119 protein-coding genes, 3 tRNA genes, 2 pseudogenes and 1 other annotated feature (1 of these 125 running past the window's edge) are annotated in these 115,343 nt (G+C 40.2%); of the genes and pseudogenes, 33 read left to right on the top strand and 91 right to left on the bottom strand.

Features of this window, described 5'->3' with window-relative positions; all coding sequences use genetic code 11:
• The 6 genes from BMX26_RS03725 to BMX26_RS03700 all read right to left on the bottom strand — a co-directional run.
• Positions 1-242: the beginning of an HAD family hydrolase gene (locus tag BMX26_RS03725; protein ID WP_075530115.1), read on the bottom strand. 424 nt of this gene lie to the left of the window's left edge; the window shows 242 of its 666 coding nt (coding positions 1-242); it begins with the start codon at positions 240-242; its stop codon lies beyond the left edge, outside the window.
• Positions 232-1,539, bottom strand: coding sequence for a bifunctional folylpolyglutamate synthase/dihydrofolate synthase (locus BMX26_RS03720; protein WP_075530114.1), 1,308 nt, complete (start codon positions 1,537-1,539; stop codon positions 232-234). The genes BMX26_RS03725 and BMX26_RS03720 overlap by 11 nt, the downstream gene beginning before the upstream one ends.
• Positions 1,540-1,613: 74 nt before the next feature.
• Positions 1,614-4,280: a valine--tRNA ligase gene (locus BMX26_RS03715; RefSeq protein WP_075530113.1), complete on the bottom strand. Its 2,667-nt coding sequence runs from the start codon at positions 4,278-4,280 to the stop codon at positions 1,614-1,616.
• A gap of 62 nt (positions 4,281-4,342) precedes the next feature.
• Positions 4,343-4,550 (bottom strand) — a binding site (T-box leader).
• Positions 4,551-4,596: 46 nt separating this feature from the next.
• The gene (thiI, locus tag BMX26_RS03710) at positions 4,597-5,814 is read right to left on the bottom strand and encodes a tRNA uracil 4-sulfurtransferase ThiI (RefSeq protein WP_075530112.1); all 1,218 of its coding nucleotides are present in this window, start codon (positions 5,812-5,814) and stop codon (positions 4,597-4,599) included.
• A gap of 17 nt (positions 5,815-5,831) precedes the next feature.
• A complete protein-coding gene (locus BMX26_RS03705; protein WP_075530111.1) occupies positions 5,832-6,980 on the bottom strand; it encodes a cysteine desulfurase family protein in 1,149 nt (382 codons plus the stop codon).
• Positions 6,981-7,080: 100 nt separating this feature from the next.
• A complete protein-coding gene (locus BMX26_RS03700) occupies positions 7,081-8,772 on the bottom strand; it encodes a septation ring formation regulator EzrA (protein WP_075530110.1) in 1,692 nt (563 codons plus the stop codon).
• A 127-nt stretch (positions 8,773-8,899) separates the two neighbouring features.
• Between BMX26_RS03700 and BMX26_RS03695 the strand changes: the two genes are divergently transcribed.
• The 3 genes from BMX26_RS03695 (at position 8,900) to BMX26_RS03685 (ending at position 10,667) form a co-directional block, all read left to right on the top strand.
• On the top strand, positions 8,900-9,352 hold the full coding sequence (locus BMX26_RS03695; protein ID WP_075530109.1) for a GAF domain-containing protein: 453 nt from the start codon (positions 8,900-8,902) through the stop codon (positions 9,350-9,352).
• A 207-nt stretch (positions 9,353-9,559) separates the two neighbouring features.
• Positions 9,560-10,168, top strand: a complete 609-nt coding sequence (gene rpsD / locus BMX26_RS03690; RefSeq protein ID WP_075530108.1) for a 30S ribosomal protein S4 — start codon at positions 9,560-9,562, stop codon at positions 10,166-10,168.
• A 58-nt stretch (positions 10,169-10,226) separates the two neighbouring features.
• Entirely contained in the window at positions 10,227-10,667 is a 441-nt protein-coding gene (locus BMX26_RS03685) for a YueI family protein (protein WP_075530107.1), read from the top strand.
• Between the two features lie 34 nt (positions 10,668-10,701).
• Here BMX26_RS03685 and BMX26_RS03680 read toward each other — a convergent pair whose 3' ends face one another.
• On the bottom strand, positions 10,702-11,700 hold the full coding sequence (locus BMX26_RS03680) for a Gfo/Idh/MocA family protein (RefSeq protein ID WP_075530106.1): 999 nt from the start codon (positions 11,698-11,700) through the stop codon (positions 10,702-10,704).
• Positions 11,701-11,802: 102 nt separating this feature from the next.
• A complete protein-coding gene (locus tag BMX26_RS03675; RefSeq protein WP_225355197.1) occupies positions 11,803-13,824 on the bottom strand; it encodes a bifunctional glutamate--cysteine ligase/glutathione synthetase in 2,022 nt (673 codons plus the stop codon).
• A 124-nt stretch (positions 13,825-13,948) separates the two neighbouring features.
• Here BMX26_RS03675 and BMX26_RS03670 point away from each other — a divergent pair, with 124 nt between their 5' ends.
• The 3 genes from BMX26_RS03670 (at position 13,949) to BMX26_RS03660 (ending at position 16,381) form a co-directional block, all read left to right on the top strand.
• A complete protein-coding gene (locus tag BMX26_RS03670; protein WP_075530105.1) occupies positions 13,949-15,244 on the top strand; it encodes a replication-associated recombination protein A in 1,296 nt (431 codons plus the stop codon).
• Positions 15,245-15,525: 281 nt separating this feature from the next.
• Complete coding sequence (locus BMX26_RS03665) at positions 15,526-15,819, top strand: hypothetical protein (RefSeq protein WP_075530104.1); 294 nt, start codon at positions 15,526-15,528, stop codon at positions 15,817-15,819.
• Between the two features lie 88 nt (positions 15,820-15,907).
• Positions 15,908-16,381, top strand: coding sequence for a universal stress protein (locus BMX26_RS03660; RefSeq protein ID WP_075530103.1), 474 nt, complete (start codon positions 15,908-15,910; stop codon positions 16,379-16,381).
• A 35-nt stretch (positions 16,382-16,416) separates the two neighbouring features.
• Here the strand turns inward: BMX26_RS03660 and BMX26_RS03655 are convergent, their stop codons facing one another.
• Both BMX26_RS03655 and BMX26_RS03650 read right to left on the bottom strand, forming a co-directional pair.
• On the bottom strand, positions 16,417-17,823 hold the full coding sequence (locus BMX26_RS03655) for a glycerophosphodiester phosphodiesterase family protein (protein ID WP_075530102.1): 1,407 nt from the start codon (positions 17,821-17,823) through the stop codon (positions 16,417-16,419).
• Positions 17,824-17,887: 64 nt separating this feature from the next.
• A complete protein-coding gene (locus tag BMX26_RS03650; RefSeq protein WP_075530101.1) occupies positions 17,888-19,033 on the bottom strand; it encodes a D-alanine--D-alanine ligase family protein in 1,146 nt (381 codons plus the stop codon).
• 249 nt (positions 19,034-19,282) lie between these two features.
• On the opposite strand from BMX26_RS03650, the gene BMX26_RS09735 reads away from it, so the two are divergent.
• From BMX26_RS09735 to BMX26_RS09480, 6 genes and pseudogenes are all read left to right on the top strand, one after another.
• Positions 19,283-19,753 carry a hypothetical protein gene (locus BMX26_RS09735; RefSeq protein WP_225355196.1) on the top strand — a complete coding sequence of 157 codons (471 nt, stop codon included), beginning with the start codon at positions 19,283-19,285 and terminating at the stop codon, positions 19,751-19,753.
• Between the two features lie 54 nt (positions 19,754-19,807).
• Positions 19,808-20,800, top strand: coding sequence for a hypothetical protein (locus tag BMX26_RS03645; RefSeq protein ID WP_225355195.1), 993 nt, complete (start codon positions 19,808-19,810; stop codon positions 20,798-20,800).
• Positions 20,800-22,939: pseudogene (locus tag BMX26_RS03640) on the top strand (RNA degradosome polyphosphate kinase). Before BMX26_RS03645 ends, BMX26_RS03640 begins: the two are co-directional and overlap by 1 nt.
• 2 nt (positions 22,940-22,941) lie before the next feature.
• Entirely contained in the window at positions 22,942-23,871 is a 930-nt protein-coding gene (locus BMX26_RS03635; RefSeq protein WP_075530100.1) for a Ppx/GppA family phosphatase, read from the top strand.
• 101 nt (positions 23,872-23,972) lie between these two features.
• Positions 23,973-24,578 (top strand): HAD hydrolase family protein, encoded by a 606-nt coding sequence (locus BMX26_RS09415; protein ID WP_082272467.1) that lies wholly within the window; start codon positions 23,973-23,975, stop codon positions 24,576-24,578.
• A gap of 33 nt (positions 24,579-24,611) precedes the next feature.
• A complete protein-coding gene (locus BMX26_RS09480; protein ID WP_143454851.1) occupies positions 24,612-24,836 on the top strand; it encodes a hypothetical protein in 225 nt (74 codons plus the stop codon).
• Between the two features lie 42 nt (positions 24,837-24,878).
• Here the strand turns inward: BMX26_RS09480 and BMX26_RS03620 are convergent, their stop codons facing one another.
• Both BMX26_RS03620 and BMX26_RS03615 read right to left on the bottom strand, forming a co-directional pair.
• A complete protein-coding gene (locus BMX26_RS03620; protein ID WP_075530098.1) occupies positions 24,879-25,724 on the bottom strand; it encodes a phosphotransferase in 846 nt (281 codons plus the stop codon).
• Positions 25,725-25,804: 80 nt separating this feature from the next.
• Entirely contained in the window at positions 25,805-26,671 is an 867-nt protein-coding gene (locus BMX26_RS03615) for an EamA family transporter (RefSeq protein WP_075530097.1), read from the bottom strand.
• Positions 26,672-26,858: 187 nt separating this feature from the next.
• Here BMX26_RS03615 and BMX26_RS03610 point away from each other — a divergent pair, with 187 nt between their 5' ends.
• Entirely contained in the window at positions 26,859-28,244 is a 1,386-nt protein-coding gene (locus BMX26_RS03610; RefSeq protein ID WP_075530096.1) for an amino acid permease, read from the top strand.
• A 32-nt stretch (positions 28,245-28,276) separates the two neighbouring features.
• Here the strand turns inward: BMX26_RS03610 and BMX26_RS03605 are convergent, their stop codons facing one another.
• A complete protein-coding gene (locus BMX26_RS03605) occupies positions 28,277-29,002 on the bottom strand; it encodes a response regulator transcription factor (protein WP_180366051.1) in 726 nt (241 codons plus the stop codon).
• 161 nt (positions 29,003-29,163) lie between these two features.
• Here BMX26_RS03605 and BMX26_RS03600 point away from each other — a divergent pair, with 161 nt between their 5' ends.
• The 8 genes from BMX26_RS03600 to pcp all read left to right on the top strand — a co-directional run bounded on the left by BMX26_RS03600 (position 29,164) and on the right by pcp (position 37,794).
• Positions 29,164-30,039 (top strand): phosphate ABC transporter substrate-binding protein, encoded by an 876-nt coding sequence (locus tag BMX26_RS03600; RefSeq protein WP_075530095.1) that lies wholly within the window; start codon positions 29,164-29,166, stop codon positions 30,037-30,039.
• A 12-nt stretch (positions 30,040-30,051) separates the two neighbouring features.
• Positions 30,052-30,918 (top strand): phosphate ABC transporter permease subunit PstC, encoded by an 867-nt coding sequence (gene pstC, locus BMX26_RS03595; RefSeq protein WP_075530094.1) that lies wholly within the window; start codon positions 30,052-30,054, stop codon positions 30,916-30,918.
• Positions 30,918-31,805, top strand: coding sequence for a phosphate ABC transporter permease PstA (gene pstA, locus BMX26_RS03590; RefSeq protein WP_075530093.1), 888 nt, complete (start codon positions 30,918-30,920; stop codon positions 31,803-31,805). Before pstC ends, pstA begins: the two co-directional genes overlap by 1 nt.
• Positions 31,806-31,808: 3 nt before the next feature.
• Positions 31,809-32,603, top strand: coding sequence for a phosphate ABC transporter ATP-binding protein PstB (gene pstB / locus BMX26_RS03585; RefSeq protein WP_075530092.1), 795 nt, complete (start codon positions 31,809-31,811; stop codon positions 32,601-32,603).
• Positions 32,604-32,612: 9 nt separating this feature from the next.
• Positions 32,613-33,359: a phosphate ABC transporter ATP-binding protein PstB gene (pstB, locus tag BMX26_RS03580; protein ID WP_075530091.1), complete on the top strand. Its 747-nt coding sequence runs from the start codon at positions 32,613-32,615 to the stop codon at positions 33,357-33,359.
• Between the two features lie 21 nt (positions 33,360-33,380).
• The gene (gene phoU, locus BMX26_RS03575; RefSeq protein WP_075530090.1) at positions 33,381-34,136 is read left to right on the top strand and encodes a phosphate signaling complex protein PhoU; all 756 of its coding nucleotides are present in this window, start codon (positions 33,381-33,383) and stop codon (positions 34,134-34,136) included.
• Positions 34,137-34,448: 312 nt separating this feature from the next.
• Complete coding sequence (locus BMX26_RS03570) at positions 34,449-37,103, top strand: cation-translocating P-type ATPase (protein ID WP_075530089.1); 2,655 nt, start codon at positions 34,449-34,451, stop codon at positions 37,101-37,103.
• Positions 37,104-37,158: 55 nt separating this feature from the next.
• Positions 37,159-37,794, top strand: coding sequence for a pyroglutamyl-peptidase I (gene pcp / locus BMX26_RS03565; RefSeq protein ID WP_075530088.1), 636 nt, complete (start codon positions 37,159-37,161; stop codon positions 37,792-37,794).
• Between the two features lie 178 nt (positions 37,795-37,972).
• Here pcp and BMX26_RS03560 read toward each other — a convergent pair whose 3' ends face one another.
• Positions 37,973-38,677, bottom strand: a complete 705-nt coding sequence (locus BMX26_RS03560; protein ID WP_075530087.1) for a YdcF family protein — start codon at positions 38,675-38,677, stop codon at positions 37,973-37,975.
• A 167-nt stretch (positions 38,678-38,844) separates the two neighbouring features.
• On the opposite strand from BMX26_RS03560, the gene BMX26_RS03555 reads away from it, so the two are divergent.
• The gene (locus BMX26_RS03555; protein WP_075530086.1) at positions 38,845-39,276 is read left to right on the top strand and encodes a hypothetical protein; all 432 of its coding nucleotides are present in this window, start codon (positions 38,845-38,847) and stop codon (positions 39,274-39,276) included.
• A 610-nt stretch (positions 39,277-39,886) separates the two neighbouring features.
• Here BMX26_RS03555 and sufB read toward each other — a convergent pair.
• From sufB to BMX26_RS03435, 24 genes are all read right to left on the bottom strand, one after another.
• Entirely contained in the window at positions 39,887-41,287 is a 1,401-nt protein-coding gene (gene sufB / locus BMX26_RS03550) for a Fe-S cluster assembly protein SufB (RefSeq protein WP_075530085.1), read from the bottom strand.
• Positions 41,280-41,735, bottom strand: coding sequence for a Fe-S cluster assembly sulfur transfer protein SufU (gene sufU / locus BMX26_RS03545; RefSeq protein ID WP_075530084.1), 456 nt, complete (start codon positions 41,733-41,735; stop codon positions 41,280-41,282). The genes sufB and sufU overlap by 8 nt, the downstream gene beginning before the upstream one ends.
• The gene (locus tag BMX26_RS03540) at positions 41,722-42,960 is read right to left on the bottom strand and encodes a cysteine desulfurase (protein WP_075530083.1); all 1,239 of its coding nucleotides are present in this window, start codon (positions 42,958-42,960) and stop codon (positions 41,722-41,724) included. Before BMX26_RS03540 ends, sufU begins: the two co-directional genes overlap by 14 nt.
• Complete coding sequence (sufD, locus tag BMX26_RS03535) at positions 42,941-44,218, bottom strand: Fe-S cluster assembly protein SufD (protein WP_075530082.1); 1,278 nt, start codon at positions 44,216-44,218, stop codon at positions 42,941-42,943. The genes BMX26_RS03540 and sufD overlap by 20 nt, the downstream gene beginning before the upstream one ends.
• Before the next feature lie 11 nt (positions 44,219-44,229).
• Positions 44,230-45,009, bottom strand: coding sequence for a Fe-S cluster assembly ATPase SufC (gene sufC, locus BMX26_RS03530; RefSeq protein WP_075530081.1), 780 nt, complete (start codon positions 45,007-45,009; stop codon positions 44,230-44,232).
• Between the two features lie 112 nt (positions 45,010-45,121).
• Positions 45,122-46,333: an FtsW/RodA/SpoVE family cell cycle protein gene (locus BMX26_RS03525; protein WP_075530080.1), complete on the bottom strand. Its 1,212-nt coding sequence runs from the start codon at positions 46,331-46,333 to the stop codon at positions 45,122-45,124.
• 58 nt (positions 46,334-46,391) lie between these two features.
• A complete protein-coding gene (locus tag BMX26_RS03520) occupies positions 46,392-46,613 on the bottom strand; it encodes a DUF2969 domain-containing protein (protein WP_075530079.1) in 222 nt (73 codons plus the stop codon).
• Positions 46,614-46,618: 5 nt separating this feature from the next.
• Entirely contained in the window at positions 46,619-46,891 is a 273-nt protein-coding gene (gene yidD, locus BMX26_RS03515; RefSeq protein WP_075530078.1) for a membrane protein insertion efficiency factor YidD, read from the bottom strand.
• A complete protein-coding gene (locus BMX26_RS03510; protein ID WP_075530077.1) occupies positions 46,891-47,883 on the bottom strand; it encodes a rod shape-determining protein in 993 nt (330 codons plus the stop codon). The genes yidD and BMX26_RS03510 overlap by 1 nt, the downstream gene beginning before the upstream one ends.
• A 131-nt stretch (positions 47,884-48,014) precedes the next feature.
• Positions 48,015-49,319 (bottom strand): UDP-N-acetylglucosamine 1-carboxyvinyltransferase, encoded by a 1,305-nt coding sequence (murA, locus tag BMX26_RS03505; protein ID WP_075530076.1) that lies wholly within the window; start codon positions 49,317-49,319, stop codon positions 48,015-48,017.
• A 17-nt stretch (positions 49,320-49,336) separates the two neighbouring features.
• Positions 49,337-49,570, bottom strand: a complete 234-nt coding sequence (locus BMX26_RS03500; RefSeq protein WP_075530075.1) for a DUF1146 family protein — start codon at positions 49,568-49,570, stop codon at positions 49,337-49,339.
• Positions 49,571-49,696: 126 nt separating this feature from the next.
• Complete coding sequence (locus BMX26_RS03495) at positions 49,697-50,116, bottom strand: F0F1 ATP synthase subunit epsilon (protein WP_075530074.1); 420 nt, start codon at positions 50,114-50,116, stop codon at positions 49,697-49,699.
• 14 nt (positions 50,117-50,130) lie between these two features.
• Entirely contained in the window at positions 50,131-51,537 is a 1,407-nt protein-coding gene (gene atpD, locus BMX26_RS03490; protein WP_075530073.1) for a F0F1 ATP synthase subunit beta, read from the bottom strand.
• A 22-nt stretch (positions 51,538-51,559) separates the two neighbouring features.
• On the bottom strand, positions 51,560-52,501 hold the full coding sequence (locus BMX26_RS03485) for a F0F1 ATP synthase subunit gamma (protein ID WP_075530072.1): 942 nt from the start codon (positions 52,499-52,501) through the stop codon (positions 51,560-51,562).
• Positions 52,502-52,520: 19 nt separating this feature from the next.
• Positions 52,521-54,032 (bottom strand): F0F1 ATP synthase subunit alpha, encoded by a 1,512-nt coding sequence (atpA, locus tag BMX26_RS03480; protein WP_075530071.1) that lies wholly within the window; start codon positions 54,030-54,032, stop codon positions 52,521-52,523.
• Positions 54,033-54,053: 21 nt separating this feature from the next.
• Positions 54,054-54,596, bottom strand: coding sequence for an ATP synthase F1 subunit delta (gene atpH, locus BMX26_RS03475; protein ID WP_075530070.1), 543 nt, complete (start codon positions 54,594-54,596; stop codon positions 54,054-54,056).
• The gene (gene atpF, locus BMX26_RS03470; protein ID WP_075530069.1) at positions 54,583-55,107 is read right to left on the bottom strand and encodes a F0F1 ATP synthase subunit B; all 525 of its coding nucleotides are present in this window, start codon (positions 55,105-55,107) and stop codon (positions 54,583-54,585) included. Before atpF ends, atpH begins: the two co-directional genes overlap by 14 nt.
• Positions 55,108-55,160: 53 nt before the next feature.
• Entirely contained in the window at positions 55,161-55,385 is a 225-nt protein-coding gene (atpE, locus tag BMX26_RS03465; protein WP_075530068.1) for a F0F1 ATP synthase subunit C, read from the bottom strand.
• A gap of 30 nt (positions 55,386-55,415) precedes the next feature.
• The gene (atpB, locus tag BMX26_RS03460; protein WP_075530067.1) at positions 55,416-56,132 is read right to left on the bottom strand and encodes a F0F1 ATP synthase subunit A; all 717 of its coding nucleotides are present in this window, start codon (positions 56,130-56,132) and stop codon (positions 55,416-55,418) included.
• A gap of 285 nt (positions 56,133-56,417) precedes the next feature.
• Positions 56,418-57,047, bottom strand: a complete 630-nt coding sequence (gene upp / locus BMX26_RS03455; RefSeq protein ID WP_075530066.1) for a uracil phosphoribosyltransferase — start codon at positions 57,045-57,047, stop codon at positions 56,418-56,420.
• 144 nt (positions 57,048-57,191) lie between these two features.
• A complete protein-coding gene (locus tag BMX26_RS03450) occupies positions 57,192-58,217 on the bottom strand; it encodes an L-threonylcarbamoyladenylate synthase (RefSeq protein WP_075530065.1) in 1,026 nt (341 codons plus the stop codon).
• A 12-nt stretch (positions 58,218-58,229) separates the two neighbouring features.
• Positions 58,230-59,066, bottom strand: coding sequence for a peptide chain release factor N(5)-glutamine methyltransferase (prmC, locus tag BMX26_RS03445; protein WP_075530064.1), 837 nt, complete (start codon positions 59,064-59,066; stop codon positions 58,230-58,232).
• Complete coding sequence (gene prfA, locus BMX26_RS03440) at positions 59,059-60,141, bottom strand: peptide chain release factor 1 (RefSeq protein ID WP_075530063.1); 1,083 nt, start codon at positions 60,139-60,141, stop codon at positions 59,059-59,061. Before prfA ends, prmC begins: the two co-directional genes overlap by 8 nt.
• Entirely contained in the window at positions 60,141-60,743 is a 603-nt protein-coding gene (locus tag BMX26_RS03435) for a thymidine kinase (protein ID WP_075530062.1), read from the bottom strand. The genes prfA and BMX26_RS03435 overlap by 1 nt, the downstream gene beginning before the upstream one ends.
• 157 nt (positions 60,744-60,900) lie before the next feature.
• Between BMX26_RS03435 and BMX26_RS03430 the strand changes: the two genes are divergently transcribed.
• Positions 60,901-62,253 carry a Mur ligase family protein gene (locus BMX26_RS03430; protein WP_075530061.1) on the top strand — a complete coding sequence of 451 codons (1,353 nt, stop codon included), beginning with the start codon at positions 60,901-60,903 and terminating at the stop codon, positions 62,251-62,253.
• Positions 62,253-62,957 (top strand): type 1 glutamine amidotransferase, encoded by a 705-nt coding sequence (locus BMX26_RS03425; protein WP_075530060.1) that lies wholly within the window; start codon positions 62,253-62,255, stop codon positions 62,955-62,957. Before BMX26_RS03430 ends, BMX26_RS03425 begins: the two co-directional genes overlap by 1 nt.
• A gap of 31 nt (positions 62,958-62,988) precedes the next feature.
• Here the strand turns inward: BMX26_RS03425 and manA are convergent, their stop codons facing one another.
• The 3 genes from manA to BMX26_RS03410 form a co-directional block, all read right to left on the bottom strand.
• Complete coding sequence (gene manA, locus BMX26_RS03420) at positions 62,989-63,951, bottom strand: mannose-6-phosphate isomerase, class I (protein WP_075530059.1); 963 nt, start codon at positions 63,949-63,951, stop codon at positions 62,989-62,991.
• Between the two features lie 70 nt (positions 63,952-64,021).
• Positions 64,022-65,023 carry a serine hydrolase domain-containing protein gene (locus tag BMX26_RS03415; protein WP_075530058.1) on the bottom strand — a complete coding sequence of 334 codons (1,002 nt, stop codon included), beginning with the start codon at positions 65,021-65,023 and terminating at the stop codon, positions 64,022-64,024.
• Position 65,024: 1 nt separating this feature from the next.
• Positions 65,025-65,690: a histidine phosphatase family protein gene (locus BMX26_RS03410; protein WP_082272464.1), complete on the bottom strand. Its 666-nt coding sequence runs from the start codon at positions 65,688-65,690 to the stop codon at positions 65,025-65,027.
• A gap of 144 nt (positions 65,691-65,834) precedes the next feature.
• Here BMX26_RS03410 and BMX26_RS03405 point away from each other — a divergent pair, with 144 nt between their 5' ends.
• Complete coding sequence (locus BMX26_RS03405) at positions 65,835-66,164, top strand: hypothetical protein (RefSeq protein WP_075530056.1); 330 nt, start codon at positions 65,835-65,837, stop codon at positions 66,162-66,164.
• A 36-nt stretch (positions 66,165-66,200) separates the two neighbouring features.
• Here the strand turns inward: BMX26_RS03405 and BMX26_RS03400 are convergent, their stop codons facing one another.
• The 5 genes from BMX26_RS03400 to BMX26_RS03380 all read right to left on the bottom strand — a co-directional run bounded on the left by BMX26_RS03400 (position 66,201) and on the right by BMX26_RS03380 (position 70,581).
• Positions 66,201-67,397 (bottom strand): MFS transporter, encoded by a 1,197-nt coding sequence (locus tag BMX26_RS03400; protein WP_082272463.1) that lies wholly within the window; start codon positions 67,395-67,397, stop codon positions 66,201-66,203.
• A 75-nt stretch (positions 67,398-67,472) separates the two neighbouring features.
• Positions 67,473-67,736, bottom strand: a complete 264-nt coding sequence (locus BMX26_RS03395) for a LysR family transcriptional regulator (protein ID WP_075530055.1) — start codon at positions 67,734-67,736, stop codon at positions 67,473-67,475.
• 50 nt (positions 67,737-67,786) lie between these two features.
• Positions 67,787-68,527, bottom strand: a complete 741-nt coding sequence (locus BMX26_RS03390) for an amino acid ABC transporter ATP-binding protein (protein WP_075530054.1) — start codon at positions 68,525-68,527, stop codon at positions 67,787-67,789.
• Positions 68,527-69,918, bottom strand: a complete 1,392-nt coding sequence (locus BMX26_RS03385; RefSeq protein ID WP_412771398.1) for an amino acid ABC transporter substrate-binding protein/permease — start codon at positions 69,916-69,918, stop codon at positions 68,527-68,529. Before BMX26_RS03385 ends, BMX26_RS03390 begins: the two co-directional genes overlap by 1 nt.
• Positions 69,919-70,215: 297 nt before the next feature.
• Complete coding sequence (locus BMX26_RS03380) at positions 70,216-70,581, bottom strand: acylphosphatase (protein WP_225355194.1); 366 nt, start codon at positions 70,579-70,581, stop codon at positions 70,216-70,218.
• An 85-nt stretch (positions 70,582-70,666) separates the two neighbouring features.
• On the opposite strand from BMX26_RS03380, the gene BMX26_RS03375 reads away from it, so the two are divergent.
• Positions 70,667-70,739 (top strand) — tRNA-Gln (locus tag BMX26_RS03375).
• Positions 70,740-70,830: 91 nt separating this feature from the next.
• Here the strand turns inward: BMX26_RS03375 and BMX26_RS03370 are convergent.
• From BMX26_RS03370 to BMX26_RS03350, 4 genes are all read right to left on the bottom strand, one after another.
• A complete protein-coding gene (locus BMX26_RS03370) occupies positions 70,831-71,127 on the bottom strand; it encodes a hypothetical protein (RefSeq protein WP_075530052.1) in 297 nt (98 codons plus the stop codon).
• A 148-nt stretch (positions 71,128-71,275) separates the two neighbouring features.
• Positions 71,276-71,348, bottom strand: a tRNA-Glu gene (locus tag BMX26_RS03365).
• Positions 71,349-71,581: 233 nt separating this feature from the next.
• Positions 71,582-72,103, bottom strand: a complete 522-nt coding sequence (locus tag BMX26_RS03355) for a metallophosphoesterase (RefSeq protein ID WP_075530050.1) — start codon at positions 72,101-72,103, stop codon at positions 71,582-71,584.
• An 8-nt stretch (positions 72,104-72,111) separates the two neighbouring features.
• A complete protein-coding gene (locus BMX26_RS03350; RefSeq protein WP_075530049.1) occupies positions 72,112-72,708 on the bottom strand; it encodes an XTP/dITP diphosphatase in 597 nt (198 codons plus the stop codon).
• A 159-nt stretch (positions 72,709-72,867) separates the two neighbouring features.
• Here BMX26_RS03350 and BMX26_RS03345 point away from each other — a divergent pair, with 159 nt between their 5' ends.
• Positions 72,868-73,359 carry a YslB family protein gene (locus BMX26_RS03345; RefSeq protein WP_075530048.1) on the top strand — a complete coding sequence of 164 codons (492 nt, stop codon included), beginning with the start codon at positions 72,868-72,870 and terminating at the stop codon, positions 73,357-73,359.
• A 36-nt stretch (positions 73,360-73,395) separates the two neighbouring features.
• On the opposite strand, the gene trxA is transcribed toward BMX26_RS03345, so the two are convergent.
• From trxA to BMX26_RS03175, 34 genes and pseudogenes are all read right to left on the bottom strand, one after another.
• The gene (gene trxA, locus BMX26_RS03340) at positions 73,396-73,704 is read right to left on the bottom strand and encodes a thioredoxin (protein ID WP_075530047.1); all 309 of its coding nucleotides are present in this window, start codon (positions 73,702-73,704) and stop codon (positions 73,396-73,398) included.
• 70 nt (positions 73,705-73,774) lie between these two features.
• Positions 73,775-76,129: an endonuclease MutS2 gene (locus tag BMX26_RS03335; protein ID WP_075530046.1), complete on the bottom strand. Its 2,355-nt coding sequence runs from the start codon at positions 76,127-76,129 to the stop codon at positions 73,775-73,777.
• 15 nt (positions 76,130-76,144) lie between these two features.
• Positions 76,145-76,681: a CvpA family protein gene (locus tag BMX26_RS03330; RefSeq protein ID WP_075530045.1), complete on the bottom strand. Its 537-nt coding sequence runs from the start codon at positions 76,679-76,681 to the stop codon at positions 76,145-76,147.
• The gene (locus tag BMX26_RS03325; RefSeq protein WP_075530044.1) at positions 76,681-76,926 is read right to left on the bottom strand and encodes a cell division protein ZapA; all 246 of its coding nucleotides are present in this window, start codon (positions 76,924-76,926) and stop codon (positions 76,681-76,683) included. The genes BMX26_RS03330 and BMX26_RS03325 overlap by 1 nt, the downstream gene beginning before the upstream one ends.
• 98 nt (positions 76,927-77,024) lie before the next feature.
• On the bottom strand, positions 77,025-77,315 hold the full coding sequence (locus BMX26_RS03320) for a DUF1292 domain-containing protein (protein ID WP_412771397.1): 291 nt from the start codon (positions 77,313-77,315) through the stop codon (positions 77,025-77,027).
• Positions 77,316-77,319: 4 nt separating this feature from the next.
• Positions 77,320-77,766 (bottom strand): Holliday junction resolvase RuvX, encoded by a 447-nt coding sequence (gene ruvX, locus BMX26_RS03315; RefSeq protein ID WP_180366050.1) that lies wholly within the window; start codon positions 77,764-77,766, stop codon positions 77,320-77,322.
• On the bottom strand, positions 77,766-78,029 hold the full coding sequence (locus tag BMX26_RS03310; protein WP_075530042.1) for an IreB family regulatory phosphoprotein: 264 nt from the start codon (positions 78,027-78,029) through the stop codon (positions 77,766-77,768). The genes ruvX and BMX26_RS03310 overlap by 1 nt, the downstream gene beginning before the upstream one ends.
• 145 nt (positions 78,030-78,174) lie before the next feature.
• Positions 78,175-80,817 (bottom strand): alanine--tRNA ligase, encoded by a 2,643-nt coding sequence (alaS, locus tag BMX26_RS03305; protein ID WP_075530041.1) that lies wholly within the window; start codon positions 80,815-80,817, stop codon positions 78,175-78,177.
• Positions 80,818-81,093: 276 nt separating this feature from the next.
• Positions 81,094-82,422 (bottom strand): DEAD/DEAH box helicase, encoded by a 1,329-nt coding sequence (locus tag BMX26_RS03300; RefSeq protein ID WP_075530040.1) that lies wholly within the window; start codon positions 82,420-82,422, stop codon positions 81,094-81,096.
• Positions 82,422-83,366: a DHH family phosphoesterase gene (locus BMX26_RS03295; protein WP_075530039.1), complete on the bottom strand. Its 945-nt coding sequence runs from the start codon at positions 83,364-83,366 to the stop codon at positions 82,422-82,424. Before BMX26_RS03295 ends, BMX26_RS03300 begins: the two co-directional genes overlap by 1 nt.
• Positions 83,367-83,430: 64 nt before the next feature.
• Positions 83,431-84,513, bottom strand: a complete 1,083-nt coding sequence (dinB, locus tag BMX26_RS03290; RefSeq protein WP_075530165.1) for a DNA polymerase IV — start codon at positions 84,511-84,513, stop codon at positions 83,431-83,433.
• A gap of 46 nt (positions 84,514-84,559) precedes the next feature.
• Positions 84,560-86,023: a glucose-6-phosphate dehydrogenase gene (gene zwf / locus BMX26_RS03285; protein WP_075530038.1), complete on the bottom strand. Its 1,464-nt coding sequence runs from the start codon at positions 86,021-86,023 to the stop codon at positions 84,560-84,562.
• A gap of 168 nt (positions 86,024-86,191) precedes the next feature.
• Complete coding sequence (fabI, locus tag BMX26_RS03280; RefSeq protein WP_075530037.1) at positions 86,192-86,956, bottom strand: enoyl-ACP reductase FabI; 765 nt, start codon at positions 86,954-86,956, stop codon at positions 86,192-86,194.
• A 17-nt stretch (positions 86,957-86,973) separates the two neighbouring features.
• Entirely contained in the window at positions 86,974-87,756 is a 783-nt protein-coding gene (gene accA / locus BMX26_RS03275) for an acetyl-CoA carboxylase carboxyltransferase subunit alpha (RefSeq protein WP_225355193.1), read from the bottom strand.
• 1 nt (position 87,757) lies between these two features.
• A complete protein-coding gene (gene accD, locus BMX26_RS03270; RefSeq protein ID WP_075530035.1) occupies positions 87,758-88,606 on the bottom strand; it encodes an acetyl-CoA carboxylase, carboxyltransferase subunit beta in 849 nt (282 codons plus the stop codon).
• The gene (accC, locus tag BMX26_RS03265) at positions 88,593-89,972 is read right to left on the bottom strand and encodes an acetyl-CoA carboxylase biotin carboxylase subunit (RefSeq protein ID WP_075530034.1); all 1,380 of its coding nucleotides are present in this window, start codon (positions 89,970-89,972) and stop codon (positions 88,593-88,595) included. The genes accD and accC overlap by 14 nt, the downstream gene beginning before the upstream one ends.
• A 13-nt stretch (positions 89,973-89,985) precedes the next feature.
• Positions 89,986-90,417 carry a 3-hydroxyacyl-ACP dehydratase FabZ gene (fabZ, locus tag BMX26_RS03260; protein WP_075530033.1) on the bottom strand — a complete coding sequence of 144 codons (432 nt, stop codon included), beginning with the start codon at positions 90,415-90,417 and terminating at the stop codon, positions 89,986-89,988.
• Between the two features lies 1 nt (position 90,418).
• A complete protein-coding gene (gene accB / locus BMX26_RS03255) occupies positions 90,419-90,874 on the bottom strand; it encodes an acetyl-CoA carboxylase biotin carboxyl carrier protein (RefSeq protein WP_075530032.1) in 456 nt (151 codons plus the stop codon).
• Between the two features lie 2 nt (positions 90,875-90,876).
• Positions 90,877-92,109, bottom strand: coding sequence for a beta-ketoacyl-ACP synthase II (fabF, locus tag BMX26_RS03250; RefSeq protein ID WP_075530031.1), 1,233 nt, complete (start codon positions 92,107-92,109; stop codon positions 90,877-90,879).
• 9 nt (positions 92,110-92,118) lie between these two features.
• Positions 92,119-92,850 (bottom strand): 3-oxoacyl-[acyl-carrier-protein] reductase, encoded by a 732-nt coding sequence (fabG, locus tag BMX26_RS03245; RefSeq protein WP_075530030.1) that lies wholly within the window; start codon positions 92,848-92,850, stop codon positions 92,119-92,121.
• Positions 92,851-92,865: 15 nt separating this feature from the next.
• On the bottom strand, positions 92,866-93,783 hold the full coding sequence (locus BMX26_RS03240) for an ACP S-malonyltransferase (RefSeq protein WP_225355200.1): 918 nt from the start codon (positions 93,781-93,783) through the stop codon (positions 92,866-92,868).
• Positions 93,784-93,809: 26 nt separating this feature from the next.
• Positions 93,810-94,055 carry an acyl carrier protein gene (locus BMX26_RS03235; protein ID WP_075530028.1) on the bottom strand — a complete coding sequence of 82 codons (246 nt, stop codon included), beginning with the start codon at positions 94,053-94,055 and terminating at the stop codon, positions 93,810-93,812.
• 37 nt (positions 94,056-94,092) lie between these two features.
• Positions 94,093-95,073, bottom strand: a complete 981-nt coding sequence (locus BMX26_RS03230) for a beta-ketoacyl-ACP synthase III (RefSeq protein WP_075530027.1) — start codon at positions 95,071-95,073, stop codon at positions 94,093-94,095.
• A gap of 17 nt (positions 95,074-95,090) precedes the next feature.
• Positions 95,091-95,531, bottom strand: coding sequence for a MarR family transcriptional regulator (locus BMX26_RS03225; RefSeq protein WP_075530026.1), 441 nt, complete (start codon positions 95,529-95,531; stop codon positions 95,091-95,093).
• Between the two features lie 76 nt (positions 95,532-95,607).
• Entirely contained in the window at positions 95,608-96,057 is a 450-nt protein-coding gene (gene fabZ, locus BMX26_RS03220; RefSeq protein ID WP_075530025.1) for a 3-hydroxyacyl-ACP dehydratase FabZ, read from the bottom strand.
• A 407-nt stretch (positions 96,058-96,464) separates the two neighbouring features.
• Positions 96,465-96,851 (bottom strand): preprotein translocase subunit YajC, encoded by a 387-nt coding sequence (gene yajC, locus BMX26_RS03215; protein ID WP_225355192.1) that lies wholly within the window; start codon positions 96,849-96,851, stop codon positions 96,465-96,467.
• Between the two features lie 56 nt (positions 96,852-96,907).
• The gene (gene tgt / locus BMX26_RS03210; RefSeq protein WP_075530023.1) at positions 96,908-98,053 is read right to left on the bottom strand and encodes a tRNA guanosine(34) transglycosylase Tgt; all 1,146 of its coding nucleotides are present in this window, start codon (positions 98,051-98,053) and stop codon (positions 96,908-96,910) included.
• Positions 98,054-98,070: 17 nt separating this feature from the next.
• Positions 98,071-99,114: a tRNA preQ1(34) S-adenosylmethionine ribosyltransferase-isomerase QueA gene (queA, locus tag BMX26_RS03205; RefSeq protein WP_075530022.1), complete on the bottom strand. Its 1,044-nt coding sequence runs from the start codon at positions 99,112-99,114 to the stop codon at positions 98,071-98,073.
• Positions 99,115-99,128: 14 nt separating this feature from the next.
• Entirely contained in the window at positions 99,129-100,133 is a 1,005-nt protein-coding gene (gene ruvB / locus BMX26_RS03200; RefSeq protein WP_075530021.1) for a Holliday junction branch migration DNA helicase RuvB, read from the bottom strand.
• Positions 100,134-100,143: 10 nt separating this feature from the next.
• Entirely contained in the window at positions 100,144-100,749 is a 606-nt protein-coding gene (gene ruvA / locus BMX26_RS03195) for a Holliday junction branch migration protein RuvA (RefSeq protein ID WP_075530020.1), read from the bottom strand.
• 55 nt (positions 100,750-100,804) lie between these two features.
• Positions 100,805-102,712, bottom strand: coding sequence for a DNA mismatch repair endonuclease MutL (gene mutL, locus BMX26_RS03190; protein WP_075530019.1), 1,908 nt, complete (start codon positions 102,710-102,712; stop codon positions 100,805-100,807).
• Between the two features lies 1 nt (position 102,713).
• On the bottom strand, positions 102,714-105,320 hold the full coding sequence (gene mutS, locus BMX26_RS03185) for a DNA mismatch repair protein MutS (protein ID WP_075530018.1): 2,607 nt from the start codon (positions 105,318-105,320) through the stop codon (positions 102,714-102,716).
• A 17-nt stretch (positions 105,321-105,337) separates the two neighbouring features.
• Positions 105,338-106,101 (bottom strand): annotated as a pseudogene (locus BMX26_RS03180) (TIGR00282 family metallophosphoesterase).
• A 145-nt stretch (positions 106,102-106,246) separates the two neighbouring features.
• Entirely contained in the window at positions 106,247-106,450 is a 204-nt protein-coding gene (locus BMX26_RS03175) for a hypothetical protein (protein WP_075530017.1), read from the bottom strand.
• A gap of 277 nt (positions 106,451-106,727) precedes the next feature.
• On the opposite strand from BMX26_RS03175, the gene BMX26_RS03170 reads away from it, so the two are divergent.
• Positions 106,728-107,444 (top strand): GntR family transcriptional regulator, encoded by a 717-nt coding sequence (locus BMX26_RS03170; RefSeq protein ID WP_075530016.1) that lies wholly within the window; start codon positions 106,728-106,730, stop codon positions 107,442-107,444.
• Positions 107,445-107,457: 13 nt separating this feature from the next.
• Here BMX26_RS03170 and BMX26_RS03165 read toward each other — a convergent pair whose 3' ends face one another.
• Positions 107,458-108,666, bottom strand: coding sequence for an acetate/propionate family kinase (locus tag BMX26_RS03165; RefSeq protein WP_075530015.1), 1,209 nt, complete (start codon positions 108,664-108,666; stop codon positions 107,458-107,460).
• A gap of 178 nt (positions 108,667-108,844) precedes the next feature.
• Here BMX26_RS03165 and BMX26_RS03160 point away from each other — a divergent pair, with 178 nt between their 5' ends.
• Positions 108,845-109,387 (top strand): nucleotidyltransferase family protein, encoded by a 543-nt coding sequence (locus tag BMX26_RS03160; RefSeq protein ID WP_075530014.1) that lies wholly within the window; start codon positions 108,845-108,847, stop codon positions 109,385-109,387.
• Positions 109,388-109,419: 32 nt separating this feature from the next.
• Here the strand turns inward: BMX26_RS03160 and BMX26_RS03155 are convergent, their stop codons facing one another.
• From BMX26_RS03155 to BMX26_RS03135, 5 genes are all read right to left on the bottom strand, one after another.
• Positions 109,420-110,004: a TIGR00730 family Rossman fold protein gene (locus tag BMX26_RS03155; protein ID WP_075530013.1), complete on the bottom strand. Its 585-nt coding sequence runs from the start codon at positions 110,002-110,004 to the stop codon at positions 109,420-109,422.
• A gap of 41 nt (positions 110,005-110,045) precedes the next feature.
• Positions 110,046-110,411 carry a hypothetical protein gene (locus BMX26_RS03150; RefSeq protein ID WP_075530012.1) on the bottom strand — a complete coding sequence of 122 codons (366 nt, stop codon included), beginning with the start codon at positions 110,409-110,411 and terminating at the stop codon, positions 110,046-110,048.
• 151 nt (positions 110,412-110,562) lie between these two features.
• Positions 110,563-110,901 (bottom strand): hypothetical protein, encoded by a 339-nt coding sequence (locus tag BMX26_RS03145; RefSeq protein ID WP_225355191.1) that lies wholly within the window; start codon positions 110,899-110,901, stop codon positions 110,563-110,565.
• Positions 110,902-110,931: 30 nt separating this feature from the next.
• Positions 110,932-111,381, bottom strand: a complete 450-nt coding sequence (locus tag BMX26_RS03140) for a universal stress protein (protein WP_075530010.1) — start codon at positions 111,379-111,381, stop codon at positions 110,932-110,934.
• Between the two features lie 59 nt (positions 111,382-111,440).
• Positions 111,441-111,755, bottom strand: coding sequence for a hypothetical protein (locus tag BMX26_RS03135; RefSeq protein WP_075530009.1), 315 nt, complete (start codon positions 111,753-111,755; stop codon positions 111,441-111,443).
• Positions 111,756-111,959: 204 nt separating this feature from the next.
• Here BMX26_RS03135 and BMX26_RS03130 point away from each other — a divergent pair, with 204 nt between their 5' ends.
• The 3 genes from BMX26_RS03130 (at position 111,960) to BMX26_RS03120 (ending at position 112,656) form a co-directional block, all read left to right on the top strand.
• Positions 111,960-112,208, top strand: coding sequence for a hypothetical protein (locus BMX26_RS03130; RefSeq protein WP_075530008.1), 249 nt, complete (start codon positions 111,960-111,962; stop codon positions 112,206-112,208).
• 15 nt (positions 112,209-112,223) lie between these two features.
• Entirely contained in the window at positions 112,224-112,505 is a 282-nt protein-coding gene (locus tag BMX26_RS03125; protein ID WP_075530007.1) for a hypothetical protein, read from the top strand.
• 67 nt (positions 112,506-112,572) lie between these two features.
• Positions 112,573-112,656 (top strand) — tRNA-Leu (locus BMX26_RS03120).
• A gap of 88 nt (positions 112,657-112,744) precedes the next feature.
• Here the strand turns inward: BMX26_RS03120 and pepV are convergent.
• Complete coding sequence (gene pepV / locus BMX26_RS03115) at positions 112,745-114,142, bottom strand: dipeptidase PepV (protein ID WP_075530006.1); 1,398 nt, start codon at positions 114,140-114,142, stop codon at positions 112,745-112,747.
• 100 nt (positions 114,143-114,242) lie between these two features.
• On the opposite strand from pepV, the gene BMX26_RS03110 reads away from it, so the two are divergent.
• The gene (locus BMX26_RS03110) at positions 114,243-115,085 is read left to right on the top strand and encodes an NAD(P)H-hydrate dehydratase (RefSeq protein WP_075530005.1); all 843 of its coding nucleotides are present in this window, start codon (positions 114,243-114,245) and stop codon (positions 115,083-115,085) included.
• Positions 115,086-115,343 lie beyond the last annotated feature (258 nt).

The following is a 115,343-nucleotide window of genomic DNA, read 5'->3' as shown; positions in this document are numbered from 1 at the left end:
ATCGGTTTGATTTTTTTAACACTCAAATCATTGAAACGTTCGATTAGGGCTGCATCACCATAATGATGTGTCATAATTTTAAGCATATTTTCCGTACCGGCGCCGATGAATTGCCGATAGTACTCTTGCGTAAATCCCTGCATTCCCAATTCTTCTGCTGCCAAACGGCTTGATTCAAAATACATTTTTTCAGAATCAATAATAACGCCATCCATATCAAAAATAACTAATTCAGTTTTCATCTTCTGCTCCTAAAATTTCAGATCTAACTTCAGAAATAAAATATAGCGAACCTGCCATTAAAATCAGCTCCGGCTGCTTTTTTTGCGCCACTTTTAAAGCATCATGCCAATCGTCATAAAACAAGGTTTGGCTATAGCGGGCATGTAATTTACCCGGAGATATAACTTGACGTGGACCGTTAAAAGTCGTCAAAATAAGGGTTACATTAGGGATTGTTAGTAAAATTTCCACCATTTTAGCAGCATCCTTGTCAGCTAAAATTCCTAAAATAACAACAATTTTTTGCTTTGCATAATCTATGTTCAGCGTTTCTTTTAAAACAGCTACTGCCGCAGGATTATGCGCGCCATCGACCACTAATAGCGGCTTTTCAGCTAATTTTTCAAATCGAGCTGGCCAAAAAGTCTTAGCTAACCCTTGACGGCATAACTCAAGGTCAATTTCAAAATGCTCTAGGCGCCCTAAAACCAAGAGGGCTGTTAAAGCACAAGCTGCATTATCAACTTGAAAAATACCTTTTAACCCCGTCTTGAACTCACCCAAATGCTTATTTTCAAAGCGGTAGCTGAAAATTTCACCATCTGCTTGACTTTGGCTAAAACGAGCTTGATAATCCTGTCCAAATGTATAAACCCGGCTTTGTGTCTTTTGGGCTTTAGCCAAAATAACTGTTAAAGCTTCTTTAGGAAGTCTTCCCAAAACGACAGGCCGCCAATCTTTGATAATACCGGCCTTATTTTGGGCCACATCAGTCAGCGTCGGTCCTAAAATTTTCGCATGGTCCATAGCCACTGTGGTAATCACCGATAATAGCGGATCAATAATATTGGTGGAATCAAAGGTCCCGCCAATGCCAACTTCAACCAAAACATAGTCAACCTTCTTTTTAGCAAAATATACCAGCATCATCGCGGTTAAAACTTCAAATTCCTTGGGTCCTTCTTTTGGCCCTAATTTTTGATCAAGTTCCAATACAACCGGTTTTATTTGCTGAACTAATTGGACTAGTTCCTGGTCGCTAATCATTTGCCCATTAATGGCAATTCGTTCATTGAAACGCTCGATAAAAGGCGATGTAAAGGTTCCAACGGTAAAATGGCAGGCCCTAAGCAAGTCCCTTAAATCAGCGGTAACCGACCCTTTGCCATTAGTACCTGTAATGTGAACCATTTTCAGCTTTTTTTCAGGATTGCCTAACAAATCCATCATGGTCCGCATTTTATTTAGACTAGGATCTTTAGTAAATTTGCGTCTGCTGTGAATAAAAGCGACAGCCTCTTCATACTGCTTATTCATATAATCCTTCTTTACCTTGTTTTGAAAATTATAACATAAAAAAGCACTGGCATTTTACCTCCAGTGCTTAAAGCTTAGTTTAATTCATTTTTGAGTTCAGCTAAACGTTCATTAGTTGATGCCAATTTAGCTTGGTAATCAACCAATTTAGCCTTTTCTCCATCAACAACATCTTGGGGAGCATTAGCTACAAAACGTTCGTTAGAAAGCTTCTTTTCAGCGCGCGTAACTTCGCTGACTAACTTCTTGGCTTCCTTTTCCAAACGGGCAACTTCATCATTTAAATCTACCAAATCACCTAAAGGAATATAAACTTCCGCCCCTGTAATCACAGCCGTCATCGCTAAGGATGGTGCTTTGACCTCAGGTGATACCATTAACTTCTTAGGGTGGCAGAAGCGGTTGATATAATCGATGTTATTTTCAAACACAGCCTTAGTATCGTCATCTTTGGTCTTAATCAATAAATCAATGGCGCTTGACATTGGCGCATTAACTTCGGACCGCTTATTTCTAACCGCTTTGATTAAATCAATCAATTTTTCCATTTGCTTTTCAGCATCCGCATTATCAAAAGCAGGATTTTTTACTGGATACTTAGCTGTTACTAATGATTGGCCTTCATGCGGCATCGTCAGCCAAATCTTTTCGGTCACAAATGGCATAATCGGGTGCATTAAGCGTAAAGTCTGATCTAGAACATAGCACAAAATATTTTGAGTGTTATGCTTCAATTGTTGATCATCGCCGCTCAAATTTTCCTTAGCCATTTCGATGTACCAATCACAAAAATCGTTCCAAATAAAGTTGTAAAGAGCACGCCCTGCTTCACCGAATTCAAAGCCATCAAATAAGCGGGTTACTTCTTTAACTGTATTATTCAACCGGCTCAAAATCCACTTGTCGGCTAATTGCCATTCACTTTGATCTGGCAACTGAGCCTTAGTATCATCATCAAGGTTCATAATGACAAAACGGCTGGCATTCCAAATCTTGTTGATAAAGTTCCAAGCAGCATCCATCTTCGTATATGAGAAACGCACATCTTGACCAGGTGTTGAGCCTGTAGATAAGAACCAACGCAAAGCATCAGCCCCGTATTTATCGATGACATCCATTGGATCAATCCCGTTACCCAAGGATTTACTCATCTTACGTCCTTGTTCATCACGAATTAAACCGTGCAATAAAACATGCTTGAAAGGACGTTTGCCGGTAAATTCAAGACTTTGGAAGATCATGCGGGAAACCCAGAAGAAGATAATATCGTATCCTGTAACCAAGGTGTTGGTTGGAAAGTAGCGCTGATAATCTTTTGAATCTGTATCTGGCCAGCCCATTGTTGAAAATGGCCACAAAGCACTTGAAAACCAAGTATCCAAGACATCAGTTTCTTGTTCCCAATTTTCAATGTCAGCTGGAGCTGTTTCGCCCACATATATTTCACCAGTTTGCTTATGATACCAGGCAGGAATTTGGTGGCCCCACCATAATTGCCGTGAAATAACCCAGTCATGAATATTTTCCATCCATTGGGTAAAGGTCTTTTCAAAACGTTCTGGCACAAAGGAAACAGCATCATCAGTTTGTTGATTCTTCAAAGCTGCTTGAGCTAATGGCTTCATCTTGACAAACCATTGCGTTGATAACCGTGCTTCTACTTGAACTCCTGTCCGTTCAGAGTGGCCGACAGAGTGTACAATAGGTTCAATATTTAACATGTAACCTTGATCTTGCAGGTCTTTAACAATTGCTTCACGAGCTTCAAAACGGTCCATACCGCAATATTTACCCGCTTTTTCATTCATCGTAGCATCTTCATTCATCGTGTTGATGCGTTCAAGGTTATGACGGTTGCCGACTTCAAAGTCATTAGGGTCATGGGCTGGCGTAATCTTAACCATCCCTGTCCCAAATTCGGGATCAACGTATTGATCGGCAATAATTGGAATATGCCGGCCTTGCAAAGGCAAAACAACTTCCTTACCGACCAAAGCTTTATACCGTTCATCTTTAGGGTTAACAGCAACAGCCACATCCCCCATCATCGTTTCAGGACGGGTGGTAGCAATTTCAATATAATGTTTGCCGTTAAAGGTTTGGCTTTCATCGACAAAAGGATATTTAACATGGTAAAAGGCACCCTTATCATCTTTATGAATAACTTCAATATCGGATAAGGCTGTACGAGCTTTAGGATCCCAGTTAATAATATATTCGCCACGATAAATTAAGCCTTTTTTATAAAGGGTCACAAAAACTTTGCGCACGGCTTTAGATAAGCCTTCATCCAAAGTAAAACGTTCACGACTATAGTCCAGTGATAAACCTAGCTTAGCCCATTGCTGCTTAATAATTGAAGCATATTCATCTTTCCATTCCCAAACCTTAGCCACAAATTTTTCACGGCCTAAATCATAGCGGGAAATGCCTTCTTCGGCTAAACGAGCTTCAACCTTGGCTTGGGTAGCAATCCCAGCATGGTCCATCCCTGGAAGCCATAAAGTATCAAAGCCTTGCATCCGTTTTTGGCGGATTAACATATCTTGCAGCGTTGTATCCCAAGCATGTCCCAAGTGCAACTTGCCGGTAACATTTGGCGGTGGAATAACAATTGAATATGGTTTAGCTTTTGGATCACCACTTGGCTTGAAGAAGCCTGCTTCAACCCATTGTTCGTAACGTCCAGGTTCAACTTGACTTGGATCGTACTTGGTCGACATTTCAATTTCTTTTGTCATGTCAAAAATCCTTTCATTTTTATGATTAGATATCTTCGCTAAAAAAAAGCACTATCATCCTCATATAGGACGACAGTGCCGTGGTACCACCTAAATTGGGCTTTTATGCCCCGCTTAAATCAGTGTTAACGAATTGATATCCGGTCAAACTTACTTAATTTCAGTCTAACAGCTCACAAGCTACAATCTAACGGCTATTGGTGAAACTTCACAGCTAACGTTTCTCTCTTGGACCTAAGACCGTTAAACCCTCTTGTTCAAAGCTTATACGAGTATTTTAGCTTGCATTTAAAGACGCGTCAAGCCTTTCTTTAAATTACAGCAATTCAGCAAATTCATCATGATCTTCATTCATGAAGTGGTCGCCAATTTTGATATTAGTAACTTTAATACCGGCTAAAGCCCGTTGAATTAAGCCGTCAACATCAAGCCTTTCTTCGTAGTAACGGGCTCGGTCAATCTTGGGCTTGGTTTTTGGTGCAGGTGGTGCAAAAACAGTGCAGCAGTCTTCAAATGGCATGATTGAAAGGTCAAAAGTATCAATTTGCTGAGCAATCTTGATAATTTCATTTTTATCCATAGAAACCACTGGACGTAAAACAGGCATGGTAGTGACATCATTGATGGCTGCCATACTTTCCAAAGTCTGTGAAGCTACTTGTCCTAAAGCTTCCCCGTTAAAAATGGCTAAGCCGCCACGCTTATGTGCCAAAGCTTCCGTTAACCGCAACATAAAGCGCCGTTGGACGGTCATTAAATAACCTGATGGCACATCATGTTTAACCGTTTCTTGAATCTCCGTAAAGGGAACTTCGATAAATTGAATCCGGCCAACATATGGTGTTAATTTAGCAGTTAATTCCTTAGCCTTATTTAAGGCTTGTTCGCTGGTATATGGCGGGCTGAAGAAGTGCACCATTTCAATATCAACACCACGTTTCATTGCTAAATAGCCTGCTACTGGCGAATCAATCCCACCTGAAAGCATCAGCATCGCCTTACCGGCCGTTCCAACTGGAAGTCCGCCGGCACCTTGAATTTTTTCATGTGACAAATAAATACCGTCAGATCTAACTTCTACCCGTAAAGTCAAGTCAGGATCTTTCATCTTAACTTTAATGCCGGGAACATGCGTCAAAATATAATCGCCTAACATTTCATTTAATTCGTTGGTATCATAAATGAAGTGGTGGTCTGATCTTCTGGTATTAACCTTAAAAGTCATGCCGTCAAAGAATTTTTCTTGAACTAATTGAGCCGCAACCTGCTTAACAGCTTCAACATCACGTTCAACCCGCAAAGAAGGTGAAAAATTTTGAATTCCAAAAACTTGTTTTAAGCGGGCAATCACTTTGTCGGAGTCTTCACCGTTTAAATAGATGTGCATCCGATCGCGACGCGCTTTAATTTGCAGCGCTGGAAAATCATGCATGGCTGACCGGACGTTAAAAGCCAAACGGTCAATAAAATTGCGCCGGTTTTTACCCTTAGTTGATAATTCGCCATAGCGAACCATTATTTCTGTATATTGCATTAATTGTTCCTTTCGTACTATGAATTAATCATTTTAAATTTATCGTATAAAATATCAAAGATCCGGTTAAATTCATCTGCTTGGTCTAAGGTGTTGTTTTCATCTAAGCTAACCCGCACAGCACATTGAGCCAACTTATCAGCAACACCCATGGCATGCAACGTTGATGAAACAGTGCCTTTTTTGGATGAGCAAGCACTCGTTGTGGAAATATAGATATCATAGCTTTCAAAGGCATGAACCACCGTCTCACCACGTACCCCTTGGATAGCAAAGCACAAGATATGCGGGGCAAAATGCTCTTTTCGGTTAGAAAAGATGGTTACTTTTTCAAATTGTGCCAAGTGATCATAAATTTTTTCCTTGATAGCCTGCTGTTTTTTGACATGCTCAGCTTCATTTTCGATAACTAAGCGCAATGCCTTAGACATTCCCGCAATGGCAGGCAAATTTTCTGTGCCGGAACGAAGATTTTTTTCTTGCCCGCCACCCGTCAGTAAAGGCGCCACCATGCGGCCTTTTTTTTTGTACATAATCCCAATTCCACGCGGAGCATGAAATTTATGCCCTGATAAAGAAAGCATATCAATCCGGTCGTTAAGCAGCATCTCTCTTAAGCCTTTGCCAACAGCCTGCACCGCATCCACATGGAAATGAATCCGCGGATATTGCTTTAAGATTTCACTGACTTCATTAAGCGGTTGTACGGCCCCAACTTCATTATTAACGGCCATAATCGATACTAAAATTGTATCTTTGCGGATAGCTTTTTTTAAATCATCACAATTAATCCGACCTGTTTCATCAACCGGCAGATAGGTTACTTCAAAGCCTAATTTTTCCAGTTGTTTCATTGTATTGATAACCGCTGGATGTTCCACATTAGTTGTGATTAAATGTTTACCATAAATATGTTTTTCAATTGCAGTCCCTTTGATAGCCCAATTATCACTTTCAGTCCCGCCACTGGTGAAATAAATTTCAGATGGCTTTTTTTCAAGCAAGGCAGCTACCTGACTACGCGCTTGTTCAAGCAAATGAAAGGCAGTTTCTCCCAAGTTGTGCAAAGAAGACGGGTTACCCCAAATCTTTTCTGAAACAGTTTGATATGTCTTTAAAACTTCTTGTGTGACTTTAGTAGTCGCACTATTATCAAAATATATCATGACGAACCCTTTCTTTTATTGACATTCTTTATCATTCTAACTAATTAAAAGTAAAAATACAAGCAAATAACCTAAATAAAAAAGCAGGCTTTACCCTGCTTTAGTGTTGTTGCTTATAATTTTGTTCCAGACGCTTATAAGAACCTTCTTCAACCTGTTCTAAAGCTTGAGCAATCACATCCAGTGATTCGATATATTGGCAGTGTTCAAACAAGTCCATTCCTTCTTGTTGGGCCTTAGCCACTGCCGGATACTTATGGCGGTAGCGGTTGGCATATTGGAAGCATTCTTGTGCTAAAGTTGAAGCGTCAATAATCTCTTGGGTTTTCTTTGTCAAAGCATCAAGATCAGATTGGGTATTAAGCAATTCTTTTTCAATTTGATCCATATCAATTTGTTCTTGATTCAATAACTTAGCCAAGGCTACGACTTCATGTGAAACCCTTAAAAAGTATTCATTATATTCACCAGGCAGTCCCGGCAGATTTAAATTATCCAAAGACCGCTTTAAGCGATGCATTTCAGCATCAAAATTTTGAATCGCATTTTTAGCTTCTTTTTCATCTTGGAACAAAGAAGCCACGCTGTCAGCAATCGCCTTTTGCTTTTGCTCAATTTCTGTTAAACTAGCCGTATCCTGCTTCAAAAGAGCTAATTGATCAGAATAGCAGATTTTTTCTTCCAAATCGCGGCGATTGTAATCCTCCAAACGCTTTTGAATCCGGGCTAATTGTTTATTTAAGTCATGGGCATCTTCTTGTTCATGATGATTCAAGAGATAATTATTGCTTAAATGATCCAATTCAACCAATAATTTGTTTTCTTGCTGCACGGCGTGTTCTAAAAATTGTCTAAAAGTCGGCAGTCTCTTTTCAAAGTGCAAGCGCGCACTATATTCTTTTTCAATTTCTGTATATAAACTTTCAATATCATCATGTAGTTTAAGGTCAAGCTCTTCACAAGCTTCGAGTTCGACGTCATCTAAAGCCTTGGTTAACCCCGCTAATTGCTGATCAATTTTGGCTATTAATTGCTTGGTATCAATTTCAAAGCCGTATCCATCTGTGTCCATCTTTTCTAAGGCAGATTTTAATTCAGCAATTTGATCAGGATAAACGTTCTTAAAATTACGGTAAATATTTGGCAGTTTATCTAACGCCATCCCTAGCGTATAGGTATCAGCTCTTAATTCTTTGAGCAGTTTATCTGTTTGCTTTAAATCACCGCTTTCAAGAACCTTAAGATATTCCTCAAATTTTCCCTCCAACGCCTTAAGCTGTGCTTCTAAGTTTTTAGCACTTGGACCATACGAAAAATTCTTGGTTAAAAGCGTCTTGCGCATCGCTTGATATTTTTCTTTCAGCTCAGTGACCGCCTTTTGATAATCCAAAGCCTGCTTTTTAAGCCGTGAAATTTTATTAGCCAGTTCTTGGTATTGACTCTTAGCATCAGCCAGTTTTTTTTCGGTCATCTGCAACTGGCCTTTGATTTGGAATAATTTAAATGAAGCCAGCTGTTCTTTAATATCAGCTAATTCTTCCGTAATTTCAGGTAAACGCCGATTCATCAAATAGCGGTAAGAATTGTCCATATTTTCAACTTCCTTGAGACTGTCCCCTGAAAGGGCAATTTTACTAATCTCTGCCATTTGACTATCAAGTGATTTTTGCGCTAAGTCATCAATCTGAAACTCTATTGTTTCTGCTTGATTTGTATATTGATGTCTAATAATAGCTGCTGCAATATAGCCAATGACCGCCAATGTGACGATAATCGTCAATCCTACTACCATACTTCTCGCCCCTCAAACTTCCAAATTCATTGCAAAATGCTTGCTTTCACGTTTTTTTCTGTTTACAATACTTACATCATTATATCATATCAACAAATATGAAACAGTAAAAAATAGGGAGGATAATATGAAAAATCAACTTTTACTTGACCAACTGGATGCTTTATTGACTGGTGAAACGAACCTCATTTCAAATTTAGCCAATGCTTCAGCCCTTTTGTATGACAGCTTGCCTGATCTAAATTGGGCCGGATTTTACCTCTACGATCAAAAACAAGATGAACTTTACTTAGGACCTTTTCAAGGCAAAGTCGCCTGCATGCATATTAAAAATAAGGCCGGCGTTTGCGGAACGGCCTTAGCTGAGCAAAAAATCCTGCGTGTCGCTGACGTGCATACCTTTAAAGGACACATTGCCTGTGACTCAGCTTCAAACGCTGAAATCGTCGTACCTTTAACCAAGGATGGTCAAAAAATTGGCGTCATGGATCTTGATTCACCTGTCAAAAACCGCTTCAGCGCTGATGATGAGGCAACATTAAGTGCTTTTGCCCAAATTTTATTAAAACATCTATCTTAATCATTGACATTGTCTCTGCTTTCTGCTATGCTACACTTTGTGTAAAATAATGCAGCAGTGAGCGGTAAGAACGTCAACATTTTGTTGCCGTTTTGGTTCGAACTAGTACCCCTTCGGCTGCAAGGGTGAACATCGCAAAACAAAATGCACGAATACTAAACTCACACGGATTATTTTACTCCAAACAAATTATTGGAGGAATTTTTAATGTCACGTTATACAGGTCCATCTTGGAAGGTTTCTCGTCGTTTAGGCATTTCCCTTTCAGGTACAGGTAAAGAATTAGCTCGTCGTCCATACGCACCAGGCCAACATGGTCAAAACAACCGTCGTAAGCTTTCCGAATACGGAATGCAATTACGCGAAAAGCAAAAGCTTCGTATGACATATGGCTTATCAGAACGTCAATTTGCTAACCTCTTCGTTAAGGCTGGCAAGATTCGCGAAGGTAAGCACGGTGACAACTTCATGATTCTTTTGGAACGCCGTTTAGACAATATCGTTTATCGTTTAGGTTTGGCTACTACTCGTCGTCAAGCCCGTCAATTGGTAAACCATGGCCACATCACTGTTGATGGCAAGCGCGTTGATATTCCATCATACGAAGTTACACCAGGCCAAGTTATTTCCTTGCGCGAACGTTCTATGAACCTTCAAGTTGTTAAGGATGCTTTGGAAAGCGTTGTTGGCCGTCCAGCTTTCGTTTCATTTGACGAAAACAAGATGGAAGGTTCTTTGGTTCGTTTGCCAGAACGTGAAGAACTCGATGCTAACATCGACGAAGCCTTAGTTGTTGAATATTACAACAAGCTTTAATTCTAGATATCAAAAGGTTGGAATTTCTCCAGCCTTTTTTTTACAGAAGGGATTATGCATGAGTTTAAATTTAGAAAATCATTTAAATCAAGGCCTCTATGGTACACCGCAAGTTAATCCTGATGAAAGACGCAAATACTTGGGAACTTTTCGTGAACGGGTTGATTTAACTGTTACTTTTGACCAAAGCCAAGCTGATAATTTACTCGATGCTTTGGCAGCTGAAATGGACTTGCACCCTGATTATTTATTGCTAATTAACGGTAAATTAGCCGATTCAATCAGTTCTAAGTTAATTCATTTGGCCACCAGCAAGCGAGTCGCTTTTAAATTAAACTCCGATTCCACACTTAAAAACGGTCCCCAGGATTTTGCCGTGGTTTTTTGTGCTAAAAAAGAAGCTTTGAACAAAACTGAAGTTGATTTTTTAACCTGCTACCCTGAAAAAAGCCCGCAAAAAAGCGTCAAAAAAGATTTTTGGCAACATTTTTTCAACTAATAAAAGCCTAGAAGCATAACTTCTGGGCTTTTATTTATTTTTCGTCATCAAACACAATTCCACTATCTTGGCGTAAAGCATAAAGGGTTTCATTAACCAGTCGACTGGTTTCCAACCATTTTTCTGCTACTTGCCTAGCTTTTTGATCTCTTGTTTCCAAAACTTTGCCAAAGGCTTGTGCTTCTTGCAACAACGGATTTTCCGCTGCTGATCTTTTAGCAATCACCATTTCAGCTTTAGGCCCCACTAATTTGACTTCATGCAAATCAGCCGCGTTATCCATTACAATGGTTTCCTGGCCGCCATAAATTTCACTAGGCAGATAAGAATTGGATGTTTTACCAATATGGATAGTGACATCAAAATCTGGATAGGTCAATAAAATGGTTCCCATCTTATCAACCCCGCTAGGGAGCATGCGGGCGTGGTAGCAAGCTTCTTTTGGCTTGCCAAACCAAGCAATTGCATCGTAAATCATATAAACGCCTAAATCCTGCAACGCTCCACCGGCAAATTTACTGGTAAAGATATTCGGTTTTTTCCCATCCAAATAGCTGTCATATTTGGATGAATATTTCATATAAGTCAAATTGGCACCTTGAATCTTCCCTAAAGAAGGTAAAGTTTCACTGACGGCCTTAAAAGCTTCCTCATGAAAATGGCGGGCTGCTTCAAAAATTAAATAATCTGGATGTTTTTGGTGCAGATCGTATAACAGCTGCCACTGGGTAGGATTAATCACAAAAGGTTTTTCAACGATGACATCCTTATCAGCCAAAATAGCTGCTTTAGCTTGAGCAAAATGTAAACTATTAGGCGAAGCAATATAAACAGCTGAAAAATCGCCTTCAGCAAAAAAACGCTCCAAGTCTGTGTAGATGTCTCCTGATACATTATTTTCTTTTAAAAACGCCTGACCTGTTTCTTCATGGCGTGAATAAACCGTCGTCAATTTAAAATAATCTGATTTTTGAGCTGCATCCACAAATAATTGCGCAATCCCGCCTGTACCGATAATACCTAATTTAATCATAAAAGTCCCTCCTTGGATACCTTATTTTAGCATTTTTAAAGCGTTTTCTAAAGCTTTTCCCAGCACAAAAAGACGGTTTACTTTGATGTAAACCGTCTTTTCTTATAAGCGTTCTAAAATTTTGACAGCAATATTTTGTGGACCAAAAACAACATTTTCATGCATTTCCAGCGGTGTGGTTGGATGAGCACTCAAAAAAATCAGCATTTTAGCTTCTTTAGGATTAAACGGCTGATAAATATTTGGGATAACTACATCTAAAGCGCCATCATGCAACTTCAAGGCCTGAGCTAACGCTTTTAACGGCTTGACGTAGCTGCTATCAAGTTCATCCAAGACTTCAAGACTACGGCAGCCAGTGCCAACTGTAGCATCATATCGCAATAAAACTTCTGTACCACGCGGAATAATCGTATCCATCCCCCAGCCTTGCACCGCAAGTGTAGCTTTTTCGCTGGCTCCTAAGGTTAAGTTTTTTAAAGTAATCAGCTGACTTAAAGTCTTGTGTCCATCTCCAACAACACTCTTAGGCAAGCGCTCAACCACACTTAAGAGCTCATCTTGGAAGAATAAAGCTCGATAAGTTGACCCTGGAATCACAGCTTCAATTAATGGCACTTGGCCTGCTTTAAGATAAGCCTGCACACAATTCCACAATGTTTCCTTAGCTGGCGGCAATCTAAATAGCATGGTCTTTTCATCGGAAAGGTTGCGCGCATTTTTAACAACCACGGCCAATCCTTCAAATTGAGGAAAATATTTTTCAAATTCAGCTTTGCTATGAATTTCAACATCCTCTAGTGTGGTAAAACCAGCGTTTTGGACCAAGGCTTTGGCCACTTGCTTATTTTGCCACAATTCAGTCATCAAAGCACTGTTTGAACTCGTTTGCAAGCCGTGTTTGACTAACTTGTTTTTGACCTGAATAATGCCTTCTTCATTTAAAATCAGCTGATAATCCTCACCTGCTAACAGCGCCTCTGCCAGCAAGCGGTAACTGTTAGTGTCTAAAGCCACTGTCTGTGGGTGTTGGCGGTCATTTTTACTTTGATTTAAAATGAACGTTTGAGCCGTATAATTACCTAAATTAAGTAAAAACTTCGCTGCGGGTGTATTTTCAGGCGACTTTAAGCGGTAAGCCAAACTATCCAACGTCTTTTGCGCATTGGCATAAGGAACTTGTGCTGCAAAATGAGCTAATTCGGCCAAAAAAAGCTGGGCTTGTTTTAAATTATCCTTGGCATAAGGACTTTCAAGCGCTGTTTGCTGAGCTAAAATCCGACCCTGGTCAATATCTTCTTGACTGACACTTTCCATCATCAAAAAATAACCGGCCATCAATTCCAGCGTCGTTAGCATCAAAAGATTAATGCCGCCTCTTTTGGTCAAATCATAATCAAGTGCTTCGATTTTTAAAGCCTGGATTCCTTTGGTTTTTAACTCATCTAACTGCAAGTAAGCCCCATAAGGCATTATTTTATCGGTGTTTTCACCGTCAGTTGTTTGCAGGTATTTATCTATCGACAGATAATTCAAGCTGGACGCCTGCTTTTCTTCAGCCAGGTCTAACGCATTGGACGCCGTACGTTTAGGCGCTGCTTTACCTTCAACTTCACCTTTAGCAAAATCATAAGGGCTTAATCCGAATATCTTTTCTAAAAACCAGCGATTAGCTACGAACCCCCGCAATACTTTGAGGTAAACCTGATTTCTGAATGTTAAATAACCCACCTGGGTTTGTTTAAATTCAGCCTCATACAGGGCTTGAAACAAACCTTCGGGCACTCTTAACAAGAAAGCCGGAACGCTTTTGGGACCTTTTTTAGCCAAGCGGTTGGACACTGTCCACAAAAAGGTATTTTGCGGAAGTTCTTTTTGAATAATATCTTCTTGTAAATTAATATCTTCAAGCGTTTTAGCAGCATTGAGCCACGATCTGGTAGTCAAAGTAAGGGTTGACTTATCAGTTACAAGACATGGTGTCTTTTTTTCAACCGGCAAAACAGCTAATTTTAAATTGGCTGTAACCACCTGCCTTGGACGTGAAACTTTCCAAGTAATATTATTAAGAGCTTCGATTAAATTTTCTCTTTGCATGACATTTCCGATTTCATCAAATTTCACGTTTATCACCCTTTGTACAAATTATCACCATTATTATACCAAAAGTCAGCCCATTAAACATTAATCTAATCACTTTAGTTTCAACCAAAAAAGCTGTAAAATAACAGCAAAGGAGGCAAAAAAATTGAAACCACTCGCATTCAGAATGCGTCCCCAAAATTTGGATGAAGTTGTCGGCCAGCAGCACTTGGTCGCCAAAGGTAAAATTATTCATCGCATGGTTGACGCCAAACTTTTATCATCAATGATTTTATATGGACCTCCGGGAACCGGCAAGACCAGTATCGCCAGTGCAATTGCCGGCTCAACTAAGTACGCTTTTCGTATTATCAATGCCGCTACTGATTCTAAAAAAGCTTTAGAAGATGTGGCCACAGAAGCCAAAATGAGTGGAACTGTTATTTTAATGCTAGATGAAATCCACCGCCTAACCAAACCTAAACAAGATTTTTTGTTACCCCTACTCGAATCGGGCAAAATTATTTTAATCGGCGCTACCACCGAAAATCCTTATATTTCAATCAATCCTGCCATCCGCAGCCGAACTCAAATTTTCGAAGTAAAACCCCTGACACCGGCTGATTTAAAGATTGCCCTGAACCGTGCTATTAAAGATTCCGACCGCGGGTTAGGTAAAAAAAATTTAAAGCTTGACCCTGACGCTTTAGAGCATCTTTGCCATGCTACCAACGGTGATTTAAGAAGTGCTTTAAACGGCTTGGAATTGGCTGCTTTATCGACTCCGCCAGATGACTTTGGAACCATTCATCTAACCCTGCCCATAATCGAAGAATGTCTGCAAAAAAAGACTTTAACTCAAGATAAAGACGGTGACGCCCATTATGATGTCATTTCCGCTTTTCAAAAATCTATTCGCGGCTCGGATGTCAATGCTGCCTTGCATTACATGGCGCGCCTCTTAGAAAGCGGCGATTTAATCAGTGTAATGCGGAGACTTTTAGTTATTGCTTACGAAGATATCGGCTTAGCTAACCCTCCCGCCTGCCAGCGAACCGTGGCTGCCGTCACCGCAGCTGAAAAATTAGGCTTACCCGAAGCTAGGATTCCCTTAGCAGATGCCGTGATTGAATTATGCTTATCGCCTAAATCTAATTCCGGTGTCTTGGCAATTGACAATGCTTTAGCTGATATTAAAAAGGGACTGGCGGGTGCTGTTCCGGACCATTTAAAAGACGCCCACTTTAAAGGGGCTAGCGCTTTAGGCCACGGTGTTAACTACCAATACCCACATGATTTTCCACATGATTGGGTAAAACAGCAATACTTGCCTGATGGGCTGCTTAATAAAAATTACTACCATCCAAAAGAAAACGGTTCCTTTGAACAAGCCTTAAAACAGCAATATTCAGCCTTGCAAAAAGCACGCTTTACTTCGCAGGATTTAAAAAAGCCAAACTAAAAATTTGAAATTATCGATTAGCTATGCTAAGATAATGGTGGAATTTCTGAGGTGTGCGCAAAGCTCCATAATGTAAGGTTGACCGAACAACTAACATGTTTGTCATCCGGATCTCAAGATAGCTGGCAGACCATTTCACGTGGTAACCACAAGTCTTGGTAGGGGTGCATTTTCCTGCATACACGCGGGTTCAACTACAGGAGTTGTTACGGCACTGCGGATTTTCAAGCGACCGAGTTTTTCTTGGCCGCTTTTTTATTTTTAGACAAAGGATTGATTCTATGCAGCAAGCTGCGACTGTTTTATTAGTTGTCCTAGGCTTAATTGTGGCCTTTTTAGGTTTTTATGTCTTTAGCCACCGCAACCGGCAAGTTATTATTTTCCACCCTGAAAAAGATCCCTCGCTGGCTAAAATTATGCAGGTTTTAGGCCTTATTTTGCTTTTTTGCGGCTGTTTGAGCATTATTTCAGCTTTTACAAATTTACTGCTATTTAAAATCGTCATGCTCATTTTAGATGCCGTCTTTGCCTCGAGCTTATCTTTAGTTATGCTGGCCTATTCCATGGGAAATTAACTTTTTTCAAATAAAGTGAGCGTTTTCACTTTATTTTTTGGCTTAAATAAAGTAAAATTAATATGAAAGTAAAGAAAGGGTGATTCAGATGTTACAAAATTATAAAAACATTCTCGTTCCTGTTGATGGTTCTCGTGAAGCTGAATTAGCTTTCAAAAAAGCTGTGGCCATAGCTAAACGTAATGACGCTGCCAAAATTCACTTGGTTCATGTTGTTGATACACGTGCTTTCCAAAATATTTCCAGTTTTGATACGGCCATGGTCGATCAAGTTACTGAAACAGCACAACAAACCATGGATGGATATATTGCCGATGCTAAAGCAGCCGGCGTAGAAAATATTACTGCTACGGTTGAATATGGTGCTCCTAAGGCTGTAATTGCCCGTGATATTCCTAAAGATGAAGACACTGATTTAATTGTTATCGGTGCTACCGGTTTGAATGCCGTTGAAAGATTGTTAATCGGTTCAGTAACCGAATATGTCACCCGGGTTGCTCCGTGTGATGTCTTAGTGGTTAGAACTAACCTTGAAAACAAAATTGACACTAAGAAAAAATAAATTAAAAAGGCTGGGATTAAAATTCCCGGCCTTTTTTAGTGCAGCAGCCATAAATTTAGATAAAACTTCCCTAACAGCTGCTCTTTTGGCGTGAGTTTAAGCCATTTTTTCACCTGACTGCCATGATCAGTAATCAGCCCGTCACAGCCTAAAAGGTAGGCATAAACAGTCTGAAAGCGGCTATTGACGGTCCAAGCATAAACTTCTTTGTGCTCTTGATGGGCTTTTTTAATAAAGGTTCGATTTAATAAAGTTATGTTAGCTGAATAAAAATCGGCCCTACATTTAGGCGGATAAAATACCGTAAATGGCATAACCCAACCAACTTTAAGGTGTGGAGCGCTTTTTTTAGTCTGCCGTACCGCTGTATAATCAATGGAATGCACCATCCCGCGGTTTTTTTGAACCTGGCTACCAAATTGCTTAAAAAAGCTGTCAACCATCGCTTGACTATTGCCATTGGTCTTAAATTCAGTCAGCAAAGGCTGTTTAATTTGCAAGGCCTTAGCTAAATAAATGCGATAAGTTTCTAAACTAAGTTTTCTGCGCGGATGAATCACCTGGCTTAAGGCAGCTTTTTCTAAAGACACATCCTGCCCTTTTAACTTGAAAAAATCATCATGGCTCACCACAAAATGCTGATCTTTAGTTTGACGAATATCTAATTCGCTATAACTTGGATGCAATTTTGCCGCCGTGGTGGTTAAACTAGTCGTATGATTTGGAAAATCATGGGCACTGTTTACCCCGCGGTGGGCAATCACCAGCATCTTATGCGGTTGTCCGTCCTGCAATTGCTGATAAAAAAAGCCTGTCCGCACCCCCAATGCCAGACTTAAGCACAGCAAAAGCCAGGGTTTGGGAATGGACTTTACCACCGCCGCATTTTTGGGCGGTGAAACTAGGCTAAAAATTAGCCAGCCATTAGCCCCTAAAAGATAAAGCCAAACAAGCGCTAAAAATAAAGCAGCTAAAATCTTACTAGCCACTAGCATTAAAACGGAACTTTCGGCTAAAATAAGCAGGAAGCCGCCTATTAAACTAATGAACAGCGCTCTTAAAAAAGGTCTTAACTTTTTTTGACGCTTTAAAAAAATTGCAGCTGCTAAGCTCCACAAAAGCCAGCTGCTAAAGATACCCAAGGCTATTTGATGCCGGTAAAGGAATAAAACATTTTGCTTTTGACTGCTTAAAGAAAGTTGAAACATGGCATGCAAAAATAACGGTCCTAAAAAAATGATCCTTAAAGGGCTCAAAAAAAACAAGCGCAGCCAGCCTTTGGCATTAAGCTGATGATTTAGCTGCAAAATAATGCCGTCAAAGGTAATTACCACTGCTAACAAAGCAAACAACGCGCCTTGGCTAGTCATCGTTATGATATCCGCACCTAAAAATAAAACGGCTAAAATTTTTAAATCCACCATTTTCGTTAATTGCGCCAATATTTTCACCCCATCTTAATTTATAAACAAAAAAAGGAACTGATAACCAGTTCCTTTTTATTATTTATTTTTTATCGTCGGCTGTCAACAAGCCTTCACCTAAATGTTCTGAACCTAATTCGACAAAATCATAGTGGAGTTTGCCATTTGCTTCAAATTCATCAAAGGCAAGTTGAATTAAGCGGTTAAGCAAGTCTTTATATTTAATACCCGATACAGCCCATAATTGTGGGTAAAGTGAGATATTAGTGAAGCCTGGCAAAGTATTAACTTCACCAAAGTATGGCACATCATTTTCGTCAACTAAGAAGTCCATGCGAGCCAAGCCGCGGTTATCTAAGACACGGAAAGCATCAAGGGACATTTGTTGAATTTCCTTGGTTAATTTTTCAGGCAATTCAACTGGGATTTCAAAGACCACACCAGAAGCATCAACAAATTTATTGTTGTAATCGTAGAAAGCATCTTCCTTAGGAACTTGAATAGCACCAAGCTTAGAAGCTTTGATATCACGGTTGCCTAAAACAGAACATTCAACTTCACGTGGGTTGGCAATCGTTTCTTCAACCAACACCTTGTAATCGTAATGGAAACCGTCTTGAATAGCTTTATCGAATTCTTCTTTATTTGAAACCTTGTGAATCCCAACAGAAGAACCTTGGCGTGCTGGCTTGATAAATAACGTTTCACCCAATTGAGCCGCACACTTTTCATAAGTGAATTCTGCTTGATTTTCCGGTGTAACCACAACATACTTGGTATTACGGATACCATGGTAAGTCAATAATTGTTTAGTCAAATCTTTATCAAAGGAAATCGCAGATGATGTAATACCGCTACCAATGTAAGGCTTATTGAGCAAGCGGAACAAACTTTGGACAGTACCATCTTCACCCATATTGCCGTGAATAACAGGGATGAACAAATCAATATCTTTAACTTCTGATAAACTTTGAATGTTAGCCAATGGATTGGAGAAATCAACATCTTTAGTTGCTTGAGCAACTACGCTATCTTCTGGTTCACCATTGAAAATCTTCATTGAAGCTTCATTACCAAGTAAAAAGCCTTGCTTAGTAAACATGAAAACAGAAACTTCATATTTATCTTTATCTAATGCATCGTAAACCGTGTGGGCAGAACGCTTGGAAACGTCGTGTTCTGATGAATTGCCCCCAAATAATAATGCAATGTGTAATTTTTCTGACATAATCTAATATCATCCTCTATAGATAAAATTTTCTTATACGGTTGTATTTATTATACAATAAGTTATAAATTAAATCACTAAAAATTTGCACATTTTTTTATTTAGCTGATAGTGCCTTAAATAAAGGCTTATAGCGCTTTATTTATTCACAATTTTATCAATAAATTCATCAAAGTTTATAACCTGTGCATCTTTTTTTGTTATCCTAGTAGTGTAGATTTATATTAATAATTTATAGGGGGGATTAATATGACTGCTAACAAACTCTGCGGCATTATCTATATGTCGCCTTTACAAATTAATTTAAAAATTATTGATTTAGACGATAATACAGTACTAGAAGAAGCCAGCTCTGCTTTGCTGGTACATAATAACCAGCAAAATCTCGTTTATGAACACGAACTTGCCAAAATAACAACTTCCTTGAAGGGATTTTTAGCCTTACTCAAAGCATATGGGGTTGACGACTACCATTTTTATGCCAATCAACAGCTGATACCAGCCCATATAGCGCATTATTTAAGCGACCAAATATATGTCAGAACCAAGCTTAAGACGACTTGGCTCAATACCAGCCAGCTTAATTACTATAAAACCATTGCCGTCATGTCAAATCCGGGTTTCAAAAAATTACCTAACAAAACGACTTACCTGATGAATATCGGCGCGGCTACCGTCACCTTATCCAAATTCAAAAAAAATGATTTTCAAACAGCTTAGAATATCAGCTTAGGATACCAAGAATTAGACGAAATCACCAGTGATTTGCGTAACATGGCCGCTAATCCTAATGAAGTGGTTAAAGATTATATCAATAGTAAGTTTGAATACTTGCGCCCTGAATTTAATCAAAATAAAGATGAAGTCAATATTTTACTACAAGATCCTTTTTTATTCAATAACTTGTTGCAAAATAAAGGCTCTGATACTTTTGAAAATTTGGATACAGCCGGTTTTAATGCTTTTAGTGCCGATTATTTGAATGCTCCTGATCAATTTATCAGCCAACACTTAAACATTGATACTCGTTTAGTTAAACGCGTGGTACCAGATATTTTGATGATCCAAAAACTGCTTAAATTTTCTAAAGCCAAACATTTAACGGTTACCACAGCCGATGTTATCGAAGGCTTAAGTACTTTTCATAGCTATCTAGCTAAAAATGAGACCCAAAAATTAAATAGTGTGATTTTAACGTCAGCTGAAAATATGGCCAACCGCTATGTCACGGACGCCAATCATCGCCATACGACCGTCACTTTTGCCCTGCACCTCTTTGATCAGCTCAAAAAGCTGCACCGCTTAGACGACCGTTGTCGCCTGCTTTTGCAAATTGCTGCAACTGTCGATGATATCGGCGCTTTTATTAACGCCCATGGCCACTACCGCCATTCCGCTTATATTTTAAAAGCTAACCCGCTTATCGGCTTATCAGATGAAGAAAATTCCATCATCGCTGCCATTTCCCGCTATCATTCAAGTGAAACACCGGAAGACTTTATCCAAGAATCGCAGCTTCCTTACACTTACCAGCTGATAGTCGCTAAATTATCAGCTATGCTGAGGCTGGCCGATGCCTTAGATGATTCCCGCAAACAAAAAATTAAAAAAATCTCGGTTTCTTTAAAATCAAATTACTTATTGATTACAGCTTTATCCTCACATAACCTGGCTTTAGAAAAATGGGCTTTTCAGCAAAAAGCTGCCCTTTTTGAAGAAGTCTTCGGAATTAAAGTTATTTTGAAACAAAGAAAGGCTGATAAATAATGGTTAAAAAATATGATAAAGACACTTATTTTAAAAATCGCGAATTAAGCTGGATTGACTTTAACGGTCGGGTCTTGGAAGAAGCCCGTGATGCCAATAATCCCTTGCTAGAACGCGTTAATTTTTTAGGCATCACTCAAAGTAATGTGGACGAATTTTTCATGGTCAGAGTAGCTTCACTAAGTAAAATGGTAGCCGTTAAAATCACCAGTACTGATGCTTCTGGGATGACACCTAAAGCTCAATTGGAAGATATCAATAAACAAGAGCACGATATGGTCGCCAAACGTTATTCGACTTATAACCGCTCGCTTTTGCCCTTATTAAATAAAGAAGAAATCCGCCTGCTTGATTTTGCAGCTTTATCGGAAGAACAAATTGATTTTTGCCAAAATTACTTTGAAAATGAATTATCCCCGTTTTTAACCCCGATGGCAGTCGATTCTTCCCGGCCTTTTCCTTTTATCAGCAATAACTCCCTTAATTTAGCTGTTAGACTGCAAGATTCCCTGGCTAAAAAAAATACCAACCTCTATGCGATTGTCCGTCTGCCGGAAAACTTCTCCCGTTTAGTGAAGCTGCCTGGGGGGGACAATGATTTTATCTTGTTAGAGGAAATCATTAAAGCCTACCTGAGCCAGCTTTTTGACGGTTACCAAGTCAACGAAGCTGCCTGCTTTAGAGTTATCCGCGATATGGATCTTGATGTGGCTGAAAAAGACAGTTCTGATTTACTAAAAGCCGTTCAAAATCAGCTCAAAGCAAGAGAACATGGCGGGGTAGTGCGCTTAGAAGTCGAAAATAGTATGTCGGCTGATTTGCAAAAACGTCTCCTCAAAAAATTGGCAGTAAACCAACATGCCCTTTATCAAATTAATGGTCCGATTGATTTAGCCTTCCTCAAGAAATGGCCGCACTTGATTACAGGTCATGATGATTTGCGCTATCCGCCTTTTTTGGGCTTTTTGGATCCAGCTTTATCAATGGATAACAATATTTTCCAAAGTATCCAGCAAAAAGACTTTTTATTACAGCATCCCTATGATTCTTTTGATGCTGTCACTAATTTTATCCACCAAGCAGCCATCGATCCACAAGTGTTAGCTATTAAAATGACCCTTTACCGCGTATCAGGCAATTCGCCTATCATTAATATCTCGGACAAGCTGCCCAAAGCGGCAAGCAAGTAACCGTCTTAGTTGAAGTCAAAGCCCGTTTTGATGAAGAAAATAATGTTCATTGGGCCCAAACGCTCGAACAAATGGGTTGCCACGTAATTTATGGCCTTGTCGGCTTAAAAACGCACTCTAAAATCGCCCTGGTCATTAGACGCGATGAAGACGGTATCAGACGGTACCTTCACCTAGGAACCGGCAATTACAATGATGTTACCGCCCATTTTTATACCGATATGGGTCTTTTGACATGTGACCGCGATATGGGCATTGATGCATCTAATCTTTTTAATATGCTGTCTGGTTTTTCTAGACCGCCGTACTTCCACAAACTGCATAATTCGCCCAACAATATTCGTCAATTTATTTATGCCAAAATTGATAATGAAATTGAAGCAGCCAAAAAAAATCTGCCTGCCGTCATCAAAATGAAGATGAACTCCTTGTCTGATCCTAAAATTATTGAAAAACTCTACGAAGCTTCGGCTAAGGGTGTTAAAATTCAACTAATTATCCGCGGTATCTGCTGTTTGAAAACCGAAATTCCAGGTGTCTCTGAAAACATTGAAGTTCATTCCATCGTTGGCCGTTTTCTCGAGCACAGCCGGATCTATTACTTCTACAACAACGGCAGCCAAGACATTTATTTATCCTCGGCTGATATGATGACGCGCAACTTAAACCGGCGTGTAGAATTATTATTCCCAATTTTGCAAACAGACCTTAAGAAGCGAGCTTTGGCTATTTTTGATGAAATGTGGGCTGACAATGTCAAAACCAGAGTATTGCATCAAGATACCTTTAAACGAATTAACCGCCGTAACCTGGCCGCTAATAATGCTCAGGCATTTTTTGTCAAAGAATCTGAACAAAAAAACGCCAGCAAGACCAAAAAAAGCCCCAGCAAAAGCCTTTTAAGCCTTTGACGAAGCATGACAATACCTTTTTAGAAAGTGAGGATTAAGCATGAGATATTATGCCGTAATTGATTTAGGCTCAAATTCGGCCCGCCTACGCATCACCGAAATTTTGCCAAATAATAACTTCAAATTAATTTGTCAGCTCAAAGAATATATCCGGCTTTCTGAAAATATGGGGCCCGAAAAAATTCTCAAAGAAGAACCCATCAAAAGAGCCTTGACCGCGCTGAAAAGTTTTCAGAAAACCTGCGCCAAGTATGATGATATCGTCATCAATCCTTTAGCGACTGCTGCTGTTAGACAAGCCAAAAATCAACAGGCTTTTTTAGATTTGGTTTTAGCTCAAACAGGTCTTAACTTTGTAGTTATTTCGGGGCAACAAGAAGCTTATTTAGATTTTTTAGGCGTCACCAGTACTTTAGATATTTCTGACTGCCTGATTATGGATACTGGTGGCGCCAGCACCGAACTTATTTTAGTGCAAGATATGCAAGCCAAAGAATTAATCAGCCTTCCCTTCGGTTCAGTCACCTTATCGACGGATTTTTCCCTGCAAGATAAAATTTCAGCTGCCAATCTGTTTTCTGCCATGACCTATGTTGAGCAAACTTTAACAAACCTTGATTGGCTAACTTCAGCCCACAAAATGCCGTTGGTCTGCCTTGGCGGAAGCAACCGGACCTTAGCTAAAGTTGCTCGCCGCAAAGCCTATGCCCCTGGTATTTTACCTGATCTGCATGGCTACCGTCTCAGCAGTCAAGAAGCCTTTGACCTTTTTAAAAATCTTTTGACCTTAAATAAAGTCAAACGTAGTCAAATTCCCGGCTTAGCCAAGGCCAGAGCCGATGTAGTCGTAGGCGGTTTAATTCCGATGATGCTGCTGCTTAGAAGCTGTCATATCAATGAAGTTATCTTTTCAAACCATGGCTTGCGTGAGGGAAGCTTGCTTAGCTATTTAAAGCAATCAAAAAATTAACCAAAAAAGGGCCTTTTTAGCGCCCTTTTTTTATTTTAAGGCTTGACATGGAACGCATTCCACATTTTACACTGAAATAAATTAATAAATCAGGTGTTATTATGAAAATTAAACATGTTTTTACTGATATGGATGGTACCTTACTCGCTTCAAATGGCCGCGTGACGACCACTAATGCTAGTCTAATCTCAAAAAGCAACCTTCCTTTGACACTCGTTTCGGCACGCGCCCCTTTAGAAATGCGTGAAGCTGTCACCGTTTTAAATTTAACCGGTCCCCAAATAGCCAGCGTCTACGTTGACCGTACCCAAAGCTATCAGGCTTTATTTTCTTATTTAAAAAAACAAAATATACACCATCTAGCCCTGCTTTTTTCATGCAATACACCTGCCAGTCCTACTTTTAGTCAAACGATGAAATTTTTTTTAGACAGTATGAGTGAAGTTAAATACCAAACATTCGGTAATATCTCTAGCCCTGAAGATGGCTTAAAATTAATTCCTCAACTTAAATCTAAAAAATTCGATGCTGTCTTAGCTAATCGTGATGATTTGGCCCTTGTCTTAAAGCAAAACCTTCCGGCTGATTTTATTGTTGTTAGTCAAGAAAGACAAATATCAGGCCAACTCAACCAAATCATTGGTGTTGATGGTATTGTTACTTTAATCCCAAAAGTTATTTTAGGCTCTTTTCCCTTTCATTTTTGATATATCATTTTAGCCGCTTGCAGTTGTCTTGTTTTGGGAACTTTTTTAACCCTCTTCAATCATAAGCAAAGCATCATCATCCAAAGTACAGTAGGTATCATTATCATTGCCGTACTACTTTTAGATAATTTTACCTGGGTTAAACCGATGCTAAGTCTGATAACGACTGTGTTAGGCCTTAAAATTTTTGTTCCTTTAGCTTTAATTATTTTATGTGCGCTTGAAATTTTATTAGCCCCAAAAGCCCGTAAATATTGATAAAAAAGAGCTTTCCAAAATGATGGGAAGCTCTTTTTCTTATTAGTCCAAATTAACAATCGCATCGCCTTTAGCAATTGTCTTCAACATCTGGTGCGGAATTTCACCAAATTTTTCCCTTTGATGGGTAACATGGAACCGGCAAATTTCAAGTGCACATAGCAGCATTAAGACCCGTTGCAATTCATATTGTGGAATCTCAAATTCACTAATGCTGCGATAGCCTTCAATGAAAGCTGTTCTTAGTTTGGGATCTTTGACTTCTGCAAAAAAGCACCGCAAAAAATCTTCATAGGCCACACCTACATGCGACCACTCAAAATCAATCAAAACATTGTGTCCTTGATACTCTTTGATGTTGCGTAAACTAAAATCACCATGCAAAACGACATGCGGTAATTGACGATACTCTTCGTCAGCCCGTTTCAAGTCTGCTTCTAAAAGCTTTAAACTGTCGTTAACTTCTTGTTCATATTCTGAGCCTTTAAGACTGGCAACCGTATTTAAAATTCGATCTGAAAGTTTTGTTTTGGTATCATCAGCCACTAAGACATTGCCTGTGACTTTTTGATGAAATTCACCCAACATCCGCCCATATTCCCTAGCATCTTCTTCATTAAAGTCTTGATTATCAGTATCGGCTAAAGTTCGATCACGCAAAACCACGATGTATTTATTTTCAAAAATGACACTATCAAGATAAATTTGTGGACAATATACCTGATTGACATTTTGTTCAGCATAGAACATTTCGCGGTCGGTGAAAATTTTAACAAATAAATCACAATCATAACGTACACTATGGCCCACCAAATGCTGATTTCCGGCAACATCGTGAATAACTTCAAAGTCTGCCGAATAATAGTCATTTAAAAAATCAATCAGCATAACATCCACTCCTTTAATCTTTCTTAAGAATATTTTAAAAAAAATCGCTTGCCTATGCAAGTATTAAGTCTTCTTGACTGCTAAAGCCTGCAAAAAACCGTCATTAAAATCAAAATAGCACCTAACGTTTGAAAACCACCCAACATTTCTTTAAGCCAAAGCACTGAAACAATATTGGCCGTTAGCGGTTCAAAGGCGCTCAACATTCCCGTGGTGGCTGCTGGAATAAATTTCACACTTTGCAAGTAGCAAAGGTAAGCCGCCATCGTCCCAAAAATGATAATATAGCCAAAAGACAGCAGCATGCTGCTATTCACCGTCGCTGGATGCTTAATGATAAGTAGTGGCCAAAACAGTAGACTGCCCATAAACATCCCTAAGCCTGTCACCAATTTAGCATCAAAGACTTGTAATAATTTTCGCGGCAAAAGGGTATAAGAAGCTTGGCTAAAGCCAGCCATAATCCCCCAAAACATCCCTAAGCCTGATAAAGCTAAGGACGAAAAACTTCCATTAGTTACGACTAAAATAGTACCTAATAAAGAAATTACTAAACAAATTAAATCAATTCGTGCCGGCATTTTTTGCGTTTTAAGTGCCAAATAAATCACAATGAAGCTGGGCCCTAAAAATTGCAAGATAGTTGCCGTGGAAGCATTGGCATAGCTAATTGCTAAAAAATAAGTCAATTGTGAAGGAACCATCCCAAACAAAGAAAATAGTAAAAGTCTTTTGAGATTATGCCATTCTAGCAGTTGCCTAAACTGCTCAGGATACTGAAGTGCGCCCCAGAAAGTCAAAATACTGCCGGCAATGGTTAGCCTCAAACCTACCAGCCACAACGGATTAATGTTTTGGGTAAAAAGATTTTGGGCAAAAGGTCCGGAAATCCCCCAAAAACTCGTGCCGATAATAGCCAACCAAATACCTTTAACTTCTTGTTTCATTTATTTTCTCCCTTAATTTTGTATAAATATTATTATCCTACAAAAGTAACTACTCTGCTTTTTTCGCTTTACTTTTTTTAACCTAAGCATGAAAAAGTTTCATCAATCTTTTTTTTGAGTGAATATTGATATTTTAAGCTTTGCATTCTATGATAGAGTCATTAAAAATATTTAAGGGGGCTTTTTCATGCAGCAATTTACTAAAAATGAGGATGGAACCATTCGATCCCTATCAAACCGCCACGTGCAGATGATTGCCATTGGTGGGACCATTGGGACTGGGCTTTTTTTAGGTGCCGGTACCACAATTGCCAAAACTGGACCGTCTATTTTATTGGTATATGCCATTATGGGTATTTTTTTCTTCTTTTTAATGCGGGCTTTGGGCGAAATGTTTTACGCTGATTCCAGCCACCATACCTTTGTTTCCTTTATCTCAAAATATCTCGGCCCAAGTGTCGGTCAATTTACCGGCTGGACTTATTGGTTAGGCCTCGTTTTTTTATGCATGTCTGAATTAACAGCTGTAGCTACCTACGTTCAATACTGGTTGCCTACCCTGCCAACCTGGGCGATTCAAATCGCTTTTTTAGGCCTGCTTGTCGGGATTAATTTGACCGCGGCCCGTTTTTTTGGTGAAACTGAATTTTGGTTTGCCATGATTAAAATCAGCGCCATTGTCGCCTTGATTTTGACCGGCTTATTTATGGTAATTACTGCCACTAAAACACCGTTAGGCAAAGCTTCATTTGCAAATTTAACCCATAATTACACCCTATTACCCAAGGGGCCTTACTCATTTATCACCGCTTTTCCCATGGTCTTTTTTGCTTTTGAGGGCATTGAATTTGTAACCATCACCATTGGTGAAGCTAAAAACCCTAAGCAAGTGATTAAAAAAGCCGTTAACGAAACTCTTCTGCGTATTTTACTCTTTTATATCGGCGCCTTACTGGTAATTATGACCATCATCCCTTGGACCTCTTTATCCAGCCATAGCAGCCCTTTTGTTCAAGTCTTTCAATTAGCCGGATTTGCCACTGCTGCCGGCATCATCAACTTTGTGGTTCTAATCTCAGCTGCTTCTGCTTTAAATTCCTCACTTTTTTCAGCTGGACGGCATTTTTATCAATTAGCCAAAGAAAGTACCCCAGACTCTTGGTTAAACCGCCATTTTGCTAAAATTTCTGACCAAGGGGTGCCAGCTTGGGGCATTTTAGCCACTGCCGCCCTTGTTTTGTTAACTCCTTTACTCAGCTTAACAAATGGTTTAAGTGCCTTATTTACAATTGTTACCGGTGCTTCCAGCGATATGTATATCATTGTTTATGTTTTAGCTTTGCTAGCGCACCGCCGCTACCGCCAATCAGCTGATTTTGATCCAAATGGGTTTAAAATGCCTTTTTATCAACTCATGTCGCCTTTAACCATCAGCTTTTTTATCGCGGTCTTTTGCTCCCTCTTTTTTGTTCCCGTCGATTTTACCGGTGCTTTAGGAGCCGTGATTTGGACCATACTTTTTGGACTTTTCACTTGGATTCGTCAAAGAAAGCTTTTCACAGCCATCAATTAAAAAAGCCAGCCTAATTAGGCTGGTTTTTTTAATTAGTTTTCTGTCACAAATATATATCCAAATCCACGTACTGTTTTTAAGTACTGGGGCTTTTTGGGATTAGGCTCGATTTTATCGCGCAAATGGCTGACATGAATATCGACCATTCTGGAGGTTCCGGCAATATCATAATGCCACACACCATTTAAAATTTGTTCCCGCGATAAAACTTGATTTTTATTCTCATAAAAATAGGCTAATAATTTAAATTCCTTAGGTGTCAAATCAATTTTTTGCCCCGCAATTTTTAAACTATATTGGTCATAATTGATAACCATATTGTCAATCTTAACAATTTTACCAGTATTCTTTTGTTTATGGATGGTGTAAGCTTTCATATCAAAAATTTGCTGGTACGCCCATACCCGCTGCTTTAATATTTCCAAAAAGATTTGCGGCTTCGTATCTAAATCTAAAACATCATCAACATGCACCTTGAATAATCGAATTTTATTTTTATCCGTAATTTCATCCACCAAGCAAATAATCGGTCCCTGCATAATTTGGCGAATAACTTCCATCGTTCCCATACAAGTTTCAAGCGTCGTCGCCCTAATATCCCAAATGATGGCTGTAAAATTATGCCGGTGTAATTTTGTCACTGTTTTAGCAGCTGTGGTTGTCCGATGTAAAAAGAAATTTTCTTCAACAAACGCCTGATTGGCATCCATATAAAGCTGGTCATCTTTAGTAAGAAGCAAAAAATTGTTATTTTCCATCTTCGTAGCCCCTTTATTTTCTTTTTGTCTTAATTGTAGCATACCATTGCTATTCAACATTTACATGCTACTTAATATTTACACGATTTTTACAAGCAGGCTACTTAACATTTACAAAACTTTTTTACACTAAAAATGAAATTAATTAAGAGGTGAAGGTTATGTCTAAAAAAAAGTTGCTAATAGTCATTTTGGTACTGCTAGCGGGTGGGTTAAGCTATTTAAAAGTACAAGCCAATAATGAACCGGCACGTCAAAAAATTACCATAGTTGGCTCAACTGCGCTGCAGCCTTTGGCTCAGCAGGTTGCCTTAGAATTTCAAAAGGAGTACAAGGGCGCCCAGGTTAATGTTCAAGGGGGCGGGTCTGGTACCGGCTTAAGCCAAATTCAAGAAAAAACCGTTGATATTGGGAACTCCGATATTTTCGCGGAAAACAAGGAAGGTATCGACGCTAAAAAATTAACTGACCACAAGGTGGCTGTCGTAGGGCTGGCACCTGTTCTTAACAAGGATATCGGGCTTAAAAACTTAACCAGCAAGCAGTTGGCAGACATCTTCACAGGAAAAATTACCAACTGGAAAGAAATCGGCGGCCCTGACTTAAAGATTACGGTTATCAACCGTGCTCAAGGCAGCGGGAGCCGGCAGACTTTTGAAGAAGCAGTCTTAAATGGTAAAAAAGCTGTCAATGCCCAAGAACAAGACTCAAACGGGACCGTAAGAAAAATCGTGGCCAACACCCCGGGGGCTATTTCATACTTGGCATTCGGCTACATCAACGATGAATTACAGGCCGCAAATATCGACAGTGTTGCCCCAACAGCAAAAAACGTTGCAACTAATAAATGGAAAATTTGGTCATATGAACATATGTACACTAACGGCAAGTTAAACAAGGTTACCAAAGCCTACCTTGATTACATCTTATCTGATGAAGTTCAAAACGGAACTTTAAGGGATGCCGGCTACGTCAGCACAAAACAAATGAAGGTCTACAAGGATAAGGACGGAAACGTTCACGCTAAGAAGAGCTAGGAGAGAGATATAATGAAGCAAAAATATGAAGAATTATTAGGCAGATCTATTACCGGAATCTCCATCACCATTATCTGCATCTTGGTATTTTCAATCTTATACTTTGTTGGAGCCAAGGGAATTTCAATGTTTGTCTCAGGCGATGGTTCTATTGTTGACTTCTTGACAGGAACCCAGTGGGATCCTGGTGATGGGCTGGTTGGCGCCTTGCCAATGCTTGTTACCTCGTTAATGGTAACTTTAACTTCAGCTTTGATTGCCAGTCCCTTAGCCTTGATTTTGGCAATCTATGTCAGTGAAGTTTCTGAAAGTAAACTGGCTCAGTTCATCCAGCCTTTAATCGAAGTTTTAGTCGGGATTCCTTCCGTTGTTTATGGGCTTTTAGGTTTGGAAGTCTTCGTGCCAATGGTCCGCAATGCCTTTGGCGGGACCGGTTTTTCCATCTTAACCGGGGTTATGGTCTTAACATTGATGATTTTGCCAACCGTAACGTCCTTAATGATTGACGGCTTGAAAGCTGTGCCTAAGCACTACCGGACTGCTTCTTTAGCTTTGGGTGCAACCCAGTTGCAAACTATCAACCGGATCGTTTTAAAGGCAGCCCGTCCCGCTTTATTAACTGCAATTATTTTTGGGATGACCCGTGCCTTTGGTGAAGCTTTGGCCGTACAAATGGTTATCGGTAACGTTTTGGTTATGCCGGGATCATTGCTCAGCCAGGGTTCAACTTTAACATCAACACTTACAATGGGGATTGGGAACACTATCTTAGGCACCCTGCCTAACAATGCGCTTTGGTCATTAGCTTTAGTTTTATTAATTATGGCCTTGTTCTTCAATATCTTAATCAGACTTGTCGGCCGGGGAGGTGACAACTAATGGATGCCAAAAAAATTAATCAAATAGTTTTAACAGCAATTAAAGTTGTTACAGTCTTAGTTGTTGCTTTACTTATCGTAATCATCGCCTACATCATCGGCAGAGGCCTGCCACACATGTCTTTGCACTTTCTCTTTACCGAATCAGAGGCCTTCTTGGCAGGCGGGGGGATTTCTACCCAGCTTTTTGATTCCTTTTATATCTTGGTTTTAACCCTGATTATTGCAGCACCGCTATCACTTTTTGCGGCCATCTACCTGGCCTTTTACGCACCGCAAAACAAGCTGACAGCTTTCTTGCGGATGGTGATTGAAGTCTTGTCTTCCCTGCCGTCAATCGTGGTTGGTTTGTTCACTTACCTGATTTTTGTTGTCAACTTTAACTTCGGCTTTTCTCTTTTAGCCGGGGCGATTTCTTTGACAATCTTCAACCTGCCGATCTTAACCAGAAACTTCGAAGAATCACTTGATGACATCGACGAAGCTCAAATGCAGGGGGGCTTGGCCTTAGGCTTGTCCAAGTGGAAGACGATCACTTCTATCATCTTGCCTGCAGCCTTGCCGGGACTTATCACCGGGATTATCCTGGGGGCCGGCCGTATTTTCGGGGAAGCCGCAGCCTTAATCTTTACCGCTGGGCAAAGTACTTCCCAAGTCGACTTTACAAACTGGAACCCATTTTCTTCAGACAGCTTCTTAAACATCATGCGTCCGGCAGAAACTTTGGCCGTTCACATCTGGAAGTTAAACTCTGAAGGTTTGGTTCAAGACGCAACCGAAGTTTCCGCAGCCAGTGCGACCGTTTTAGTATTAATAGTTATCATCTTTAACCTGGGGGCCCGGGCTTTAGGGGCCAACCTGAGAAATAAAATGATGGGTGACAGATAAAAAATGAAAGACTACGATTTAACCAAAAAAGCGATTTTTACACCTGATCCAGAAAATGTCATCATTGACCTTAAGGATGTTCAGGTTTCATATGGGCCAAAGCACATTTCAAAAGACGTGACTATGGGCTTTGAAAAAAACAAGGTTACCGCCTTAATCGGGGCTTCCGGTTCCGGAAAATCAACTCTTCTGCGGTCCTTAAACCGGCTTAACGACGGGATTGCGACGGTAGAAGGCCAAATCCTTTTCCACGGCCAAGACATCAATGCCAAGTCGGCTAACGTCTATGCTGTCCGCCAGCACATCGGAATGGTTTTTCAAAAGCCTAATCCCTTCTACAAGTCAGTAAGAAAAAACATCTTATTTGGTTTGCAGGACCAAAACTTAAGCAGGGACCAGGAAGACCAAATTTTGGAAGAATCCCTCAGACAGGCAGCCTTGTGGGATGAAGTCAAGGACTCTTTGACCCGGTCGGCCTTGGCCTTATCCGGTGGTCAGCAGCAAAGGCTCTGCATCGCCCGGGCCTTGGCGCTTAAACCTGAGGTAATCTTAATGGACGAACCAACCAGTGCCTTAGACCCCTTGGCCACAGCCAAGATTGAAGAAACAATTAACACTTTGAAAAAAGAACACACGATCATCATTGTGACCCACAGTATGCAGCAAGCCGGAAGAATTGCTGACAACACGGCTTTCTTCCACAAGGGTCTAGTGTTAGAATACAACCACACAAGTCGGCTATTCACCAACCCAAGCCTTGAAATCACCCAAGACTACTTGACTGGTGACTTTGGTTAGGAGGATAAAATGTTAGAAGTAAAGAATTTAAAGCTTTTTTACGGGGATAATGAAGCTTTACACGGAATTAACTTAGAATTTAAAGACAAGCAAATCACAGCCTTAATCGGGCCATCTGGCTGCGGGAAGTCAACTTTGCTTAGAACTTTAAACCGAATGCACGATGACAACCAAAACGTCCGCATCGAAGGTTTGGTCAGTTTGGATGGCAAGGATATCTACCAAAAAGATACCGACCTGCTTGATTTGCGGAAAAACGTCGGCATGGTTTTTCAACAGCCGATTGCTTTTCCAATGTCAGTCTACAACAATGTTGCCTATGGTCTCCAGGTAGCTGGAATTAAAGATAAGGCTGCCTTGGATGCTGCCGTTGAAAAGTCTCTTAAACAAGCAGCCTTATGGGATGAAGTCAAAGACATGCTTGATAAGTCTGGCTTATCTCTTTCCGGCGGTCAGCAGCAAAGGCTTTGCATCGCCCGGGCCTTGGCGGTTGAACCGGAAATTCTTCTCTTAGACGAACCAACCAGTGCCTTGGACCCAATTTCTGCTAACAAAGTTGAAGAAACTTTGGTATCATTAAAAGGTAAATATACCATGGTTGCTGTTACCCACAACATGCAGCAAGCGGCTCGAATCTCAGACTGGACAGCCTTTATGATGAATGGCGACCTGGTAGAATACGGCAAGACTAAGGAAATGTTTATCAGTCCTAAGGAACAAAGGACAGATGACTACCTCAATGGTAGATTCGGATAAAAAAATAGGAAGGATAGGAAAATGAGAGAAATTTTTAATGACGAACAAAAAAAGCTCCGCGGCCGTTTCATGGAAATGGGTATCGATGCCAGTGAACAAATCTACCTGGCAACCAAGTCATTCTTAGACAAAGACGTTAAATTAGCCCAAGAAGTTGTCGACCGCGACTCTTTGGTCAACGAAGAAGAACTCGTCTTAGAAAAGCAGGCCTTAAAGATTATAGCGCTCCACCAGCCGTTAGCCGCAGAATTTCGTTCAGTTATCACTGTTTTAAAAGCCTCAAGCGACGTTGAAAGAATCGCCGACCACGCGGTGCACATTGCACGGGAAACCTTGATTTTAGACGACTTGCGTCATGAATTAAAGACCTTGGATGAAGTCGATGAAATCTTAGCCAATGTGACTGCCGCGGTCCGCAAAATGTTGGAAGACGTTTTGGACGCTTATGTTAAAGGCGATGAACAAAAAGCTTACGAAGTTGCCAACGCCGACCTTGATATCGACCGGGCCTACGCTACAGCCCAAAAGATTGTGATTTCTGAAATGAAAGATAATCCTAAGGGTATCGAATACGGCAGCCACTATCTGACAACCGTCCGTCTTTTGGAAAGAATCGGCGACCACATCGTCAACCTGGCTGAATGGATTGTCTACTCGGCAACCGGACACTTGGTTGAATTAAACCCCGGCAAGGCTGACCGCCGTCAAATCGACAAGGCAGCTAAAGAAAATACTAAGAAAACTAAGCAGCAGGCGCCTAAAACAGAAGATAAGTAAATTAAAAGCCATCTGACAAAAGCCCTTCTCGGTTTCATACTTGAAAAAAAGTCAAAAAGTCTATATAATGAGCATATAAAAATAATAACTGAAAAGATTTACGATAGGCTGTTGTATGACAGTCTTCATAAAAGTTAATAGAACCAGCTGCAGGTCCTAGCAGAAAACTCCTGGTGTTGTCGTCAAGGCGCATCGGGAGTTTTTTGTCTATAAGGGGGGATTGAAGTTCTGTTAAAGACCGAGCCTAACGGGCAGTGCCGTTAAGAAAGATTTTTGAATTACAAGATTAAGTGCGAAAAGAGGTTATAAGATATGGAAAAGAAAAACTACCAGCTGACCAGAAAAGAGGTTTTGGAAAAATTTGACACCAGCCTTGATGGTTTGACTAATGCCGAAGTAAAGAAAAGACAGGAAAAAGACGGGAAAAATGTCCTGGAGGCCAAGCGCAAGACCACGCTTTTAGAAAAGTTTTTGGCCCAATTTAAGGACTTGATGATTATTATCCTGCTGGTGGCAGCTGCAATTTCTGTTTTTGCCGGCGAAGCAGCTGATGCCATTATCATTTTCTTAGTTGTGATTTTAAATGCCGTCTTCGGGGTTTTCCAAGAAGCCAAGGCGGAAAACGCCATTGATGCCTTAAAGGAAATGACCAGTCCTTACACCCGGGTCAGAAGAGAGGGTCAGGTTACCCAGATTTCCAGTGAAGACCTGGTTGTCGGCGACATCGTCTTGCTTGAAGCCGGCGACGTCATCCCGGCCGATGTTAGATTCTTAGAAGCCGCCTCTCTTAAGGTTGAAGAAGCAGCTCTGACCGGGGAGTCTGTGGCGGTTGAAAAAAATGCCAACGACTTGACCAAAGACGATCTGCCTTTAGGCGAACAGGAAAACTCCGGCTTCATGAACACCAACGTGACCTATGGGACAGCGGTGGCTGTGGTTACCGATATCGGGATGAACACCCAGGTGGGCCAAATTGCCAAGATGCTTGACAACGTGGAAAAAGAAACTACGCCTCTGCAAAAGTCCATTGCCCACTTAAGCAAGATTTTGACAGTTTTAATCCTGGTTATTGCTGTAGTAATCTTTGCCGTGGGCCTTTTGACTGGCCGGGAAAGTTTCTTAGACATGCTTTTGACCTCTATTTCTTTGGCGGTTGCAGCTATTCCAGAAGGTCTGCCAGCTATTGTTACTATTACCCTGGCCCTTGGAACCCAAGCCATGTCTAAGAAAAACGCCCTGGTAAGAAAACTGCCGGCAGTAGAAACTTTGGGGGCCACCGAAATTATCGCTTCCGATAAGACCGGGACTTTAACCCAAAACAAGATGACTGTCGAAAAGCTCTACTCTGACATGAAATTGGTTAATGCCAATGACTTTGAAGCCGATGCCGACAGCCGCTTGGCCCAGGCCATGATTTTAGCCAATGACTCGGTTATGACCGACAATGGCCTAGCCGGCGACCCGACTGAAACCGCCTTGATTCAATACTACTTAGACGGCGGTTTAGTCTATGTTAAAGATGTAGAAGATCGTTTGGTTCGGCAAAACTCCATTCCTTTTGACTCCGAAAGAAAGCTGATGTCAGCTATCGTTAAGGACCAAAAGGACGGCAAAATTTACGTCTTTACCAAGGGGGCGCCGGATGAACTTCTAAAGCGGGCCGATAAAATTTTACTTAACGGCAGGGTTTTAGAATTAACAGCTGACCTCAGAGACAAAATCTTAAAGACCAACCATGACCTTGCCCTTCAAGCTTTGCGGGTCTTGGCTTACGCTTACAAGGAGCTTCCTGAAGTGCCGGAAGATCCGTCTTCGGAAAGAGAAGAAAATGGCTTGATTTTTGTCGGTTTAACTGGGATGATTGACCCTGAAAGGCCGGAAGTTAAAGATGCCGTAGCCGAAGCAAAACGTGCCGGCATCCGTCCGTTGATGATTACTGGTGACCACAAGGATACTGCCACCGCTATTGCCCTTCGTTTAGGTATCTTGGATAAAAAAGACGATAGCCAGGTTATCACCGGTGCCCAATTAGACCAAATGTCTGATGAAGAGCTCAAACAAAATGTTGAACATTACACGGTTTACGCCCGGGTTGCTCCGGAACACAAGGTCCGGATTGTGAATGCCTGGAAGTCCCATGACAAGGTGGTAGCCATGACTGGAGACGGGGTTAACGATGCCCCGGCCTTAAAGACCGCTGATATCGGGGTCGGCATGGGAATTACCGGGACCGAAGTTTCCAAAAATGCGGCTGACATTATCCTGGCCGATGATAACTTTGCCACCATTATCTACGCTGTCAAGGCTGGCCGCAAGGTTTACGCCAATATCCAAAAGGCTATCCAATACCTCTTGTCAGCTAACTTGGGTGAGGTCTTGACCTTATCTATGATGACCTTCTTAGGCTGGTCAATCTTTGCTCCGGTACAAATTCTTTGGATTAACCTGGTGACCGACACCTTTCCGGCCATTGCTTTAGGGGTAGAAAAAGGTGAAAAAGACCTGATGGACCGAAAGCCGCGTGGGCTTAAGACCAACTTCTTATCAAACGGGGTCGGAACCGGTATCCTCTACCAGGGTATCTTAGAAGGACTCTTGACTTTGGGTGTTTACCTTTACGCGGTAACCTTCCCAGTCCACAGCTCTTCAGCAGCTATCCACGCTGATGCCTTGACTATGGCATACGTAACCCTAGGCCTCTTGCAATTAGTCCACGCCTTTAACTGCAAGTCCTTACACGGAACTATCTTTACTAAAGATATCTTTGACAACAAGTTCTTCAACTGGGCTATCTTAGCTTCAGCAGTGCTTTTGTGTGCAACTATCTTTGTACCGGCCTTCAACACGATTTTCCACGTGACAAGCCTGGCTTTGGCTCAATGGCTGGTTGTCTTGGCTGCAGCGGTAATCTTGGTGGCCGTGGTTGAAATCGTTAAGTTCTTCCAAAGAAAAAGCTTTAATAGTTAAAACTAAAGGTCTTTACCATTACCATATTTAAATAAATTGAGTAAGGAGAAAAAAGATGAAAATTTTAGTTACCGGATTTGATCCTTTTGGAAAAGAGACAATTAATCCAGCTTTAGAAGCTGTTAAAAGACTGCCTGATGAAATCTTAGGCGCGCAAATTATTAAATTAGAAATTCCTACTTCGTTTGACCAATCAGCCCAAGTCGTTCATGCTGCCATTCAAAAAAATCAGCCCGACTATGTTTTAAATGTTGGTCAAGCCGGCGGACGCGCTGCTTTAACACCTGAAAGAGTCGCCATTAATCTTGACGACGCCTCAATTGCCGATAATGCTGGTGTAAAGCCCTTAAACCGTGTGATTGAACCCACAGGACAAACCGCTTATTTTACTCAATTGCCCATCAAGGCGATGGTCAAAATGATCAGAGAAGCTGGCCTGCCCGCCCAAATTTCTAATACTGCCGGGACTTTTGTCTGCAACCACATTATGTATCAGGTCCAATACATGCGAGCCAACGAATTTCCCCAGCTTAAAGCCGGTTTTATCCATATTCCTTACCTTCCCCAGCAAGTTATTGCTAAGCCTCACTTGCCTTCCATGTCCCTAGATGATAGTATTAAAGGTCTTACCCAAGCCATTGGCGCTATTGTTAAATGGGACGGCCAAGAAGATTTACAAAATTTTGCATAAAAAAGCGCCACTATTGCGATAGTGGCGCTTTTTTATGCAACTGATTTCCAATCGACATTCTTCAAAAGCCACTTTCAACAGCCCTCAAAAGAGGCTGATGATACTTGCCAAAACCGGCCGGCTTTACCGATTATAAACGTGTAAATCAGCTTAAAAAAAGTCTGCTCAACAATGGCTTTTATTGCCTTTGATAGTTGTGATATTTGGCTAATAAGTGTTGATAGGCTGCTAAAACTTTTGCGGGCACATCAACATGGGCTAAATAACCAGCCCCTTTAGGTCCATACCCATTTTCATCATCAAGCACCCGCTTCATTTCGCCTAAAACGAGGGCTAGATAGCGTTCTTGACTCCACAAACCCCAAATCTGATTAGTTAGACGTAAATCCTTAACATGCGGTAAAAAGCAACGGTAATTATCAAACGAAACGACGGGCTGCTGCAAGCGAGCTGTGGCATCAACCCTGCGCTGCATCAGCGGGTCATGCACTAGGAGGACATTTTTAACCTCAATATTATGCTTTTTTAGTTCTGCAAAAGCCAAAGTAATATTTTCACCACTGTTGGTAGATTTTTTCTCCATTAAAATACTGTCATCGCGTCCAAACTGCTTTTCAATTGCCATTTTAAACAATTCGGCCTCGCTTTGTCCGCTTTTAACTTCATATTTAGTTTGCAATGTTTTTTCTAAAATATCGGTGGTATGCCCCCGGCCTCCGGCAATCATAAAATATGTTGCCTGTCCTTTTTGGTACAAATCATAAGCCATCAAACCCGTTTGGGCTACAGCATTACCCAAAAGCAAAATTAAATCATAATGCTTATTTTTGTCATACGTATCCAGCGCCAAAAATTCATTCACTAAATTTAATTCATCATCCATAATCAATTCCTCCTTGTTTATTAAGTTAATTTTTTCACGATTTTTTAATGAACATAGCTTGTTTTTATTATCTTTATCTAATATAATCAAAAATGCTTTTAAATATTTTTATATAAGGAGTAACAAATGCTGACTTTAGTACAAAAAAGCCCAATTAATACGCCGTAATGAATGACGATAAACTAGTTGCACAAAGCAATACCTATTATAACAATTTCCACCATACTTATTGCTATTTAAACATTGAACTTTTTGCCGATTGGCACTCTACAAGTCATGTCTTTTCACAATTAAAGCAAAAAGTGAAAACAGGATTGCAAGTCATGCTCCCTTCAAATAATCACAGCCTGATTGCTTTACTTAAGGCAAATGATTTTCAACTTAAAAGGCGCTGTTTCGAATGCGTTTTCACTCAAAATGATTTAAAAGAGCCGCTGTTAGCCTCCAAAAGTCAACTGATTAAATTAGAAGCCAATAATCTGGATAAATGTGCTCAAACCTATGCCAAATATTATCAACAAGTTCATGCTGATATCAGTCCTTTAACTGCCTCTTTAGCTGACTTAATTGCTGCTTTTCTTCAAGCAAGCTTTGCTTAGTTTAAAAAAGTTTCCCGAAATCTATCACTTTACCCTAATTTACAGCTTAATTAATATGCTTGGCGCAGGTATGGGAATCTTAGTTGAATGATCACTTTTATCAGATTATTCTTTGTGCTTGGGAACATATGGCTTTTCCGTCGCCCTAGTTACCGGAATTGAATCAATTGGTGTCGTTTTAGGGTCATTTTATGTCCTGCCTTTTTTACAGAAAAAATCCTTAGAATTTTTAACCTTCTTAGAAATTTAATTATTATCTGTTACATTCTCAATGCTGCAGTACTTAAAAGCAACTACCTTCTCCTGTTGACATCCATGTGTACTGGTTATTTTATCGGCGTAACTAATCCCCAAACAGATACTTTTATTATGTCTCGTATTCCTGAAGAAACGCTGGGAACCATTATGAGTAGTTTTTATTCTCTAATTACCATTACCTTACCGCTGAAAACAGCCCTTTTTTTCTGTTAGGTTCTCTTTCCTTAAATTTGGTCTGGCTTTTACTACTAATCCTAGCGCTTTTTTGTCTCGGATATGGCTTTAGCCTCCAAAAAAAGATCAATCAATTATCTAAAAAAAGAGGTCAGACAAGCTGTCTGACCTCTTTTTTTTAGCCTACCGACCCTTCCATTTGATAATTAATCAAACGATTAAGTTCTACAGCATATTCCATTGGCAATTCTTTTGTAAATGGCTCAACAAAGCCCATTACAATCATTTCAGTCGCTTTTTCTTCCGAGATTCCCCGACTCATCAAATAATAGAGTTGTTCTTCGGAAATCTTGGAAACCTTAGCTTCATGTTCCATTGAAACATTACCATTTAAAATCTCATTGAAAGGAATCGTATCACTGGCAGATTTATCATCCATGATGATTGTATCGCATTCTACGTGGGCAAATGACCCATCTGACTTGCGTCCAAAGCGAACATGGCCCCGATAGTCAACGCGTCCACCATCTTTACACAGGGACTTGGAGATAATTGAACTGGTCGTATTAGGCGCATTATGAATCATCCTAGCGCCCGTATCTGAATCAATACCCTTGCCGGCAAAGGCAATCGATAACATCGTCCCCCGGGCCCCTTTTCCATCTAAATAAACACTAGGATATTTCATGGTAACTTTAGACCCAAGGTTGCCGTCAACCCATTCCATGGTGGCATTTTCCAAGGCCCGAGCCCTTTTAGTTTCCAAACTATACACATTATCGGACCAATTTTGGATGGTGGTATACCGGCAATAAGCATCCTTTAACACATTAACTTCAACGACCGCCGCATGCAGGCTGTCTTTGGAATAATTAGGTGCAGTACAGCCTTCTACATAGTTAATGCTGGCACCTTCATCAACAATAATCAAAGTTCTTTCAAATTGACCGGAATTGCCGGCATTAATTCTAAAATAGCTTTGAATTGGTACTGAGACTTTAACCCCTTTAGGCACATAAATAAAAGATCCGCCTGACCACACGGCTGAATTTAAGGCAGCCATCTTATTATCAGATGGCGGTACCAACTTGCCAAAATATTTTTTAACTAAATCAGGATATTCCTTCACCGCTGAATCAGTATCCATAAAAATAATACCCAATTTATTAAAGTCTTCGCGCATATTGTGGTAAACCACTTCTGATTCGTACTGGGCTGAAGAACCGGCTAAATATTTTCTTTCGGCTTGCGGAACACCCAAACGGTCAAAGGTCTTTTTGATATCATCGGGCACATCTTCCCATTTGCGGGCAACTTTATCGGTATCACGTCTGAAATAGTTAATATGTTCAAAATCAAGCGGGCTCAAATCAGGACCAAAATCCGGCATTGATAACTTCTTGTATGTTTCATAAGCCTTCAGCCTAAATTCAAGCATCCATTCCGGTTCCTGCTTAGCAGCTGAAATCTCCCGGACGATTTCTTCAGTTAACCCTTCACCCGTGGTATAAATCGGCTTGACATCATCTTTAAAACCGTATTTATATTCACCGCCAAGTTCTGGCATTGCTTCAGTCATGTTCTTCACCTTCCTTATTTACCGCTTGATAAATTGCCTTCCAAGCTAAGGTAGCGCATTTAATCCGAGCTGGAAATTGCGCAACACCCTCTAACACCGAGGCGTCACCTAACAATTCATCATAATCAGCTTTTTCATCTTTTTTACCTGTGACCATATCCGAAAAAGCCATCACCATTTTTTCCACTTCAGCTGGTGTCTTACCCCTTACTTCATCACACATCATTGAAGCTGATGCCTGCGAAATGGTGCAGCCACTGCCGGAAAAAGCGATGTCACTAATCTTGCCATCTTTTAAAGCCACTTGCAAATCTAAAACATCACCACAAGTTGGATTTCTTAATTCAAGCTCATGATCTAAATGTGCCAAAGTGCCATGGTGATGTGGCTGATTAGCATGTTCCAAAATCATTTGCCGATATAAATTATCTAATTTAGAAAGTGCCATTTGAAAAGAACTCCTTTGCTTTAACAATTGCTTCAATCAGTTGATCGGCATCGGCTTTAGTATTATAAAGGTAAAAACTGGCGCGGGCTGTTGCCGCAACATTCAAATATTTCATCAAAGGTTGCGCACAATGGTGACCAGCTCTAACAGCTACCCCTTCCATATCCAAAGCCGTTGCTAAATCATGCGGATGCAGGTGGTCCAAATTAAATGAAATGACACCCGTGTGGCGGTTAGAATCGTGTGGTCCATAAACTTCAAGGCCATCAATCGCTAATAATTTAGGCAGGGTATACGCTACTAAAGCTTGTTCTTGTTTTTGAATAGCAGGATAGCCGATTTGATTTAAATAATCAATCGCACTGCCTAGGCCAATCACACCAGCAATATTTTGCGTCCCGCCTTCAAATTTCCACGGAACCTCTTTGTAAGTCGAACGTTCAAGATCGACAAAATCGATCATTTCACCGCCATACTCTAAAGGAGCCATTTGTTCAAGTAAATCAAACCGGCCCCATAAAATACCAATTCCTGTAGGCCCCATCATTTTATGACCTGAAAAAGCCAAAAAATCGATATCTAAATCTTGAACATCAACTTGCATGTGGGGAACAGACTGCGCTCCATCCACAACCATATAAGCGCCATATTGATGGGCTAACTGTGCTATTTCTTTAATGGGGTTGACAACGCCCAAAACATTGGAAGCTTGTGCTAACGAAACAATTTTAGTTTTAGCATTAATCTTTTGCGCCACATCATCAAGGTCCAGCGTCCCGTCGGCGTTCAATTTAAGATATACCAATTTGGCACCCGTCTTTTGACAGGCCACTTGCCAGGGAACCAGGTTGGAATGGTGTTCAAGGTATGACACGACAACTTCATCACCGGCTTTTAACCTTGGGGTCGCAAAAGAAGCTGCCACCCAATTTAAGCCTTCAGTTGTTCCTTTGGTATAAACAATTTCCCTTTCACTTTTAGCATTAATTAGCTTTTGCACCTTAACCCGGACAGCTTCAAACTGATCTGTTGCTCTTTGAGCTAACGTATGCACGCCACGATGAACATTAGCATTATCGTAGGCATAATAGTGCCTTAAGGCATCCAAAACCTGTTTAGGCTTTTGGGCAGTCGCAGCACTATCCAAATAGGCCAAGCGCTCATCATTAACTGTTTGGTGTAAAATCGGAAAATCTTTGCTGTAATCATTCATCTGCTTGTCCATTGACCAATTTCTCCTCAATCATATCAGATAATTGACGGCGCACCGTCACATTTGGCACTGCCGTCAATACAGGGCCTAAGAAACCGCGAATAACCAGGCGTTCGGCGATTTTTTGCGGCAAACCGCGGCTCATCAAATAGTAAAGCTGGCTTTGATCAACCCGACCTACACTAGCAGCATGCCCTGCGGAAACATCATTATCATCAATTAATAAAATTGGGTTAGCATCCCCACGCGCCTTGGTTGACAGCATCAACACCCGGCTTTCCTGCTGGGCGTCAGCTCCCTTGGCGCCGTGAATAATATGGCCAATACCGTTAAAAATCAGCGCTGATTTAGCTAAAATAACCCCATGCTGCAAAATATGCCCGATGGAATGCTTTCCGTAATTTGTCACCCGCGTATCAATGCCTTGAACCTGCTTGCCGGTCGAAATGGCAATCACTTTTACTTCTGCATGAGAACCGGCCCCTTTTAAATCAGAATCAAAATCACCGACAATATTGCCGTCATTCATCATCCCCATTGACCAGTCAATTTTAGCATCATTTTCGAGATAGCCCCGCCGGTTCAAATAAGTTGTGGTGTTGGCACCTAACCGGTCAAAGCTGGCAAATTTGACATGCGAGCCGGCTTTGGCAATGACTTCGACAACAATATTTGCCGTATTTGCGACGTCACCAACTGTCAGTAAATTTTCTAAATATGAAACTTCACTGTTGGTATCTGCAATAATCAAAACATGGTGGACATAGTCTTTTTTTTGCAGAGCATTTTGGATGAAATAACTGGTAATTGGTTCTTTAATGACGGTATTTTTCGGAATATAAAGTAAAGCTCCGCTTGAAACCAAGGCTTGATGCTGAGCTGTCAGCTTATTTTCATCAGCTTTCACAGCTGTTGTCATAAAATAAGTTTCCATAAGGTCAGCGTGCTTTTTTAAAGCATCATCCAAGTCAGTTAATATAACCCCCTGTGCTGTCAATGCTTCATCTAATTGACACTTAACCGTCGTTGTACCGCATTCGACTAACTGATTTTCACTGGGCGTAAATAGCAAATCATCCGGCCAAGTATCTGCTTCTTTTTTCAAATCATTTTGCAATTGGATCGGCCATTTTTGGTAGCGGATTTTTTGAAAAGACGGCAAAGAAAGGCTGTCAGCCTTGATCCAGGCCGCTAATCTTTTCTCGGTAAAAAAGTTTGGCTCTTTTTTAAAAACGCTATAAGCTTCAATGGTTTCTTTTGTTAAAGTCATAAAAAAACCTCCTAAGCATTTTCATCAGTCAACTTGATATCTAAGCCAAGTTCATCTCTTAAGCCGGCGTACCCTTCATCTTCGAGCTTCTTAGCCAATTCTGGGCCCCCTGTTTTTACAATTTTGCCCCCCATCATCACATGAACTACATCGGGCACAATGTAGTTGAGTAAGCGTTGATAGTGGGTAATAATGAACGCTGAAAATTCCGGTCCACGCATTTCATTGACACCTTTTGAAACGACCTTCAAGGCATCAATGTCAAGCCCTGAATCAATTTCATCCAAAATAGCAAATTTAGGCTTAATCATCATCATCTGTAAAATTTCATTGCGCTTCTTTTCGCCACCCGAAAAGCCTTCATTAAGGTAGCGTTCAGCCATTTCATCAGTCATATCTAAAAAGTCCATGGTTTTAGACAAATCTTTTAAAAATTGGCGAATCGAAATGGGATTTTCTTTAGGGCGGCGGGCATTAATGGCTCCACGAATAAATTCAGCATTCGTTACTCCGGGAATTTCAGCTGGATACTGCATCGCCAAAAATAAGCCTAAACGGGCTCTTTCATCCACCGGTTTATCTAAGATGCTTTGACCATCAATTAAAATATCGCCTTGTGTAACTTTATAGGCTGGATTTCCCATAATTGATTCAGATAAAGTTGACTTACCTGTCCCATTAGGTCCCATAATGGCATGAATTTCACCAGATTTCATGGTTAAATTAACACCTTTTAAAATCTCTTTATTTTCAATTTCAACATGCAAATCTTTAATTTTAAGCGTTGACATTTGTATCCCTCCGCTAAATTTATTAATACAATTAATTATATGCTAATTGAGAATGCTTTTCAATTAAACAAGCTTAAGCAAAAAAGGCTGTACCCGTGGATACAGCCCTTTTTTAACGATTGCCAAAATCTTTTTCATTTGAGAACATATAACTCTTATTGTGGTACCTCATTGACATAATCATACCAATCCCAATCATATTTCCGATTAAAGCTGAACCACCTTGACTGATAAAAGGCAACGGAATCCCTGTCAAAGGCAAAAGTCCGATATTCATCCCAATATTTTCAAAAACGTGGAATAAAATCATCATAATAACCCCAGTGGAAATATAAGCATAAAATTCATTTTTCGTGTCAAAAGTAACCTGAATCATTTGAAAAATAAGCAGCATATAGATGAAAATCAGCAGGCAGCAGCCGATAAAACCAAAATTTTCACCAATAACTGAAAAAATCATATCTGATTCCCGTACCGGTACGTATACATGCGAAACATTGAACCCTTTACCCAAAAGCTGACCAGATCCAATAGCCTTCATACTTTGCCATAATTGATAACTCTTTGAGCTTGAGTCAGATGAAGGATTAAGCCAAGAATCAATCCGACTAAACTGATAAGCTTGAAAACCGAGTTTGGTTAAAATACTGCGGTCAAAAATAACCAAGAAAATCGCCAAACCGCCCACCAGCGTTGCTAAAGAAGCCAATGGAATAATGAGCCGCCATAAAATACCGGATACTAAAACGACCCCGGCAAAGATGGCAAAAAACACCAGCATCGTCCCAAAGTCATTTTGTAATTTAAGCAAAACGGCAATGGGCACCGTCCAAGCTAACATCTTGCCGATTAACAGCCAATCCGTTTTCACGGTATGTTCAGGAAATTCGCTATTATGTTGCGATACAGCCCGTCCCAGCATCAAAATATAAGCAGGCTTCATCACTTCTGACGGCTGAAAAGACAAGGGCCCCACTACAAACCAACTTTTAGCACCGTTATTAGCATAATAGGTTCGACTATAACAAAACAGCACCAGTATCAGCAAAAGAATACCTAGGCCATATACAATCGGGGCAATTTTCCACAGCTGTTCAGCATCAAACTGCATAACAAACCAAACAGCTCCCATCCCTAAAAGATACCAAACAGCCTGCGTAATCATCACCCGTGTCGGATTGGCAATACTGGTATCGTGATTTACAGCTACATACAAAGCGGTCATACCAATTACCGCCAAGACTAAGATACAAAAAATGATTCCCCAATCAATGCGGGCATCATCATCCGTGTCAGAGCGCTTTAAATATTCTTTATTTTCCATCACAAAATCCTTTCTCAGTCACCTTTTAAAAAAAGGCTGCGTTGCCACAGCCCCTTTATTAGTGATGTAAATGATATGCTCGCAAAATCCAGCTATAAGCTTCATCACGTGAAGCTAAGGTCATCTGTTCGCCATTGTGGTTTACAGCCTTAAAGCGACTTTCTTCTTCCGTAACGGTTCCCACAACTTCTCCATCTTGCGTTGCAAGTTCATAAACTTGCTTGCCGTTTAACATTTTTTCATTTTCTTGAATTTGAATGTTTTTTTCTTTTTTCGACATTTAACTTACTCCTGAGTCTTGTTTGCCTTATCTTTTTTTGGATTACGATTGCGTAAAAGGGTAACATGGTCGGGAACAGGATCATATCCGCCCCGAATAAAAGGATTACACCTGATAATGCGGCTGCATCCCATCAAAAAGCCCCAAAATGCCCCGTGCTTATTGATTGCCTCCAACATGTAGGTTGAACAGGTCGGATAATAACGGCAACTTGGTGGCAAAAGGGGCGAAATATATCTTTTATAAAATAAGATAGGCGCAATCAAAAGCTTTTTCATTATTTGTCCTTAGACAATTGTTCGATATGATCAAGCAACAAACCAGAACCCACAGCAACATCATCCAATGGTGTTTCCGCAACCATTACCGGCACCGTCAAAGCTTCAGCAAATCTCTCACTAATGCCATCCAGTAAAGCACCGCCACCAGTCATCACAATCCCACAATCAATAATATCAGAAGCAAGTTCTGGCGGTGTATCGCTCAAAACATCATGAGCTGCTGCAATCATACTTTCAACAGTGTCATTCATCGCATCAACCGTTTCATCAGAATGAAGTACAATGGTCTTAGGCAAGCCGGTAACCACATCGCGCCCTCTAACTTCAGTTTCTTCATGACGATGTCCACGAATAACACTGCCAATTTCAATTTTAATGCTTTCAGCTGTATGTTCACCAATCAAGAGACCATAATTTTTCTTCACGAAATTAACAATATCTTGATTCAACCGGTCGCCAGCGCTTCTCAAGGAACTAGCACAAACAATGTCACCTAAAGACAGCACAGCAATATCACTCGTACCACCACCGATATCAATGACCATATTACCTTGTGGTTGGAAAATATCCAAGCCCGCACCAATAGCGGCAACTTTTGGTTCTTCTTCTAAATAAACATTGCCGCCACCTGATTTTTCAGCTGCTTGGCGAATTGCCTTACGTTCAATATCAGTCGTATTTGTTGGGCAGCAAATCAAAATATTAGGTTTTGACATAAAGCCTTTGACATTTAATTTCTTGATAAAGTAAGAAAGCATTTGTTCTGTCATATCAAAATCAGCAATAACACCATCTTTTAAGGGACGGATAGCACGAATATTGCTTGGTGTCCGGCCTACCATCTTGTAAGCTTCTGAACCAACTGCCAATACACGGCCTGATTGAGTATCAATGGCAACAACAGAAGGTTCATTCAAAACAATGCCTTTGCCCTTCACGTTGATTAAAACATTTGCAGTACCTAAGTCGATACCGATATCCTTAGCCATAACAATCTCCTTTAATTAATTAGTAAATATAGTTTCAAAATAAATAGCATACTTTTTTATTATATCACATGTCAAGAGTACACAAAATAAAAAGATAACCAAAAAAGGCTGATTTTCCACAGCCTTTTTTCTTACGCATGTTGTCTGCTAGCCAATTTAAACGGTTCATCCGTAATATCATCAACCCGCTTAATCTCAGCACCTAATTGGGCTAATTTTTCATGAAATTTGTAATAACCGCGATCAAGATACTGTAAATGCGTTACTTGAGTAATCCCTCTAGCTTTTAAGCCGGCTAAAACTAAAGCTGCTGCCGCTCTTAAATCGGTTGCGGCTACTTCAGCCCCGCAAAAATCAGTTGGACCGTAAATAACCACAGAATTGCCTTCAATCTTGAAGTCGGCGTTCATCCGGCGCAACTCTTCTAAATGCATAAAGCGATTTTCAAAAACGGTTTCAGTTAAAACCGAAGTTCCGCTTGCAGCCAACTGTAAAATAGACATTTGCGGCTGCATATCGGTTGGAAAACCTGGATGCGGCAAGGTCTTAATCGTTGTTGCCTTTAACTTTTCAGGACCAATAACCCGAACTCCGCCTTCTTCTTCGAGCACTTTAACACCCATCTCTTCTAATTTTAAAATCAAGGGCTTATTATGTTCACTAATGGCATCTTTAATTAAAACATTGCCTTGTGTCAAAGCAGCAGCCACCATAAAAGTACCTGCTTCAATGCGGTCTTGAATAATAGCATGTTCTGTTCCATGCAAAACTTCTACCCCAACAATTTTAATGGTTTCAGTCCCAGCACCGTAAACTTTAGCCCCCATTTTATTCAAAATATTTGCTAAGTCAACAATTTCTGGTTCGCGCGCTACATTATCAATAATCGTAGTTCCCTTGGCTAAAGTAGCCGCCATCATAATATTTTGGGTCGCACCAACACTTGGAAAATCAAGGTAGATATTAGCCCCTTTTAAACCATCGGTTAAGGCTTCAATATAGCCATCATGCCTTTCAATAGTAGCACCCATTGCTTCTAGGCCTTTCAAATGTAAATCAATCGGCCTTGATCCAATCGCACAACCACCTGGCATAGCTACCTTGGCATGCCCCAATCGCGCCAAAAGCGGACCTAAAACAACAATCGAAGCGCGCATTTTAGATACATACTTAAAAGGTGCTTCATATGACAAATTACCCGTTGCATCTAAAGTAATGGTCTTGTTGGCTTCATCTAAACCAACTTGCACATTTAAAAAACGAATCACATTATTCATTGTATAAACATCTGATAAAATCGGGACGTTTGTCAAAAAAGTCCGTCCTTCGCTTGCTAGGATACTAGCTGCTAAAATGGGCAAAACTGCATTTTTGGCACCTTCAATTTCAACTGTGCCTTCTAAACGGTGCCCACCATGTACAATAATCTTTTCCAAGTGCCAATCCTCCATAATTACTTAATTAAATAGGTCATATTAGTCAAACTCGTCAAAAAGCTTAAAAAAAAGGAACTGACCGTATAGCCAATTGCAACTGAGAACAATACCAACGCCATCTTAAACTTATTTTGCTGCTGTTTATTAAAAAAGCGGTCTAAGCGCAAGCCTTGAAAAGCACTAAAGGTTAGCGCAATAAACACAAAATGGCTAATGATGGTTAATAACGCCATTACTCCAATATCTTGCATGTGTGTAAAACCTTTCAATTAATTCGAACTAATCATAGCATATTATCTTATTTAAGTCACGGCTAAAACGGGATTCTTAAGATTTAAATGCACTAAAAAAAGCCTGCCCTTAAGCAGACTTTTTACTTAATGCTTTGAAACATGCAAACGATTCATCGCACGCCGCAGGGACACTTCGGCCCGGCGCAAATCATCCACATTGTGTGTTTCTTTAGCATCTTGGATACGCTTTTCAGCACGTTGCCGTGCTCTTTCAGCACGTGACGCATCGATATTCTCTTTGCGTTCAGCTGCTGAGGAAACAACTGACAAAACATTATTAGAAAATTCAATAAAACCACCACTAACAGCAATTTCATCAAATTTATTTTCACCTGTCTTAACCCGAATTTCATCAATGGCAAGTGAAGCAAGCAAAGGTACACGGTTAGGCATAATACCAATTTCACCTAACGTCGTCTTGCAAACAGCTAAATCTGTCTTGTTGTCGTAAACAACACCATCGGGGGTAACGACATTGACAGTGAGTAAGGACTTATCATCCATTGGACGCTACCTCCTTAGTTATTGCTTGTCATTTTCTTTGCTTTTTCAACAACATCTTCGATTGGTCCTACCAAACGGAAGGCATCTTCTGGAAGATCATCGTATTTACCTTCAAGGATTTCCTTAAAGCCTTTAACAGTTTCTTCAACTGGTACATAAGAACCTGGAATACCAGTGAAACGTTCGGCAACGTTGAAACTTTGTGACAAGAAGAATTGAATACGACGGGCACGAGCCACGATAACCTTTTCTTCATCAGATAATTCATCCATACCTAAGATAGAGATGATATCTTGCAATTCACGGTAACGTTGCAAAACATGTTGTACTTCAGTAGCTACACGGTAATGTTCTTCACCAACAATTTCAGGTGTCAAAGCACTTGAAGTGGAAGCCAACGGATCAACGGCTGGATAAATACCTTGCTGTGTCAAGGAACGTTCCAAGTTGGTTGTAGCATCCAAGTGGGCGAAAGTGGTAGCTGGAGCAGGGTCGGTATAGTCATCAGCTGGAACATAAACAGCTTGAATAGATGTAACTGAACCCTTCTTCGTTGAAGTTATACGTTCTTGCAATTGACCCATTTCAGTAGCCAAAGTTGGTTGGTACCCAACGGCTGATGGAATACGGCCTAACAAGGCAGAAACTTCTGAACCGGCTTGTGTGAAACGGAAGATATTATCGATGAACAAAAGCACATCTTGGCCTTCAACATCACGGAAGTATTCAGCAATTGTCAAACCAGTCAAAGCAACACGCATACGTGCTCCAGGCGGTTCGTTCATCTGACCAAAGACCATGGCTGTTTTTTCCAAAACGCCAGATTCTTTCATTTCATAATACAAGTCATTACCTTCACGGGTACGTTCACCAACACCAGTGAAAACAGAAATACCGTTGTGTTCTTGGGCAATGTTGTGGATAAGTTCCTGAATCAAAACAGTCTTACCAACACCGGCACCACCGAACAAACCAATCTTACCACCTTTAATGTAAGGTGCTAAAAGGTCGATAACTTTAATCCCTGTTTCAAGGATTTCTGTACCTGTACTCAATTCATCGTATGAAGGTGCTTCACGGTGAATTGGGTCACGACGATGATTTTCATCAAATTCTGGACCATTATCAATTGGATCCCCTAAAACGTTGAAAACACGTCCCAAAGTATCTTTACCAACAGGCACACTGATTGAGCGGCCTGTATCAACAACTTGTGCCCCACGTTGCAAACCATCTGTTGAATCCATGGCAATTGTACGCATAACACCATCGCCAAGTTCAAGCGTAACTTCAATGACAAGTTCAGAACCGTCACTGCGCTTTACTTTTAAGGCGTTGTTGATAGCAGGTAAAGTATCACTAAGAGGGAATTGGACATCGACAACAGGGCCGATAACTTGAACTACTTTACCGTAACTCATTTCGTTAATTCCTCCTACATTTCTAATTCAAGGCAGCTTGTGCACCTGTGATTTCTGTAATTTCAGTTGTAATTGCACTCTGACGAGCTCGGTTGAATTGCAATTCCAAAGAAGAAATGATGTCCTTGGCATTATCTGTCGCAGACTTCATTGCTGTTGAACTGCAAGCATGTTCAGATGTTTTGGCATCTAAAATAGCCCCATAAACCAAACTTTCTGCATATTGAGGCAAAATAACTTCCAAGATGGCATCTTGTGAAGGTTCTGTTTCGTACTCAATTTGATAATCATGTTCATCAGTTGCAACTAAATCGTCAATCCCCATATTTTCAGCTGAAATAGGAAGCATTTGTTCAGCACGAAAGACAGAGGTTAATGTATTTACAAAGTGGCTGTAGCAAACGATAAGTTCATCGTATACGCCTTCGTCATACATTGAAACAATTTTTTTCACGATAGGCCGGATTTCCTTGAAAGTCGGAACATCTTTTACACCGCGATAATCATAAACAATGTCAAAGCCACGTTTACTAAAGAAATCAGCACCGGTACTGCCAATCGCAATAACCACTGTATCCTCTGGGGTATGGTTGCCTTGTTTCAGCAATTCTAATGTTGACTTGATAACATTGCTGTTATAACTGCCAACTAACCCACGATCGGAAGTGATTACAACTAAGCCAGTCTTTTTAACTGGTCTTTGCTTAAGCATCCCAAGTGTATTTGGTTTGCCATCTTGGCTCTTCCCAACTTCTCCGCTAACAGCGGCAGAATCAAGCAGGTGAGATTTTGCCAAATGGGTGATGACACTTCGAATCTTGGATGAGTAAACTTGATAGCTTGCAGCATGCTTTTGAATTTGGTTAAGCTTTGCTGTTGAAACCATCTGCATCGCACCCGTGATTTGTCCTGTCTTCTTTGTCGAATCAATTCGGCGTTTAACTTCTTGCATAGAAGCAGGCATCAGTTCTCACCATCCTTTCTTAATCTTTGCTTGGTTGGAAAGTTTCTGCAAATTCAGTAATTGCAGCATCCATCTTATCAGTATCAGGTAATTTACCCGTTGACTTGATTTCATCAAACAAATCTTGGTGATTTGCACTAAAGAAATCAAATAATTGATCTTGATAATCCAAAATGCTATCAACTGGAACTGAATCTAAGAAGCCGTGTGTCAAAGCATATAAAATGACAACTTGGTTTTCCACTGGAAGTGGCTTATGCAATGGCTGCTTCAAAACTTCCACTGTCCGACGGCCACGGTTCAACTTAGCCTGGGTAGCAGCATCCAAATCAGAACCAAATTGTGCAAATGATTCAAGTTCACGATATGAAGAAAGGTCCAAACGTAAAGTACCAGCAACTTTCTTCATCGCCTTAAGCTGCGCATCCCCACCAACACGGGAAACAGATGTACCAGCATCGATGGCTGGACGAACACCGGCATAGAAGTTATCACTATCAAGGAAGATTTGACCATCAGTGATAGAAATAACGTTAGTTGGAATATAAGCTGAAACGTCACCGGCTTTAGTTTCGATAAATGGCAAGGCAGTCATTGATCCGCCACCAAGTTCATCACTTAACTTAGCCGCACGTTCAAGCAAACGAGAGTGCAGATAGAAAACATCACCTGGGTAAGCTTCACGACCAGGAGGACGTCTCAAAATCAAAGAAAGTTCACGGTAAGCATCAGCCTGCTTAGATAAATCATCATAGATAATCAAGACATGCTTGCCGTTGAACATAAATTCTTCACCCATAGCAGCGCCAGCATATGGAGCTAACCAAAGCAATGGAGCTGGTGAAGAAGGACCAGCTGCTACGACAATGGTATAATCCATCGCACCATACTTGCGCAATGTTTCTACTTGAGCTCTAACAGTTGATTCCTTTTGACCAATAGCAACATAGATACAAATCATGTCTTCGGTCTTTTGGTTTAAAATTGTATCGATTGCCAAAGAAGTTTTACCTGTCTTACGGTCACCGATAATAAGTTCACGTTGCCCACGGCCAATAGGAACTAAAGCGTCAATCGCTTTAATACCTGTCTGCAGTGGTTCTGTAACAGATTGACGTTCCATAACGCCAGGAGCTTTACGTTCAACTGGACGTGTCTTATCTGTTTTAATTTCTCCTAAACCGTCAATAGGTTGTCCCAATGGGTTAACAACACGCCCGATAAGAGCTTCACCTACAGGGACTTCCATGATACGGCCAGTGCGCTTAACTGTATCGCCTTCGCGAATACCTTTAAAGTCACCCAGAACAACGATACCAACATCATTTGATTCCAAGTTTTGAGCCATTCCGTATGTTCCATCTTCAAATTGAACAAGTTCACCGGATAAGGCATTATCAAGTCCATTAGCACGGGCAACACCGTCACCAACATATGTTACTGTACCAACTTCATCAACTGTGAGTTCAGTTTGGTAATTTGCTAATTGTTGCTTGATAAGAGCACTGATTTCCTCAGCCTTAATGCTCATAAAAGTCTCACCTCTTTAAATTTACTGTAATAACAGACGCTTGATACCTTCAATTTTTGACTTAATTGAGCCATCATAAACAACGCTAGCTGATTGCATAATCACGCCGCCAATGATGTCAGGATCAACCACAGGATCAATCAAGACTTTTTCGGCACCCACAACATTAGCAAATGAAGTAGCAAGTTTTGCCTTTTGATCTTCATCTAGTTCGATAGCAGTTGTCACTTTAACTCTGACAACCTTTTCGAATTCGTCGTTTAATCTGTTAAATTCATCAATGATATCTTCAAGGTTAAAAATCCGACCATAATCATATAACATGTTCAAAAGATTGGTTGTTAACTCTGAAGCTTCATCAGTAATTTGTTTTAAAATGGCAAGTTTGTCTTCGTGCTTAATGGAAGGACTTGTCATAAATGTAATAAATTCTGGTTCTGCGTCTAAAGCTTGCTTAATTTGATTTAATTCAGCCAAAGTTTCATTTCTGACCCCTTTTGCTTGAGCTACTTCAAATAAAGCTTGACCATAACGCTTAGCAACTGTTTGTCTATCTAATGCCATTTTGCTTCCCCAACCCTTCGATATATGAGTCGACTAAGGCTTTTTGATCCTCAGCATTCAATTCTTTTTGAATGATCTTTGAAGCAATTTCAATAGACAGTTCAGCTACGTCATTTTTAATGCCGGACATTGCCTCTTGACGTTGTTGTTCAATGTCTTTTTTAGCATTATCCTTCATTGTTTTGACTTCTGACTGAGCAGAATCAACGATGCTGGCTTTTTGTTGTTCGCCATTCTTCTTGGCACGATCAAGAATCTTAGAAGCTTCCACGTGTGAATCTTTCAAAGCTTCTTCACGCTTCTTAGCTAATTCTTCTGCCTTGCTGCGAGCTTCTTCAGCAGAGTCAATATCATTGGCAATCTTTTCTGCCCGCTTATCCATCATTTCAGTTACAGGACCCCAAGCAAAATGCTTAACGGCTGCAACTAAAACAGCGAAGGTTAAGAGGTAAAAAAGAAAATCGCCCCATTGAACGCCTTCAGCAGCACCTAATAAAAATGTTGCATTCATCTATTGACACCTCCTAATCTAGCAATATTTAAAATTATATTGATAAATTTGGATTATTTGTTCAACAACATGAATGAAATAACGACAGCGATGATAGGAACAGCTTCAATCAAACCAACCCCGATGAACATTGTTGTACGTAATTGACCAGAAAGTTCTGGTTGACGTGCCATAGATTCGAGTGTCTTTGAAATAACCATACCGTTACCAAAACCTGTACCAATAGCAGCAAATCCTGCAGCAAGACCTGCGCCTAATAATGCTAAACCTGTTGTCATAATAAAAATCCTCCTTGATTTTCCTATGTTTTATTCTTTTTCGACCTTTTGTGACATATAAACCATCGTCAATGTTACAAAGACGTAGGCCTGGATCGAACCAATAAATACTGAGAATCCTTGCCAAACCATTTCAAGTGGAAAGGCCGGAATCAAAGTCCACGGTGCAGCTGCTTTACCTAATTGTTGATAAATTACAGTCAGCAAAACTTCACCTGAATAAATATTCCCGTAAAGACGTAATGCTAAAGTCAAGAAATTGGTAAATTGTTCGATGACATTAATCGGGAACAAAGCGGGCATCGGACTGAAATAAGAGTTCTTGACATAACCCTTAAAACCAAATTTGATGACCCCCATAAAGTGGGAAAGTAGCAAAACAGCAAAAGCAAGTGTCAATGTTGTTGCCGTTGAAGCTGTTGGACTCTTAATATAAGTAACGCCCCCAACATTTACTTGGAAAATTAATCCCAGTTGGTTAGAAACGAAGATGAACAAGAAGAGTGTAAAGGCTAAAACGCCGTATTTCTTGCCTTCCTCGTCCGGAATGGCGCTTTTGACAATCCCATTAGTAAAATCAATCACCCATTCCAGCAAATTCTGTTTGCTGTTAGGACGCATCTCAACCTTACGCGACAGCCAAAAGACTAAACAAAAAACAATCAGTGCTGCAACTAGCCCCGAAAGACAGTTACCTACGTTAAACGGAATTCCAAAAAGCTTCAGAACCTGAGCTTCTTCATTCACAGAATCTCACCTCTTTTCAAGTAAGATCATTACGGTTGAACAATAATTGGTCGAACCATAAGGATGGAAACTCAAAGACATAAGATGTCTTTGATACACTTGAAATAATACCACCATTTTCGTGAAAATACAAAGTAGAAAAGATGGGCTTTTTCATGTCCTTTTAGCGAAAAAATTCAAACAAAACCGCATGATGATTGATTTATTTGAATAGTAATCCGAATAAAAAGCGTTTTCATGAATTTGATACAATTTTGAACATTTTATGAAAACACAACAAAACAGCTATTTTGTTCCAAATAAACGATCTCCAGCGTCGCCCAAACCTGGCACAATATAGCCGTCTCCATTCAAATGATCATCTAAGGCAGCAGCAAAAATATCAATATCCGGGTGTGCTTCACGCAAGGCTTTTACCCCTTCTGGAGCAGCTACTAAACAAACAAACTTAATTGATTTCGCGCCCCGCTTCTTTAAAGCATCAACCGCCATAATAGCAGAACCGCCTGTTGCTAACATTGGATCGACAATGAACATTTCACGATTTTCCAAATCGCCTGGCATTTTGACAAAATATTCGTGTGGCTGTAAAGTCTTTTCATCACGATACATGCCAATATGTCCTACCTTAGCAGCGGGAATGAGATTCAAAATCCCGTCAACCATCCCTAATCCAGCCCGTAAAATCGGCACAACAACCACTTTTTTACCAGCTAACTGCTTTTGGACTGTCTTGCCCATTGGTGTTTCGATTTCCACATCTTCAAGCGGCATATCACGTGAAACTTCATATGCCATTAAAGTCGCAATTTCATCTGCTACTTGGCGAAATTCACGTGTCCCGCAATCCTTGTTGCGGATAATCGTCAACTTATGCTGGATTAATGGATGATCTAAAACTTCAAATTTACCCATGAATAAAAACCTCCTTTGGTATTATATATATTTTAGCGAAAATACCCGTTTTTGGCTACCGAATTTACCTAAAAAAATAAACATTTCCCCGTCACTTACGGCCAAATGGCCACCTTCTGACAGCAAAATGTTATTTGTTACTCATCATTTTTTATTTTCAAAAAAAGTATTCCCCGCTGATTTTTTCAACCGATTCATGTAAGCAGCACCTAAGCCGGTTTCAGCTACTCCAGCACATAAAATTGCATCAACCTTATCATCAGCATCAAAATAGCGCAATCCAGCAAATAATTTTTGGCTGGCTGATTTAACATCAGCCCCTAAAGAATAGCAGTCAGGATCGTTTTTAAGCCCATATTGTTGCAATATGCGGTCAAAAGCCATTACTCCGACTTTTTGTGGCCGTTTAGCCCGCCAAGCTAAAGCCTGGTCCCAAGCGTCATCATTTACAATATAAACTTGAGCATCAGGAGCATAATGCTTATACTTCATCCCCGGAGCTTTGGGCACTTCATTTTGACTGACATGATGACGGTCAGAATCAACTTCTTCACCCAAAACAGCTGCAATTTGTTCTTCTGTAACAGCGCCTGGACGCAGAATAGTAGCTTTTTCAGTTGATAAATCAACAATAGTTGATTCTACCCCTACTGTGGTTGGACCATCATCTAAAATGCCGGCAATCCGCCCTTCCAAGTCATGATAAACATGTTGTGCTGTGGTAGGACTGGGCTTGCCGGAAGAATTAGCTGATGGTCCTACAATAGGCACACCCGCTTTTTCAATCAAGCTTTGGGTTGCCTTATTTTGCGGCATCCTAAAAGCTGCTGTCTCAAGTCCGCCTGTAACAGCCTTAGATAAAGCATTAGGCTTAATTTTAAGCACCATAGTCAACGGTCCTGGCCAAAAAGCATCCATTAATTTCACCGCTCTTTGCGGCAATTCTTCAACATATTGCGCCACCATTTCCCGCGAAGAGACCGTCACAATCAAAGGATTATCCGAAGGTCTTCCTTTAGCTAAATAAACTCTTTTAACAGCTTGTTCATTGGTAGCGTCAGCACCTAAACCATATACGGTTTCAGTCGGAAAAGCGATCAATTCGCCTAAACGTAATTCTTGGGCAGCCTGATCGATTTCATCAGTTGTATAAATCTTAGTAATTAACATTTATATCCCTTCTTAGTTAAAAATAACCCGCACCATGCGGTCACGTCCGCTTTCATCTTGTTTTAGAGTCACTTGCGCCTTAGGATAAGCTTTTTTAAATAAGGAAACAAGTTTTTGTCCTTGTAAAAAGCCAATCTCAAGGTAAAGTCTGGCATTAGGGTTTAAATGGCCTTTAATTTCTCGGCAAATTTTCTTATAAATCGCTAAACCTTCATCTTCAGCAAATAACGCTAATTCAGGTTCATAATCCAGCACACTTTGATCCATATATTCTGCCTCATCTAAGGCAATATACGGCGGATTTGAAACAACAACGTCAAATTTTCCCGCAATGCCGTTAAAAACATCGCTGACACAAAAAGACACATCCGCCTCTAAAGCCTGCGCATTTCCCTTAGCCACCGCCAATGCAGGCGCACTGATATCACTTAAAAGCACCTCACATTTGGGATTTTCTTTTTTCAATGTTACACCAATAGCACCACTGCCGGTGCCTAAATCCAGCACCCGGCCACAAACGCCATCTTGCAAGATCCATTCAACCAAATCCTGGGTTTCAACGCGCGGAATTAATGTATACTCATTAACTTTAAATTTACGTCCAAAAAAAGCGGCATATCCCAAGATATATTGCGGTGGCATTCCCTTTAAATATTTGGCTACATTAGCCTGGAAAAGCTCCCATGACTTTTGGTCAAACTCGTCTTGGTAATGGGTTAAAAGTTGGGTTAAATTCCAGCCCATTTGCCCACATAACAATAAATCAATAGCGCTATGCTCTAAATTATTTTGATCAGCCAGCAAAAAAGCCCATTTCTGGGCTTCAAAAACGGTTATCTTATCAGCCATTTTGCAATTCTTCCAAGGCCTTGGTTTGATCATACAAGACTAAAGCATTGATGATATCATCAAGTTCACCATTCATAATCCGGTCCAATTTGTTGAGTGATAGACCTATACGGTGGTCAGTCACGCGGTTTTGCGGATAATTGTAGGTTCTGATTCGTTCGGACCGGTCTCCGGTTCCAACAGCCGATTTCCGGTTTTCATCATATTCGCTTTGTTCTTGGGATTTGTAGTAATCGTAAACACGAGCCTTTAAAATTTGCATTGCTTTTTCACGGTTTTGCTGTTGTGAGCGCTGATCTTGCATAGCTACGACAATCCCGGTTGGCAAGTGGGTCATCCGCACCGCTGAACTGGTCTTGTTGATATGCTGGCCACCGGCACCGGATGAACGGTAAACGTCCACTCGGATATCTTTCGGATCAAGGTCAATTTCAACATCTTGTTCTTCTGGCATAACTACCACTGTAGCCGTTGACGTATGCACCCGTCCGGCTGATTCAGTTACTGGTACCCGTTGTACCCGGTGAGCACCACTTTCATATTTGAGTTTGGACCAAACATTTTTGCCGTTGATAACCATCGCAATTTCCTTAAAGCCACCAACTTCAGTCATGTTGCGGTCAATTACTTCAACTGACCAGCCTTGACGTTCAGCGTACTTGCTGTACATTGAGAATAAGTCAGCAGCAAATAAGCTGGCTTCATCCCCACCGGCAGCCCCGCGGATTTCCATGATTAAATTCTTGCCATCATTAGGGTCTTTAGGCAAAAGTAAAATCTTGATTTGTTCTTCAAGTTCTTGCTTTTCTTTCTTAGAATCTGACAATTCTTCTTTAACCATGGCTGCCATGTCATCATCAAGGCTGCCTGAAAGCATCTCTTCATCATCAGCAATCTGTTGCAAAACTTGCTTATATTGGGCAAATTTTTCAACTGTTTCCCGCAAATCAGCCATTTCTTTTGATAATTCCATAAAACGCTTATTATCAGAAATAATATCAGGGTCTGACAAGAGTTCGCCTAATTCTTCATAACGGTCAGCCAGCATTTGCAATCTGTCTAATAATTTATCCATTAATTATTCTCCTTTACAATAATTTGTGCTTCGTTTACCGGTGGTGCAAAATAATGCTTGCGGCATACAGGATAATATGACTCATTCCCGCCAATAGCAATTTGTTCGCCAGCATAGACTGGGCGTCCATTATTAACCCGTAAATTCATGGTTGCCTTTTTAGCACAAAACCAGCAAATTGTTTTCATCTCTTCAATTTTGTCAGCATATAGCAGCAGGTATTTTGAGCCTTCAAATAATTCATTTTGAAAATCATTTTTTAAGCCAAAAGTCATCACAGGAATGTTTAATTCATCCACTACCTTGGTTAATTCCAAAATATGATGCTTTTTTAGAAACTGTGCTTCATCCACTAAAACACAAGCAGCTTTAGGATTAACAGCCATCACTTTGTCATACATATTATCTTCATCAAATACCGGTACAGCTTTGCGTTTCATACCGATGCGGCTGGAAACATATCCCACTTCATCACGGTTATCTAAGCCGCTAGTCATGATAATTACGCTTTTAGCCTGTTCTTCATAATTGTGTGCTACTTTGAGAATTTCAATGGTTTTACCACTGTTCATCGCACCGTAGCGAAAAAAGAGTTGTGCCAAAATTCTGCCCCCATCTGAAAAAATTCGTTCTTTTCCAGTATATATGATTTGTAAATAAATTTCACCCCTAAAAAGAATTTACAGAAACAAAATACGTGCCATCTTGAAAATTCATGGTAGAATATCAATGATGTATTTAAATTGGAGGAAAGAAAAAATGTCTTTCAAAAGTTCACTCGCAATAACAGTAGGTAAAAGTTCCCGCTGGTTTTTGCATAAATTTCTTCACGGAGGAACATCCTTACCAGGCAAAATTGCTTTAAAACTCGACCCTGATGTGCTTAAAGCCCTAGCCAAAGATTACGAAATTATCGTCATCACCGGCACTAACGGCAAAACCTTGACGACTGCTTTAACAGTTAAGGTTTTAGAAAAAGCATTCGGGCATGTTTTAACCAATCCCAGCGGTTCAAATATGAAGCAAGGAATTGTCACGGCTTTCTTATCTGATCACGTTTCTAAAAAGTCAAAGCGTAAATTAGCCGTTTTAGAAACTGATGAAGCCAACGTTCCCATTATCTGCCAGTATGTGAGTCCCAAATATTTTGTTTTGACCAACCTTTTCCGTGATCAAATGGATCGTTACGGCGAAATATATACAACCTACGACAAAATTTTAGCTGGTATTGCCCTGCATCCCAAAGCAACGGTGATTGCTAACGGTGATGCGCCGATTTTTAACAGCAAGAACTTGCCTAACCGCGTCGTTTATTATGGCTTTGACAACCAAGCCGAACAAGACCAATTAGCCCCCGCCAATACTGATGGCCTTTTATGTCCTAAATGTCATCATATTTTGCATTTTAAAGCACGGACTTACAGCAACTTGGGCAAATATTTCTGCCCTAATTGCGGTTTTATGCGGCCTGAATTGACACATTATGTCAGCCATATTGACCAGCAAACGCCACAAAGTTCAACTTTTGAAATTGATGATCAACAAATTACTTTGCACATTGGCGGAACCTACAACATCTACAATGCTTTGGCTGCCTATACAGTTGGACAAGAATTAGGCATCGCCAAAGATACGATTGCAAAAGCTTTAAGTGATAATGATGAAAAAGTTTTTGGCCGACAAGAAGTCATTCAATTAGACGACAAGGAAGTCACCTTAATTTTGGTCAAAAATCCCGTTGGTTTAGACCAGGTTTTAGAAATGATTAAAACCGATACTGAACCATTCAGCTTAGCTGTCTTACTCAACGCTAATTACGCTGACGGCATTGATACCAGCTGGATTTGGGATGGACAATTCGAAAGCCTGCCTTTCGATCAGATTCCTTATGTCTTAACCGGTGGCGAACGCTTTAAAGATATTACTTTCAGATTGCGAGTGGCCGGCGTTAACGAAGAAAAATTTTATCAAGAAGAAAAATTATCCGATGTCGTCAACTCTATCAAACAAATGCCTACCCGCCACGTTTATGTCTTAGCCACCTATACTGCTGTATTGCAGCTGCGTAAACTTTTAAATGAACAAGGCTACCTTAAAGGAGGAATGGACTAGTGAAATATCAACTAAAACTTGCACACCTTTATGGCGACTTGTTAAACACTTATGGCGATATCGGCAATATTTTGGTTTTACAATATTATGCTAAACAAATGGACACCGACATCGACGTTAAAGTAGTCTCTTTAGAACAGGACTTTAAAAAAGACGCCTTTGACTTAGCCTTTTTCGGTGGCGGGCAAGATTTTGAGCAAGCAATTGTTTCCAAAGATATCCAACGGATGAAAAACGAACTAACCGCCTTTATTGAAGATGACGGACCTATCTTAGCCATCTGCGGCGGCTACCAACTGTTGGGTCACTACTACATTGGTGCTCATGGTGAAAAAATTGAAGGCATCCACGCCTTGGACCATTATACCAAAAGCCAAGACCACAACCGTTTTATTGGCGATATCACCATCAAAAACGAAGAATTCAACGAAACCTACCATGGTTTTGAAAACCATAACGGAATGACTTTTTTAGGTAAAGGTGAAAGGCCTTTAGGTACTGTCATCTCAGGCCATGGCAATAACGGTCAAGACCAAACCGAAGGCGCCATTTATAAAAATGTTTGGTGCTCTTATTTCCACGGACCAATTTTAGCTCGCAATGGTTTGTTAGCTAAGCGTATCTTACTGGCTGCTTTGAAACGTAAATATCCTCAAGCTGATTTTTCTAAGCAAGAAGCGTTAATTATCAAACCGACTTATTAATTAAAAAAAGGACTCACAAGGAGTCCTTTTTTTAAGCTTTCTTTCCCGGTTCGGAAGCAATCAACATCATTTGGCCGGATAAGCGCCAGTTTTTAACATCATTTGGCAAAATAAAATGCATTCCCTTCTTCAAAGGATAAGTTTGACCATCAACTATCAAACTTCCTTGCCCGTCCAAAACAGAAACGAGCGTATATAAAGCATCCTGCCGGCTCAAATCCGCCTGGCCATCCAGTTGCCACTTATAAATGGCAAAAAATTCAGTTGCCACAAAACGCGTTATTTTAGCATCGCCCACTTGATATTCTTGGCGGTTTAACACTGGATCGACATGAGGCACATTAGTAACTTCAATTGACTGTTTTAAATGCAGTTCCCGTTTTTGACCGGTCTTTTGATCAACTCGGTCAAAATCATACAGCCGGTAAGTTGTATCAGAACTTTGCTGGGTTTCAAGCACCATAATCCCAGCTCCAATCGCATGAATCGTTCCTGAAGGCACATATAAAAAATCGCCCTCTTTGACTGGAACCTTGCGCAATAACTGCTCCCATGCGCCTTTTTCAATCATGTCAGCTAATTGCGCCCTGGTTTTGGCATGATGACCATAATACATCACAGCTCCAGGATCTGCCTTTAACACATACCAGCACTCCGTCTTGCCTAATTCATGTTCATGACTCAAAGCGTAAGCATCGTCAGGATGAACCTGCACAGACAAGTCTAATTTGGCATCTAAAATCTTGGTCAATAACGGGAAAACATCCCCTTGAGCATTACCAAATACTTCACGATGCAAATCCCAGACCTGATTTAAAGTCAACCCTTGATAAGGGCCATTAATAACGGTCGACGGTCCATGCTTATGTGCTGAAATAGCCCAACATTCGCCGGTATGATCACTGGGAATATCGTAGCCGTACACCTCTTTTAAGCGGCGTCCTCCCCAAATTTTTTCTTGAAAATAAGGTTTTAAAAATAATGGTTGACTCATCAAATCATCCCTTTGCTAAATTTATAGGTCAACTCTATCATATTTCTTGAATGAAAACAATTTCATGAAACTAATTTTCTTGTAAAAAGGTATCCACAATCTGATCACGCCACTGCAAGAACACTTCATTATCAGCAGTCGGATGAACCCGATTTGTCAACACGAGCAAAGCTTCTTGATTTTTTTTATCAAATAAAATAAATGTCCCTGTAAAACCGGTATGGTATAGGCAGTTTGTTCCATCCGGCTTTTGCCGTAAATCCCACCCCAAAGACCGGCCTAAGTCCTTGGTTGGCGTATGATCTTGGAATAGGTTTCTGATAGTAGCATCTGACACAACCGGTTTATGCGGATCATTTGACATAAGCCAAATACCATAACGGATTAAGTCATTTAAGGACATAAATAAACCGGCTGAACCACAATTTTTACCTAAAGTATAAGCTTTAGGATCGTGAACGACCCCGCAAATCAGGCCCCTTTGAGGCGTTAATTCCGTTGGTACGCAATCAGAACTGGCAGGACTGAAAATACTTTCCATTAACCCCAAAGGCTGCAAGACTTCTTTAGTGATAGCTTCTTGCACTGGACAGTGATAAAACTTTTCAATAATCCAGCCTAGTAAAATCGGGCCAATGTCGGCATAGACCACTTTCTTTTCAAAATCAGGGCCTACTTTTAATTGGTATAACGCCTCGATTAATTCTTCTTTGTTTAACTGGTCTCTATTTTTTATGTAGCCCTGCAAATTAGATGTATGGGTCAAAAGATGTCTTAAGGTGACCCGCTGATCGCTAAACTTTGGCAAATAATCACATACATGGTCATCCACGGTTAATTTTCCAATATCCTGCAAGTGTAAAATCAAAGTCGTCGTCCCAATGACCTTGGTTAAAGAAGCAACATCATACAATTTGCCCCAAGTCAGTCTTTTTTTATGCGGCACCAAGGCTTCATTGCCGAAAACCTCAGCTTCAACCTGGCCTTGTTGCATAATTGCATAAGAAACTCCTGGCACAATTTGCTTGGTAACAAGTTGATGCAAGAGTGCTTTTGTTTTTTCTTTACTCACTTTATTTCACCTTTTGCTTAATTTGATTTATATAAATAATTTTAAACTTTCCTTGTTCATAGTCAATCCGGCTGGCCCGGGAATTGTCCACCAAAAATAACGGTACGTCACCATTAAGACTTTCGATAAAGTTCGATAAAATCAAGCCGTGCGTGACAATCAGCAAGTTAACATCTCTGCCTTGATATTCTTGCGCAATTGTTTCTAACGCCCTTCTAAACCGTTGTTCCAAGTGAACTGATGTCTCAATTTCTTCTTCACCGTCCATGGTGCGGAATAATTCGGTCAATTCAGCCACATGTTCTTCATTGGCAAAAGCGCGGATAATTTTGCTCAGGCCTAAAGTTCTAAGTGCCGTCGGTATTACGGTCATATTATTGGCTTCTTCGAATTTACCAAAACTCAGTTCCCTTAAATCAGGATCACTATAGACTGGCGGATATCCCTGTTTATTTTCGGCTAAAATCAAAGCTGCCGTCTCCTTTGTTCTAAGTAAATCACTGGTATAGACGGCCGTAAATTTGATTTGGGCTAATTCTTTGCCCAGTCTTTTAGCCATCCGCTGCCCTTTTTTAGTTAAAGGCGAATTAGTCGTACCTTGCAACCGGCGAGAACGATTCAGACGGGTTTGACCATGTCTTACTAAATAAAAATGAATTGTCATCAGCTCACCTCATTTCTCATACTTACTATTATAAAACAAGACTTCATTTAACTAAAATATTTTGATGGTTAGATTCATTTAATTTATTTTCATTACAAAAACTGTTAAAATGTAAATAAGAGAAAAAGAGAAGAGAAGGTTTTTCATTTGTCAAGCAACTCAGATTCAATTTTCAATTTGCTTTCATACTTAAAACGTCACCCCAAAGAATGTTTTAATCTGACTGCCAACTGTGCGAATGTCGTCCAGATTTTTGTCAGCGACCATGTTAGGGTAGCTGATGCAGATATTTATTTTCCTGATAATAAGTTAATGGTAAACCGCTTGGATGATGATTTTGTAGCCCAGCACGGCGAACTTTTAGATTATTATGCTCAATTTTTAAAAGACGACCGCCAGCATTTTAAAGAAGTTTGGGCCACAACCGCTCACTTAACCCAAAAACAATCTTATTTTATTGAATTATCGTATGAATAAAAAAAGCCTTAAAGGTTAGCACCTTTAAGGTTTTTCTTATGCCTCTTTTCTGAAAGCTAAAACTAAAAACAAATCAAATAAAACAAAACTAGCCGTAAACAAGAAAACACTTTGATAGCTGAATACACTGGCAATTGCTGATCCCAGCATTGGTCCAAACATCCCGCCGGCGGCTTGGAAGGACTGATTCCAGCTAAAAATGCGGCCAAAGGCTTCATGCGGTACACTCTTGGTTAAAACAGTCTGTACTGCCGGCAGCATAGCAGCACTAGCCATCCCTAATAAAAAGCGCCAAAAGCCTAACAACATCGGTGTATGCGCAAAATACATCGGGATAAAGAAAACAAAAGCCAAGCTTAAGCCGACCAGTAATATCTTTAGCGGACCAACTTCATCCATCTTTGTCCCCAAACGAGCCGCTACCAACAAAGTCCCAAAACCAGGCATAGCTGCTACCACACCGCTGACAAAAGAGACATTGCCTTGATTATGCATCAATTGTTTAACTAACAAACTGATAATCGGTGAAATTGACATTAAGGACGACTGCACCAGCAAAGTAGTAATAAACATCGTATAAATCAATTTACGATTTGAAAGCCCAGCAAAAATTTCTTTCATCGGCTTCATTTCTTTAGCTGAGATAGGGGTGAAGTGCTCTTGGGTCGTTAAAGTCAGCAAAAAGACCAATGCCATCAAACAACCTACAATATAAAATGGGGCACGATAGCCTAAAACACCGGCAATCGCCCCCCCAACCATCGGTCCAATCAAATTACCCGTCACACTGGCAGTCATCATTTGCGAAATCACTGCTCCCGAATGGCCTTCAGGCGCTTCACCAGCCATAAAGGCGGTCGCATTATTAACATAGCCGGAAAAAGCACCCTGCAAAAAGCGCAAACCGATAATCATCCAAACGCTATTTGCCATCCCGGTAAAAAGGATGGTAAAAGTCATAACACCTGAAGCTCTAAGACACATCAACTTGCGCCCTTTGCGGTCAGCTAAATTTCCCCAGTAAGGAGATACAATTGCTTGTGCTAAAAAAGTCGCTGAAAAGGCAAAGCCCGAATAAAAGTTCAATTCAGTCCGGCTAAAACTGCCGATACTTTCCATAAACAGTGGCATGAAAGGCATCGTCATGGAAAAACCCAGCCCCGTAATAAAACAGCCAACCCAAAGCGTAATAAAGGTTCGTTTCCACGAAAGGGGCATCTCTTTATAAATCACAAAAATTCCTCCTTGCTCGATACCCTCTATTATCACGCTACCAATACCAGTTTTCAACCCCCAAATAACTTTAGGCTAATCGTCTAAATCTTCTTCGATATTTAACCCAAACAACTGCGCTTCCGGTGAATCACTGGCAACCGGATGTACCACTAAAATCGCTACGGCACCTTTTTCAGAAATATATCCGGCAAAAGAACATACTTCTTCAACCAAATATGCCAGCCCGTCAGAGTTATAAATATACTGTCCTGCCACTGGCATTGTCTCAAAAGTCGTCTTATTCATCCGGTAGTATTCGCCGGAACTATCATGCATTACAAGTAAAACTTTTTTCATCATAGATCCTCCTAAAAAAGCGGGCTTTCATTCAGCCCGCTGTCCCAATATTAGATGTTGATTACCTTATCTAAGAAGGCTTTGGTTCGTTCATTTTGAGGATGATCAAAGACTTCTTCAGGGGAGCCTTGTTCGACAATATTACCATCAGCCATGAAAACAACGCGATCAGCCACTTCTTTAGCAAAGCCCATTTCGTGTGTTACCACAACCATGGTCATCCCATCTTGAGCTAATTCTTTCATAACCTTCAAAACATCTCCGACCATTTCCGGATCAAGTGCGGAAGTGGGTTCATCAAACAACATAATATCTGGTTTCATTGCCAAAGCACGTGCAATTGCAACCCGTTGCTTTTGACCGCCGGAAAGAGAAGCAGGCATGGCATCGAATTTATCATCCAAACCAACCATTTTAAGTAATTCATGTGCCTTAACCTGCGCTTCTTCTTTAGTCATTTTGCCCAGTTCAACTGGTGCTAAAGCAATATTTTCACTGACACTTAAGTTATTGAATAAATTGAAATGTTGGAAAACCATCCCAATATTTTCACGGGCTTTATCAATATCCGTCTGCGGATTGCTGATATCTTGCCCATCTATTACAATTGTACCAGATGTAGGCTCTTCTAGCTTATTTAAGCAACGCAAAAGCGTACTTTTTCCTGATCCTGAAGGTCCGATTAAAACTACAACTTCATTATCCGCAACCTTAAAATCAATTTCCTTCAAGACATGATTAGAACCATAATCTTTAGTCAAAGCAGTTACATTAACTCTTAAATCAGTCATTAGTCATTAATCCTCCGTTCAATCCCTTTTGAAGCCAAAGTTAAAATTGTAATGATAATCAGATAAATTACCGCTACAATTGCCCATACTCTGAAGCCTTCCAAATTGCGGGCAATAATAATCTTACCTGTTTGCGTTAATTCCAAAAGTCCGATTACAGATAAAATCGACGTATCTTTTAAAGTAATAATAAATTGGTTAATAAAAGATGGTACCATAATTTTAATACCTTGAGGCAAGACAACCCTCTTCATGGCTTTATTAAATGGCAAGCCTAAACTTCTAGCCGCTTCCATTTGACCTTTATCAACAGCTTCGATTCCACCTTTAACAAAGGCTGCAATATAAGCACCTTCATTTAACATCAAGGTAACAACCCCCGCCACAAAAGCCGGAATTTTATTACCTGTCAAACTTGGAATCCCGTTATAGATGAATAAAGCTAACACAATCAAAGGCAACCCACGAAAAATATAAATGACTACCGCTGAAAACCCTTGGGCAAACTTATTTGGCACAACACCTAATAAACCGATTAAAATACCAAAAATAGTTGCAAATACAATCGAAATCAAGGTCAATTTAACTGTTTCAGCTAAGCCTGATAAAAAGACCTTCTTGTTTTGCTTAAGCAAGCCCATGACAGTATGACTTTCTTTAGCATTTTGTTTCTTTTTAGAAACAGCTTTAGAGCCGGTGTATTTATTAATAATTTGGTCGTATTTGCCGTTTTTCTTTAGCTTGGCTAAACCTTCATTGAACATTTTCAGCAACTTCTGATTATGGCCTTTTTTGACTGCAAAGCCATAGGAGCCTGGATTAGTTGGCTTGGTAACAATCTTCAAGGCTAAACCTATTTTAACGCCATAGCTTAAAACGGCACTATCTTCAAAGCAGGCTGCTGAATTGCCATTTTTAACATCATTATACATGTTATCTGAATCATCAAAGGTTACAGTCGTAAAACCATAGCGGTCTTTGATGGAATTGGCGTAATCAGCCCCCGCAGTACCTGTTTTAACAGCTACTTTTTGACCCTTTAAGTCAGTTAACGCCTTAATTTTAGACTTAGGACTAACTGCCATCACTAAGCCTGAAGAGTAATATGGTGTTGAAAAATCAAATTTTTCTTTTCTTTCATCAGTAATTGTCATCCCAGCAATCATACCATCCGCTTGACCGGAGCTGACAGACTGAATGGCTGCATTAAACCCAATCGGTCTAATTTTTACTTTAAAGCCTTCTTCTTTTGCAATTGTCCGAATCAATTCCATGTCAATTCCGACATATTTGTTTTTATCGTTAGCGTAAACAAATGGGGGAAAAGTTACATCGGTATCAATTACATATGTCTTAGATGCCTGGGCCTGTTCAGGTTGCTGCTGGGCCATCAGCCCTGCCGTGATCAAACCTGTTAAGACTAAAAACAACGAAAATAGCTTTTTCATTGGTATACTTCCCCTTTTCTTGAAAATATTTTAAATTACTTTCAACAGTATACCATCTCTTGTCATAAAATGCTACATGTGAATTATACTTACTAATTTAAATGATTTGATTTATTTCCTTCAATACCTGTAAATTCGGCTTTTTTTTACTTTAATTTGCTTTCAAATATTTTTATTAAATCTTTTTTCACATTTTTATCGTCATTTTCGAATTTAATAAGTAACTTTTTATAACATGGACTAATTAGCCATTTTAAAGTTCGGCTCTGCTTTTAACGCTTGCTGATGATAAGTTATGTGCTTAATTTCTACCAGCGGTTTTTGCTGCATTTGATTAATTAATTGATCAATCTTTAAGCTTGGCCCCTGTACTTCCATTTGTACCCGGCCGTCATCCAAATTCTGAACCCAGCCTGTTAGGCCCAATTCTTTTGCTTCAACCATTGAATTATATCTGAACCCGACTCCTTGAACCCGTCCAGTAAAAAAAAGCTCTAATCGAACGGGTTCTTGGCTGGTAAACAAAGCAGCAAATTTAGGCAGGTTAGGGTTAATTTTATTTTGCGTTGTTGGCATTTCAAACAATGCTTTCAATTTTTCAAACATTAAACTTCACCTCTAGATTGATATTATTAGATTTTGCTTGACAAGCAACTTTTTTATGACTATACTGTAATAGTTGATTAATTATTGGGCATTCGCCAAATTGGTAAGGCAGTGGACTCTGAATCCATAATTTACAGGTTCGAACCCTGTATGCCCAATCGTCAGACACCGGCTTTGGCTGGTGTTTTTTTTTACAAAAAAGAATGCTGTGTTGCCACAGCATTCAACCTGAAGTTTAGCACTTTTTGCTTATTTATCTTCTTTTGCATATCTTTTGACATGACGTTCCAAGTATTGTAGCAACATGGCTTCATTTTTAAACTCGCGCGGATGTTTTTGTCCATGAAGCCGCAAAGTAATTTTATTAATCTTGTCTCGCCCTGTCCATGTATAGGAATGCTCAACGATAAACCGGTTCATAAACTTGCCATCTTGCTTACCGAATTTAAGTACATAAACTCTTTCTGGCACCATCAGCGGATTAACGTGCTCTTTTTCATACTCAACGCCATGAGCATTTAAAAAATTCTTGGTTCTTCTTAACATAGCATGTCCTCCTTTTTGATAGTTTTCTCTTGCTTATTTTACTAATTATAGCATCTAAATGTTAAGTAATTATGTTGCCTAAAAATATTTTTTTACCCCTTAAACACCACTATAGCAAGAAAGGCTGGGAAAGACTCCCAGCCTATTATCACCCGTACGGGGATCGAACCCGTAACTCCGCCTTGAGAGGGCGACGTCTTAACCAATTTGACCAACGGGCAAAAACTACTCTTATTATTATACACTTAAATTTTAAAAAAGCAACTATTTCCGCGGTTTCCGTCCCTTTTTTAGTGCTAAAACCAAGTATGTCAAATATAAGAATAGCAGCCAAAAACTCGCACATATAAAGACTAAAGTCATCAATTGTGGCGCAAAATATTGCCGCTCCAACAAAAGCAACAGATCAATAACAGACCAAATAACCAGTCGTGTTTTCAGCTTATTTAATTCATTAATCACGTTTGAACACAGCTTTCAAATTTTCAACCGGCTCAAACTGGCGGTTATAATATTGAACATGATAAGCCTCCTTAGAACTTTCAAGCACAGCATACGTTCCGCCAAGCTTAGCGTAAGGTCCGCGTGGTTGGCTGATGCTGCCGGGATTTACAATGAGCCTTCCTTGACCGTAATCAGCATATAATTGATGGGTGTGGCCATAAAAAGCAATTTGGCAGCTTTCGGCCTGCATTTGGTAATCTAATTTATCAAGGCTAAAATTAACACCATATAAATGTCCATGGGTCAAGAACATCCGGTCAGGTCCTCTTTTGATAATTCTTTCATTATCAAAGCCACTATCAAAATCACAATTTCCCATAACAACATACATCTTGGTAAACAGTTCATCATTGGATCTTAATTCTGAATCGCCACAATGCAGAATTAAATCAGCTTCATTTTGATATTTTTCGACTAATTTAACTAAAATATCACGATCACCATGACTATCACTGACAATTACGTACTTCATTTTTTCACCTACTTTTGGTACCACGCATCAAAATGTTTCATTAATTCTTTGACTGCTTGAGCGCGGTGACTGACTTTATTTTTTTCAGCCATCCCCGCTTGTCCAAAGGTCTTAGCAAAAGGCGGATAGTAAAATAAAGGGTCGTAGCCAAAGCCATCATCGCCATAAGCCTGGTCTAAAATATAACCAGCGACATTACCTTCAACGATTAAGGGCTCTTTATCAGGTGCGGTAACTACAATTGAACAATGAAAGTGAGCCGTTCTTTGTTCCTTAGGCACTCCGGCTAATTCGCGCAACAATTTAGCATTATTAGCTTGATCATCATGATCCCCGGCATAGCGGGCTGAATAAATGCCAGGTGCTCCATTTAAATAATCCACTACAAGACCTGAATCATCTGCTAAAACCGGCAGGTGATATTTATCCGTGAGGGTTTGGGCTTTAATCAAAGCATTTTGTGCAAAGGTTGTCCCATTTTCATTAATTTCTACTTGTTCCGGCAAATCAGCTAAGGTTACAACTTCTAACCCCATCGGTTCGAATAATTGGCGGTATTCCCGCGCCTTGCCCGCATTTTTAGTTGCAATTAAAATCTTTTCCATTCCATCTGCCCCCTTTAATCTTGTCTTTAATTATGGTCAAAAAAAAGCAACTTTGCAAGAAATAATATTCAATTTATAAATTAATCTAAAAAAAATGCCAAATCAGAAATGACAAGGTATAATAATATGTAGACATTATTTGAAGGAGTCCTTTCTACCATGCAGGAAAATTTCTATGACTTGGCCTTATCCCAAGATAAATTAGACGTCACTATCTTGCGTGACGTCCTTTTACCTGAACTTTTAGGCCGGGACAATAATATTTTATACTGGGCCGGCAAACGCCTCGCCCGCCTTTTCCCTTTGGCTAAAGATGAAGACTTGCCCGTTTTCTTTGCACAAGCCGGCTTTGGCACTCTCAAGCGGACCAAAGCTAAACGTAATAACCAATACTTTGAACTAAGCGGACCGGAAGTCATTTTACGCCAGCAATTAAATTCAAACGCTGACTTTTTGCTTGAAGCCGGCTTCTTAGCTGAAACGATCCAAAACCAGCTGGGCTTTATCACTGAAGCAATTGTGGATAAAAAGACAGCTAATACTGTCAACTTTTTAATTCAAGTTGACACCAAAGACCCGCTTGACCTAGATGAAGCACCTGAAATGTCTCCTTTAGTCCTACACGATGACACTGAGGAAACTGAAAACTAAAAAAAGTCTCACTCCGGCAAAGTGAGACTTTTTTTATTACATATGTTTCTTTAAAACTTCGGCTAATGAAGCCTTGTCATGATAGCCGATAATCGTATCAACAATTTGACCATCTTTTTTAACAACCATTGTTGGAATACTCATAATACCTAATTGGCCAGCAATTTCAGGGTTAGCATCCACATCAACTTTATAAAAATTGACATTGTCCATTTCATTTGCTAATTGTTCTACCACAGGACTTTGCATCCGGCAAGGACCGCACCATGTTGCCCAAAAATCAGTAAATGAAAGTCCTTGAGCTGTTTTTTCGTTAAAATCTTGACTTGTAGCAGTTTCAATCATTTTGCTACCTCCTTAATTATTTATCAAAAAATATTTTAGCACAGCTATTTATGGTAAGCTATTTTTTTGCTTACTTAAAGTAAACAATAGTTGCTCCATTGCCGCCAGCATTTGGCGGTGCAAATTCAAAGTGCTTCACAGCGCGATTTTGTTGCAAATAAGCCACAATTCCTTTTCTTAAAGCACCGGTTCCTTTGCCATGCACCAATGTTACGGAAGGATAGCCGGCTAAAATAGCAGCATCAATGTACCGGTCAACATTTGTCATAGCTTCTTCATATCTTTGACCTCTAAGATCCAGCTTAGGCGAAACATGACTAGAGGCCGTCCGTTTAACCACCGTATGCGCTCCTTTAGCAGTTTGCTCTTTGATGGTGATTTTTTCCAAATCATTTTCGTCAACTTTCATCTTTAAAATACCCAGCTGCACTTCCCATTCATGCTGGCCTAATTTTTTCACTAACACGCCTCTTTGCCCATAGGTTTTAACCATGACATCATCGTTTTCGTGAAATTCTTGTTGTTGCTTAGCCCGACGTAAGACCTTATTTTTCTTAAGCATCGGCTGTTCGAGCGCGTTTAAGCGACTTTTAGCATCAATTAATTCATTTTCTTTAATATTAGCTCCGCTTTGCTGCATCTTATGCAAATCAGAAATCACAGCATCCGCCTTTTGCTGTGCATTTTGCACAATTTCGTTGGCTTGCTGACGGGCTTGCGCTAACATATGCTCTTTTTCTTGCTGGTAGCTGGCAAAAGCTTTTTTCAAATCTTCATATAGACTTTCAGATTCGTCCAAATATTTTTTAAAATCAGCCTTTTCTTCTTCAGCTTCATGTCTTTTAGCCACTAAATCTGCGATCATTTCATTGAGATCTTGACTGTCTTGAGCCGTTAATTGGCGCGCTGCTTCCACAATACTTGGGTCAAGTCCCAGCCTTTTTGAAATATCAAAAGCATTACTACGACCAGGAATCCCAATTAACAGACGATAGGTTGGCTGCAAGGTTTGCGCATCAAATTCCATCGACGCGTTAATCGTTTGCGGACGTTCATAGCCATAAGCTTTAAGTTCTGGATAGTGGGTTGTAGCCACTACATAACTGTCTTTAGCACCAACGGCATCCAAAATAGCAATGGCTAAGGCAGCCCCTTCTTGTGGATCAGTTCCCGCACCTAATTCATCAAATAAAACTAAAGAACGTTCATCAATATGATTCAAAATCTCCACAATCGTCGTCATATGAGCTGAAAAAGTCGACAAACTTTGTTCAATTGACTGTTCATCGCCGATATCTGCAAAAATATCGTCAAATAACCCAATTCGACTATTTTCATTAGCCGGAATAAATAAGCCGGCTTGCCCCATCATGCTTACTAGCCCCAATGTTTTTAGCGTGATTGTTTTACCACCAGTGTTAGGTCCCGTAATCACCATGGCTTGGTAATCTTTACCAATGGCGATGTCATTTTTGACCGCTTTTTTAGGGTCAAGCAATGGATGCCAAACCTGCCGCAGGTAAACATCATTTTCCTGCGAAACCAGGGGCTGGGTCGCTTTTAATTCATGTGCAAATCGCGCCTTGCCGTTAACAAAATCAAATTTACCCAATAAATCAGCGTTATGCCACAACTCAGCCGTATAAGGCGCAATCATAGCTGAAAGTTCGACCAAAATCCGCTTAATTTCTTCTTTTTCAGCTGCCTGCTGCTGCCGCAAACGGTTATTTAAATCCACAATTGCCTGTGGTTCAATAAATAAGGTTTGGCCCGAAGAACTTTGATCATGGACAATTCCGCCAAAAGTACCACGATATTCAGCTTTCACCGGTAAAACGTAGCGTTCATTACGAATCGTCACCAGCGCATCACTTAAATATTTAGCTGATTTGCCTTTGACAAAATTGCCTAAACGACTTCTAATCTCCGCTTCCGTTGCCGAAATTTGCCGTCTTAAACTAGCTAAAAGACGGGAAGCTTCATCAGTCACATGACCATCATTTTCGATTGACTTGAGCAAGCGCTGTGAAATTTCCGGTAAAGTCGCTAATTTTTGCGCTTCTTGTGCCAAATATTGCAGCTTAATTTCTTCATCAGCGGCATTTCTAAAAAAGCGTTTAACATCACTAGTTGCCCTTAAAACCCGGCCAATTGCTGCCAGTTCCTTGGCATTCAAAGTTGCATCAATCTCTAACCGTTTTAAATAAGGTGTAATATCAATTAAACTTGGAACTGGAATGCCGCCTTTGAGTCGCAACAAATCACTAGCATCCTTAGTTTCAGCTAAGCTTTTAACAACTTCAGCATAATCAGTGCTGGGAAGTAGGTTTAAAGCTAATTTATGTCCCATGTCGGTTGTCATATATGCAGCTAAGCGCTGAATAATTTTAGCGTATTCAAGTGTATTTAATCCTTTTTTATTCAAACTATCTTCCTTCTTCTATGCATTTAATTCCGATAACCAATATTTTAAAATATTATTCGAGACCACCGGTGTTTTTTCCAGCATTATTTGTGCCAGCGTTGAGTCCGTGACAGATGCTCTGACATTTTCATTTGGCCATGAGCTTAGTAATAACAAAATTAAAAATAAAACCCCATACATCAAAAGACTGGTTACCAGTCCGCCAAGCACTCGGTTAACTAATGAAATTCCCGGCAAATTGGCCACCACAGTCAAAGGCCCCAGCATCATCCGCACCAAAATGCCCAAGCCAATCGTAAAAAGCCAAAATAAAATCAACTGATAAAAAGCTTCATTCAAATTAAGCCCCAAATTGGCTAAAACACCTTGACTTTCACCTGAAAACCGGGGTAATTTAGCCGCTAAAATGGGCCCATAGCGGTGCGATAAAACGCCAGCCAAAAGCGCCACTAAAATAAAACTGGCTACCCTGACAATCAGCCCCATAATTCCTTTGGTAAAGCCGTAGCGGTAGGCTAAAATTAGCAAAATCACAATAATAATCGAAACCATTAGCTTTCCTTTTGTTCCTTGAGCTGATCTACTTCAGCCTGTTTTTCAAGACAATCTGACATCGCATTAATCGCCAAAAGAATAGCAGCTTTTTCCGTCGACAAATCTGGCATATTCCGCTTAATTTCCGCCAATTGCTGGTTTAAAAGCTGACTGACCGCCTCCATGTGTTTGGGGGTCGCTTTGCCGATAATAGTGTATTCTTCCTGCCCAATTTTAACTTTAAACCTCTTTTTTGTGGTCATCTTTTTCACCTCGCAAAAATCTTTTTCTATTTTAACATGAAAAACACCTTGCAAATAGTTATAAATTAAAAGGAGCTGTTTTTCCAGCCCCTTTCAATCTATTGCATATTTTCGTCGTTGAGGAATGTATCTAAAACTCCTTCAACCATATCCCATTCTTCATCGCTTTCGATTTCAATCAAGTCAACATCATCGCCTTCTTCATTTGGATCAAAGGCATAAGCCATCACATCAACTTGGTCGCCTGGTTCTGACCCCGCAGGAATCAGCAAAATGTATGATTTGCCGTAATCTTCAGAATCAAATGTAAATAAAACTTCATATAGGGTTTCATTACCATTATCATCGGATACGGTAATATATTTTTCATCATATGCGCTCATGCATATTACCTCATTTCTTTATTTCTGCTAAGAGTTTTCCGGAAGCATCAAGATAGTTTTGCAAAATTAGGGTTGCCGCCAATTTATCAATAACTTTTTTGCGCTTTTTGCGTGATGTATCAGCTTGTTCTACCAACATCCGTTCCGCTTGCACTGTGGTTAACCGTTCATCTTGAAAATCAATCGGCAAATGGAAAGTATCAACTAAAAGCTGACCATATGCTTGTGAGGCTTGCGCTCTAGGTCCTAGCGTATTATTCATATTCTTGGGTAAGCCCAAAACAAAGCCGCAAACATCATACTTAGCTGCTAATTCTTTGATACGGTCAATGCCGAATTCTTTTTCATCTTCATTAATACGGACAATTTCTACGCCTTGAGCTGTCCAGCCCAATTCATCACTTACAGCAATCCCGACTGTTTTCGAACCAACATCAAGTCCCATTAAACGCGCCACTAATCTTTATCCCCCTTATCAAGGTATGAACGCACCAATTCCTCAATAATTTCATCACGTTCATGTCTTCTGATTAAATTACGGGCATCGTTGAGCCGTGGAATATAAGCAGGATCTCCTGAAAGCAAATAACCTACAATTTGATTAATTGGATTATAGCCCTTCTGTTCCAAAGCTTGGTATACCGTTTCTAACGTTTCTCTGACATCCTTTTGGTTGCTATCTTCAAAATTAAAATACATGGTTTTATCCAACGAACTCATCTTAAACACCTCCGTGATTTATCATCACTTCTATTCTACTAAAAAAAAGCCTTAGTAACAATCAATAAGCCCTTATTGTAAAAAATCCGTAATCATTTTTAACAAAATAAAAAAGATTGGTTTAAAAAAACCAATCTTTTTTTGTTTATTGTTCTGCCAACCATTTTTCACTAGCTTTCAAAGCTTGGCCTAAACCTTCAGGGTTCTTGCCACCAGCTTGAGCTAAGTTAGGCCGACCACCGCCGCCACCGGCAACTAATGGCGCAATTGCTTTAATCAAATCGCCAGCTTTAAGTCCTTCCTTAACCTTAGCATCAGATACAGCAGCAATTAAGTTGGCTTTACCGTCAACTGCCGTTCCTAAAACTAAGACATCAGATAAGTTCTTTGCTTTCCATTGATCAGCCAAGTTGCGCAATTGATCCATGCCTGAAACTTTAACAGCTGCGGCAATCAAAGTTTTGCCGTTGATGGTCTTGACGTCTTTGAAGACATCTTGAGCCTGTTCACTGGCAAATTTAGCTTCCAATGAAGCTACCTTATTTTCAAGGTCTTTAATTTGATCTTGCAAAGCTTGTACTTTATGCGGAACTTCTTTAATTTGTGAAATCTTCATCTGTGAAGCAGCCTGTTGCAAAAGCAGATTGCGGTGTTCCAAATATTCAAAGGCTTCTTTTGACGTTACCGCTTCAATTCTTCTAACACCAGCGCCGACACCTGATTCGGAGATAATCTTGAACAAGCCGATTTCATTGGTGTTATCAACGTGGTTGCCACCGCAAAATTCCATCGAGAAATCGCCGGCTTTAACAACGCGCACTGTTTCACCATATTTTTCAGTAAAGAGGGCAATAGCACCCATCTTCTTGGCAGATTCAAGGTCTGTCACAGTAGTTTCAACCGGCAAGTTAGCCCAAATCTGTTTATTAACCATGTTTTCAACCTTGGTTATTTCACTTTGCGTCATAGCACCCATCTTGGTGAAGTCAAAACGCAAATAATTTGGTTCAACCAATGAACCGGCTTGGTGAGTATGGTAGCCTAAAACATTCCGCAAGGCTTGGTCAAGCAAGTGGGTTGCCGTGTGGTTCTTTTTCACCTTGTTGTGGAATTCCACATCAACAGTTAAAGTATACTTTTGTCCCTTGGACATTGGCTTAATAAGCTTAACTGTATGCATATTTTGTCCATTAGGTGCATGTTGAACATCCATAACTTCAGCACAAACACTGCCGTCTTCAGTTTTGATCACACCTTTATCAGCAACTTGGCCACCCATTTCAGCATAGAATGGTGTCTTATCAAAAATCATCAATGCTTGACCAGATTGAACTTCATCAACCAATTGGTTATCAACAATAACATCTTTCAATGTACCTTGACATTCTAAATCGCTGTAGCCGACATATTCACTTTCCGTCTTAATATCAGTCAATAAGCCGTTTTGTACGCCCATTGATTTAGCATTGCTGCGCGCTGCACGGGCACGTTCTTTTTGCTTTTGCATTTCGCTGTCAAAGCCCTCTTTATCAACTTCAAGGCCTTGATCAGCCGCAATTTCTTGGGTTAATTCAAACGGGAACCCGTAAGTGTCGTAAAGTTTGAAAACCCCAGTCCCAGGCAAAGTCTTTTGACCCTGCTTTTTAGTTTCAGCAATCAAATCATCTAACAAGCCCACGCCATCTTTTAAGGTTTCATTGAAGCGGTCTTCTTCATTACGGATAACTTTAGCAATGTAATCTGCTTCTTCTAAAACTTCAGGGTAAGCTGATTCCATGATATGTCCAACCACCGGCACTAACTTGTACAGGAAAGCTCCTTCGACACCGAGCTTTTGGCCATGCATGACAGCCCGACGGATTAACCGCCGGATAACATAACCGCGTCCTTCATTAGATGGCAAAGCACCATCCCCAATAGCAAAGGTAACTGCTCTGGCGTGGTCAGCAATAACCTTGAAGGAAACATCTTTTTGTTCGTCATCGCCATAATGCAAATCACCTTGCGCTAACTTAGCTGTCTCATCGATGATTGGCATAAACAAATCGGTTTCAAAGTTAGTTTTGGCATGTTGGAAAACAGAGACAACCCGTTCCAAGCCCATGCCCGTATCAATATTTTTATGTGGAAGTGGTTCATAAGTGCCATCTGGCTTATGGTTAAATTGTGAAAAGACAATGTTCCAAATTTCCAAATAACGCTCATTTTCACCACCTGGATAACTTTCAGGGTCATCTTCAGGCAAGTTGTTCATTTCTTGACCACGATCGTAGAAAATTTCCGAATCTGGACCTGATGGACCTTCGCCGATATCCCAGAAGTTATCTTCAACTTCATAAATATGCCCCGGCAAAACGCCAACAGCTTCCCAGCATTCTTTGGCATCAGTATCTTTAGGATAAACCGTAATATATAATTTTTCCGGATCCATCGCAAACCATTCTTTGCTGGTTAACAATTCCCAAGCCCAGGTAATGGCTTCTTTTTTAAAATAGTCACCCACAGAGAAATTGCCCAACATTTCAAACAAGGTATGGTGGCGGGCAGTATGGCCTACATTTTCAATATCGTTAGTCCGAATAGACTTTTGTGAACTGGTGATGCGGTGGTTCTTAGGTACAACTGAACCATCGAAATATTTTTTCATTGTTGCAACCCCAGAGTTAATCCAAAGCAAAGTTGGGTCATCGTGAGGAACCAAAGGAGCACTTTTCATCACATCGTGCCCTTTACCTTTAAAGAAATCCAAATACATTTGTCGTACTTGTGCACTAGATAATTCCTTCATATTAAATAATTCCTTTCTGAAAACAAAAAAACACCGCTGCTACTAGGGACGCCAAAGCGCGGTACCACCCTATTTGCAACGATGCTTATCGTTTACCTCTTAATTACCCAAAAATGTGGGCAAGCATTAATTCAAATTTATATTTTCGAGGAGCACTCACGTTACTGCCTGAGCTTTTTCACCAACCAAGCCCTCTCTAATAGGTCAATATAACCTAAGCATATCTCGATTTCTTTTCAAAGTATAAAAAATAATTAGCCAATTGTCAAGTAAAGCTTATTTTTTCCGGTTGGCCCGCATTTCTTCCCGCCGCTTCAACTTACGCTTTTGCCGTTCATCTTTTTGAATAGCCCTTTTAATTTTATTTTTATAACCGGGCTTGCGCTTTTGCTTTTCTTTTTTCACCATGCCAATCAACTTAGGATCAAGGCTCTTATTTTTGGCCTTGCGCTTTAACCGGCGATTGCGGTCGTAAAAATCAACCAATTCGCCATTGGAAAAACGTTTTTCACTAAAAGTAATCCCCATTTTTTCCAATTCAGCGACCAACTTATCTTCACTAGGTGCATACAAGGTCACCGCTGTCCCTGACATGCCATTGCGTCCCGTCCGCCCTACACGGTGCACAAAGAATTCCAAATCCTTAGGAATATCATCATTGATAACCAAAGAAACCCCTTCAATATCAATCCCGCGGGCTGCCAAATCAGTTGCCACCACATATTGATATTCCATATTTTGAATTTCACGCATCGTCCGCTTACGTTCACGCGGTTGAATGCCCCCATGAATCTTAGCAACTCTTAATCCCTGTGACCGCAGATAAGCCGTAATATCATCCACACGTTCTTTAGTGTTGGCAAAGATTAACGCTAAATAAGTTTGTCCCATCGTTAACAGTTGATAAATCAGCTGGTTGCGGTCGCGACCCTTCGTAGACATTAAAATATTTTCAATTGTCGGACTGATGACGGTTTTATTTTCCACCACTTCAATTACAGGATTAGTCATATATTTATGCAAAAACGGCTGTAATTTAGCTGGAATGGTTGCTGAAAAGACCATCATCTGTAAATCTTTAGGCATTGCCCCAGCAATCGCATCGGTTTCTTTCAAAAAGCCTAAATCCAAGGTCATATCAGCTTCATCCACCACTAAAATTTGAGCTTGGTGTACATCCAAAGCCTGCGACCGCATCAAATCAAGCACCCGTCCTGGCGTCCCAATCACAATCTGCGGCTGCGTGTGCGCCAATTTTTCCATTTGCCTTTTCTTATCGGTCCCGCCGACATAATTATGAACTAAAATTTCTTTTGAACTGTGCTTAGCAATTTGCTTAGCTGCTTCATAGATTTGATAGGCTAATTCACGGCTGGGTGTCGTAATCACTGCTTGAACCATGTGCAAATCAGGATCAACCTTTTGAAAAATGGGCAGCAAAAAGGTATGGGTTTTCCCGCTACCGGTTTGCGATTGTCCCACGACACTGCGCTTTTTTAAAATAAGCGGAATCAACCTTGCCTGCACCTCAGTTGGATTGACAAAATTGATTTCAGCTAAAGCTTCATTGATAAAAGGCTTAAAGTTAAATTGTGCAAAAGACATTAATTTTCCTCCATAAATTTGGCAGCCACTTGATCTAATTTAGTTACAAACTGCTCAATTCCAGCAGCACTTGGTAACTTAGCCCCGCTGGCTAACGGATGGCCGCCACCATCGTATTCTTTGGCAAGCTCATTAATCACTGGTTGTTTCGAACGTAAACGTAAACGATAGCTTCCGTCTTCTTGTTCCACAATCAGTGCCCAGCATAAAACTTCGCTGATTTTACCCGGCAAGGATACAATCTTAGCGGTATTATTAACCCCTAATTCCGTCATGATTTGCCGGTTAACCACCAAATAAGCTGCTCTGTGCTCTGTCAGCTTAAGATTTTGGTAAGCGTAGGCTGCTAGTTTTGCTTCAGCCAACGAAATTTCATCGATTTTGCGGTTAATCTTGGTACAGTCAATCCCCGTTTGCATTAATTGAGCAGCTACTTTCAGCGTATGCGGTGTCGTACAATCATACATAAACCGGCCCGTATCGCCAACAATCCCGGTATACAGCAAAGAAGCTGCCTTTTGACTAATTTTAAGCTGATTTGCTTGAGCTAAATCAAAAATAATTTCGGAACAGCTCGAAGCCTCTGGGTTAACCAATGATAAATCACCGTAAGGATCATCATCAGGGTGGTGATCAATTTTAATCAAATATTTGCCCTTCAGATAACGTTCATCGTCAATTCGGGGTGTATTGGCTGTGTCAGTAACAATAACTAAAGCATCTTGATAAAGCTCATCTAAGACTTCATCAGCTTGCAAAAGCCATTTTAAGCCAAGGGTATCTTTTCCAACGGTCACGACTTTTTTATCTGGAAAATTATCCCTGATAATCTCTGCCAGACCGCCTTGCGAACCTAAAGCATCCGGATCGGCATTTTGATGGCGGTGGATAATAATCGTTTGATATTCCTTGATTTTATTAAAAATTTCTGCTGCAACAGTCATAACTTACACCTCACAAATTTAAGCTTGTCAACTATTCAGTATACCACGAATTGCCAGCGAATATCTAATCAAATAACTTTAAAGTTATGTTCTGATAGGACAACGATTCCAAATTAGTCATCGTCAGCCCTAAAAGTCTGATAGCATCGTCTTTGAAGTTCATTTGGTCAAATAATTCCATCCCATATTCCGCTAATAATTCTCCATCATTATTAAAAAAATCAGCCAGTGTCAAGCGTTTGGTCTGTGTTTCAAATTGCTGATTGCGCAATTTCAATACAAGCGTTTTACCATGTTGCTGCTTTTTTTGTAATAAATGGGCTAACCGGTCAGCTGTCCAACTCATCTGGGCTTCAATTGCCGCCCGCCCAACTAAAGGCGCCGTCAAAGTCCGTTCCACGCCCAACGATTTACGTTTGCGGTCCCACTGTACCTGACGTTCGTCAATACCACGCACCTGCTGATAAAAAAAGTGGCCCATCTTACCAAAATGGTGAATTAAGTCCAATTCTGTTTGCTGATATAAATCATAACCGGTATAAATCCCTAATTCATGCATTTTAACCAGCGTTTTTTGTCCCACGCCCCGAAACGCTTCAATTTTTAGCGGGAACAAAAAATCTAGTGCCTCATCTGGCCTAACTAAGGTAATGCCCACCGGTTTAGCGTAATCCGACGCTAATTTGGCCAAAAATTTATTATAAGAAATGCCTGTCGAACAAGTCAGCCCTGTTTTTTGGTAAATTTCCTGCTGCAGTCTATGCGCCAAAAGCAGGGCCGATTTGGTTGGAACTTTAGGCTCCGTCACATCCAAATACGCTTCGTCAAAAGCAATCGGTTCAACTTTATCAGTATACTCATGAAAAATAGTATGAATTTCGTGTGAAACAGCTTGATATTTGGCAAAATTAGGAGTGATAAATTCAGCCTGCGGACACAATTTCAAAGCTGAAATAGCCGGCATCGCCGAATGAATGCCGTAAGCTCGTGCCGGATAATTTGCCGTAGCTACAACGCCTTTGCCCCCAAAATGGCGGGGATCTTTAGCAATCACCACTGGCTTATCTTTTAATTTTGGATTATCACGTACTTCAATGGAAGCATAAAAACAATCCATATCAACATGAATAATTTTTTTCTCTGTCATCTTCTTAACCATAAAAAGGAGCTAAGAAAAATCTCAGCTCCCTTTTTTAACCTTCATATTCCCAATGGTTACCATCTTTAGCTAATAATTTATCAGCTGCTTTTGGTCCCATGGTTCCGCAAACATAATTTGGAAAGGCATCATCTGATAAGTTTTCCGCATCCCAAGCTTCACGAATTGCATCCAAGAATTTCCACGAATATGATAATTCATCCCAACGGGCAAAATTCAAGGTTTCGCCACGCAAAGCATTTAAAATCAGTCGTTCATAAGCTTCCGGCACTCCAGCTTTTTGTTCATCAGTTAACTGATAGCCGATATTAGCTGTTTCAATTTCAAAGCCTTGCCCAGGTTTTTTCATATTAAGTTGCATTGAAATTCCCGGATTAGGATCAATATTGATGGTCAAAACATCATGCTTTAATTTATCATCAAAAACGACCGTCGGCATCTGTTTAAAGACCACATCAATCCGTGTTGCTTTAGTCTTCATCCGCTTACCGGTTCTAATATAAATCGGCACACCAGCAAAATCCATATTATTAACTTCTAATTTTCCAGCTACAAATGTTTCCGTCAAGGAATCTTTTGCAACCTGATCTTCATCGCGATAAGCAATTTGGTCTTTAGAAGCGCCATATTGCCCCCGCACAAAGTTTTCTTTAACTTCTTTAGGACTGTAGACTTTGAGTGATTTTAAAGCATTGATTTTTTCACGGGCAATATCTTCAGCACTGTATGATACCGGGGCATTCATCGTCAGTAGTGTTACAATTTGCAAAATATGATTTTGCACCATGTCCCTTAAAGCCCCGGCTGTCTCATAATAACCAGCTCTTTCTTCTACCCCTAAAGCTTCACTTAAGGTAATTTGAATGTTGCTGATATAGCGGTTATTCCACATTGCATTAAACATACTGTTGGCAAAGCGGACTGATAAAATATTTTGCACCATTTCTTTACCCAAATAGTGATCAATTCTAAAGACGTCATGTTCTGGGAAAGTTTGGGCAATTTCATCATTTAAAGCTTTAGCACTGGCATAATCATGCCCAAAAGGCTTTTCAACAATCACGCGGTTATAGCCATGATCAGTTAAAATTCCCTGTGATTTCAAATGGTCGCAAATCGTCCCAAAAAACCGAGGTGACATAGCTAAATAGTAAATCCGATTACCTTCTAAAGCGTACTTAGCGTCTAATTTTTCCGCTAAATCCTTCAATGTTTGATAATGGCTGGTATCATTGACATTGTGTGATTGATAATAAAAGTGGCTGGCAAAGGCCTTAGCCTGCGCAGTATCATCAGTTAAACCATCAATAGCATTTTCAATAATTTCATGATAATAATCATCTGTCCACGGACGACGGGCGGTCCCAATTACTGCGAAATTTTCTTTTAAATAGCCCCTCTTATATAAATTAAAAAGCGCAGGGTAAAGTTTTCTTTGGGCTAAATCCCCTGTGCCACCAAACATAATAAATAGTGCTTTTTGTTCAATACTTTTCATCGATTTTTTGCAGATGAGTCTAAATGCTCATCTAACTCCTTTCCAATCAGATTTAAAGCAATTAATCACTAATATCCTTTTATATTTTAGCTCATTAAAAGATACTTTAACAAGCATTTTACCTTGGGATAAAAACAAAAAAAGAGCTGGAAATCCAGCTCATTTTTCTTAGATTAAATGGACACCCTTATCCACATAAATAACATCGCCGACAACACCGCTAGCCAAATCACTCATCAAAAAGGCGCACATGCCACCAATTTGGGTGGTTGTAACGGAAACATCATCCACGGCCCGATCTTGAGACATATCAAGCAATTTAGAGTGGCCTTTAATCCCTGTAACTGCTAAAGTCTTAACCGCTCCGGCTGAAATGGCATTAACCCGGATACTCCGCTTGCCAAGATCACGAGCCATGTAGCGCATTTCAGCTTCCAAAGCAGCCTTAGCAACACCCATTGTATTGTAACTAGGAATGGCCCGGCTTGAGCCCATGAAAGTCAACGTTGCTAAACTGGCTTTTTCAGCTAATAAATCTTGTTCCAAAGCGCTTTTGGCCACAGCCAAAAAAGAAAAACTGGAAACATCCAAAGCTTGCGCAAAACCTGCTCTGGTTGAATTTAAAATATCGCCTTCCAATTCATTTTTTGGTGCAAAAGCAATCGCATGCACAATGCCATCAATTTTACCAAAACGCTCTTTGATAGTACTAAAAGCATTGGTTAAGCTTTCATCATCGGAAACATCACATTCAACCAATAAATTTTCATCGCCGACAAGTTTCAACAAACTTTTCTTTAAACGTTCATTTTGATAAGTATAAATCAATTCAGCGCCTTGTTCTTGCATTACTGAAGCACAGCCCCAGGCAATCGAACGACGGTTAGCTGCACCCATAACGAGAATTTTTTTACCATCTAGTAAATTTCCCACAATTTTCATCTCTTTCTTTAAAATTTCCGATAACGGGCATGCCGACGGCTAATCAGCTGCTCCGGAGTTAGTTTTTCTAAGGCCGTCAAACGTGCTTCTAAAATTTTGGCAATTTCAGCTGCCGTCTGCCGTTTGCTTTTATGTTCAGGAATGATTCCTTCAATAACATCGTGTTTTAACAAAGCCCTAGGTGTCAACTGCATGACTTCACAGGCTTCATCGCTGCGCTTGCTATCTTTCCACAGGATTGAGGCAAAACCTTCGGGAGACAAAACCGAATACATACTATTTTCCAGCATCCACACTTCATCCCCGCAAGCTAAAGCCAAAGCGCCGCCACTGCCGCCTTCACCGAAAATAACGGTGATAAAAGGTACTTTTAAATTAGAAAATTCCAGCAAGTTGCGGGCAATCGCTTCGCCTTGTCCCTGCTCTTCAGCACTTTTACCCGGATAAGCCCCGGAAGTATTAACCAAGGCTATCACTGGCCGCTTAAACTTTTCAGCCTGTTTGGCTAAGCGCAAAGCCTTACGATATCCACCAGGTGTAGGACAGCCAAAGTTTTTGGCAACCCGTTCGGCTGGCGTCTGCCCTTTATCAGTGGCAATAATTGTGACCGGTCTTTTCCTAAAAAGACCTATTCCGGCTACAATCGCTGGATCGTCATGTCCTTGCCGATCGCCGTGCATTTCAATAAAATTGCTAAATATATAATGAATTAGTGCATCAGTAGTAATTTTTTCGGGCGCTCTTGACAAAGCTACAATCTCAGCGGCGGTTTTTTCTTTTTTCAGCTTCATCTTATTCACCTGCTTTTTTGTGCATCTTAAGTAATTGTTCGAGTAACTTCTTTTCATCATGGCGTGCCACAATCACGTCGACAAAGCCGTCTTTTTGCAAAGTTTCTGCACTTTGCAAATCATCAGGAATTTTTTGATGCATGGTTTGCTCAATAACCCGACGTCCCGCAAAACCTACTAAAGCATGGGGTTCAGCCAAAATAAGATCCCCCTGCATCGCAAAACTGGCGGTTACCCCACCTGTGGTTGGATCAGTCAAAACACTGATATAAAGCAAGCCCTGGTCGCTGTGAGCTTTAACAGCTTGTGAAACCTTGGCCATTTGCATCAATGAATGAATCCCTTCTTGCATTCTAGCACCGCCTGAAGCTGTAAAAATAACCACCGGAAGCTGTTGCGACGTAGCTGTTTCAAAAAGACGGGTTATTTTTTCACCTGCAACCGTCCCTAAAGACCCCATCATAAAATAAGGATCCATAATACCAAGGCCAAAGCGTAAACTGCCAATCTTGGCCATCCCTGTTAAAACTGACTCATTAATCCCTGAATTTTTCTTGCCTTTTTCAAGTTTTTGTTTATACCCAGGAAAATTAATGGGATCAGTGGTTTGCAGGTCATTGTCCATCTCCTCAAATTCATCTGTCAACCATAAGATTCTTTCTTTAGCCCGCATGCGAAAACCATAATGACAATTAGGGCATTCTTTATAGCGGTTTAAATCTTTGTGATAAATTGATGTTTGACATTTAGGACATTCAATCCACATACCTTCAGGCACCTTTTGCATCGCCTTTTTGTCAGCTTTTATATGCTTTTTTCCTAAAGTCTTGAGTTCATCAAACAGTTGCATTCGGTTCACTTCTCTTCCATTTAGGCAAGAAGACCCGTTCCAAATAATCGGTTGTCGTCTTACCGCTTAAAAATTCTGGATCCTCTAGCAGAGCTAAATGGAAATCCTTATTGATGGTAATGCCCGAAATAATCATTTCAGACAATAAGCGTTTAACTTTTTCAATGGCTTCATGCCGATCATGTCCTAAAGCGATAACTTTGGCAATCATCGAATCATAATAAGGTGAAATATTGGTACCGGCATAAAGGTCAGAATCAATCCGCATACCCAGATTACCAACCGGGAAATAAAGATATTTTACTTTACCGACTGAAGGCATAAAGTTATGGGCCGGGTCTTCAGCATTAATGCGGCATTCAATCGCACTTCCCAACAGTTTGATATCTTCTTGTTTAAAAGGAAGAGGTTCTCCACAAGCCACCCGCACTTGTGCTTTAACCAAGTCAACGCCCGTAACCATTTCGGTAACCGTATGTTCAACTTGGATTCTGGTGTTCATTTCCATGAAATAAAAATGGTGATCTTCATCCATTAAAAATTCAATTGTACCCGTATTTTTATAATCAATTGCATTAACAGCTCTTGTGGCAATCTCTCCAAGTTCTTTACGCTGCTTTGCTGTAATAATCGAACAGGGACTTTCTTCAATCATCTTTTGCTTATTACGCTGAATAGAGCAGTCACGTTCGGGAAAATAAACGGTATTGCCAAAATCATCACGGAAAACCTGCACTTCAATGTGCTTAACATTTTCCATAATTTTTTCTAGATACATTCTTGAATCGCCAAAGGCTGCCTGCGCTTCTTTTTTAGCTTCTTCAAAGGCATTGACCAGTTCACTGGCAGCGTTAACCCGTCTAATCCCTTTACCGCCACCACCGGCAGCTGCTTTTAACAAAATAGGATAACCTACCTTATCAGCTACCAGCTTGGCTTGCGTAACATCTTCTATAAAGCCTTCGCTTCCTGGAATAACGGGAACCCCGCTTTGCTGCATCTGCATCCGCGCATTTGCTTTATTTCCCATCAGCGAAATGGTTTTTGAGTCAGGGCCGATAAAAGTCAACCCACAGCTCTCGCACATTTCGACAAAACGGCTGTTCTCAGAGAGAAAACCAAAACCTGGATGAATTGCTTGTGCTCCGGTTCCGATAGCCGCTGCCAAAATATTTTTCATATTCAAATAGGAATCTTGGGGCTTAGCCGAGCCTACGCAAACGGCTTGATCAGCTAATTGCACGTGCAAACTTTCCCGATCAGCTGTTGAATAAATTGCTACAGATTTAATGCCCAGTTCTTTTAAGGAGCGGATAATTCGAACCGCAATCTCTCCACGATTGGCTACTAAAACTTTTGAAAACATCGCTTTACCTACCTTATTGCCCAATCATAAATGTCAATTCAGCACTGCAGCACTTCTTGCCGTCAATTGTGGCTAATGCCTTGCCTGAACCGATATTATTTCTAATTTTATCCAGTGTTACCTCAAGTTTCAGTGTATCACCCGGACGTACCACTTGTCTAAACTTAGCTTGTTTAATACCGCCAAAATAAGCTGTCTTACCTTTAAATTCCGGCATTGATAATAAAGCAACTGCCCCTGTTTGTGCCAAAGCTTCCACAATCAAGACACCAGGCATCACCGGATTTCCTGGGAAATGTCCATTAAAAATTTCTTCATGAGCAGTAACATTGCGCACAGCTACTGCTCTTTTGCCTGGTTCAAGTTCATCCACACGGTCGATTAACAACATCGGATAACGGTGTGGAATAATTTTTTGAATTTGCACAGAGTCTAAAACTGTCATTTTATCCCTCCGTCACTTTAAATAATGGCTGATCAAATTCAACCAAATCTTCATTTTCAACTACAATTTCTGAAATAACACCATCAAGGTCACTCTTAATTTCAGTCATCATCTTCATGGCTTCAATAATGCAGACGATATCGCCTTTGTGCACACGACTGCCAACCTTGACATAGGGTTCCTTGTCAGGTTCCGGTTTCAAATAAACGGTTCCTACCATTGGTGCTTTGATTGTTTGGCCCTCATCTGCTTGTGATTCATCCACTTGGTTAACAGCTTGCGGTTCGCTGACCGCTACCGCTGGTGCATCTACTTGGCTTTGATAAGCAACTGGTGCTTTAGGGGCGTCATTTTTGCTCAAGCGAATATGAAAGCTGCCATCGTCAATTTCTAATTCGCGCATATCTGAATTATTGAAATTTTCAATTAATTTTTCAACATCGTTAAAATCTAACAAGTCTATTCACTCCATTTTCTCAAAGCAATTACAGCATTATGACCACCAAATCCTAATGAATTGCTGATAGCATATTCAAGATCTTTGGCTTCGGTCTTATCAGCGGTCACAATATTAACATCACATGCTTCATCTTGTTCAGTTAAACCGATATTAACCGGTAAACGCCCATTTTGCAATGCCAAAATCGTTGCCACTGCTTCCACAGCACCGGCAGCACCTAACAAGTGGCCTGTCATTGATTTAGTGGAGCTGACTGGAACTTTATAATCTTTAAAGACCAGGTTGATGGCCTTAGCTTCGCCTTCATCATTGGCTTTAGTTGAAGTACCATGTGCATTGACATAACCTACTTCTTTTGGTGTGATTTGAGCTTCATCAATAGCTTGTTGCATCGCTCTAGCAGCTCCCATACCGCTTGGATCAGGTGCTGTGATATGGTAAGCATCACAAGTGCTGCCATAACCGACAACTTCAGCTAAAATCTTAGCACCCCGTTTTTGAGCGTGTTCTAAGTCTTCTAAGACTAAGCAAGCTGACCCTTCGCCTAAAACAAAGCCCGAGCGATTCTTATCAAATGGAATGGAAGCTTTTTTAGGATCTTCTTGAGCAGATAAAGCTGTCAAAGCTGCAAAGCCTGCAATCCCAATCTCATTAACCGAAGCTTCAGCCCCGCCAGTCAGCATGACCTTAGCTCGGCCTTCTTTAATTTGACGATAAGCTTCACCAATTGAATTCGTACCAGATGAGCAAGCCGTCACAATCGCGGTACAAATATTTTTAGCATTCAAGCGCAAAGCAATATTTCCGGCCGCCATGTTGGCAATCGCTGTTGGTACAAACATTGGCGATACACGCTTAGGTCCTTTTTCATGCATCTTGATAACTTGTTCTTGAATGGTTGTCAAACCGCCGATTCCTGACCCGAAGATTACGCCCATATCTTCAGGAGCAGTATTTTCGGCTGTAATTCCAGCTTCTTCGACTGCTTGCAAAGCTGTATCAACCGCATATTGTGCGTAAAGGTCCATCCGCTTAGCTGCTTTCTTGCCAACGCGGGCATTAGCATCGAAGTCTTTTACTTCGCCGGCATTGGTAATCCCTGTTTGGCTGGCATCAAATTTCGTAATAGGCGCAATCCCCAATTTTCCGGCAAATAAATTTTCTTTGAAACTGGCAATGTCATTACCAATTGGGTTGACTGTTCCCATCCCTGTAACTACTACTCTTGACATGGTTTCCTCCTAAATCGTCATTCCGCCATCAACGGCAATTACTTGACCTGTAAGATAGTCGTTTTCAGCCATAAACACAGCTGTCTGCGCAATTTCGGCTGTCTTGCCAAAACGTCCCAAAGGAATATCTTGCAAGGTTTGCTCTTTGACTTTATCACTCAAAACATCAGTCATATCACTGGCAATCATCCCAGGTGCAATCGCATTGCAGCGAATATTTCTTAACGCACCTTCACGGGCACAAGTCTTGGTCAAACCAATTACCCCGGCTTTAGCAGCGGCATAGTTAGCCTGCCCGACATTCCCATGCAAACCAACCACGGAAGCAATATTGATAATAACACCGCTTTTTTGCTTATACATTTTCTTCAAAAAAGCTCTCGTCATCTTAAATGTTCCGCGCAAGTTGACGTTAATAACCGTATCAAAGTCATCATCTTTCATGCCAATCAACAATTTATCACGGGTAATACCGGCATTATTGACTAAAACATCAATTTGCTTAAAGGTTTCAAAGGCTTCTTTAGTCATTCTCTTAACGTCATCGCCATTTGAAATATCACCAGAAATGACTTGACATTCGACCCCTTGGGCTTTAATTTCTGCAACCAGTTCTGCCGGCGCTCCGTGACGTCCGTTTAAAATCACATTAGCCCCCCGCTTGGCAAAAGCTAGCGCTGAAGCTGCCCCAATTCCGCGTGATGAGCCGGTTACAAAAACATTTTTTCCTTTAAGATCCATCAAAATCCTCCTAATCTAGAAAGAAAGCTCGCTTAATTTAGCATACGTATCGACTGCTTGACGTTTGGTTTTGCGGTCAATTTGCTTGACGAACTTCAACAGTGTATCCCCTGGTCCTAATTCAATCCAATTTTCAATGGCAGCATCATTGCTTAATTTTTGCACACATCCGCCAAAATGAGTTGGATTCATAACCTGACGTGGCAAAATATCAGCAATATTATCTTTAGTGAACAAAACCTGATCAGTGTTGCTTACCACAGGAAAAGCTGGATTTTTAACAGTCACTTTGCTAATTTCTTGCTTTAAACGCTTGGCTGACTTTGCAAATAACGGGGTATGGAAAGCACCGTTAACTTTCAAAGATACTAAACGCATCCGGCCTTGACCTGTCAACTTATCTGATAATAACTTCACAGCCTTAACCGTTCCGCCTACCACAACTTGTTTAGGCGAATTATAATTGGCAATTCCGACAGGATTTTGGGAAGTCGAAACTTCTGCTTGAACTTTTTCGATTAAATCCAAATCAGGATTTAAAATCGCCACCATCGCGCTTTGGCATTGGTCACAATCATCCTGCATAAAAGCGGCCCTTTTTTGCAAAAGTTTCATTCCTTCTTCAAAGCCAAGCGCACCTGAAGCAATCAAGGCTGGATATTCGCCTAAAGAAAGTCCAATGCCACCGGCAATTTCAAGGTCCGAATACATCTCTTTCAAAGTTGCATAGACACCATAAGAAAAAGCACACAAGGCTGGCTGTACAAAACGGGTTTGCTTTAACTTTTCACTATCTTGGAAGCATTCAACTAAATCAAATCCGCAAATTTTTGATGCTTGATTAATTACTTGTTTAAAAACAGGTGCTTTTTCATAAAAATCAAGCCCCATTTGTGCAACCTGTGCACCTTGTCCACTAAAAAGCAATCCCACTTTTGTCAAAAAAGACCACCCCTTAATTAGTCCTTAGCTTCAAGCTGCTTTAAAACGTAATCAACAACATCTTTGATTGTTTGAATACTTTCATCGGCATCAAGTTGAATATCGAAATTATCTTCAAGTTCGTTCATGATTTCAAAAACATCCAAACTGTCAGCATCCAAATCATCTTTGATGTTAGCTGTTTCAACGATTTTTGCTTCTTCAATATCCAATTGTTCGGCTGCGATTTCTTGTACCTTTGCTAAAACTTCTTCTCTTGTCATAATAAAATTCCTCCGAATATTGTTAATTAAATTTTTACTAGTAGCGGATAACACAGGCACCGGCACTAAGGCCGCCACCAAATCCGCATAACATGATATTTTGTCCCCGCTGCAAGCGACCTATTTTTTCCAGGTCACATAAGAGCAGCGGCACACTTGCCCCAGAAGTATTTCCATATTCAGAAATGTTCATAGGAAATTTTTCTAAAGGCTGATGCATTTTTTTGGCCATGGTTTTGATAATCCGAGCATTAGCCTGATGTAAAACAAATAAATCAATTTGATCTAATGTTAAATTACTGTCTTGTACAGCTGCTCGCATCACCTCAGGAACGATCCGCGTTGTAAAATTATAAACAGCTCGTCCTTCCATATAAAAAGGTGTCACCACCTGTTCAAAAGATGTCGGTGGGAAAGTCGTTAACGGTTTGGTTTTTTGATTAGAAATTTTGTCAAAATCTTCACCAAACGTTTTTAGACTATAACCTAATAATTCTGATGACATGGTTTCGTCTTGTTCAATCAAAGCCCCGGCAGCTCCGTCACCAAATAAAACACAGGTGGTACGGTCATGCCAATCAAGCGTTTTAGAAATGTTTTCACCGCCTAAAACCATTGCTTTTTTGACATGTCTACCATCAAGCAAGCGGCTGGCCGTTACCAATGCATATTCAAAGCCGGAACATGCTACGGAAATATCAAAGGCAAAAGCATTACTTGCCCCAATTTTGCCTTGGACAATAGCAGCCGTTGATGGCGTGGTACTGTCCGGTGTCATCGTGGCCACAATAATTAAATCTAAATCTTCAGCCTGCCAAGTTGCTTTTTGCAGCAAATTCTGAGCAGCTTTGACGCATAAATCCGATGTATTTTCTAAAAGACTGATATGACGAAATTTAATGCCGGTTCGTTGACTAATCCATTCATCCGAAGTGTCAATAAACTCAGCTAAGTCATCATTGGACACCCTTTTCTCCGGTACATAGCTGGCCAAAGCTTTGATTGTTAAATGATTCATCTCTTTAGCTCCCTGCCTTATGAATTCTTATTCAGGAAATCCTCTAAGTTGCGAATTGCTTTTTCGACAATTTTCATCTGTTCGGTGCTGATATCTTTCAAGAAGCCTTCAACCATTTTGCGATGAAAGGCATCATGCGCCCGATACATCAGGCGTCCTTTTTTCGTGAGCCCCAAACGGATAACCCGCCTATCATCCAAACTGCGAATACGTTCAACATAACCTTTTTTCACTAACCGATCAACGGTTGAGGTTAAAGTGCCCGGAGTCAAATGCAGCTTTTTAGCAACTTCAGAAGCCGTCATATGATCGTACATCGAAATAGCATTAATCGCATGCATTTCTTTAATCGTCAAATCACGAAAACGACTCTTCTTTAACTCCTTTTCTTCAATCCACAAAATATTATTATAAATGCGAATCAAAGCGTCGTTGATATATTTGCTACGTTCGTCCATCATTCATACCGCCTATCTTGTTGCTTTTTTATATTTTGACAATCAAAATAATCACAAATAAAAAGCGGCTTTTCCATTAAATTTTTTCGTCACGCTTATAAACGGCAAACATCAGCTCTGCTGTGCAGACCTTCTTGTCTTCCACCAGCGCTTCTGCTTTAACCAATCCCATATTGGATTTTACTTTTTCCATCACAATATGCAATTTTAAAACATCACCCGGCCGGACAACTTTTCTGAATTTAGCCTGATGAATAGCGCCTAAATAGGCTGTTTTACCAGCAAACTCAGGTGATTTAAAAATCAGAATTGAAGCAGCTTGTGCCAGTGTTTCAATAATCAGGACACCCGGCATCACCGGATTCTTTGGAAAATGTCCACGGAAAAAGGATTCATTGATTGTTACATTCTTGGTTGCTGTGATTTCCTTGCCTGGAATCAGCTCATCAACATAATCGATGTAACAAATTGGATAACGGTTAGGAATCATATCCATGATTTCTTGGGCATCCATCACCTTCTTCATACGTGTTCACCTCACTTATTTAAATTATTTCGAATATCAAACTATTCGATGACAAAATAATATTATATTTATTTTTCTATGTCAAAAGAAACTATAACCCATGATTAGAGTTTCCTAAAAATAACTTTCGAACTTTTTTAGAGATTTTGAACAAAAATAGTTTGAAATGTCAAAATATCGTACTGATTATTGATTTATTGCCCCTTCACTTCACTTCAAAATTTAATTTTAAAATTAGCTATAACTTATTAAATAATAAATTCATCTTGTTATTTTTTGCACAAAGTCTTTTTGATTTACCGCTAAAGTAATTTGAAAGTCAAAATTCTTATTAAATTTTAATTTAGTAGCCGTTTTCATTTGCTTTTTTAGCTACAAAAAAAGCTGGAAGTTAATTCCAGCTTTTTTTAATCTTCTTTTTGCTCAGAATCACTAGCAGTTTCTTTGGCTTCATCAGCTGTTTTTGTTTCACTAGCAGTTTCTTTTGGAGCAGCCGCAGTTTCCTTAATTGGATCTTCTTGCTTTTGGGTTACTCTTGCAATAGAAGACTTGGAAAAGTCCAATAAAACACCATCGCAATCAAGTGTGATGATATTTTTTTCGTCGTTAACAGAGTCAACAACGGCATGCAAACCACCAATCGTAATCACTTCATCACCGTGCTTAAGCGAACTAAGCATCTTTTGGTGTGCATCTTGTTGTTTTTTTTGCGGTCTAATCATCATGAAATACATAATCCCAATCAGGACGACAAACATGACAATCGTTGACATTCCAGAATTCAAATTATTCACTCCTTCATTGTGACTATTTAAACTGTAACAAAAAAATCATTAAAAAGCTAGTTTCTTTAAAAATTCTTTGGATTAGCTACATTAAGCCCATAGCGTTCAAAGAAATCCTGTCTAAATTCAAGCAGGTTATCATCCATAATAGCTTGACGGATTTGGCCCATCAAATGAATCAAGAAGTATAGGTTGTGGTAACTGGTCAAGCGTAAGCCAAAGGTTTCGTCAGCCTTAAATAAATGTCTGACATATGCTCTGGTAAAGTTACGGCAAGTATAGCAATCGCAATTATCATCAATCGGTGAGAAATCACGCGCATATTTAGCATTTTTAACCACCAACCGACCATGCGATGTCATGCAAGTACCATTGCGTGCAATACGCGTCGGCAAAACGCAATCAAACATATCAACGCCGCGAATAACTCCATCAATCAAAGCATCTGGTGAACCAACCCCCATCAAATAGCGCGGTTTATTTTCCGGCAGCATTGGGGTTGTAAAGTCTAACACATGATTCATTTCCGCTTTTGATTCGCCGACTGACAAACCGCCAATCGAATAGCCTGGGAAGTCCATTGACACTAAATCACGCGCACTTTGCTTACGCAATTCTTTGTGTCCGCCACCTTGCACAATACCGAACAAAGCTTGCCGATCAGGATTTTTATGCGCCTTAAGCCCTCTTTCAGCCCAGCGGCTGGTTCTTTCAATCGACTTTTTGATATAATCATATGATTCAAAAAAGGGCGGACATTCATCAAAACTCATCATGATATCTGAGCCCAAAGCATTTTCAATGTGAATGGCTTTTTCAGGTGATAAGAACATAGGCTGGCCGTTCAAATGATTTTTAAAATGCACACCTTCTTCAGTAATATTGCGCATTTCAGCCAAAGAAAAGACTTGAAATCCGCCGGAATCTGTTAAAATTCCCCGGTCCCAATTCATGAATTTATGCAAACCGCCTGCTTCTTCAACCAAATCTTCACCTGGTCGCAGCCACAGGTGGTAAGTGTTTGACAAAATAATGCCGGCACCCATGTCTTTTAATTCTTCTGGAGCCATGGATTTAACGGTAGCTTGTGTGCCGACCGGCATAAAAATAGGAGTCGGAAAAGTCCCATGCGGGGTAATTAATTCGCCTAACCGAGCCCCCGTATGTTTTTCTGTTTTAATCAGCCGATATTTGACTGCTGGTTCTGTCATAAAAATTCCTCCGCTTTTTAATAAATAAACATGGCATCGCCGAAACTAAAGAAGCGATACTTTTCTTTAACCGCATGCCGGTAAGCATTTAAAATATTTTCACGTCCGGTAAATGAAGCTACCAGCATCACTAACGTTGACTTTGGCAAGTGGAAGTTCGTAATAAAAGCATCGACGACTTTCCATTCATAGCCTGGTTTGATAAAGATATCTGTCCAGCCGCTGTCAGCTCTAATTTCGCCATTGAATTTAGTCCCAATCGTTTCTAAAGTCCGAATCGACGTTGTCCCTGTAGCCACAATACGACCACCATTTTGCTTAACTTCATTTAAAGTTTGAGCAGCTTCCTTAGTTAAACGATAAAATTCGCTGTGCATCTTGTGGTCTTCAATCCGTTCTTCGCTAACCGGTCTAAAAGTCCCTAAACCAACATGCAAAGTCAAATAAACTAAATGAACACCCTTAGCTTCAATCTTTTGTAATAATTCTTTAGTAAAGTGCAAACCAGCTGTTGGTGCAGCAGCTGAGCCGATTTCACGGGAGTAAACCGTTTGATACATTTCAGGATCATCTAATTTTTCCTTGATGTATGGTGGCAAAGGCATTTCACCTAATTGATCTAAAATTTCCATGAAAATGCCGTCATATTGGAATTCAATCATCCGGCCGCCGTGCTCTAATTCTTCTGTTACCGTAGCTTTGAGCAAGCCGTCGCCAAACACAATTTTCGTGCCAACTTTAGCTCTTCTAGCCGGCTTAACCAGGGTTTCCCAAGTATCGCCTTCGGTATTATTTAAAAGCAAAACTTCCACATGTCCGCCTGTTTCTGGTTTAACCCCATATAAACGTGCCGGCATAACCCGCGAATCATTCATCACCAAAGCATCACCGGGATTCAAACGATCAATGACATTATAAAAATAGTCATCTTGGTAAGCACCTGTTTTTGAATCAAGCACCAGCATCCGGGATTGGTCGCGTTCCTTCAATGGTGTTTGCGCAATTAATTCCTGTGGCAAATCATAATCAAAATCTTCTGTTGTTAAATGTTCTTCTGACACTGTAGTCACCCTTCTTATTTATTATTTTCTAAATGTAAATGCTGATAGGCTAAATTGGTTGCCATTCGCCCTCGCGGCGTACGTTTGATGAGCCCCTTTTGCATTAAATACGGTTCAATCATATCAGCAACTGTTTCGGTTTCTTCCCCGATATTAGCAGCTAACGTAGCTAACCCCACGGGGCCTCCGCCATAAAGTTTAATCATAGTAGTCAATAATTTGCGGTCCGTTTCATCTAGACCTAACTCATCAACTTGCAAAAGTTCTAAGGCATACTTGACAATTTCATTATCAATGGCACTTTTACCATAAACATCCGCAAAATCCCGCACACGCTTCAGCAAACGGTTAGCCACCCGTGGCGTTCCTCGTGACCGGCGCGCAATTTCTAAGGCGCCATCAGCGCTGATTTTAGAGTGAAAAACCTGCGCTGATCGTTTTACAATCGCCTCAAGCTCTTGATTGTTATAATATTGCATGTGTCCCACAATACCAAACCGCGCCCTCAATGGCGAAGATAGCATTCCGGCCCGTGTTGTTGCCCCAATTAAGGTAAAGGGCGGCAAAGGAAAACGGACGGGATGTGCAGCTTGGTCTTGGCCTACTACAATATCAATATAGAAATCTTCCATCGCTGAATATAAAATTTCTTCAACGTTTTTGGGAAGCCGATGGATTTCATCAATAAATAAAACATCCCCCGGCTCTAATTCGTTTAAAATCGCCACCAAATCACCGGGACGTTCAATAGCGGGACCCGTAGTTGTTTTAATGCCCACGCCTAATTCGTTAGCGATAATGTTCGCCAAGGTGGTCTTGCCTAAGCCAGGAGGGCCGTATAAAAGCACATGATCCAGCGATTCTTGTCTTTGTTTAGCAGCTTGAATATAAATTGCTACTTCTTGTTTAATCTTAGCTTGACCAATATAATCGTTTAAGGTTTGGGGACGTAAACTTTGCTCATTGAGACTGGTTTCATCCACTTCTTCCCCCGAAACAATGCGTTTATCTTCCGGCATAATTCCCTCCTTACTTCATCATCATTTTTAAAGCGTAGCGTAAATATCCATCCGTCGAATCAGCTGTATAATCTTGCAGTTTTTTAGCAACGCGCTTGACTTCTTGCTTGGTATATCCCAACGCCAGCAAGGCTGCCACTGCTTCTTTTTGATAAGGGTCAGCTGTAGCAGTTAGCGTTAACCCTTGTTGCCCAATTAAAGCTTCCGGACTGTCCAAATCAGTTAACTTGCCCTTCAAGTCTAAAATAATCTGCTTGGCTGTTTTTTTGCCAATACCGGGAAATTTTGTTAAATAGCCGTCATCTTCATTATTAACAGCCAAAACAAATCCTTGGTGGTCTTCATTAGCTAAAATAGCCAAGGCACTCTTAGGCCCGATACCTGAAACTTCCAGCAGTTTTAAGAAAAGCTTCTTTTCCTTAGCACTTCTAAAGCCGTAAAGCGTGATTTCATTTTCTCTAACAATCTGTTCTAAATAAATTTTTTCTTTTTTATTAGGATCGGCCGTAAAGCGATAAGGATTAGCCGTATAGATTAAATAACCCAGCTGATTATTCTCGACAACAATATATTGCGGTGTGACATCAACAACAGCACCTATCAAATATTCATACATTTCGCATCCTCATTTCTAGCACGCTAATAATAGTAACACATTTTTATTTTTTTGCCTAAAATTCATTTTGAAACCCGCTTTGGTGTGGATCTTGAATTCGTTTAAACATTTTTTCCAAGTCAGTAGGTCCAAAATGCACTAAAACAGGACGGCCGTGCGGACAATTAAAAGGATTTTCGCATTGAGCCAGTTGCGCCAGTAACGCCTTAGCCTGCCCCGGTTCTAAGTGGTGGTTGGCTTTGATTGCCTGCTTGCAGCTCATCATAATCGCAGTCTTTTCCCGAAATTTAGCTACCGTCAAGTTTGGATCATTTAAGAGCATTCCCAATAATTCTTTTAAGGTCTGCTCTTCGTGGCCTTCTTTAAACCAAACTGGATGACTATGCAAAACATACGTATTAGTCCCAAAGTCTTCCAAATGCAACCCTAATTGCCAAATCTTATCCATATTTTCGGCAATTTTTAAAGCATCACTCGTCGAATATGATAAGACAATGGGCACCAGCAGATTTTGCTGAGCTCCACCAACTTGGCCGATTTCAACCCGCAGCCTTTCATAATTGCAACGCTCCTGAGCTGCATGCTGGTCAATTAAATAAAGGCCTGCTTGGCTTTCAGCTAAAAGGTAGGTTCCATGCAATTGTCCGATATATAGTAAATCCGGAAAACGCTTGGTACTGGGTGTTTTAGTTAACGGCATCTCCTCAAAAACAGCAGGTTCGTCTTTTGCAGCTGGCATCTTTTCGCCAGCGTATTTTTTATCCCACTTTTTGGCTAAAGGGCTGGTCAAATCTTGCCTGCTTTTAATAATCAAAGGTTCAACTTGGATTGGTTTATTTGGAGACACATCTTGCTTTGGCTCACCCAAAAGTGTTTGAATCAATTCCGTTTTTTCAGGTTGAATACTCTTATAAGCTTGACTGCTTTCTTGGATTTTTAACTTAGACTCATCCAGATTAGCATCAGGAATCAGATTTTCTTGGGCAATCCGCTGGTAAATGGCCTGTGTAAGCAAATGAGCCAGCTCATTTTCCTTACTGAGCCGGACTTCTTTTTTGGTTGGATGGACGTTAACGTCACATAATAAGGGGTCAAGTTCAATGTTGACCACGGCATAAGGAAATCGTCCCACCATTAATTTAGATCCATAGCCGGCCAAAACAGCCTTAATTAAGGCAAAATTTTTCACATAGCGTCCATTAATCAACAGCGTAATCCCGTTGCGGTTTGACCGGGTTTCTTCCGGCAATGAAATGAGCCCGCTAACTTTAAAATCAGCATCTTCGGTTTGAAAAGCCAGCATTTTTTTAGCCGTTTTCAGGCCGTAAATAGCGCTGAACGTTTGTAACTGCTTGTTGTTTCCTGCCGTTTTTAAGATAACTTTATCGTTGTTTTTTAATGTAAAAGCCACTTCAGCATGTCCTAAAGCCAAACGGTCCACAATATCAGTAATATGCGCCAATTCAGTACGCTGCGACCGCAAATATTTCAGCCGAGCTGGTGTATTATAAAATAAATCAGTAACCGTAATTTGGGTTCCTTTACGCAACTGCGCTGCTTTTTGGTCTAAAATTTGCCCGCCTTTTAACTGAATGGTTGACCCGGCCGCTTCACCCTGGCGCGCTGTTTTTAATTCGACTTGCGCTACTGAAGCAATTGAAGGCAAAGCTTCCCCCCTAAAGCCTAAGGTAAATACTTTAAACAAATCCTCTTTGCTGCTGATTTTACTGGTAGCATGCCTTTTAAAAGCTAAAGAAACTTCACTTTGGGCAATACCTTGGCCATCGTCAGTAACCTGAATTTGTTCTAAACCAGACGCTTTGACCTTAATTTCAACTTGTCTAGCCTTGGCATCCAAAGCATTTTCGACTAATTCTTTGACGACTGAAGCTGGACGTTCAATCACTTCCCCAGCGGCAATTTGGTTTGCTAAAGTTTCTGATAATTCATGAATTTCTGCCATTTTATCCCTTCTTCAGCTCCTGTTGCCATTTATGCACCGCTAGCATCACATCCAGCGGCGTCATAGCCATCAAATCACTATTTTGCATTTCCAAAAGTACCCGCTTAGCCTTTGAATCAACCGGCTTAGGACGTTCTTTTTGGGCTTCAAATAATGACAATTGTCCCGTCTCTATTTGAGGTTCATCCACCAAAGCATCCTTTTTAGGCAGTGCCCGTTCAGGTTTAACGGTTTGTTCAAGATTCGTTAAAATCTGGTTGGCCCGGTTAATTAAACTATCCGGCATGCCAGCCAATTTAGCGACATGAATCCCATAAGACTTGTCTGCCGGTCCTGGTTGAACTTTATGCAGGAAAATTAATTCACCATTTTTTTCAACTGCGCCGACATGGATATTTTCTAAATGCGCCAATTCTTTATCCAAAACCATCAATTCATGATAGTGCGTTGAAAAGAGGGTTTTAGCGCCTAAATGGTTGTGCACATATTCAATAATAGCTTGTGCTAAAGCCATGCCATCATATGTGGCTGTTCCTCGGCCAATTTCATCAAACAGTAGTAGGCTGCGGTCGCTGGCATTTTTTAAAGCATCGTTGGTTTCTTTCATTTCGACCATAAAAGTTGATTCACCTGAAATCAAATCATCTGCAGCCCCAATACGGGTGAAAATTTGATCAAATAAGGGCATTACGGCTTCTTTAGCCGGTACAAAGCAGCCAATTTGCGCCATAATCACTGTCAAGGCTAATTGGCGCATATAAGTACTCTTACCTGACATATTTGGCCCGGTAATCAGCAAAATATCGCGCCCTTTTGGCATCAAAATATCATTAGGCACATAATTTTGCTGTCCCATGACCCGTTCAACGACTGGATGCCAACCTGAAATAATTTTTAATTCCCGACTTTTTTCCTGCAGGATTGGCCTGACAAAATGATTTTCTTCACTAACCACCGCCAATGATTGCAGACAATCGAGTTCTGCTACAGCCGCCGCTAATTTTTGCAGGCGCTTAATGTTGGCTTTGATTTGCTCTCTAATTTCGACAAAGAGCTTATATTCCAACTCAAAAGCCTTGCTTTCAGCACCTAAAATCAAGTCTTCTTTTTCTTTTAATTCAGGTGTGATAAATCTTTCAGCATTAACCAAGGTTTGCTTTCTTTCATATCGTCCTTGCGGAAGTTTGCTGATATTTCCTTTGGAAACTTCAATGTAATAGCCGAAAACCCGGTTGAAGCCGATTTTTAAGTTATGAATTCCGGTTTTTTCCCGTTCACTTTGCTCAAGTTCAGCTAGCCACTTCTTGCCGTTTTGCATCGCATCTGTATATTCATCCAGCTGTTTATTGTAGCCTTTTTTAATCAGACCGCCTTCAGTCACTGAAACCGGCGGCTCATCTGCAATGGCTGCTTGAATCAGCTGATAAACCTCACCTACCGGATCCATTCGCTCCAGTAAACCGTCATAAATACCCGTATCATTTAATTCGCTCAAATTATAACGTAACTGTGGAATATGGGCTAAAGACGTCTTTAATTGGATTAAATCGCGTCCATTAACACTACCGAATGCAACTCGACCGGCTAATCTTTCTAAGTCGTAAACCTGCTTTAATTCATCCTGTAAGCTAGCTCTTTCAAAATAATGGTTGATCAAATCTTCGACGATATCCTGTCGCTGACTGATGTCGCTTAATTTCAACAGTGGCCGTGAAATCCACTGTTTTAGCATCCGTGACCCCATCGCGGTTTTAGTTTCATCAAGTACCCATAATAAAGTTCCCTGCTTTTTATTAGTCCGTGCATTTTGCAATAATTCCAAATTTCCCTTAGCATACCGGTCTAATTTCAGATAATAAGACGGCTCGTAGTGAACCGCCAGTTGCAAATGGGCTAAAGAGCGCTTTTGCGTCGCAGCCAAATAAGCCAGCAGGTGTTTTAAAACTTCCTGTTCCAAAGAGGCGGTGATTCTTTGCGCTGCATATGACATTTCTGCTGTTAATTCATAGGCATCCTGGTGTGAAATAAGAATTTTTAATTTATTAAATAAATCAAGGGTCGCATCGGTGACCGTTTGATCTACGACCACTTCTTTAGTTCTTAAACTTGTAATTTCATTCAAAAGGCTTTCACGATCATTTAAGGTAGCACACTTGATTTCACCTGTAGATAAATCGGCATAAGCAAAACCAAAAAGCCCCTTTTCTTCGTGCACGGCCGTCAAATAATTGTTCTCACCCGCTTCTGAAGCTCTGGTATCAATAATAGTCCCTGGTGTGACCAGCTGGATAACCTCTCTTTTAACCATCCCTTTGGCTAACTTGGGATCTTCCATCTGCTCACAAATTGCTACCTTATATCCTTTGTCAATTAAAATATCAATATAATTTTGTACCGCATGATGCGGGACACCGCACATCGGAATCGGATTTTTAGCGTTTTTATTGCGCGTCGTTAAGGTCAATTCCAGCAATTGTGACCCCTTAATCGCATCATCGTTGAACATTTCATAAAAATCACCTAGGCGGTAAAATAAAAAAGCATCCGGATATTGCTTTTTTATCTCATAATATTGCTGCATCATCGGTGTTTCTTTTTTTTGGGCCATCAAAATTCCTCCACTGTTTAATTAAAAAAAGGATGATTGGCGTTGATTTGCAGCGACACAATTTTTTGTGCGTGATTGTTTTTGGGATTAAAGTCAATCACACAAGTACCTAAATTCTGTCGGCCAGTATCATCCACTTCAAATTTAGTCGGCATCCGGGTTAAAAAACGTTCAATTGCATTTTGCCGTTTCATCCCTAAAATACCATCATAAAGGCCTGTCATCCCACATCGGTCAAATAAGCCGTCCCCTTGGGCAAAATATGGGCATCACTGGTTTGAACATGCGTATGTGTTCCAATTACGGCGGTGACTAATCCATCAAAATACCAGGCAAAAGCTTCCTTTTCGCTGGTGATTTCCGCATGAAAATCGACAAAAATATCGTCAGCTTTAATTTTAGCCAGCAAAGCTTGCATTTCAGCAAAAGGATCGTCGGCCGGATTCATAAAAATCCGCCCCAACAAATTTACTACGACGACTTTTTTATCATTTACCTGTTGGATTAAATAACCTTGTCCCGGAACTTTTTTAGGCAGGCTCAACGATTGAACTAATTTTTGAGCATGCGCAATAAAGGTTTGAATTTCAGGATTATCCCACGTATGATTGCCCATAGTAATCACATCTGCTCCTGCTTTCAAAAGTCTTTTATAGCAGTCTTCATTAATGCCACGCCCACGGGTAGCATTTTCACCATTTACAATGGTCAATTGCGGTCGATATTTGCGCTTCAATTGCGGCAGATATTCTTCCAGCATTCTCACCCCTGAATTTCCCATCACATTGCCAATAAATATTACTCACATTAAAAATTAATTCCCTTTCCAAGCCTAATTACATAATGTCTATATCTTAACATTAATCAGTTATTTATGCTAAAAAAGGACTGGTCGCCCAGCCCTATTTTTGTTTAATTGTTAAATCCTAGTCTTCCGCAGCATTAATTGCTTCCAGGATAACACCCAAATTGTCGCGCTTAGTTTCTATACGCTTAAGTTTTTCATCATAAGTAGCTTGAAGATGTTGTGTCCGACCATCGCAATGAAGCTTAGTGCAAATATGGCTAAGTTCGGTTGCTTTTCTTTGTGCAACTTGGTAGTCGTTCAAAATATCAAGTTTATTGCCCATGACAAGGCCTCCTAAAAACATTTAAAATCTCAACTAAGCTAATTTAACATTTTTTTAAATTTTTGTTAAGGCCTTAACATTACAGTTAAATTACAGATTTGTAACTTTATTACGATGTAACTTTTTTTAACATATTTCAGTCTTTTTTGAATAGATTTTTTCCGTTCTTCTAGCAGCTCAAATCCTTGTTTTTAGTCTTTTTTTACAGTATAATAGCCTTAAAAATTAGTTGGTACAAATCATATTTATATCAGCTTTTGACAAGAAGGTAATTGTTTTGGCATTAAAATATTTAGAAGTAGCTCAAGATATCGCAAAAAAAATTAACACCGGCGCTTACACAAATAAATTGCCCAGCGAAGGTCAACTGATGCAATTATATGGGGTCAGTCGTAATACGATCCGCAATGCTTTAAATGCCTTATTCAACCAAGGCATGCTCAAGCGCATTCAAGGCAGTGGCTATTTTGTTAATGAAGCTCTTTACCACAATCATGATATTATCAATATGGCCAATAAATACGGCCTGCGTGACCTCGAAAAAGACGCCCCCATCCAAAGTAAAACCCTCTTTTTGGAAATTATTCCGGCTGACGCTAAATTAGCTGCTCATTTGAAGATTAAGCCTCAAAGCGAAGTTTACCACCTTAAGCGTCTGCGTTTAAGACAAGATGAACTGATTTGCCTAGAAGAATCTTTTTACCGGCGCGATTTGGTACCTTATCTAACAACAGACATCTGCAATGGGTCTATTTTCCATTTCATCAAAGAGCAGTTCAATATTGTCGGTCATGTTACTGATACTTATCTATCTTTGCACTATACTACCCCAGCTGAAAACGAACTGACTAATATTCCTGTTAATCAGGCCGCAATTAAGGTTGAAGAAGTTCACAGTCAAAAAAACGAGCAGCCTTTCGACTACTCTATTTCATACTATTATTTGCCTGACGTCACTTTTTACGCACGTACCGTCAACCATTTAAATAATTAACCTAAACCTGGAATCACTTTGATTTCAGGTTTTTCTTTTTTAAAGTCATTACATCACGAGCAATCATCAATTCTTCATTGGTAGGAATACACATAATCGTCATCTTAGAAGTGGCCTGTGAAATAATCCGACTGCCTTTGAGGTCTTCATTGGCCGTTTTATCGGCTTTAACACCCATAAAAGCCAATTCGTCCATCACTTTTTGCCGAATAACACTAGAGTTTTCACCGATACCGGCTGTAAAGACGATTCCGTCTAAACCGCCCATTTCAAAATAGTATTGACCGATATATTTAACAATATCTTTCACAAAAATATCAATCGCTAACTGTGCACGATGGTTTGTATGCGCTACTTCCAAAATATCGCGCATATCCGATGACAAGCCTGAAATCCCTAAAAGTCCCGACTTAGTATTTAAAGCATAGATCATTTGATCAATGGAATTGATGTGCAGTTTATTCATCAAAAAAGCGATTAATGAAACATCCACATCTCCTGAGCGCGTGGCCATGGTAATCCCCGTTAAAGGCGTAAATCCCATCGAAGTATCATAAGAATGTCCTTCTTTTATCGCACACAAAGATGATCCTGCCCCTAAATGGCATGTTACTAACTTCAACTCTTTAAGCGGCCTTTGCATTAATTTAGCTGCTTCTAAAGCCACATAGCGGTGACTGGTTCCATGAGCGCCATAGCGTCTGACACCTAATTTTTCATACCATTCATAAGGAATACTATACAAGAAATTTTTTTCCGGCATCGTTTGATGAAAAGCCGTATCAAAAACTACAACCGAACAAGCCTCAGGCAAAAGCTGCTTAAAAACTTTGATACCAACAAGGTTAGCGGGGTTATGCAAAGGTGCTAGTTCGGTAATTTTTTTGATTTTTTCAATAACTCTCTCAGTTACCAACGCCGATTTGGCAAAATATTCCCCCCCTGCCACAACCCGGTGGCCAACTCCGGTAATTTCTTGATAATCATTGATAATATGGAGATCCAATAAAAGTTTCATCATTTTTTCTACCGCAACTGCATGGTTTGAAATAGGCTCTTTACTGCGATAAACTTGCCCGTCACCATATTTAATGGTCGTCAACGAACCTTCGATAGCGATACGTTCAGTTAACCCGGCGGCAAGCACTTTTTCTGATGGCATTTCAAAGAGTTTAAATTTCAAACTCGAACTTCCTGAATTAACTGCCAAAATTTTGTCCATATAATCTCCTCTTATGTTACAAATTTCACTATGTATAACTATATCAAAAAAAAATAATTTTTCCAGTTTTTTGTGAATTTTTTCACGTCTTTTTAAAGTTAGGTTAAAATCACCTTTTTTACTAGCCTTTTATAAGAAAAGCAACTAGAATATAAAAGAGAGAAAAGGAGTGATTTATGTGCATGAAGAACAATTAATTGAATGGATTAACCAAGATCCTCATTTCAGTGAAATCTTCAATATTCTCGCACGCTACCACCTGCCTGAAGTTACGCTTTGTGCCGGAACCATCCGCGAACTTGTTTGGAACCATCTTGAAAATAAACCTTCATCAATTATGCGCAACAATTTAGATATCTACTACAACGATCCAGGCCAATCTTATGAAGAATACCTTACAATCCAAAGTAGTCTAAATCAAAGACATTCCAAGTACTTATGGGATTTGCGCAATATCACCCTCAAAAAAAGGCACTCAGATAAATCGCCTGATGGCGCAACCATGAATGAAGTTATTGCTAATTTCCCTGAAAAATGCAGTGCTATCGGCGTTGCCCGCGAAATCGACGGCAGTTTAAATATTATTGCGCCTTATGGTTTAGATGAACTTTTTTCTGAAACCATTACTTCAACTGGCGCTTTAAACGATCTTGACTTCAAACGCCGAATTGAGCGTAAAAAATGGCTGCATGATTTTGAAAAAGCAACTTTAAATATTTAATAAAAAAGAGCCGGGTAAACCTGGCTCTTTTTTTAATTGCGCCACTTGTTAGCCTTGACGTATTTGAAATCAGCTGCTTTTTCAAACAGCGCTTCAAAATCATTTCCTACAATCAAGGCTTCAACATTAGCTTTTGGCATAAAACCTGTCTTGGCACTATGCTGTAAAAATTTCAGCAAATCATCGTAGTAGCCATCGAGATTGACTAAAATAATCGGCTTTTGAACCAAACCTAATTGAAACCACGAATAAACTTGAAAAAATTCTTCCATCGTTCCTAATCCGCCAGGAAAGACCACAAAACAATCAGCTTCATCAATCATTTTTTGCTTGCGGGCTGACATATCACTAACATAGTAAAGCGTGGTTTGCCCCACCGGCCTTACTGCATGATCTTTTAAAATTTCCGGAATCACGCCAATAACTTTGCCGCCTTGAGCAATAATATCTTGATAGATTTTCCCCATTAACCCTAGTCTACCTCCACCGTAAACCAGCGTATCATTGTGCGCACATAAATAGTTAGCTAATTGCTGCATTTTAACCGGCATCTTCAAATCATCGCCTACATTTGAACCGCAAAAAACACAAACTTTTTTATCAGCATAAACTGCCATCAAATTACTTCCTTTGCAATTAGATAACTACATTATACTCTTTAATCGTTTAAAGTGCTGGCACTGCCTAAATATGTAAATCTGGGATTGCTCATTAAATCAATGACAAGTCTCACAAAAGGAATCGAATCATCATTCATATAACGTTTTACTGCTTCACAAATGCAGTCATTAACTAAATCTTTAGCCTCAAAATCATCGCCGTATAACGCATCATGATATCTTCCTTTAGGATAAAAGAAGTTAAAATAATTTTCATCATCTGGTTTAACACCCAAGCCAACTTCCTTAAAACCTTTGACACTGGTACAATAAGCCAAACTTTCCAAAGGCGCAATCAAAGCCTTGATTTTCTTCTTAGACCATGCATGATCAATAAATTCATATACTTCATCTACGTATTCCACAAAAACACCCCTTAAATTTATTTAAAGACACCTGGAAATATTTTAAATAAATTTAAGAGTTTGCGCAAGTGATTACAAAAAAACAAAAAACCTCATTTAATTCAAAATAACTTATAAACAGCTATATTTTAAATTAAATAAGGTTTGTACTTTATTTATAACGAACGACTTCAAAAATATCTTGATTATATTTAACTACTAGAATATTGCAAATCGTATACAAATCAACGAAATATGCCAACTGCTCTATGGTACCGACAAAAGCTAAGGCCAAAGCAATCAACAAAAAAAGATTGCTCGCGATACTCCAGCGTCTTTTCGCATGCCGCAAAGAGGCAACATTTTGCAATTCTAAAGTCGATAACTCATCTGGTGTTCTAACACCGATGGTATTTTGTTTTTTAGACAGCTGCCAATTAAGATAGATATTATAGCTAGTCAAAATAACCAGTGCCACATATACAAAAATAGCAATCAAGTTTACCTTCAAACTCTTCTTCCTTTCAAATGCGGTCAAAACTTATTTAGCAATCACTACATCACATGGCGCCATCCGCGTCACGTAATCTGTAACTGATCCCACCAAAAAGCGTTCTACATAATTCAACCCCGTCGGTCCCATAATAATTAAGTCATTTTTATGATCTTTGATGAAGTCCTTAGCGATTACAGTGCGGGGTGAGCCATAACGAACATGTATATCGATATCTTTCAAACCAGCTTCATTAGCATGCTGCTTTAAACCTTGCAAATATTCGTTTATATCCTCAAAGGCTTGGTAAACAGTATCACCGTCAACATCGGACATTCCAGCGAAATTGACAGTAAATTGACGCATATCAATTACATTTAACAAATCTAAATGGGCATGGTTGGCCTTAGCCACCTCAATGCCACGATCAAAGGCCTTTTCAGCTGCTTTTGATCCATCTACAGGTACTAGGATGTTTTTGTATGCTTGTTCACTCATTTTAGCCACTTCCTTTGCGCTGTAATTCATTTTCTTCTATATAATTATTATAACATTTTTTAAACAATCTTGTGGGTTTCATGCTTTGAGTTTGCAATAAAAGTATGAAATTTTTTGCGGATAAAATCTAATTGCTCAAATAAGGCTGGATTTTCAGCTAATTCATTCATAATATCGTTGCTGACCGCTAAATATTCAGCGTTAAAATTGCTTCTCAGCTTTAATTCAGCTGCTAAGGACCGCTTAATCGAATTTAAAATTAACTCAGCCCTCCGGGTATCATCATTCACTAAAATATATTCAATCGCTGTTTGTGCTTCAGCCCGATAGGTCCGCGCTCTTTCTAATTCATATTCTCTTTGTTTATTTGGCATAATTAAGACTTCCTTTTGCTTTTTGTTTGCGCTTACATTTCACTTATATCATACTTTATCCCATCGTTGAATTCAACTAATAGTTATTTTTTTCTATTTGAAAATTCGGCTTTTATTTTCGTGTTTTTTTGAAAATAGCGCGAAAAAAGAGTAAAATAAAAGGTGTATCCGGAAGGGTTTCCATTTTTTAAAGGAGGAATTATTGTGGCAAAAACATTTGTCGATACGCTTAAAGATAATGTAATTGAAGAAAATAGCAAATTTACAGCCTTTCAAGTGCCAAGCAAGCGTGAAAATCTGATTTTGCAAATTGACAATGACCTTCTTTTTAAACTTTCAGCACATACCGATAAGCTTGAAAAGATGCTGCACACTTTATTGCGAAATCATTCAGCTAAAAATGAGCGTGAAATTATTAATATCAACAAACACAATTACAAAATTTTTCTTTAAAAAGGTAGGTTTATTATGTTTTTAACCACTGGCGAAATTAACCGTACTTATACCATCAAGGGCATTGTCAATGCGACTGTCAAAAAAGAATTAACGTCCGATCAGCTTGATCAAGTCGCTGAATTTGACGATTTATATACTGAAGTTAAAGCTAAATTAATTGAACGCGCCGTTACTAAAGGCGGCGAAGGGATTATTGCGGTTCGCTTTGAACCACAAATTGTTCGCGTATCAGTTGGACCTAAGTACCTGCTTTTGCATGGCTATGGCACTGTTGTCAGTTTCCCACGGCGGTAATTTAAAATTAGTCTTGATTAATTTTAAATTATCTGTATAATTATAATTGTAGTGTTTTTCATTACTTGCCGCTGTGGCGGAATTGGCAGACGCGCAGCGTTCAGGTCGCTGTTGGGTTTTCCCAGTACAGGTTCGACTCCTGCCAGCGGCAGTCATTAAAAGAGGTCTTATGGACCTCTTTTTTCTTTTCTGAAAACAGAATTAAACATAAAAAAAGAGGTTTAAAAACCTCTTTTTTATTATTTAATCAATTCATAAATTGCTTCAGCGTAAATAGAGCATGCATCAACTAAAACATCAATAGGTACAAATTCATTAGCTTGGTGCATTGTATCTGGTGTATCTGGGAACATAGCCCCAAAGGCCACCCCGCGTTCCATTAAGCGACCATATGTGCCGCCACCGACAACTTTGCCGGTAGCATGTTCGCCGGTTTGGCGGTTATAAGTATCAAGCAGAGTCTTAACCAAAGGATCATCAGGTGAAACATAGTGCGGCACCATAACATCGCCTTGTGTCAAAGTGAAGTGATATTCATCTTTAAAGTTAGCTAAGCCCTTAGCCAAATCATTTTCATCCATGCCTTTAGGGAAGCGGAAGTTAAGGGTAATTTGCCCACCCTTTTGTGCTTCAAAGTTCAAAACACCGGCGTTCATCGTCAAATCGCCCATAATTTCATCATTAAAGGACATACCTAAAGTTTCCATACGTGAATCTTGGTGCAGATATTTAGCCATAAATTCAATAAAGGCTTTGGCATCGCCGCCAAAATTGAATTGTTGCAAGAAATCAGCCATATAAGTTCCGGCATTTTCGCCGTTACGTGGTTCTTGACCGTGAGCGGCTTTACCAATCATATGCAAGTACAAATTGTTATTTTCTACATAAGCAGTTCCGCATACCACATGACTAGCTACATAAGTGTCAAAAGCTTCAATGATTGGTGTTTTATCCTTGACTTTCAAAACCACTTCACAGTCTCTTGGCACCATATTTTCTCGTAAGCCGGAGTTAAAACTGATTAATTCAACTTCACCATCATTTTGACCGGCAAAATCTAAGAAGAAGCTGGCATTGCCCTTTTCGCCATTAATAACAGGGAAGAAGGCATCCGGTGAAAAGCCGAAATCAGGCGCCGGCATTTTTTCAAAGTAATGTGTCATCCCGCGCCACTTGCTTTCTTCGTCCGTTCCTAAGATAAAGCGCACCTTTTTTGAAACAGGCAAATTCAATTCCTTAATCATCTTTAAAGCATAGTAACAAGCCATACTTGGTCCTTTATCATCTTGTGCACCACGCGCATACAAGTTGCCATTTTTAATAACCGGCTTAAAGGGATCAGTATTCCAGCCATTGCCCGCTGGCATCACGTCCACGTGTGCCAAAAGTCCCAATACTTCATCACCTTGGCCAAATTCAATATGCCCAGCTAAACCGTCGAGTTCTACGGTTTCAAAGCCATCCCGCTTGCCGATTTCCAAAAATTTATCCAAAGCTTGCTTAGGTCCAGGACCTAAAGGAGCGTCTTTAGTGCCCTTAGCTTCGTCACGTACACTTTCAATTTCCAACATGGTGGTTAAATCTTTTAACATTTCATCTTGGCGTTTTTTTGCTTCTTGTTTCCAATCGATTGCCATCATAATTCCTCCTCAATGTTACTTTTATTTTATCATGAGTCACCCTTCTTTTCTTAAAAAATTTGCTATACTAGAGGCAAAAAAGAAAGGATTTGATGTTATGGAAGAAATTACTTACGCCGCAGTCCGAAAAATTATCACCAAGCGCCCGCAAAAAAGCCATAAAGGCACCTTTGGCCGCGTTTTAATTATCGGTGGCAATAAATATATGGGTGGTGCTGCCATTATGGCGAGCCAAGCTGCCGTTTATGCCGGTGCTGGTCTCGTAACTTGCGCCAGCAGTAAACGTAATCGTTCCGCTTTACATACCCGCTTGCCTGAAGCGATGTTTCTTGACTACCACGACTCAAAAGCTTTACTTAAAGCTATCAATACGAGTGATGCTATTGTCTTAGGGCCAGGCTTAGGTGAAAGTGCCTGGGCTAAAAAATTAATCCAATTAACTTTTGAAAACGTTCCAACTTCTGCTAACTTAATTGTTGATGGTTCGGCCCTAACCCTAGTCGCTCAAAATAAAGACCTTAAATTAAGCTTGCCTGCCTGTCATTTAATCTTTACACCGCATGAAATGGAATGGCAGCGGCTTTCACAAATCGCCATCAACCAGCAAAAACCTGCTCAAAACCTAAAAGTCGCCCAAAAATTACAAGCAACAGTGGTTTTGAAAAAACATGGTACTGAAATTTACCATCCTTCAGGTCGCGTTGCTAAGTTAACCATCGGTGGACCGCATATGGCCACTGGCGGGATGGGCGACACCCTAACCGGTATTTGCGCTGCTTTCTTAGCGCAATTCAAGGACAAGGATCCTGAATTAGTCTTAGAAGCAGCGGTTTTTAGCCATAGCCAAGTCGCCGACGAACTCGCCCAAAGCCGCTATGTTGTTTTACCCAGCCAAATTGCCTTTGAAATGCCGCGGTATATGCACAGGGTGCAAGCGTGAGCGCTTATGAGCCGTACGCTAAGCTCCAAAGAGGCCGTTTTTTTTGCGGTAATTAAAGTACAGAATTTAAAAATGGTGTTATATCAGGTTTGATATAACACCATTTTAATTTATTTAGCTTGTGGCGTAAATCGCCATAAAAGTAAGCTGCCGTAGCCCCGCCTTGAACTACCTACAATTAAAATCGTAGGAATCGCGTCACGCGATTACATTACGTGTACATTAAAAAACGATACACGCTCCGAACCTAGTTATAAT

Origin of the sequence: Ligilactobacillus sp. WC1T17 (genome assembly GCA_900110005.1) — a bacterium.
GTDB lineage: Bacteria > Bacillota > Bacilli > Lactobacillales > Lactobacillaceae > Ligilactobacillus > Ligilactobacillus ruminis_A.
The sequence above is the reverse complement of the archived record's forward strand: the minus strand, read 5'-3'. Positions and strand labels throughout refer to the sequence as shown.

What these genes read in the sequence shown, in the direction of transcription:
- BMX26_RS03720 (WP_075530114.1), bottom strand. Translation starts at nt 1,539, where the DNA reads ATGAATAAGCAGTATGAAGAGGCTGTCGCTTTTATTCACAGCAGACGC.
- BMX26_RS03715 (WP_075530113.1), bottom strand. Translation starts at nt 4,280, where the DNA reads ATGACAAAAGAAATTGAAATGTCGACCAAGTACGATCCAAGTCAAGTT.
- thiI (WP_075530112.1), bottom strand. Translation starts at nt 5,814, where the DNA reads ATGCAATATACAGAAATAATGGTTCGCTATGGCGAATTATCAACTAAG.
- BMX26_RS03705 (WP_075530111.1), bottom strand. Translation starts at nt 6,980, where the DNA reads ATGATATATTTTGATAATAGTGCGACTACTAAAGTCACACAAGAAGTT.
- BMX26_RS03700 (WP_075530110.1), bottom strand. Translation starts at nt 8,772, where the DNA reads ATGGTAGTAGGATTGACGATTATCGTCACATTGGCGGTCATTGGCTAT.
- BMX26_RS03695 (WP_075530109.1), top strand. Translation starts at nt 8,900, where the DNA reads ATGAAAAATCAACTTTTACTTGACCAACTGGATGCTTTATTGACTGGT.
- rpsD (WP_075530108.1), top strand. Translation starts at nt 9,560, where the DNA reads ATGTCACGTTATACAGGTCCATCTTGGAAGGTTTCTCGTCGTTTAGGC.
- BMX26_RS03685 (WP_075530107.1), top strand. Translation starts at nt 10,227, where the DNA reads ATGAGTTTAAATTTAGAAAATCATTTAAATCAAGGCCTCTATGGTACA.
- BMX26_RS03680 (WP_075530106.1), bottom strand. Translation starts at nt 11,700, where the DNA reads ATGATTAAATTAGGTATTATCGGTACAGGCGGGATTGCGCAATTATTT.
- BMX26_RS03665 (WP_075530104.1), top strand. Translation starts at nt 15,526, where the DNA reads ATGCAGCAAGCTGCGACTGTTTTATTAGTTGTCCTAGGCTTAATTGTG.
- BMX26_RS03660 (WP_075530103.1), top strand. Translation starts at nt 15,908, where the DNA reads ATGTTACAAAATTATAAAAACATTCTCGTTCCTGTTGATGGTTCTCGT.
- BMX26_RS03650 (WP_075530101.1), bottom strand. Translation starts at nt 19,033, where the DNA reads ATGTCAGAAAAATTACACATTGCATTATTATTTGGGGGCAATTCATCA.
- BMX26_RS09735 (WP_225355196.1), top strand. Translation starts at nt 19,283, where the DNA reads ATGACTGCTAACAAACTCTGCGGCATTATCTATATGTCGCCTTTACAA.
- BMX26_RS03645 (WP_225355195.1), top strand. Translation starts at nt 19,808, where the DNA reads ATGGCCGCTAATCCTAATGAAGTGGTTAAAGATTATATCAATAGTAAG.
- BMX26_RS03635 (WP_075530100.1), top strand. Translation starts at nt 22,942, where the DNA reads ATGAGATATTATGCCGTAATTGATTTAGGCTCAAATTCGGCCCGCCTA.
- BMX26_RS09415 (WP_082272467.1), top strand. Translation starts at nt 23,973, where the DNA reads ATGAAAATTAAACATGTTTTTACTGATATGGATGGTACCTTACTCGCT.
- BMX26_RS03620 (WP_075530098.1), bottom strand. Translation starts at nt 25,724, where the DNA reads ATGCTGATTGATTTTTTAAATGACTATTATTCGGCAGACTTTGAAGTT.
- BMX26_RS03615 (WP_075530097.1), bottom strand. Translation starts at nt 26,671, where the DNA reads ATGAAACAAGAAGTTAAAGGTATTTGGTTGGCTATTATCGGCACGAGT.
- BMX26_RS03610 (WP_075530096.1), top strand. Translation starts at nt 26,859, where the DNA reads ATGCAGCAATTTACTAAAAATGAGGATGGAACCATTCGATCCCTATCA.
- BMX26_RS03605 (WP_180366051.1), bottom strand. Translation starts at nt 29,002, where the DNA reads ATGGAAAATAACAATTTTTTGCTTCTTACTAAAGATGACCAGCTTTAT.
- BMX26_RS03600 (WP_075530095.1), top strand. Translation starts at nt 29,164, where the DNA reads ATGTCTAAAAAAAAGTTGCTAATAGTCATTTTGGTACTGCTAGCGGGT.
- pstC (WP_075530094.1), top strand. Translation starts at nt 30,052, where the DNA reads ATGAAGCAAAAATATGAAGAATTATTAGGCAGATCTATTACCGGAATC.
- pstA (WP_075530093.1), top strand. Translation starts at nt 30,918, where the DNA reads ATGGATGCCAAAAAAATTAATCAAATAGTTTTAACAGCAATTAAAGTT.
- pstB (WP_075530092.1), top strand. Translation starts at nt 31,809, where the DNA reads ATGAAAGACTACGATTTAACCAAAAAAGCGATTTTTACACCTGATCCA.
- pstB (WP_075530091.1), top strand. Translation starts at nt 32,613, where the DNA reads ATGTTAGAAGTAAAGAATTTAAAGCTTTTTTACGGGGATAATGAAGCT.
- phoU (WP_075530090.1), top strand. Translation starts at nt 33,381, where the DNA reads ATGAGAGAAATTTTTAATGACGAACAAAAAAAGCTCCGCGGCCGTTTC.
- BMX26_RS03570 (WP_075530089.1), top strand. Translation starts at nt 34,449, where the DNA reads ATGGAAAAGAAAAACTACCAGCTGACCAGAAAAGAGGTTTTGGAAAAA.
- pcp (WP_075530088.1), top strand. Translation starts at nt 37,159, where the DNA reads ATGAAAATTTTAGTTACCGGATTTGATCCTTTTGGAAAAGAGACAATT.
- BMX26_RS03560 (WP_075530087.1), bottom strand. Translation starts at nt 38,677, where the DNA reads ATGGATGATGAATTAAATTTAGTGAATGAATTTTTGGCGCTGGATACG.
- BMX26_RS03555 (WP_075530086.1), top strand. Translation starts at nt 38,845, where the DNA reads ATGAATGACGATAAACTAGTTGCACAAAGCAATACCTATTATAACAAT.
- sufB (WP_075530085.1), bottom strand. Translation starts at nt 41,287, where the DNA reads ATGACTGAAGCAATGCCAGAACTTGGCGGTGAATATAAATACGGTTTT.
- sufU (WP_075530084.1), bottom strand. Translation starts at nt 41,735, where the DNA reads ATGGCACTTTCTAAATTAGATAATTTATATCGGCAAATGATTTTGGAA.
- BMX26_RS03540 (WP_075530083.1), bottom strand. Translation starts at nt 42,960, where the DNA reads ATGGACAAGCAGATGAATGATTACAGCAAAGATTTTCCGATTTTACAC.
- sufD (WP_075530082.1), bottom strand. Translation starts at nt 44,218, where the DNA reads ATGACTTTAACAAAAGAAACCATTGAAGCTTATAGCGTTTTTAAAAAA.
- sufC (WP_075530081.1), bottom strand. Translation starts at nt 45,009, where the DNA reads ATGTCAACGCTTAAAATTAAAGATTTGCATGTTGAAATTGAAAATAAA.
- BMX26_RS03525 (WP_075530080.1), bottom strand. Translation starts at nt 46,333, where the DNA reads ATGGAAAATAAAGAATATTTAAAGCGCTCTGACACGGATGATGATGCC.
- BMX26_RS03520 (WP_075530079.1), bottom strand. Translation starts at nt 46,613, where the DNA reads ATGTCGAAAAAAGAAAAAAACATTCAAATTCAAGAAAATGAAAAAATG.
- yidD (WP_075530078.1), bottom strand. Translation starts at nt 46,891, where the DNA reads ATGAAAAAGCTTTTGATTGCGCCTATCTTATTTTATAAAAGATATATT.
- BMX26_RS03510 (WP_075530077.1), bottom strand. Translation starts at nt 47,883, where the DNA reads ATGGCTAAGGATATCGGTATCGACTTAGGTACTGCAAATGTTTTAATC.
- BMX26_RS03500 (WP_075530075.1), bottom strand. Translation starts at nt 49,570, where the DNA reads ATGCAAGATATTGGAGTAATGGCGTTATTAACCATCATTAGCCATTTT.
- BMX26_RS03495 (WP_075530074.1), bottom strand. Translation starts at nt 50,116, where the DNA reads ATGGATGATAAGTCCTTACTCACTGTCAATGTCGTTACCCCCGATGGT.
- atpD (WP_075530073.1), bottom strand. Translation starts at nt 51,537, where the DNA reads ATGAGTTACGGTAAAGTAGTTCAAGTTATCGGCCCTGTTGTCGATGTC.
- BMX26_RS03485 (WP_075530072.1), bottom strand. Translation starts at nt 52,501, where the DNA reads ATGCCTGCTTCTATGCAAGAAGTTAAACGCCGAATTGATTCGACAAAG.
- atpA (WP_075530071.1), bottom strand. Translation starts at nt 54,032, where the DNA reads ATGAGCATTAAGGCTGAGGAAATCAGTGCTCTTATCAAGCAACAATTA.
- atpH (WP_075530070.1), bottom strand. Translation starts at nt 54,596, where the DNA reads ATGGCATTAGATAGACAAACAGTTGCTAAGCGTTATGGTCAAGCTTTA.
- atpF (WP_075530069.1), bottom strand. Translation starts at nt 55,107, where the DNA reads ATGAATGCAACATTTTTATTAGGTGCTGCTGAAGGCGTTCAATGGGGC.
- atpE (WP_075530068.1), bottom strand. Translation starts at nt 55,385, where the DNA reads ATGACAACAGGTTTAGCATTATTAGGCGCAGGTCTTGCTGCAGGATTT.
- upp (WP_075530066.1), bottom strand. Translation starts at nt 57,047, where the DNA reads ATGGGTAAATTTGAAGTTTTAGATCATCCATTAATCCAGCATAAGTTG.
- BMX26_RS03450 (WP_075530065.1), bottom strand. Translation starts at nt 58,217, where the DNA reads ATGTTAATTACTAAGATTTATACAACTGATGAAATCGATCAGGCTGCC.
- prmC (WP_075530064.1), bottom strand. Translation starts at nt 59,066, where the DNA reads ATGGCTGATAAGATAACCGTTTTTGAAGCCCAGAAATGGGCTTTTTTG.
- prfA (WP_075530063.1), bottom strand. Translation starts at nt 60,141, where the DNA reads ATGGATAAATTATTAGACAGATTGCAAATGCTGGCTGACCGTTATGAA.
- BMX26_RS03430 (WP_075530061.1), top strand. Translation starts at nt 60,901, where the DNA reads ATGTCTTTCAAAAGTTCACTCGCAATAACAGTAGGTAAAAGTTCCCGC.
- manA (WP_075530059.1), bottom strand. Translation starts at nt 63,951, where the DNA reads ATGAGTCAACCATTATTTTTAAAACCTTATTTTCAAGAAAAAATTTGG.
- BMX26_RS03395 (WP_075530055.1), bottom strand. Translation starts at nt 67,736, where the DNA reads ATGAAAAAAGTTTTACTTGTAATGCATGATAGTTCCGGCGAATACTAC.
- BMX26_RS03390 (WP_075530054.1), bottom strand. Translation starts at nt 68,527, where the DNA reads ATGACTGATTTAAGAGTTAATGTAACTGCTTTGACTAAAGATTATGGT.
- BMX26_RS03385 (WP_412771398.1), bottom strand. Translation starts at nt 69,918, where the DNA reads ATGGCCCAGCAGCAACCTGAACAGGCCCAGGCATCTAAGACATATGTA.
- BMX26_RS03380 (WP_225355194.1), bottom strand. Translation starts at nt 70,581, where the DNA reads ATGTTTGAAAAATTGAAAGCATTGTTTGAAATGCCAACAACGCAAAAT.
- BMX26_RS03370 (WP_075530052.1), bottom strand. Translation starts at nt 71,127, where the DNA reads ATGTTAAGAAGAACCAAGAATTTTTTAAATGCTCATGGCGTTGAGTAT.
- BMX26_RS03355 (WP_075530050.1), bottom strand. Translation starts at nt 72,103, where the DNA reads ATGAAGTACGTAATTGTCAGTGATAGTCATGGTGATCGTGATATTTTA.
- BMX26_RS03350 (WP_075530049.1), bottom strand. Translation starts at nt 72,708, where the DNA reads ATGGAAAAGATTTTAATTGCAACTAAAAATGCGGGCAAGGCGCGGGAA.
- BMX26_RS03345 (WP_075530048.1), top strand. Translation starts at nt 72,868, where the DNA reads ATGCAGGAAAATTTCTATGACTTGGCCTTATCCCAAGATAAATTAGAC.
- trxA (WP_075530047.1), bottom strand. Translation starts at nt 73,704, where the DNA reads ATGATTGAAACTGCTACAAGTCAAGATTTTAACGAAAAAACAGCTCAA.
- BMX26_RS03330 (WP_075530045.1), bottom strand. Translation starts at nt 76,681, where the DNA reads ATGGTTTCGATTATTATTGTGATTTTGCTAATTTTAGCCTACCGCTAC.
- BMX26_RS03325 (WP_075530044.1), bottom strand. Translation starts at nt 76,926, where the DNA reads ATGACCACAAAAAAGAGGTTTAAAGTTAAAATTGGGCAGGAAGAATAC.
- BMX26_RS03310 (WP_075530042.1), bottom strand. Translation starts at nt 78,029, where the DNA reads ATGAGTTCGTTGGATAAAACCATGTATTTTAATTTTGAAGATAGCAAC.
- alaS (WP_075530041.1), bottom strand. Translation starts at nt 80,817, where the DNA reads ATGAAGGAATTATCTAGTGCACAAGTACGACAAATGTATTTGGATTTC.
- BMX26_RS03300 (WP_075530040.1), bottom strand. Translation starts at nt 82,422, where the DNA reads ATGTCTTTTGCACAATTTAACTTTAAGCCTTTTATCAATGAAGCTTTA.
- BMX26_RS03295 (WP_075530039.1), bottom strand. Translation starts at nt 83,366, where the DNA reads ATGACTGTTGCAGCAGAAATTTTTAATAAAATCAAGGAATATCAAACG.
- dinB (WP_075530165.1), bottom strand. Translation starts at nt 84,513, where the DNA reads ATGACAGAGAAAAAAATTATTCATGTTGATATGGATTGTTTTTATGCT.
- zwf (WP_075530038.1), bottom strand. Translation starts at nt 86,023, where the DNA reads ATGAAAAGTATTGAACAAAAAGCACTATTTATTATGTTTGGTGGCACA.
- accA (WP_225355193.1), bottom strand. Translation starts at nt 87,756, where the DNA reads ATGAAGCTGAAAAAAGAAAAAACCGCCGCTGAGATTGTAGCTTTGTCA.
- accD (WP_075530035.1), bottom strand. Translation starts at nt 88,606, where the DNA reads ATGCAACTGTTTGATGAACTCAAGACTTTAGGAAAAAAGCATATAAAA.
- accC (WP_075530034.1), bottom strand. Translation starts at nt 89,972, where the DNA reads ATGTTTTCAAAAGTTTTAGTAGCCAATCGTGGAGAGATTGCGGTTCGA.
- fabZ (WP_075530033.1), bottom strand. Translation starts at nt 90,417, where the DNA reads ATGACAGTTTTAGACTCTGTGCAAATTCAAAAAATTATTCCACACCGT.
- fabF (WP_075530031.1), bottom strand. Translation starts at nt 92,109, where the DNA reads ATGTCAAGAGTAGTAGTTACAGGGATGGGAACAGTCAACCCAATTGGT.
- fabG (WP_075530030.1), bottom strand. Translation starts at nt 92,850, where the DNA reads ATGGATCTTAAAGGAAAAAATGTTTTTGTAACCGGCTCATCACGCGGA.
- BMX26_RS03235 (WP_075530028.1), bottom strand. Translation starts at nt 94,055, where the DNA reads ATGACAAGAGAAGAAGTTTTAGCAAAGGTACAAGAAATCGCAGCCGAA.
- BMX26_RS03230 (WP_075530027.1), bottom strand. Translation starts at nt 95,073, where the DNA reads ATGAATCATTTAACAATCAAAGCTTTGGCCAGCTATGTACCGGAGAAA.
- BMX26_RS03225 (WP_075530026.1), bottom strand. Translation starts at nt 95,531, where the DNA reads ATGGACGAACGTAGCAAATATATCAACGACGCTTTGATTCGCATTTAT.
- fabZ (WP_075530025.1), bottom strand. Translation starts at nt 96,057, where the DNA reads ATGAAGAAGGTGATGGATGCCCAAGAAATCATGGATATGATTCCTAAC.
- tgt (WP_075530023.1), bottom strand. Translation starts at nt 98,053, where the DNA reads ATGACAGAACCAGCAGTCAAATATCGGCTGATTAAAACAGAAAAACAT.
- ruvB (WP_075530021.1), bottom strand. Translation starts at nt 100,133, where the DNA reads ATGCCGGAAGATAAACGCATTGTTTCGGGGGAAGAAGTGGATGAAACC.
- ruvA (WP_075530020.1), bottom strand. Translation starts at nt 100,749, where the DNA reads ATGTATGAATATTTGATAGGTGCTGTTGTTGATGTCACACCGCAATAT.
- mutL (WP_075530019.1), bottom strand. Translation starts at nt 102,712, where the DNA reads ATGGCAGAAATTCATGAATTATCAGAAACTTTAGCAAACCAAATTGCC.
- mutS (WP_075530018.1), bottom strand. Translation starts at nt 105,320, where the DNA reads ATGGCCCAAAAAAAAGAAACACCGATGATGCAGCAATATTATGAGATA.
- BMX26_RS03175 (WP_075530017.1), bottom strand. Translation starts at nt 106,450, where the DNA reads ATGGGCAATAAACTTGATATTTTGAACGACTACCAAGTTGCACAAAGA.
- BMX26_RS03165 (WP_075530015.1), bottom strand. Translation starts at nt 108,666, where the DNA reads ATGGACAAAATTTTGGCAGTTAATTCAGGAAGTTCGAGTTTGAAATTT.
- BMX26_RS03155 (WP_075530013.1), bottom strand. Translation starts at nt 110,004, where the DNA reads ATGGCAGTTTATGCTGATAAAAAAGTTTGTGTTTTTTGCGGTTCAAAT.
- BMX26_RS03140 (WP_075530010.1), bottom strand. Translation starts at nt 111,381, where the DNA reads ATGAGTGAACAAGCATACAAAAACATCCTAGTACCTGTAGATGGATCA.
- BMX26_RS03135 (WP_075530009.1), bottom strand. Translation starts at nt 111,755, where the DNA reads ATGCCAAATAAACAAAGAGAATATGAATTAGAAAGAGCGCGGACCTAT.
- BMX26_RS03125 (WP_075530007.1), top strand. Translation starts at nt 112,224, where the DNA reads ATGTTTTTAACCACTGGCGAAATTAACCGTACTTATACCATCAAGGGC.
- pepV (WP_075530006.1), bottom strand. Translation starts at nt 114,142, where the DNA reads ATGGCAATCGATTGGAAACAAGAAGCAAAAAAACGCCAAGATGAAATG.
- BMX26_RS03110 (WP_075530005.1), top strand. Translation starts at nt 114,243, where the DNA reads ATGGAAGAAATTACTTACGCCGCAGTCCGAAAAATTATCACCAAGCGC.